General features: G+C 63.0%; 91 protein-coding genes, 8 tRNA genes and 1 riboswitch (1 of these 100 running past the window's edge). Of the genes, 86 read left to right on the plus strand and 13 right to left on the minus strand.

What is annotated here, in order from left to right; genetic code table 11:
* Positions 1-164 precede the first annotated feature (164 nt).
* Positions 165-252 (minus strand) — tRNA-Leu (locus GX515_06165).
* Positions 253-470: 218 nt separating this feature from the next.
* Positions 471-1,016 (minus strand): ferritin-like domain-containing protein, encoded by a 546-nt coding sequence (locus tag GX515_06170; protein HHY32602.1) that lies wholly within the window; start codon positions 1,014-1,016, stop codon positions 471-473.
* A 1,236-nt stretch (positions 1,017-2,252) separates the two neighbouring features.
* Between GX515_06170 and GX515_06175 the strand changes: the two genes are divergently transcribed.
* The 20 genes from GX515_06175 (at position 2,253) to GX515_06270 (ending at position 29,645) form a co-directional block, all read left to right on the plus strand.
* Entirely contained in the window at positions 2,253-3,317 is a 1,065-nt protein-coding gene (locus GX515_06175) for a M42 family metallopeptidase (GenBank protein HHY32603.1), read from the plus strand.
* Positions 3,308-4,342: a M42 family metallopeptidase gene (locus GX515_06180; GenBank protein ID HHY32604.1), complete on the plus strand. Its 1,035-nt coding sequence runs from the start codon at positions 3,308-3,310 to the stop codon at positions 4,340-4,342. The genes GX515_06175 and GX515_06180 overlap by 10 nt, the downstream gene beginning before the upstream one ends.
* A complete protein-coding gene (locus GX515_06185) occupies positions 4,339-5,346 on the plus strand; it encodes a M42 family metallopeptidase (GenBank protein ID HHY32605.1) in 1,008 nt (335 codons plus the stop codon). Before GX515_06180 ends, GX515_06185 begins: the two co-directional genes overlap by 4 nt.
* Before the next feature lie 577 nt (positions 5,347-5,923).
* On the plus strand, positions 5,924-7,255 hold the full coding sequence (locus GX515_06190; GenBank protein HHY32606.1) for a L,D-transpeptidase family protein: 1,332 nt from the start codon (positions 5,924-5,926) through the stop codon (positions 7,253-7,255).
* 346 nt (positions 7,256-7,601) lie between these two features.
* On the plus strand, positions 7,602-8,927 hold the full coding sequence (locus GX515_06195; GenBank protein ID HHY32607.1) for an S-layer homology domain-containing protein: 1,326 nt from the start codon (positions 7,602-7,604) through the stop codon (positions 8,925-8,927).
* A gap of 517 nt (positions 8,928-9,444) precedes the next feature.
* Positions 9,445-12,369: a DNA polymerase I gene (gene polA, locus GX515_06200; GenBank protein HHY32608.1), complete on the plus strand. Its 2,925-nt coding sequence runs from the start codon at positions 9,445-9,447 to the stop codon at positions 12,367-12,369.
* A gap of 371 nt (positions 12,370-12,740) precedes the next feature.
* Positions 12,741-14,672: a hypothetical protein gene (locus tag GX515_06205; GenBank protein HHY32609.1), complete on the plus strand. Its 1,932-nt coding sequence runs from the start codon at positions 12,741-12,743 to the stop codon at positions 14,670-14,672.
* A gap of 207 nt (positions 14,673-14,879) precedes the next feature.
* Positions 14,880-15,827 (plus strand): hypothetical protein, encoded by a 948-nt coding sequence (locus GX515_06210; protein ID HHY32610.1) that lies wholly within the window; start codon positions 14,880-14,882, stop codon positions 15,825-15,827.
* 219 nt (positions 15,828-16,046) lie between these two features.
* Complete coding sequence (locus GX515_06215) at positions 16,047-16,649, plus strand: dephospho-CoA kinase (GenBank protein HHY32611.1); 603 nt, start codon at positions 16,047-16,049, stop codon at positions 16,647-16,649.
* A gap of 306 nt (positions 16,650-16,955) precedes the next feature.
* Positions 16,956-17,552, plus strand: coding sequence for a lytic transglycosylase domain-containing protein (locus tag GX515_06220; GenBank protein HHY32612.1), 597 nt, complete (start codon positions 16,956-16,958; stop codon positions 17,550-17,552).
* A gap of 400 nt (positions 17,553-17,952) precedes the next feature.
* The gene (locus tag GX515_06225) at positions 17,953-19,041 is read left to right on the plus strand and encodes a nicotinate phosphoribosyltransferase (GenBank protein ID HHY32613.1); all 1,089 of its coding nucleotides are present in this window, start codon (positions 17,953-17,955) and stop codon (positions 19,039-19,041) included.
* A 329-nt stretch (positions 19,042-19,370) separates the two neighbouring features.
* On the plus strand, positions 19,371-20,354 hold the full coding sequence (locus GX515_06230) for an ABC transporter ATP-binding protein (protein ID HHY32614.1): 984 nt from the start codon (positions 19,371-19,373) through the stop codon (positions 20,352-20,354).
* Positions 20,355-20,391: 37 nt separating this feature from the next.
* Entirely contained in the window at positions 20,392-21,393 is a 1,002-nt protein-coding gene (locus GX515_06235) for a dipeptide ABC transporter ATP-binding protein (GenBank protein HHY32615.1), read from the plus strand.
* Between the two features lie 151 nt (positions 21,394-21,544).
* Positions 21,545-21,630: transfer RNA gene (locus GX515_06240), tRNA-Leu, on the plus strand.
* A 250-nt stretch (positions 21,631-21,880) separates the two neighbouring features.
* Positions 21,881-23,392, plus strand: coding sequence for a hypothetical protein (locus GX515_06245; GenBank protein ID HHY32616.1), 1,512 nt, complete (start codon positions 21,881-21,883; stop codon positions 23,390-23,392).
* 389 nt (positions 23,393-23,781) lie between these two features.
* Positions 23,782-24,462 (plus strand): N-acetylmuramoyl-L-alanine amidase, encoded by a 681-nt coding sequence (locus GX515_06250; GenBank protein HHY32617.1) that lies wholly within the window; start codon positions 23,782-23,784, stop codon positions 24,460-24,462.
* Between the two features lie 1,068 nt (positions 24,463-25,530).
* Complete coding sequence (locus GX515_06255) at positions 25,531-27,204, plus strand: DUF3459 domain-containing protein (GenBank protein ID HHY32618.1); 1,674 nt, start codon at positions 25,531-25,533, stop codon at positions 27,202-27,204.
* Positions 27,205-27,542: 338 nt separating this feature from the next.
* A complete protein-coding gene (locus GX515_06260) occupies positions 27,543-27,953 on the plus strand; it encodes a GntR family transcriptional regulator (GenBank protein ID HHY32619.1) in 411 nt (136 codons plus the stop codon).
* The gene (locus GX515_06265; protein ID HHY32620.1) at positions 27,910-28,950 is read left to right on the plus strand and encodes an ABC transporter ATP-binding protein; all 1,041 of its coding nucleotides are present in this window, start codon (positions 27,910-27,912) and stop codon (positions 28,948-28,950) included. Before GX515_06260 ends, GX515_06265 begins: the two co-directional genes overlap by 44 nt.
* Positions 28,944-29,645, plus strand: a complete 702-nt coding sequence (locus GX515_06270; protein HHY32621.1) for an ABC-2 transporter permease — start codon at positions 28,944-28,946, stop codon at positions 29,643-29,645. Before GX515_06265 ends, GX515_06270 begins: the two co-directional genes overlap by 7 nt.
* Before the next feature lie 199 nt (positions 29,646-29,844).
* Here GX515_06270 and GX515_06275 read toward each other — a convergent pair whose 3' ends face one another.
* Positions 29,845-30,795 (minus strand): prenyltransferase, encoded by a 951-nt coding sequence (locus GX515_06275; protein ID HHY32622.1) that lies wholly within the window; start codon positions 30,793-30,795, stop codon positions 29,845-29,847.
* Positions 30,796-31,217: 422 nt separating this feature from the next.
* Here GX515_06275 and scfA point away from each other — a divergent pair, with 422 nt between their 5' ends.
* The 4 genes from scfA (at position 31,218) to GX515_06295 (ending at position 33,772) form a co-directional block, all read left to right on the plus strand.
* Positions 31,218-31,364, plus strand: a complete 147-nt coding sequence (scfA, locus tag GX515_06280; protein ID HHY32623.1) for a six-cysteine peptide SCIFF — start codon at positions 31,218-31,220, stop codon at positions 31,362-31,364.
* A gap of 149 nt (positions 31,365-31,513) precedes the next feature.
* On the plus strand, positions 31,514-32,923 hold the full coding sequence (gene scfB / locus GX515_06285; GenBank protein HHY32624.1) for a thioether cross-link-forming SCIFF peptide maturase: 1,410 nt from the start codon (positions 31,514-31,516) through the stop codon (positions 32,921-32,923).
* A 74-nt stretch (positions 32,924-32,997) separates the two neighbouring features.
* Positions 32,998-33,360: a nucleotidyltransferase domain-containing protein gene (locus GX515_06290; protein ID HHY32625.1), complete on the plus strand. Its 363-nt coding sequence runs from the start codon at positions 32,998-33,000 to the stop codon at positions 33,358-33,360.
* A gap of 145 nt (positions 33,361-33,505) precedes the next feature.
* A complete protein-coding gene (locus GX515_06295; GenBank protein HHY32626.1) occupies positions 33,506-33,772 on the plus strand; it encodes a HEPN domain-containing protein in 267 nt (88 codons plus the stop codon).
* A 172-nt stretch (positions 33,773-33,944) separates the two neighbouring features.
* On the opposite strand, the gene GX515_06300 is transcribed toward GX515_06295, so the two are convergent.
* On the minus strand, positions 33,945-35,216 hold the full coding sequence (locus GX515_06300; protein ID HHY32627.1) for a hypothetical protein: 1,272 nt from the start codon (positions 35,214-35,216) through the stop codon (positions 33,945-33,947).
* 641 nt (positions 35,217-35,857) lie between these two features.
* On the opposite strand from GX515_06300, the gene thrC reads away from it, so the two are divergent.
* The 26 genes from thrC (at position 35,858) to GX515_06430 (ending at position 68,020) form a co-directional block, all read left to right on the plus strand.
* Positions 35,858-37,129, plus strand: a complete 1,272-nt coding sequence (thrC, locus tag GX515_06305; protein ID HHY32628.1) for a threonine synthase — start codon at positions 35,858-35,860, stop codon at positions 37,127-37,129.
* 2 nt (positions 37,130-37,131) lie between these two features.
* Positions 37,132-37,668, plus strand: coding sequence for a cupin domain-containing protein (locus GX515_06310; protein ID HHY32629.1), 537 nt, complete (start codon positions 37,132-37,134; stop codon positions 37,666-37,668).
* A gap of 337 nt (positions 37,669-38,005) precedes the next feature.
* Positions 38,006-38,941 carry a carbamate kinase gene (gene arcC, locus GX515_06315; protein ID HHY32630.1) on the plus strand — a complete coding sequence of 312 codons (936 nt, stop codon included), beginning with the start codon at positions 38,006-38,008 and terminating at the stop codon, positions 38,939-38,941.
* Between the two features lie 69 nt (positions 38,942-39,010).
* Entirely contained in the window at positions 39,011-40,399 is a 1,389-nt protein-coding gene (gene hydA / locus GX515_06320) for a dihydropyrimidinase (protein HHY32631.1), read from the plus strand.
* Positions 40,396-41,634: a YgeY family selenium metabolism-linked hydrolase gene (locus tag GX515_06325; protein ID HHY32632.1), complete on the plus strand. Its 1,239-nt coding sequence runs from the start codon at positions 40,396-40,398 to the stop codon at positions 41,632-41,634. Before hydA ends, GX515_06325 begins: the two co-directional genes overlap by 4 nt.
* 212 nt (positions 41,635-41,846) lie before the next feature.
* Positions 41,847-42,836 carry an ornithine carbamoyltransferase gene (argF, locus tag GX515_06330; protein ID HHY32633.1) on the plus strand — a complete coding sequence of 330 codons (990 nt, stop codon included), beginning with the start codon at positions 41,847-41,849 and terminating at the stop codon, positions 42,834-42,836.
* Between the two features lie 270 nt (positions 42,837-43,106).
* Positions 43,107-43,649: a (2Fe-2S)-binding protein gene (locus tag GX515_06335; protein ID HHY32634.1), complete on the plus strand. Its 543-nt coding sequence runs from the start codon at positions 43,107-43,109 to the stop codon at positions 43,647-43,649.
* 41 nt (positions 43,650-43,690) lie between these two features.
* Positions 43,691-44,269: a nucleotidyltransferase family protein gene (locus tag GX515_06340; protein HHY32635.1), complete on the plus strand. Its 579-nt coding sequence runs from the start codon at positions 43,691-43,693 to the stop codon at positions 44,267-44,269.
* 45 nt (positions 44,270-44,314) lie between these two features.
* Positions 44,315-45,214, plus strand: a complete 900-nt coding sequence (locus GX515_06345) for a xanthine dehydrogenase (protein ID HHY32636.1) — start codon at positions 44,315-44,317, stop codon at positions 45,212-45,214.
* 198 nt (positions 45,215-45,412) lie between these two features.
* Entirely contained in the window at positions 45,413-46,861 is a 1,449-nt protein-coding gene (locus tag GX515_06350) for an NAD(P)-dependent oxidoreductase (protein ID HHY32637.1), read from the plus strand.
* Between the two features lie 46 nt (positions 46,862-46,907).
* Entirely contained in the window at positions 46,908-48,470 is a 1,563-nt protein-coding gene (locus GX515_06355) for a M1 family metallopeptidase (protein HHY32638.1), read from the plus strand.
* 107 nt (positions 48,471-48,577) lie between these two features.
* A complete protein-coding gene (gene preA, locus GX515_06360; GenBank protein ID HHY32639.1) occupies positions 48,578-49,783 on the plus strand; it encodes an NAD-dependent dihydropyrimidine dehydrogenase subunit PreA in 1,206 nt (401 codons plus the stop codon).
* On the plus strand, positions 49,780-50,763 hold the full coding sequence (locus GX515_06365) for a xanthine dehydrogenase family protein subunit M (GenBank protein ID HHY32640.1): 984 nt from the start codon (positions 49,780-49,782) through the stop codon (positions 50,761-50,763). The genes preA and GX515_06365 overlap by 4 nt, the downstream gene beginning before the upstream one ends.
* Complete coding sequence (locus tag GX515_06370; GenBank protein ID HHY32641.1) at positions 50,760-50,987, plus strand: MoaD/ThiS family protein; 228 nt, start codon at positions 50,760-50,762, stop codon at positions 50,985-50,987. Before GX515_06365 ends, GX515_06370 begins: the two co-directional genes overlap by 4 nt.
* A gap of 91 nt (positions 50,988-51,078) precedes the next feature.
* Positions 51,079-53,400, plus strand: a complete 2,322-nt coding sequence (locus tag GX515_06375; GenBank protein HHY32642.1) for a molybdopterin-dependent oxidoreductase — start codon at positions 51,079-51,081, stop codon at positions 53,398-53,400.
* 127 nt (positions 53,401-53,527) lie between these two features.
* Positions 53,528-55,861, plus strand: coding sequence for a xanthine dehydrogenase family protein (locus tag GX515_06380; protein ID HHY32643.1), 2,334 nt, complete (start codon positions 53,528-53,530; stop codon positions 55,859-55,861).
* A complete protein-coding gene (locus GX515_06385; protein HHY32644.1) occupies positions 55,858-56,745 on the plus strand; it encodes a xanthine dehydrogenase family protein subunit M in 888 nt (295 codons plus the stop codon). The genes GX515_06380 and GX515_06385 overlap by 4 nt, the downstream gene beginning before the upstream one ends.
* Complete coding sequence (locus tag GX515_06390; protein HHY32645.1) at positions 56,715-57,284, plus strand: (2Fe-2S)-binding protein; 570 nt, start codon at positions 56,715-56,717, stop codon at positions 57,282-57,284. Before GX515_06385 ends, GX515_06390 begins: the two co-directional genes overlap by 31 nt.
* 25 nt (positions 57,285-57,309) lie before the next feature.
* The gene (ssnA, locus tag GX515_06395) at positions 57,310-58,638 is read left to right on the plus strand and encodes a putative aminohydrolase SsnA (protein HHY32646.1); all 1,329 of its coding nucleotides are present in this window, start codon (positions 57,310-57,312) and stop codon (positions 58,636-58,638) included.
* Positions 58,639-58,665: 27 nt separating this feature from the next.
* The gene (locus GX515_06400; GenBank protein ID HHY32647.1) at positions 58,666-60,057 is read left to right on the plus strand and encodes a pyridoxal-phosphate dependent enzyme; all 1,392 of its coding nucleotides are present in this window, start codon (positions 58,666-58,668) and stop codon (positions 60,055-60,057) included.
* Between the two features lie 87 nt (positions 60,058-60,144).
* Positions 60,145-60,248: riboswitch (purine riboswitch) on the plus strand.
* Positions 60,249-60,457: 209 nt separating this feature from the next.
* On the plus strand, positions 60,458-62,443 hold the full coding sequence (locus tag GX515_06405) for a 2Fe-2S iron-sulfur cluster binding domain-containing protein (protein ID HHY32648.1): 1,986 nt from the start codon (positions 60,458-60,460) through the stop codon (positions 62,441-62,443).
* A gap of 1 nt (position 62,444) precedes the next feature.
* Complete coding sequence (locus tag GX515_06410) at positions 62,445-62,882, plus strand: 4Fe-4S dicluster domain-containing protein (GenBank protein HHY32649.1); 438 nt, start codon at positions 62,445-62,447, stop codon at positions 62,880-62,882.
* Positions 62,883-62,897: 15 nt separating this feature from the next.
* Complete coding sequence (locus GX515_06415; GenBank protein ID HHY32650.1) at positions 62,898-64,727, plus strand: aldehyde ferredoxin oxidoreductase family protein; 1,830 nt, start codon at positions 62,898-62,900, stop codon at positions 64,725-64,727.
* A gap of 309 nt (positions 64,728-65,036) precedes the next feature.
* Positions 65,037-66,227 carry a 5'-deoxyadenosine deaminase gene (locus tag GX515_06420; GenBank protein ID HHY32651.1) on the plus strand — a complete coding sequence of 397 codons (1,191 nt, stop codon included), beginning with the start codon at positions 65,037-65,039 and terminating at the stop codon, positions 66,225-66,227.
* Entirely contained in the window at positions 66,221-67,024 is an 804-nt protein-coding gene (locus GX515_06425) for a HesA/MoeB/ThiF family protein (protein ID HHY32652.1), read from the plus strand. The genes GX515_06420 and GX515_06425 overlap by 7 nt, the downstream gene beginning before the upstream one ends.
* 6 nt (positions 67,025-67,030) lie before the next feature.
* On the plus strand, positions 67,031-68,020 hold the full coding sequence (locus tag GX515_06430) for a DMT family transporter (GenBank protein HHY32653.1): 990 nt from the start codon (positions 67,031-67,033) through the stop codon (positions 68,018-68,020).
* 54 nt (positions 68,021-68,074) lie between these two features.
* Here the strand turns inward: GX515_06430 and GX515_06435 are convergent, their stop codons facing one another.
* The 6 genes from GX515_06435 to GX515_06460 form a co-directional block, all read right to left on the minus strand.
* Complete coding sequence (locus tag GX515_06435) at positions 68,075-69,157, minus strand: tartrate dehydrogenase (GenBank protein ID HHY32654.1); 1,083 nt, start codon at positions 69,155-69,157, stop codon at positions 68,075-68,077.
* A gap of 89 nt (positions 69,158-69,246) precedes the next feature.
* On the minus strand, positions 69,247-69,687 hold the full coding sequence (locus tag GX515_06440) for a hypothetical protein (GenBank protein ID HHY32655.1): 441 nt from the start codon (positions 69,685-69,687) through the stop codon (positions 69,247-69,249).
* Positions 69,674-71,194, minus strand: coding sequence for a C4-dicarboxylate ABC transporter permease (locus GX515_06445; GenBank protein HHY32656.1), 1,521 nt, complete (start codon positions 71,192-71,194; stop codon positions 69,674-69,676). Before GX515_06445 ends, GX515_06440 begins: the two co-directional genes overlap by 14 nt.
* Before the next feature lie 207 nt (positions 71,195-71,401).
* Positions 71,402-72,367: a tripartite tricarboxylate transporter substrate binding protein gene (locus GX515_06450; GenBank protein ID HHY32657.1), complete on the minus strand. Its 966-nt coding sequence runs from the start codon at positions 72,365-72,367 to the stop codon at positions 71,402-71,404.
* A gap of 60 nt (positions 72,368-72,427) precedes the next feature.
* Complete coding sequence (gene larA / locus GX515_06455; GenBank protein HHY32658.1) at positions 72,428-73,726, minus strand: nickel-dependent lactate racemase; 1,299 nt, start codon at positions 73,724-73,726, stop codon at positions 72,428-72,430.
* Between the two features lie 410 nt (positions 73,727-74,136).
* Positions 74,137-76,185: a sigma 54-interacting transcriptional regulator gene (locus GX515_06460; protein HHY32659.1), complete on the minus strand. Its 2,049-nt coding sequence runs from the start codon at positions 76,183-76,185 to the stop codon at positions 74,137-74,139.
* 594 nt (positions 76,186-76,779) lie between these two features.
* Here GX515_06460 and GX515_06465 point away from each other — a divergent pair.
* From GX515_06465 to GX515_06530, 14 genes are all read left to right on the plus strand, one after another.
* Positions 76,780-77,280 (plus strand): response regulator transcription factor, encoded by a 501-nt coding sequence (locus GX515_06465; protein HHY32660.1) that lies wholly within the window; start codon positions 76,780-76,782, stop codon positions 77,278-77,280.
* Between the two features lie 506 nt (positions 77,281-77,786).
* Positions 77,787-79,115, plus strand: coding sequence for a radical SAM protein (locus tag GX515_06470; protein ID HHY32661.1), 1,329 nt, complete (start codon positions 77,787-77,789; stop codon positions 79,113-79,115).
* A gap of 5 nt (positions 79,116-79,120) precedes the next feature.
* The gene (locus tag GX515_06475; protein ID HHY32662.1) at positions 79,121-79,903 is read left to right on the plus strand and encodes a CPBP family intramembrane metalloprotease; all 783 of its coding nucleotides are present in this window, start codon (positions 79,121-79,123) and stop codon (positions 79,901-79,903) included.
* A gap of 66 nt (positions 79,904-79,969) precedes the next feature.
* A complete protein-coding gene (locus tag GX515_06480; GenBank protein ID HHY32663.1) occupies positions 79,970-80,224 on the plus strand; it encodes a hypothetical protein in 255 nt (84 codons plus the stop codon).
* Between the two features lie 133 nt (positions 80,225-80,357).
* Positions 80,358-83,102 (plus strand): UPF0182 family protein, encoded by a 2,745-nt coding sequence (locus GX515_06485; protein HHY32664.1) that lies wholly within the window; start codon positions 80,358-80,360, stop codon positions 83,100-83,102.
* 23 nt (positions 83,103-83,125) lie between these two features.
* On the plus strand, positions 83,126-84,049 hold the full coding sequence (locus GX515_06490; GenBank protein ID HHY32665.1) for a DNA-3-methyladenine glycosylase 2: 924 nt from the start codon (positions 83,126-83,128) through the stop codon (positions 84,047-84,049).
* 534 nt (positions 84,050-84,583) lie between these two features.
* Entirely contained in the window at positions 84,584-85,375 is a 792-nt protein-coding gene (locus GX515_06495; GenBank protein ID HHY32666.1) for an NAD-dependent deacylase, read from the plus strand.
* Positions 85,376-85,664: 289 nt separating this feature from the next.
* Positions 85,665-86,666 carry a rod shape-determining protein gene (locus GX515_06500; protein HHY32667.1) on the plus strand — a complete coding sequence of 334 codons (1,002 nt, stop codon included), beginning with the start codon at positions 85,665-85,667 and terminating at the stop codon, positions 86,664-86,666.
* Between the two features lie 173 nt (positions 86,667-86,839).
* Positions 86,840-86,915: transfer RNA gene (locus tag GX515_06505), tRNA-Val, on the plus strand.
* A 35-nt stretch (positions 86,916-86,950) separates the two neighbouring features.
* Positions 86,951-87,028, plus strand: a tRNA-Asp gene (locus tag GX515_06510).
* Positions 87,029-87,036: 8 nt separating this feature from the next.
* Positions 87,037-87,112: transfer RNA gene (locus GX515_06515), tRNA-Phe, on the plus strand.
* Between the two features lie 636 nt (positions 87,113-87,748).
* Positions 87,749-88,489, plus strand: a complete 741-nt coding sequence (locus GX515_06520) for an NAD(P)-binding domain-containing protein (GenBank protein HHY32668.1) — start codon at positions 87,749-87,751, stop codon at positions 88,487-88,489.
* Positions 88,437-89,099, plus strand: coding sequence for a hypothetical protein (locus GX515_06525; GenBank protein HHY32669.1), 663 nt, complete (start codon positions 88,437-88,439; stop codon positions 89,097-89,099). Before GX515_06520 ends, GX515_06525 begins: the two co-directional genes overlap by 53 nt.
* A gap of 21 nt (positions 89,100-89,120) precedes the next feature.
* The gene (locus GX515_06530; GenBank protein HHY32670.1) at positions 89,121-90,566 is read left to right on the plus strand and encodes a TrkH family potassium uptake protein; all 1,446 of its coding nucleotides are present in this window, start codon (positions 89,121-89,123) and stop codon (positions 90,564-90,566) included.
* 375 nt (positions 90,567-90,941) lie between these two features.
* Here the strand turns inward: GX515_06530 and GX515_06535 are convergent, their stop codons facing one another.
* The gene (locus GX515_06535; GenBank protein HHY32671.1) at positions 90,942-91,748 is read right to left on the minus strand and encodes a BON domain-containing protein; all 807 of its coding nucleotides are present in this window, start codon (positions 91,746-91,748) and stop codon (positions 90,942-90,944) included.
* Positions 91,749-92,084: 336 nt separating this feature from the next.
* Between GX515_06535 and GX515_06540 the strand changes: the two genes are divergently transcribed.
* The 20 genes from GX515_06540 to GX515_06635 all read left to right on the plus strand — a co-directional run bounded on the left by GX515_06540 (position 92,085) and on the right by GX515_06635 (position 110,099).
* Positions 92,085-92,159: transfer RNA gene (locus GX515_06540), tRNA-Gly, on the plus strand.
* 24 nt (positions 92,160-92,183) lie between these two features.
* A tRNA-Cys gene (locus tag GX515_06545) sits at positions 92,184-92,257 on the plus strand.
* 387 nt (positions 92,258-92,644) lie between these two features.
* Positions 92,645-92,893 (plus strand): hypothetical protein, encoded by a 249-nt coding sequence (locus tag GX515_06550; protein ID HHY32672.1) that lies wholly within the window; start codon positions 92,645-92,647, stop codon positions 92,891-92,893.
* A gap of 42 nt (positions 92,894-92,935) precedes the next feature.
* Complete coding sequence (locus GX515_06555) at positions 92,936-93,133, plus strand: hypothetical protein (GenBank protein ID HHY32673.1); 198 nt, start codon at positions 92,936-92,938, stop codon at positions 93,131-93,133.
* Positions 93,134-93,378: 245 nt separating this feature from the next.
* Positions 93,379-93,455 (plus strand) — tRNA-Val (locus tag GX515_06560).
* A gap of 179 nt (positions 93,456-93,634) precedes the next feature.
* Positions 93,635-94,657, plus strand: a complete 1,023-nt coding sequence (locus GX515_06565) for a slipin family protein (protein HHY32674.1) — start codon at positions 93,635-93,637, stop codon at positions 94,655-94,657.
* Positions 94,658-94,889: 232 nt separating this feature from the next.
* Complete coding sequence (locus tag GX515_06570) at positions 94,890-95,849, plus strand: hypothetical protein (GenBank protein ID HHY32675.1); 960 nt, start codon at positions 94,890-94,892, stop codon at positions 95,847-95,849.
* Between the two features lie 508 nt (positions 95,850-96,357).
* Positions 96,358-98,220 (plus strand): threonine--tRNA ligase, encoded by a 1,863-nt coding sequence (gene thrS, locus GX515_06575; protein ID HHY32676.1) that lies wholly within the window; start codon positions 96,358-96,360, stop codon positions 98,218-98,220.
* A 682-nt stretch (positions 98,221-98,902) separates the two neighbouring features.
* Entirely contained in the window at positions 98,903-99,418 is a 516-nt protein-coding gene (locus GX515_06580) for a translation initiation factor IF-3 (GenBank protein HHY32677.1), read from the plus strand.
* Between the two features lie 86 nt (positions 99,419-99,504).
* Positions 99,505-99,702, plus strand: coding sequence for a 50S ribosomal protein L35 (rpmI, locus tag GX515_06585; GenBank protein HHY32678.1), 198 nt, complete (start codon positions 99,505-99,507; stop codon positions 99,700-99,702).
* 73 nt (positions 99,703-99,775) lie between these two features.
* Positions 99,776-100,138 (plus strand): 50S ribosomal protein L20, encoded by a 363-nt coding sequence (gene rplT, locus GX515_06590; protein HHY32679.1) that lies wholly within the window; start codon positions 99,776-99,778, stop codon positions 100,136-100,138.
* A gap of 34 nt (positions 100,139-100,172) precedes the next feature.
* Complete coding sequence (locus GX515_06595) at positions 100,173-100,994, plus strand: RNA methyltransferase (GenBank protein HHY32680.1); 822 nt, start codon at positions 100,173-100,175, stop codon at positions 100,992-100,994.
* A gap of 87 nt (positions 100,995-101,081) precedes the next feature.
* The gene (locus GX515_06600; protein HHY32681.1) at positions 101,082-101,171 is read left to right on the plus strand and encodes a YqzL family protein; all 90 of its coding nucleotides are present in this window, start codon (positions 101,082-101,084) and stop codon (positions 101,169-101,171) included.
* Between the two features lie 626 nt (positions 101,172-101,797).
* Positions 101,798-102,670, plus strand: a complete 873-nt coding sequence (locus GX515_06605) for a TlyA family RNA methyltransferase (GenBank protein ID HHY32682.1) — start codon at positions 101,798-101,800, stop codon at positions 102,668-102,670.
* A gap of 87 nt (positions 102,671-102,757) precedes the next feature.
* Positions 102,758-103,807, plus strand: a complete 1,050-nt coding sequence (gene pheS / locus GX515_06610) for a phenylalanine--tRNA ligase subunit alpha (protein ID HHY32683.1) — start codon at positions 102,758-102,760, stop codon at positions 103,805-103,807.
* Between the two features lie 3 nt (positions 103,808-103,810).
* The gene (locus tag GX515_06615; protein ID HHY32684.1) at positions 103,811-105,997 is read left to right on the plus strand and encodes a phenylalanine--tRNA ligase subunit beta; all 2,187 of its coding nucleotides are present in this window, start codon (positions 103,811-103,813) and stop codon (positions 105,995-105,997) included.
* Between the two features lie 219 nt (positions 105,998-106,216).
* The gene (locus GX515_06620) at positions 106,217-106,513 is read left to right on the plus strand and encodes a cell division protein ZapA (protein HHY32685.1); all 297 of its coding nucleotides are present in this window, start codon (positions 106,217-106,219) and stop codon (positions 106,511-106,513) included.
* 14 nt (positions 106,514-106,527) lie between these two features.
* Positions 106,528-107,115 (plus strand): CvpA family protein, encoded by a 588-nt coding sequence (locus GX515_06625; GenBank protein ID HHY32686.1) that lies wholly within the window; start codon positions 106,528-106,530, stop codon positions 107,113-107,115.
* A gap of 56 nt (positions 107,116-107,171) precedes the next feature.
* The gene (gene polX, locus GX515_06630; protein ID HHY32687.1) at positions 107,172-108,905 is read left to right on the plus strand and encodes a DNA polymerase/3'-5' exonuclease PolX; all 1,734 of its coding nucleotides are present in this window, start codon (positions 107,172-107,174) and stop codon (positions 108,903-108,905) included.
* Between the two features lie 30 nt (positions 108,906-108,935).
* Entirely contained in the window at positions 108,936-110,099 is a 1,164-nt protein-coding gene (locus GX515_06635) for a tetraprenyl-beta-curcumene synthase family protein (protein HHY32688.1), read from the plus strand.
* Between the two features lie 95 nt (positions 110,100-110,194).
* Here the strand turns inward: GX515_06635 and GX515_06640 are convergent, their stop codons facing one another.
* Both GX515_06640 and GX515_06645 read right to left on the minus strand, forming a co-directional pair.
* Positions 110,195-110,803, minus strand: a complete 609-nt coding sequence (locus tag GX515_06640; GenBank protein HHY32689.1) for a hypothetical protein — start codon at positions 110,801-110,803, stop codon at positions 110,195-110,197.
* 14 nt (positions 110,804-110,817) lie between these two features.
* Entirely contained in the window at positions 110,818-111,549 is a 732-nt protein-coding gene (locus GX515_06645; protein ID HHY32690.1) for a DUF421 domain-containing protein, read from the minus strand.
* 559 nt (positions 111,550-112,108) lie between these two features.
* On the opposite strand from GX515_06645, the gene GX515_06650 reads away from it, so the two are divergent.
* Together GX515_06650 and GX515_06655 are read left to right on the plus strand one after the other, a co-directional pair.
* Positions 112,109-113,104: a polyprenyl synthetase family protein gene (locus GX515_06650; GenBank protein ID HHY32691.1), complete on the plus strand. Its 996-nt coding sequence runs from the start codon at positions 112,109-112,111 to the stop codon at positions 113,102-113,104.
* Between the two features lie 155 nt (positions 113,105-113,259).
* Positions 113,260-115,343, plus strand: partial view of an endonuclease MutS2 gene (locus GX515_06655; protein HHY32692.1) — the 5' portion only. Its footprint extends 328 nt past the window's final position; the window shows 2,084 of its 2,412 coding nt (coding positions 1-2,084); it begins with the start codon at positions 113,260-113,262; its stop codon lies off the right edge, out of view.

Below are 115,343 nucleotides of genomic sequence, written 5' to 3' on the forward strand. Positions count from 1 at the left end.
CATCAGCATGACACTCGACCGGTACTCGCATGTGACGCCTACCATGCAAGAAAATGCCGCCCAAGTCATGGGCGACATTCTCCACACGCGCTGATTAGCAACTGATTAGCAAGTGCCTCCCTGGAGTTCTCCAAACCCGCGCCAGATAAGGATCTGTACATAGTTGGTGCCGAAGGGGGGAATCGAACCCCCATGGAGGGTCACTCCGCGCGATTTTGAGTCGCGTGCGTCTGCCAGTTCCGCCACTTCGGCACCTAAACTTGCTCTTTGTGTGGTTGTCTCCGGAGGGTTTCCCGGCACGCCTGCTTAAGATCGCCGCCCCTGGACCTTCGCCTACCCCGGATTATACACCATCACTTGGCCTCGGGGCAAGTGGGGCCCCGGGCTCTCAGTCTTCCGGTTCATCGATCTCCTGCCCCGCTAGGTTTCACGCGGATGCCAGTCTCCCCGTCTCCTGTGTGGCCGGTGGGTTACTCGCGCGGGGTCTGGACTTCGGACAGGTAAGCCCGGCGGCGCTCGATGCGCTCCAATTCCTTGAGTTTGTTAGCGAACCATGCCGTGTGAATGTCCTCGTCGATGAGGTTGGACCAGAGGGTTTCGAAGAGGTCACGGTCGTGGCCCACCTTGAGGATGAGGTCCTTATAATCACGCATGGCTTTCTCCTCAAGGGAGATGTCCAGCTTCAGCAGTTCGATGAGGCCGGCGGCACCTGACGCTTTGCCCACGACCATCCCCAACGCCGACGCCAGCACCTCGCCCATGAGGGTTGGAGCGCCGCCCAGACGAGTTATGGTCGCGCCGATGTTGTCGACATGTCCCTGTTCGATGGCGGCCACTCGCTCAAGGACCTTGCGGCTATACATGTCCGGCGCAGCCTTGCTCTGTTCCGTGTACAACCTGACCTGCTGAGCTTCAAGGGAATAAAACCAGTTGAGCCGCACTATGAGCGCCTTCGTCTCCACGCTCGACCGACACCTCGCGTTGCAGGCTCGCCGATCCCTAGCTAGTATTGGCATCCCAGGCCCACCATATGACCGAGGGTTCCCCCCGGGGACTCGTTGGTCGCGTATTCTTGCGCTGAGGCCCGGCACATTCGTCCTAGGCCGGTGGTGATTTGGGCGGGCGGCCACCCGACGACGAGCGTCACGCACTTGAGGCGGCGCCCGTCCCGCCGCTTGACTTTCTCCGAGCTCCTCGTTCCGTATGCCGCGCATACTCCGAGTGCACACTACTTTTGTGCAGTCGGACGCCCACCGGCGTTATCATTTTGCGTGGCCTGGAGCGGGGCGCGGCGGGCGGCCCGCGGTCGCGCGTTGCCCTCGGGCGGTGTCGTCGTCCGCGATCGTCGGGCACGCCGTCGTCCCCCACCGCCGTCTCACGTCGCGATCGCTCGGCGCGTTTCCGCGGCGCCACTACCGAGTCTCGTTACGATATTCGTGAATTCTGGTGGAATCCTGGCGCCGGTAGCAGGAATTGCGCGCTCGCTGGCGAACAGAAAAACGCTGGAAGGCCTAGCCATAATCGTCTAGCTTGGCTTGAGTGCGCGTCCATCGCTCCGCGCCACAAGAGGATGACCTCCAAGTTGAGCTTAGGTTCGCAAAACTCGCACAACGGGTGCGCCGTCAGCAGTCGGTGGTGTATCGCCCGGGTGGGCGCTACGTTCCCGAGGATATCACCGTAGTCTGAAGCATTGCGGGGTCTGAAGCTTGAGCCTTTGACACCGCCACCGCGGTTTGCCGGCGCCGGTCTCGCGGTTCCTCGGCGCCGGCGGGGACGCGCCTTCCGAAACCCGGGAGCCTTTACAGAGCTTGCTTGTGTCTACATGGACATGGGCGTGCGCCGCCGGACCGGGCTCCGCGGCGCTGCGTTGCCAGCCGTTCTGAAGTCCACGCTTACCTACGCACACGGCGCTGTGAGCTTTCGCCACCGCCTTTATCTTGAGGGGTCGAAAGGGCGTCGAATACGTCAAAGGTGTGGGGTTGCCGGGACTTGCACGGCGAACGGCGGACGGCGAACAGCGGACGGGGCGCCGTGAGCTCAAGCGGGGAGCTCAAGTCGGGAGCTCGACTTCACCAGCCCGCGGGTCACGTGCCAAGGTCGAACGAGCCGCGCCGCAAGCGGCCGCCGCGCCGTCCGGGGGAGCCGACACCGGCAACGCTAGCCGGAGAACGCCCGCCCGCCGCAAGACACCGTGGCGTGGGCTCGGGGCGGCCTACGTAGTTTAGACAGGTTACGCGATTGGAGGAGTGGTAATGGCGACACGGGATCTGGCTGACTTTCTGGCCGGTCTAGTCTCTGAGGCCGGTGTCTCGGGCCACGAGCGCGAGGTTGCCGAGGTCGCGAAGGCGCAGATGTCCGGGCTCTTTGACGAGGCCCGCCACGATGCCCTCGGGAACCTCATCCTGCTCAAGCGAGGTATGGGGCGCGCTCCCCACCCTCGCGTGATGCTGGCCGCTCACATGGATGAGATCGGCCTCATGGTTACCAAGATCGAAGAGGAGGGATGCTTGCGCGTCACCGAGGTCGGCGGCATCGACAGACGGATCCTTCCCGGCCTCGAGGTGGTCGTTCACGGCCGGCGCGACCTCCCCGGAGTGGTGGGGGCGAAGCCGCCGCACGTGCAGGAGCCCGACGAGCGGAAGAAATCCGTGAAGTGGGAGGACCTTTTCATCGATGTCGCCCTGACCGCCGACGAAGCCCGCGAGCTCGTGCAGGTTGGCGACACGGCCACTTTCGCGACGCATCCGAGCCGGCTCAAGGGGCAACTCATGGCTGGCAAGGCCATGGACGATAGGGCGGGCGTGGCCGTCATGTTCGAGTGCCTTAAGGTGCTCGCCGACGCGCGCCACCACGCTGACGTTTATTGCGTCGCGACCGTCCAAGAGGAAGTCGGCCTGCGTGGCGCGATCACGAGCACGTACGGGATCGTCCCCGACATCGGCATAGCGGTCGACGTGGGGCACGGCGACATGCTCGGAGTGCCCGAATACGACACGCTTACCCTCGGTAAAGGCCCGGCGATAGCCTTCGGACCGCAGGTCCACCCGGCTGTCTTCGCCAGGCTGAAAGAGATCGCCGACGACCTGGACATCGGCGTGCAGGTAGAGCCCAGCCCGTATCCGGGAGGCACCGACGCATTCGCGATTCAGGTCACCCGGGGCGGCATCCCGTCGGCCCTGATTTCCATCCCGCTGCGCTACATGCACACAGCTGTGGAAACCGTGTCGCTCGCCGACATCAAGAAGGCAGGGAGACTGCTGGCGGAGTTCGTCGTGCGGCTCGACAAGAAGTTTGTGGAGGGATTGACATGCTTCTAAAAGCCCTCACCGAGGCTTTCGGCGTGCCAGGGCAGGAACACGAGGTCCGCGACATCCTGCGTGATCATGTGCGACCTCACTGCGACGAGGTCGAGACCGACTCCATCGGGAACCTCATCGCCATAAAGCGCGGTGCCTCGAAAGACGGTCCGAAGGTCATGCTCGCCGCCCACATGGACGAGATAGGATTGATGGTTACTTACATAGAGAAGTCCGGCGTGCTGCGGTTCTACCCTGTGGGCGGGATCGACCCACGGGTTCTAGTGTCCAAGCAGGTCCTCGTTGGGAGGGACCGCATTCCGGGGGTCATCGGAGCGAAGCCTATCCATCTCCAGAAGCGCGATGAATCTGAGAAGCCGTTCGAGCTGGAAGGCCTATACATAGACATCGGCGCGAAGGACAAGGACGAAGCGGAGAAGCTCGTCAAGCTCGGAGACGGAGTCATCTTCGCGACGCAGTACGCAGAGATCGGGTCCGGCCGCGCCAAGGCCAAGGCCTTCGACGATCGGGTCGGGTGCGCCGTGATCGCGGAGCTTCTCGCGAAGGACCGGCGTTGGGGTTTCACGCTGCAGGCCGTGTTCACCGTCCAAGAGGAGGTGGGGGCGCGCGGTGCGCAGGTGGCCGCGTACGCGCTCGAGCCCGACCTAGCCGTCGCGCTCGAGGGCACGACGGCGTCCGACGTCCCCGGGTCGAAGGAGCATCTGTATTCCACGCGACTCGGCAAGGGCCCTGCTCTCACGCACACCGACGCGAGCCTCCTGGCGGACATGCGCATCGTACGGCGCCTCATGGAGGTCGCGGAGGCGCGGGGCATCCCGTTCCAGCTGAGGGAGCTTGCGGTTGGCGGCACCGACGCCGGCAGGATCCATCTCATCCGCGAAGGTATCCCGGCTGGGGTGGTGTCGGTCCCCACTAGGTACATACACTCGCCGGTTTCCATCATCGACAAGCAGGACTTCGAGCATACGCTCATGCTCATGGAAGCGTTCTTGGACAGCATTGACGAGAGGGGGCTGCCGTGTTGAAAGAACTTCTGAAGAAGCTGGCCGAGGCGTACGGCCCGGCAGGCAATGAGGGTCCCGTGCGTGAGATCCTCCGCAAAGAGGTGGAGGGCCTTGCCGACGAGGTCAAGGTGGATGCCCTTGGAAACCTCATCGCGGCGAGGAGGGGCCCGGGGCCGCGCGTGCTGCTGGCAGCGCACATGGACGAGGTCGGAGTCATCGCGACCCACATCGACGAGAAAGGGTTCGTGAGGTTCTCGAACGTAGGGGGAGTCTCACCATACACGCTCCTCGGCGAGAGGGTCGTGTTCGAGAACGGCACGGTGGGGACGTTCGGCACCGAGAAGCTCGATGACATCAAAGACCTCAAGTTCGCCAAGATGTTCATCGACATCGGCGCGACCGACGACAAGTCCGCGAAGGAGAAGGTCTCCGTCGGCGACATCGCCGGCTTCCAGCGTGACGCGCGCTTGGATCTCGGTGGACGCGTCATCGCCAAGTCCCTTGACGATCGGTCGGGGTGCGCCGTGCTCGTCCAGGTGCTGAGGGAACTCAAGGGAAGAGACATCCCGAACCAGGTTTACGTGGTCTTCTCCGTGCAGGAGGAGGTGGGGACGCGCGGAGCCAAGACGGCGGCGTACGGCGTGAACCCAGACATCGGCATAGCCGTGGACGTGACGGGGACGGGTGACACACCCGAGGCGTACCCGATGGACGTCAGCCTTGGCAAGGGGCCCGCGATAAAGGTGAAGGACTCGTCGGTGATCACTCATCCGCGGCTTCGCCAGTTGATGGTGGATGCGGCGAGAGAGAAGGGGATCCCTTACCAGCTCGAGGTGCTCGAGCGTGGCGGCACTGATGCGGGGCCGATACATCTTACGCGCGAGGGTGTTCCGTCGGGAGCCATTTCCATACCCACGAGGTACATCCACACACCGTCGGAGATGGCAGACCTCTCTGATATCGAGAACGCCGTCAAACTCATCGTGGCTCTGCTTGAGAAACCGCTGGGTGAAAAGCTGCTCTAGACGCGGCACCAGGGTGTCACCGGTGATTGCCAGTCGTTGTCCGTCGCGCGCGTAGATACGCTCAGTAGGTGCGATCAAATCCGGCTGCTCTGATCCGGCTGCTCTGGCGGGCGGCCGGATTTTCGCGTCTCTCAGTCTCTCAGGTGAACGCTGGGCCCCGTAACCGCGGCGACTCCGGGACCCCGAACGTCTCCTGCTTCATGATCGGCGCCATTCCAAGACTCGATGGCTTCGAGCTGGAGCGGTGGCAACTCGCGGTGTCGCAACCGGGCGCACCGTGGGCCAACAGGGTCTACGTGCTGGAGATTATGAATATACTGTTGCCGGTAACAGGGGGTGAACCGCCTGTAGCGTCATCTCAGGCGGGTCAGAAGAGTGGGAGGGACTCTCCAGAGTGCGTCGTGGAACGTTTGTGCTGTGGCTGTGCGTGGCGCTCGGTATCGCGCCTTTTCTGTTCACGGGGGGGACGGAGGCTGCCGGCTCGCTGGCGCGGGCTTTGGCGTCAGGCTCCGTCCCCGCTTCTTCTTCACGCCAGGCAGTCTCCCGGTGCTTGGCCCGGGTCCATGTCCCGGTTTCGATGACGGATGAGGTTCCCTGCCCCGCTTCGGCCTCAGATTCGCTGCGGGTTTCGGCTTCAACTTCGGCTTCGGCCTGCGCTTTCGTTTCAGCGCGGGGCGCGACTGTGACGGCCGCGGATGTGTGGGCCGGGGGGAGCGCCGCCCTCGCTGTGAGCGTGCAGCCCACCGCGTGTGACGGCACCGCCGTTCACGGCGGTGCGGCGCGGAACGACGATGCGGGCGGCGGGACGCACGGAACCGGTCAGGAAAGCGGCGAGCAATCGGGTTCGCGCTATCGGATAGTGATCAACATCCCGGCATACAGGCTCTCGCTGTTCCGCGGCGATGAGCTGGCAAAGGATTACCCGATAGCCGTGGGGAAGGCCGTTTCGCCGAGCCGCATCGGGAGGTGCGCCATCGTTCACAAGGCCGAGAATCCCACGTGGTTCCCCCCGGACGGGGGCCCGCCAGTGCCTCCCGGGCCCAACAACCCGGTCGGATCGCGTTGGATGGGTTTGAGCTGGCCTGGGTACGGTATCCACGGGACGAACAATCCCGCGTCCATCGGGAAGGCGGTGAGCCTGGGTTGTATCCGCATGCGTGATGAGGACGCGCGGGAGCTGTACGATATCGTGCCCATTGGCACGGAGGTCGAGTTCGTGTATAGAACGATCGAGGTTAGCCCCGGGAACGAATGGCCAGGATTCCTCGGCGCACGCATCACGGTCCATCCCGATGTTTACAAGCGCGGCACGAACACCTTTCAGAACGCCGTCGCGGCCCTGGAAGCTGCGATGCCCCAGCCTGCGCCCAATGTGGACGAAGAGACTCTCAGGGCGATCGTCGCTGCGGCCAGAGGAAAGCCGGAGCCTGTGCCCTGGATCCCGCGCGTCGAGGTGGACGGACGGGCCCTTGGGGCGAAGGCGGCTCGCATTGACGCGTCCGGCAATGTGCTGGTATCAGTGCGTTCCGTAGCTGACGCGCTGCGGTTCTACGTTCACTGGGACCCGGCGCGGCGCCTGGCCGTGATCGGCGGGGTGCTCCCCGTGCCATGCGTCGTGGAGTCGGGAACGGCCTACGTGTCCGTCCGCGACCTGCAGCGGGTCCTCTTCACGATGCTCGTCCATTGGGACCCGCAAAGCCTCGTGCTGGCAATTGACACGCGTCCTCAGCCTTCGTCTTCGGCCCTGTCTTCGTCTTCGTCTTCGTCCATTGTCGCGCCCTCGCTCCTATTCGCGTCTCCATCCGAAACAGGGTGTGGAGGCGCGCCCGCGCCCCCACCCCACGTCTCGGTCCTCGCCTTCCCGCGGGCGGAGACAGGCGCGCCGCCATCGCTGCCATCGGCCGGGTAGCCCGGCCTCTGCCTCAACCCGCGCGGTGACGGTCGTGCCCGCGCCCGTGCCCGTTCACATCGCCGCCCGCGCGTGCCCTGCGCTCCGCCGAACGAGTATGGAGACGGCGCCGGACCAACATTCACCGAAAACACCGCTAGATGCCGACAAGTCCATCAATTACATAAAGGTGTGCGGCGTGTTGCGTTGAATGTCAACCTAGAGCAGGCGATCCGTAGCAGGGAGTTTTCCGACGTTAGCCGGCATTGCCCGGCATCGTGATCATTCGGTCGTTCGCCTTTGAGCCGTCACCGATACTCGTGGCGTAATCCACATGGTGTAATCCATGCGAGGAGGGGGCACATCCTTGAGATCTGCTCAGAATGGACTCGTTGTGACACGGCCGCGTGCCGTCGCACGTCTTGCTGTTGTAGCGCTTGCGGGAGTCGAGATGCTTGCGATGGTCGCAGTAACGCTCGTGGTGACGTCGTTGCTCGCGCCGGTGTGCGCGCTGGCCGCACCGTCGACCGCGGCTCCGACGACCGCCGCGACCGCGGCGCACGGCGCCTCGGGGGGCGCGGCCGACCGTTTGAAGGACATCGAGCTTTCGTGGGCGCACGACGCCATCGCGTCCCTGATTGATGAGGGCATCATATCCGGCTACCCGGACGGAACCTTCAAGCCTGAGAATCCTGTCACGCGCGCGGAGTTCGCGAAGATAGTAGCAAGGGCTTTTGCCATCCGTCCCACCGGCGAGCCAAGGTTCAGCGACATCAAGAACAACTGGGCGCAGGCGTACATCACGGCTCTCACCGAGGCCGGCATCGTCTCAGGCTACCCAGACGGCACGTTCAAGCCGGACAGGCACATTACGCGCGCGGAGATGGTGACGATGCTCGTGCGCGTGGTGAAACTCGCGGACAAGATGGATTCGCTCGACCAGCCCGAGCCCAGCTTCACCGACATCACCCCGGGCCACTGGGCGTTCCGGGCTGTTGAGACCGCGCACGCTCTCGGCATCCTTCCCGTCCATTTCGGCGTGGTGTTTGAGCCTGATACTGCTACTACGAGAGCTGAGACCGCATGGATGGTGAAGTCCCTTATAGACATCAAGATCACCCAAGGCAAGCTGGCCGGCGTGGACACACAGCAGGGCACGCTCACGGTGACCACCCCCGGCGGGAGCGAGCAGACCGTGACCTGCGGCCTTGACACGCAGATATACAGGAACAGCGTGGCGACCAGCCTGGACAAGCTCCTGCGAGGCGACGACGTCTACGTGGTGTCCGACGCGGCGGGCGAACCCAAGTTCATCAAGGCGAGCGGCCTCGTTACAAAGGACGACGTGACAGCGAAAGTAAGCATTCTCTCCAAGGGCACACTCGCACCATCGGACGTGGAAGCGCTCGCCCGGGGCGACTGGAACGCGGTCAAGCAAGGCCTGCAACCGAGGCTCATCGAACGGCTCACGGAGACCGGCCTGACTGAGGAAGAGGCGACGAGCCTGGTCAGCCAAAACTGGACCCAGCTCGGTGATCTCGCGAAAAAGCGCCTTGCCGACGCGCTCTCGGCCGAACTCGGGATATCGTCGGACCTCGTAGCGGCCCTGCTCAGTCAAGATTGGAAGCTTGCCAAAACCTATGGGGAGATCGAGGTGGCCCAGTACTTGCTGGGGCGAATACTTAACCTCTAGACCTCTAGGCTTATGGCTGACTTGCGGCGAACATAGGGTGCGGCCGGCCGCGCGCATTGGCTTGCGATGCCCCGCGGCCGGCCGGCTGGTCGGCCACACGCACACGACACGCACACACCGTTTTTCGCGTCCTCGCGCGTTCCTCATTCATCGTCCAGGTCACGCCTCTCCGGAACTGGTCTCGTCCCACACGCGCCCCCTGATGACTTGTAACGTATATGCATAACCACGCCTTATCCGCGAGGTCTCCACGTCGTAGGCCCTCACCAAGCAGCCCTCGCGAAGCGTGCCTTGTGAGGCATCGTCTTTTCACGCCACGAGTTGGCCTCCACCCGATGCGCTGCTCCCCGCCAGGCAGAGGCCGTTGCGCTCGCGGCGAGCCTCGCTCTTTCTTTAGCGCTTTCTTTCGTCGCTGTTCTGCAGGAATCCAGCGGCATATGAGGAAGAAACTGATGATGCTTGCCCGGCGGGGCGCATACTAAATCCCGGCAGGTCCAGGCCGAGCGGGGGCACGAAGATGACGCGCAAGAAGCTTGTGATAATCGACGGCAACAGCCTTGCGAACCGCGCTTTCTACGCCATTCAAGCCGACCTCAGCACCCGGACCGGCGAACGCACGAACGCCGTGTACGGTTTCGCCAACATGCTGCTCCGGCTTCTCGAGGAAGAGAAGCCGGATTACCTTGCTGTAGCCTTCGACAGGGCGGCGCCCACGTTTCGCCACCTCGAGTTCGAGGGATACAAAGCTACGCGCAAGGGCATGCCGGACGAACTTGCGTCCCAGATACCCCTCATCAAAGAGCTCGTCGAGGCGTTTCGTGTCCCCGTGCTCGAGATCGATGGTTATGAGGCTGATGACATCATCGGCACGGTTACGAGGAAAGCCGAGGAGGCCGGCTGCGAGTCTCTAATCGTGACCGGGGATAGGGACACGCTCCAGCTCGTCTCGCCTCTTACACGCGCCGTGATCACGAGAAAGGGCATCAGCGAAATGGAGACGTTCGACGAGGCCGCGGTGAGGGAACGGTTCGGCATCGCCCCGGGTCAGGTGCCGGACCTCAAGGGGCTCGCGGGCGACGCGTCCGACAACATCCCGGGCGTGCCGGGCATTGGTGAGAAGACCGCCGTGAAGCTCATCCAGACTTTCGGCGGGGTCGAGGAGGTCCTTCGCAACGTCGATAGCGTGGAGCCCGCCCGGGCGCGGGAGCTCATCCGTAACCATGCGGAGCAAGCCCAGCTTTCTAAGAGGCTGGCCATAATAGACCGCGATGTGCCCATCGACTTCGACCTCGACGCGTGTCGCTTGGAGGAGCCGGACTACGCAAGGCTTGCGGATCTCTTCAGGCGTCTCGAGTTCCGCAGCCTGCTCAGGCGGCTCGAGGCGAGGATGGGCCCCGGCCCGGGGAAGCCCGAGCCGGCCACACCCCGGTCCGGCACGCCGCCCTCTCGGCCAAGTGTGCCGCCCGAGCCTGTCGCAGGAAGCTTGTTCGGCGCAGAAGAGGTTGGCCCGGACGTTGTCCGGGATGAAGCGCGCCGAGGGCGGCCGCCCGCCGCGCCGGATGAGGGTGTTTTCGGCGAACCTACGGTCGTCACGGCCGAGGCGAGCGGGCGTGGGGCGCGTTGCGCGATAGTCGCCGATCTGGACGCCGTGCGCGATCTTGCACGCGAGCTCGGGGCCGCGAAAGACTTCACTTTCGATGTGGTGGCCGACGGCCCTCACCCCATGCGCGCGGCACTCGTGGGCGTGGCGTTCGCCTTGCCGGACGGAAGGGCTTTCTACGTTCCGTTCGCACACTCATACCTCGGGGCGCCGGCGGTTCCGGAGAGGGCTGCTCTCGACATCCTCGGGCCGGTCTTTGAGGACGACGCCATCTCCAAAGTGTGCCACGATGCCAAACCGAAGATGATCCATTTGCGCAGGAGAGGCGTCAAGCTAGAGGGCCTCTACTTCGACACCATGATCGGCGCCTACCTCGTCAACCCCGAGCGAAAGAGCGACCTCGAGCACGTCATCCGCGAGCAGCTCGGAGAGGATGTGTACGGGGTGGACGCGCTCTACTCGGCAGCGGGGCGCGGCGGGCTCCCGAGGACCGTCGCCGAAGCACGCGCCGAGGCCGTGGGTGATGCTGTCTGCGAGGGTCTTGCTCGACTCCCGCGCCTTCGCGAGGTCATCACGAAGAAGCTCATGGATTTCGGCATGCAGAAGCTGTTCTGTTCCGTGGAGATGCCCTTGGTCACCGTGCTTGCGGACATGGAGATGACGGGCGTCGCTGTGGACCCGGAACGCCTGCGTGACCTTTCGCGGGATATGGCGTTGCGTATGGCCGGGCTCGAGCGTGAGATATACGAGCTTGCTGGCGAGGAGTTCAACATCAACTCCCCGAAGCAACTCGGGCACATCCTTTTCGAGAAGCTCGGCTTGCCCGCTGCCAAGAAGACCAAAACAGGCTATTCCACCGACGCCGAGGTGCTCGAGGAGCTCTCGTCCCACCACCGTATCGCCGCGAAGATCGTGGAGTACAGGGAGATAGCCAAGCTCAAGGGGACTTACGCTGACGCGCTCGCATCCCTCATCAATCCTGAGACCGGGCGCATTCACACCACCTTCAACCAGACGGTGACGGCCACGGGCAGGCTCTCTAGCAGCGATCCCAACCTTCAGAACATACCCATCCGCAAGGAGGAAGGGCGACGCATCCGAGCGGTCTTCGTCCCGGGCAAGGCGAATAGTCTGATACTAAGCGCGGACTACTCCCAGATCGAGCTCAGAGTACTAGCCCATTTCTCGCGCGATAGAGCGCTCGTGGAGTCGTTCAGGCGCGACGAAGACATTCACGCGCGCACGGCGGCCTCGGTCTTCGGGGTGGACATCCGTGACGTGACCCCTGAGATGAGAAGCAGGGCCAAGGCGGTGAACTTCGGCATAGTCTATGGTATCAGCGATTTCGGCCTCGCAAAGGGCTTGGGGATATCGCGGAAGGAGGCCGCCCTCTTCATAGACACGTATTTCCGACACTACAGCGGAGTGAAGAAGTACTTGGACGAGGTCGTGGAGGCAGCGCGACGCGACGGCTACGTCACGACCCTTCTCAACAGACGGCGATACTTGCCCGACCTCAACAGCAAGAACGTGCCCGCGAGGAAGTTCGCGGAGAGGACCGCGATGAATACACCCATCCAGGGGACTGCGGCTGACATCATAAAGCTCGCCATGGTGAGCGTCCACCGCGAGCTCGGACGGCGTGGCCTTGCAAGCAAGATGATCCTGCAGGTCCACGACGAGCTCGTGTTCGAAGTGCCTGAAAGCGAAATCGAGGAGGTCGCCACGCTGGCCAGGAGGACGATGGAGGAAGCTGTGGTCCTCGATGTGCCCTTGAGGGCGGATGTGAAAGCCGGGCCCAACTGGCTCGATCTCAAGGCTCTGCCGGCGACAAATGTTTGAATTGGCCTTAAGGTGCAGAAGGAGAATCTGCCATCGTGTAGAATAATAGGGGCGTGGTGGGGCCGCAAGAAACGGTTGACATCGTGGAATGGCCCTTATAGTATTGGAAAAGAAGACAGGCGTCCGATCATCCTGCAATCAAGTTTAGCCACGTAGCCAGAAAGGAGGTGACACCCCAAAGGTTAGCTACGCGGCTAAGTGAACGAATATAGGCGCATACAACGCAGCTTCGTCGCACCACACTCCGGAATAACGGATGCAGCGGAGACCCTCGGGGAACGCGGAGGTCATGAGGAAACAAGGTGACTCATGGCTCAGGGTTTCCCCCGGCGTCTCAAGAAGACACAAATCAACCGTAAGGGGGAGAGAAAATGAGGAAGAGCCTAGGAATTGTGCTCGCCGTTCTCCTGGTTGCGGCCATGACCGTTCCGGCCATGGGCGCGACGCTCAGTGTGAGCGGCAAGTACGTCGGCGCTGTGACGTACGACGGCGGCGTGATAACGTCGGTGAACGACGGCGGTGGCTCGGCCGACGGCATCGACCTAGCAACGCTGTCTACCCTGTATCTGACCATCGACTTTGCTGAGGGCGAGACCATGTCCGCTCACATCCCGTTGATGTTCTACGCGGACGGCGGCGCAGTCAAGGTGGATCAGGACGATGACTACCTGATCGTGTACAAAGGCACGCCGTTCACGCTCAGCCTGACGGATGGCACGGAGGGCGACTACGCCTTTGCGAGCTTCGGCGATCCGCTCGGCCTGGTGAAGTACGTCAAGACCGAGGTCGACCCGATAACCTCGATACCAACTCACACTTTGAAGGTTACGGGCGCGCCGTTCGGCGTCGGGTTCACGGGATACGCGATAACCCAGTCGTACGCCGACGGGAACAACCCCAGGTACGCGTTGGGCCGCGCCACCTACGAGCTCCCCGGTGGGTACACCGTCGGGGCGATCGCGGCCGGCAAGGGCTCTGACGGAGGGTCAGCGATTGCAAACATCGAGGCGGACATCACGGGCCCGCTCCCGATCTCTGAGGGCGCGAAACTCACAGCGGCCGTTGCTGCCTCGCTCGAGAGGCCTTATGTGGCCCCGAACCGTGACGGCAAGTGGGGCAGTGCCGCCCCGGCATTCGAGCTCAACCTGAGCGGCATCGCGCTCAGCAGGTTCTCGCTTAGCGGCAACGTGCGCGCGGTGTCCCGCAACTTCGTAGCGGTCGCGCCTGGGCCGTCGTCCAGCCCGAGCGATGCGAATACTTACAAGAACTGGCGTCAGGTGCAAGGCGAGGCTTCCACGACCGTCGACCTCAAGGGCCAGGCCATTAAGCTGACGCTTGGCGACGACTTCCGGACCAGGTACGACGGGGACATCAACGCCACAGACAAGAGGGCGTTCAACAAGGTGTACGGCAGCGCCGAGTTCCGTCCGATCGAGCCCTTGAAGGTCACGGTCGGAGGGTACTACCAGGATTACCTGGCGAAGGACGCCCCGATTGCCGACGATAACAGGAAGAACGTGTATGGCAAGGCCGAGTACAAGCCATTCGATTACCTCACGGTGAATGGCGAGCTTCAGTGGATGGGCGCGAATATCGCGAAGGCCATTACCGACGACGACGGTAACCTCGTGGGCTACGACGACAGGTCAGGGTCCGGCTTCCTCGTCAAGGCGTCCGCTGAGGCAACTCCGATCGAAGGCGTGTCAGTGACAGCTAGCACGAAGTACGAGTCCGGTGGGTACGATTTCATCGACAATGGCACTGTGGTTGACAACCACACGCGCCTCGATTACGAGGTCTACGCCGAGGCGAAGCAGACCTTCGTGCCTGGCGTGGTGAAGCAAGTCGACACGACCCTCGCCGGCCTGGCGAGAGCCTCGTACCAGGGCATGGATGGCGCTGGGACGACGTACGTCGCATACGCCGACGCGAACGTTGCCATCAACGACGCGTTCTCGAACAGGCTGGCTCTTGTGACAGGCAACAGCTCGGAGTCCGAGGACATCAATAAGCATGACTACACAACGCTCGTGTACGACAAGCTGACGTGGACCCTGTCCCCCAACAGCACGCTGTCGGTTGCCTACACCTACGACGCGACCAACAGCAAAGGTTCGTTCAGCGGGTCGTACAAGGTCGCGCTAGGCAAGAGCACCGTGACGCTGAGCTACGGCAAGAGCGGGTTGAAGTGGTACAGCTGCTTCGACGACTTCGACGACGGGAAGCCGTGGGCGTGGCTCTGCAACGCGAACGTCAGCCCGGATCATGATTACCTCAAGCTCAGCGTGAGCATCCCGTTCTAGAACGGGCCGTGTCACCCCGCGAAAATGCGGGCAAAACAGGGGGCTCCCGGACGCGTCCGGGAGCCCCTTCTAGTTGAGTTGCACCCCCTCCGCGTGGGAATGTCCCTGTCCACGCGGGACGCGTCCGGAGGTACGTGCACCACTCGCCCTCGCCTGCCGTAGGGTAGACATCGGGACCTGCGAAAACGGCAGGAGGGCGATGTCTCGGTGCTGGCGATGCTGCTATTCGCGGTGGCCGTGAGCGTCGACGGGCTCGCGGCGGGCTTTGCGGAAGGGCTGCGGGGCATAAGGGTGCCGCTGGGCTCTCTCCTAGTGATGAACGTGGTGTCCGCCGTGGTCGTGTTCTTGTCCATAGGGAGCGGTCGTGCGACGGCCGCGTTCTTTACCCCCGTTGTGGGCAGACTCATGGGTGGAGGCCTGCTCATAGTGCTTGGGGCATGGATGTTGTTGCGCGGGCGAGGGCACACAACGCGCGTGCGAGGGCTGGGGCGCGGGCCTTCGGCGGTTCACCCGAATGCAGGGCTGGCAAGGAACAAGAAGCCTGCGTCGGGCGTCTGGGCGACACCTTCAGAGGCGGAGGCGCCAGCAGGGCGACTGGCATTCAGGTGCCCGAAGGGCGTAGATCACTTGAGCTTTGCACCGCACAGTGAGCGCGGCACGAACGACTGCACTCACGCACCCCTTGAAGAGGTGCCGCAGCGCGGCAGCGCGGCTCCAGGCAGCGACGTGACATGCGACAAAGAAGGAGAGGCACCGGATGAGGCACCGGACGCGGGCGCGCGCGCGCCCGGAAGCCGTAAGGCGTACCGTCCTCCGCGGTGGCTGGCGCGGTTCGCGAGCTCCCTCGCGGTCGTGCCCGGCCTTCTCGACGAGCCCGCCCGTGCGGATCTAGATTCCTCCGGCACCCTTACTCCAGGCGAGGCCCTCCTTCTCGGCCTCGCTCTCGCCGTGGACGCGCTTGCCGTGGGATTCGGGGCGGGCCTGGCCGGGCTTTCGGCCACGCTGACGCCCCTTGTGGCGAGCGCGACGCAGACCGTATTCGTGGGCCTCGGGGTATGCATCGGACGACGAGTCAAGGAGAGTGTCCTTGCCCCGGGCCTTGAGAAAGCTCCCGGCGGCATCCTCATTCTGCTCGGCCTCATGAGGCTGAGGTAACCAGCCGTCGCCGGTCGATGGGTCGTCGCGCGGCGGACGCGGCCGTGTGGAGACCTTCTGCATTGATGGGCGGCGCGTGGTGGCAAGCGCTGCGCACAGTCCCAGGGACTCTCTTCGCATCTCGCGCCGCCTGTGGGGAGGAATTCCCGGATCTACCTCGAATGTTTCTTCATCGCGTGCCTGCTGCGAGCAAGGTTGAGGTGCCTGGAGGCCTCGGCAATGGTCATCGGCATAACGGGCGGTATTGCGAGCGGTAAGAGCCTCGTCGCTTCCGAGCTGGCGCGGCGGGGGGCGTTCGTGATCGATGTAGACCAAGTGGCGCGGGCGCTCGTCCAGCCCGGCGAGCCGGCGCTCGAGGAGGTAATCCGGGAGTTCGGGGCGCGTTTCCGTCGCGAGGACGGCACCCTGGACCGCAGAGCCCTTGGCAGGCTGGTGTTCAGCGATGCCGACGCCCTCGCGCGCCTAAACGAGATAATGTTTCCGCGGCTCCGTGCGGCCACCGAGAAGCAGGTTCGGGAGGCGGTCGATCGCGGCTACTCCATGATCGTTGTGGACGCGGCGGTGCTGTACGAGGCGGGCCTGGACGCGCTGGTCGACCGGGTCATCTGCGTGACGGCTGACGAGTCAGTGCGCGTGAGGCGTGCCATGGCGCGCAGCGGCCTCTCTCGCCCCGAAGCGCTCGACCGCGTGAAGGCTCAGGTGGGGTTGGAAGAGCAGGCTCGCCGCGCGGACTTCGTGGTCGAGAACAACGGCTCGCCGGACGACGTGGCGCGCCAGGTGGACCTGATCCTCGAGAGATTGCGGAGAGAGTGTCAGAGATAGCGCGAGATTGCCGCACGACGGGGCGTGGAGAATTCGCCCGCGCGCTTCGCGGGCGCGTCACATTGCGCCGTCGCGGCCGCCGTGCCGCTGTGCCGAGATGCCGACGTCCCGCCGCGCGCCCCTCGTCGCGGCGCGCCGGAAGGGAAGCCTGCGCCCGTCCTCGCGGGCCTCGCGTGCGCGTGAGCGAGGGGCGTGTGCCCGCTCGCCCGCTCGTCACGTTGTTGCGGGCGGCACGAATGTACCGCCGCCGCGACGTATATCGAATAATAGCGAACGCATCCACGGGATGGTGAAAGCGTGGCAGTCATAAGTCTCCGCCATGCGGCGCGCTGGGCCCTGGTTGTTACGGGCGCGGTCCTCGCTGCCTACCTTTTCTTGCACTCCAAGTGGTATCTAGAGCGGGCGTATCCGACTCCATACAGGGATCTCGTCACGCAGTACTGCGCTGAGCACAATGTGGACCCGTTCCTCGTGACGGCGCTCATGCGAGTGGAGAGCCGTTTCAGGCCGTACGTGGTGTCGGAGAAGGGCGCGCGCGGTCTCATGCAGGTGATGCCTGATACCGGCAGGTGGGTTGCCGAGGAACTCGGGATCGACGGGTTCGACCCGGAGATGCTGCATGATCCCAGGGTGAACCTCCGCATAGGGACGTGGTACCTCGCATCGCTCGAGCGGGAGTTCGGAGGCAACACGGTGCTTGTGCTCGCCGCGTACAACGCAGGGCGCGGCAATGTGCGGAAGTGGCTGGACACATCGCGCTGGACCGGAAGTACAGAAGAGATAGAGGACATCCCGTTTCCTGAGACGCGGGAGTATGTGAGGAAGGTCCTCAGGCTGTACGACGCGTACGTCCGAGCCTACGACGGTCAATGGATTGGGTCCCGGCCGGAAAGTAGCAGCTAGCCCGTGCCGCAAGAAAGCGGCTGACAGCCGGCGGGACCCGCAGGGCACGAGCGCGAGAGCGCAAGAACGCAAGGGCTAGCCCGTTCCATTCGGTGGGCGTCCGTGGTATAATCTTGCATGACTTGGGATCGTCTTCATGCCTGTGCCGTGCTTGTCCGGCAAAGCGCGCCGTGCGGTCGCGGAGTGGCGGCATGGCGGCGGTCGTGGCATGACGAACCGACGTGCCGCACAGGCCCAAGCCAGCGCGGCAAGAAGACAAGAGTGGTCGCGGGCCGCGGCGGCGGGCCGGTCCATGCCGGCGAGGCCACGCGAGGCCACGTGACCGGCTGGCCGCGGTCGGCCGACCCTGGGCCGGCCGCAGCGTCGGTGATGACCGGTGACGAAAGGAGAACAACTTAGCATGCCTGAGAAGTCGAGTGGTTGCATATCCGCTTTCGACACCCCGAGCGAGGTCCGCGAGATCACAAGCCTTGAGGACGTCCGCGGCTTCCGCGTGGACCCCAAGAAGCGCTTCTACTCCGCCCAGCACGATGAGATCCGGATGGGCCTCACTACCGATATCTACTTTATCAGAACGCGCGAGATCCTGGACAAGCTGCATCTCGGCCGCACGCCTGTGGTGGGCGAGATCTTTCCGCGCAAGGCGGGCATATTCGCAGGCGTCGGCGAAGTGCTTCACCTCCTCGAGGGGAAACAGGTCAAGGTGTGGGCTCTCCCTGAGGGGTGCGAGTTCGCCCCGAAGGACGTGGTGATGCGCATAGAAGGGCCCTATGAGGAGTTCGGCATGTTTGAGACGCCGATCTTGGGGTTCCTGGCGAGCTCCAGCGGGTGGGCCACCGCCGCGCGCCAGGTCAAGGAGGCCGCTGATGGCAGGCAGGTTATATGCTTCGGCGCAAGGCATGTCCATCCGGCGGTCGCGCCCGTCATGGAGCGGGCTGCCGTGATTGGCGGCGTGGACGGGGCGAGCTGCATACTCGCGGCGAAGCTGCTCGGCCGTGAGCCCTCGGGCACCGTGCCCCACGCCGTCTTCCTCATTGTAGGGGATACCGTGAAGGTCGCCAAGGCCTACGACGAGTTCATGCCGCCCGACGCTGCGCGGATCATCCTCGTCGATACGTTCAAGGACGAGGCCGAGGAAGCCCTTCGGGTGGCGGACGCGCTAGGCAAGCGTCTCGCTGGGATCCGCCTGGACACCCCGGGTGAGCGAGGCGGTGTTACCGCCGATCTCGTCGCCGAAGTGCGTGCGCGTCTTGACCAGGCAGGGTACAACCACGTGAAGATCCTGGTGTCCGGCGGGCTCTACCCAGAGAAGATACGGGAGCTCGCGGCCGCCGGGGCTCATGCGTTCGGGGTGGGCAGCTTTATCTCGCAGGCACCGCCCATCGATATGACCCTCGATCTCAAAGAGGTTGCAGGGAAACCCATTGCCAAGAGGGGAAGGATACCGGGCAGGATCCCCAACGAAAAGCTGGAGCTGGTCATGGGGTGAACCCGAGTCAGCTTCGCGTGGCGGCGCCTGGTGCTGGTTCTGGTGCCGCGCCGGGCTGCGTTGGGACCGCTGTTCTTGAGCTGTGTTCTTGAGGTGTCAAGGATGTTAGGGTTGCCGGTGCTTGCACGACGGGGCGTCGAGAATTTGGCGTGCCAACGCGCCAAATTCGAACGAGGCGCGCCGCAAGCGCGCTGTCCCCGGAGGGCAACACCGGCAACCCTGGACAGAACTTGCCCGCTGAAAAGCAGCGCAAATTCGTGGCGATCTGCCTAGTCATGAGAACGGGTAGAACGTGAGAAGCGTAGAGCGTAGGAAGGGGTTGCTAGGTCATGGGCGAGACGCTCTTGGAAGTAAGAGATCTCAAGACGTACTTCTACACCGAGGACGGGGTGGTCCCGGCGGTCGACGGGGTGTCGTTCTCGGTTGATAAAGGCGAGACCATCGGCATCGTGGGGGAGAGCGGATGCGGCAAGAGCGTCACGTCTCTCTCGGTGATGCGGCTCATCCCGAACCCGCCGGGGAAGATAGTCGGCGGTGAGATAATCTTCGAGGGGAAGAACATCCTCGAGAAGAGCGAGGCTGAGATGAGGCACATCCGCGGGAACGAGATCTCCATGATATTCCAAGAGCCCATGACGAGTTTGAACCCGGTGTTCACCGTGGGCGACCAAATCATGGAGGCCATAATGCTTCACCAGAAGGTGGGGAAGAAAGAGGCCCGCAAGAAAACCATCGAGATGCTGAGGCTTGTGGGCATTCCGTCCGCGGAGAAGCGGGTGGATGAGTATCCGCATCAGATGAGCGGCGGGATGAGGCAGAGGGTCATGATAGCAATGGCACTGTCGTGCAACCCGAAGCTCCTCATCGCCGATGAGCCCACCACCGCCCTGGACGTGACGATACAGGCGCAGATCCTTGACCTTATGCTCAAGCTCAAGGAGGACCTCGGAACAGCGATCATGCTCATCACCCACGACCTCGGGGTAGTGGCCGAGACGGTGAACAAGGTCGTGGTAATGTATGCCGGCAAGATCGTCGAGAGCGCGGACGTGGTGAGCATCTTCAAGAAGCCGGAACATCCTTATACCCTCGGGCTTCTGGGGTCGATCCCGAAGGTCAACGAGGACCGCGAAAGGCTGCAGGTGATCGAGGGCGTCGTTCCGAACCCGTTCAACATGCCTACGGGGTGCAGGTTCCATCCCAGGTGCAGCTTTGTTCGGGACATCTGTAAGGAAGAGGAGCCTGAACTGGTCGATGTCGAGGCCGGTCACCAGGTCAGGTGCTGGAGGTTCCTCGGCTACCACAAGAACTAGTCGACGAGCTCGGGGCTGGAGGAGGCAAGACAGCGTCATGGCAGAGGTGCTTCTTGAAGTAAAGGACCTGGTGAAACACTTCCCGATAACAAAGGGCATAGTGCTCTCCAGAAAGGTCGGCGCGGTAAAGGCCGTGGACGGGGTGAGCTTTCACATAAACCGGGGGGAGACCTTGGGCCTCGTCGGTGAGAGCGGCTGCGGCAAGTCAACGACGGGCAGGCTCATCCTGAGGCTCATCGAGGCCACCTCGGGCGAGATAATCTTCGAAGGCAAGAACATCCTCAAGCTCGGGCGCGAGGAGATGCGCGAGCTCCGCAAGGACATGCAGATAATATTCCAGGACCCATACGCGTCGTTGAACCCCAGGATGACCGTGGGGGACATCATCGGGGAGCCCATGGAGATCCACAGGATAGCGCGGGGCAGGGAGAAAGACAGGAGAGTGCGCGAGCTTCTCGAGGTTGTGGGCCTGTCGCCGTTCCACGCCCGGAGATACCCTCACGAGTTCTCTGGAGGGCAGCGGCAGAGGATCGGGGTCGCGCGGGCGCTCGCGGTGAATCCCAAGCTCATCATCTGCGACGAGCCCGTGTCGGCGCTTGACGTGTCCATCCAGGCGCAAGTCATCAACCTGCTGCAGGACCTGCAGCGCGAGTTCGGGCTCACGTACCTTTTCATTGCGCACGACCTCAGCGTCGTGAAGCACATATCCGACAGGGTTGCCGTGATGTATCTCGGCAAGATAGTGGAGCTCGCGGCGAAGCACGAGCTGTACAACAACCCGCAGCATCCGTACACCGAGGCGCTTCTTTCCGCGGTACCGATACCGGATCCGACCAAGAAGAAACAGCGCATAATCCTGGAGGGAGACGTGCCGAGCCCGATAAACCCGCCGAGCGGGTGCAGGTTCCATACGCGGTGCAGGTATGCGCAGGACATCTGCTCCGTCGAGGATCCGCCGTTCGTCGACATTGGGGACAGCCATTTCGTCGCGTGCCACTTCAGAAAATCCTTGGGGAACAGGAAGGCTGCAGTGCACTAAGTTCGGCTTGATCGCACGGGCTCACGGGTTCAGGTTCACAAGCTCGCGGGCCAGTCGCCCAGCGGGCCGACGGGCCGGATCATGTGTTGACATTTCGGGTCCGTCGCCTTATAATCGTTCACGTAGATAGCTTAACGCGTTTGAAGTTTGTGCCCGGGTGGCGGAAATGGCAGACGCGCACGTTTGAGGGGCGTGTGGGTAACCCCCGTACGAGTTCAAGTCTCGTCCCGGGCACCAGTCGAAATGTATGCGGCGGCGCAGCGAAAGCGGCTGAGGTCGCCGTCTGTTTTTGTGTACAGCACCTCACGTCGTTCAAGTCCGGCCGCCCGGGCGCTTGCGCGTTTCCCCTTCCTGTCATTTCCTTACTCCACATCACCGTTTCTAGCAGGATATTCAAAGTTACACAGCGAAATAGCGGATAGACATGCGCCTTCCGGGTTCGTGCGGCACAGAGCAACGCACGAGGCCCGGGAGGCGAACGCATCATATGAGGGAAAAGGATGATCGTTCCATCATGAAAACCGGAGCCAAGCTGCGCACGAGGCCGCGCCGAAGGGGGGACGTTTCCATAGGTGCCATCACGGGCGGGTTCACCGTCCTGGCCCTCTGCGTCGTTTTGGCGCTGGAGCTGGCCGCACCCTCGGCGGAGGCGACGGCGCCCGGCGGCACGCCCGTCACCAGTACCCGGTACGAGGGGGTGAAGGCGGCGCCCGGTCGGGTAGTAGTGCGGGGCGAGGGGAGCCCACTTCTGTATATCGGTGGGACCCTCGGCATAACGGCCGAGGTGTTCGTCGGCGACATCCCCTCCGGGCCGGACGATTCGGACGATTCGGAGACAACTGGGGCTTCCGGGTCGGGCAACAGCAGCGCGCGCGAGGACGACGGCGGCCTTCCTGACGGGTCCGGCCTCGGCTTGACCGGCGTGTCCGGCGACGACTTTCTCGCGCCCAGGCCGTCCAGCGTCACCCTCCCTGGAATCAGGCAAGACCTCAGCCTAATCGTCGACGCGAGGTTCGGCGACGCGGTGCAGGCGTTCACCCGCCTCTCGACGCAGGGGGTCTGGGGCGTGAGCAGCCCGAGCGATGCAAGTCCCTGGATGCCGGCGGTCGCCCGGCCTCTCTTGGTCGATGAGGCTTGGGCCCGATATGCAGGGAAGGGGTTTCAGGTGTCCGCCGGGAAGCGTCGGTTCTCGCTCGGGCCGATCGGTCTGCTCGGCAGGACCGACCTGGAGGCGCCCGAGGGAGTTTATGCGGATGCCAGCGTCGGAGGGCTGGGGATCACAGGGATCTGGGCGAGGTTGAGCTCGGGCTACTACTACAACAGCTCGTTCGTTACGCGCGCCGACGACCTCCTGGCCTTGAGAGTCGAGAAGGCGTGGCGCGACGTCTCCGTAGCGTGGAATTACCTTGCGAGCGGCCTTGGAGATGAGTCGGGCTGCTCGGTGGATGTCCTTGCGAACGCCCTCGGGTGCGGCATCGCAGGCGAGGTCGCGTTCTTCAGATCGAGTTCCACGCTTTATCCAGAGTTCCGCACCGACGGATGGGTGCCCGCCGTGGTGGTGAAGGTCGAGCCCGTCAACACGCCGGTTCACAGGCTGACCCTATCGTACGGCAGGATCGCGCGCGCGTTCGCCCCGTACTACTCGAGCGTGGCCTCGCGGTCCGGTGGCCAGGGGATCCCCTTCGACCAGAACACCGAGGGCGTCTCCGCAGGCTATGATAGGCGGCTCTCCGGCGATACCGAGCTGAACGTTCGTGCCACGTGGCTGCGGTTCCTGGACGAGGCGGCGGCACACAGCGCGGTGTCGGCGTCAGGAGATGATGGGCAGGACGTCACAGGTCTCGCACAAGCGGACATAACGCCCACCGTGACCGCGTCGGTGGAGGTAACCCGGGAGCTCGGCACGAACACGAGCGCTCACGCGGGCTACGAGCATTGGTGGATGGAAGGCGGCAGGAGCTACGGGAGGCTCACAGCGGGTCTTGCCGTGAGCTTCTAGGGCGGTTGGTCCGCCGTGGTCCGCGGTTGTGCGGCGGCGCAGTGCTTTGCCTCTCGCGTGTCGCTGCTTGCGGCCGGTCGCCCCTGGCGTGTGTGTGGTGCGTCGGGGGACGTGCGACGCGGGCCCGCACCGTCGCTGCCACTGTTTTGTGTCCGTTCGCTTCGAGACGGCGGGACGCGGCTCGCGGTCGCGGCGGCCTCCTCGAGCATGGCCACGCCGACGCCGTGCGACACCGCTCAGAAAGCTACAAGCCGCCCGGTGCGAAGGGGACGGGCCGAAACGAAAGAACGAAAGAAGGGAAGAGAAGGCAGGACGGCGCGAGCTGGGCAGGGGCGGCGGATCGGCAGCCGAAAGATCTAGGGCTAGAACCAAGGAGGGGCGAGACACGAGTGAAAGCACGGAGAATCAAGAACACGATGAGAACGATGGGAACTATGCGAACTATGCTTTGGTGTACGGTCATGGCGGCCACCATTTTGGTGGCGGCATCACCCGCAGCGCTGGCGCGGGGCGGGCTGGAAGGAGTCAAGATCTTCATTGATCCCGGCCACGGCGGGCCGGAGCCGGGCGCTATCGGTCCATCCGGGCTTCGCGAATCCGATGTGAACCTAAGGGTGGCGACGGCCCTCCGAAACTGCCTGGTGGAGTACGGCGGGGCAACCGTTATGATGTCGCGTACGGGCGACGTCGACGTGAGCCTTGCTGGCAGGACCGCGGCTGCTAACCAGTGGGGAGCGGACAGGTTCATCTCCGTGCACCACAACGCCTCGTACAACCAGAGCTATAATGCGACGGAAACATACGCGTATACCTATGCGGGTGCGACCGCGCTCGACCTGCGCGACAAAGTCCACGCAAGTATGGTGTCAGGCCTTGGGCTTCCTGACGGGGGAGTCCATACAGCCAACTTCTATGTGCTCCGAACCGCGTGGATGCCTGCGATCCTTACAGAGGCGTCATACATAAGCAATCCCTACCAGGAAGCCCGCCTGAAAGACATGGGCTACACCTGGCGCGAGGGGTATTACATCTACCTCGGCATCGCCAATCATTTCGGCGTTGCTCCTTAGCCCATTTTCACATTTCGCATTAGGAGCGCGGCCGAATCGAGAGATGACCTATAAAGGGCCGATTGCGGAGTTCCTCCGACTGTCTTGCAGCACGCGACCGTTGCGCCCTCTAGCTTGGAAGATGTTTCTATTGCGGAGAGCTGATTTAGTGACTTAGAACGGCATCTGGCAGCAGACGCCCTCAGTAAGCTCCCAACAGGGTGTCCGGTTCTGCGGGCAGACGGAGACGGCTAGGCTTCCAAGCCGGATTTCATGGCGTCCCGCTGCGTCCCGCTGGGGTTGAGAACGTGCCTGGGGCCCGCGTCCCTCCCCGGCGGGCCGCGTTGCACGCGACGCCCGGGGGCCCGTGCGTTGGCCCATGTCTTCATGTCACGATGCCTTCGTCTCTCACGTCCTCACTTTCATGTCTTCGGCGGAACCTGCCTTCCCCGAGTCCGGGCCCCCCTGGGGCCTGGGGCCCCGCGAAATCACGCTCCACGTGTCACATAGATCCCTCTTGCCTGATTAGGATCTCATGTGCTACTATTAGCGCAACATGCCAGAAGGCGTCCGGGGAGGGCGATGGCCGATGTTGTGTGGCGAGAGGATCGTGCTTCGCGAGTTCAGACGCGAGGACCAGGAGGCGATTCAACGCTGGGTGAACAACGAGAAGATAAGCCGCTACCTCTCCTTTCCGGTTTTCCCTCAAACCGCGGACGAGACCGCCGACTTCGTCGATAGGCAGCTCCGCAGATCTGGCGGCGCCGACGAGGGGGTCTTTGTGATGGCGATGAAGGACGACCCTAAGCTCGAGTATGTAGGGTCCGTCGGGCTTCACAAGATCGACTACAGGAACCGCCACTGCGAGCTGGGCATCGTCATAGGTCGCGAGGACCTCCTCGGGAAAGGCATAGGCAGTGACAAGCGAAGGTCAGCGTGCGGCCATGCGGGACGCCAGGCGTCCCGTGGCATCGGAAAGCGAGGAAGAATGTTCTTTTGCTCGTTGCCTGGTCTCCCCGCTATAATGGAAATGCCGGATGCGGACTATGCCTTGACGGTCCGGCCCGTGTGGTGGGGGGAGGCAGGAAGTTGGGCGAGGTTGTGGGAGAGCTGGGCCCCGCGCGCGCAAGCCGTGGGGTCAAGTTTCGTTACTTCAACCCGCGCGCTTCGCGGGCCTACATTGCGGGCGAGTTCAACAACTGGCGCGCGGCTGATTGCGAGATGCACAGGCACCCGTGCGGGGTGTGGGAGGTTGTCGTGCCGCTGGGCGAGGGCGCGCACGAGTACAAGTTCGTCGTCGACGGAGAATGGACGCGCGATCCGCACAATCCGTGCATGATGCTGAACGAGCACGGCACGGTGAACTCCGTCGTAGAGGTAGCGCCGGACGGCGAGGTGCGCACGCCGGCCCCGCAGGGGGAGGCGTCAGGATTCGGCAGATTCAGGGCGGTTACGAGTCCTGACTGGGCTCGCGATGCCGTGATATACGAAGTATTCCCGCGTGTCTTCAGCGAGGACGGAACCCTTGAGGGCGTCACAAGGCGGATCCCGCAGATTGCAGATCTCGGCGCCACGTGCGTCTGGCTCATGCCCATTCACGACATAGGGAGAGACGGGCGAAAGGGAAGCTTGGGTAGTCCCTATGCGATTTACGATTATCTCAGCATCCATCCAAGCCTTGGAACAGACGCCGATCTTTACGAGCTGGTAAGAACGGCGCACCACCACGGCCTTCGCGTCATCATGGACTTCGTGGCGAATCACAGCGCACGGGATTGTCCTCTCACGGTGACGCACCCCGAGTGGTACCGCAGAGACGCGCACGGGAACATACAGTGTGCCGGCTTCGGCTGGGACGACGTGGTCGCGTTCGACTACTCCAGCGCCGCCCTGCGGGACTACATGATTGGCGTCATGCGCCACTATGTCGAGAAGTTCGACATCGACGGCTACCGGTGTGATGTGGCGGCGCTCGTGCCGACGGACTTCTGGCGGGCCGCGAGGCGCGTGTTGAAGTCGGTCAAGCCCGATGTGCTCTTGCTGGCGGAGTCGCACGAGCCAGCTCACAACGCCGCCGCGTTCGACGTCACTTACGAGGAGACTCTCCCCAAGATCCTGGCGCAGGTTCTGTCGGGCGCGCTTCCGGCCAAGGCGGTCAGGGACATGATCGAAAACGACCGGCGCTCGTTCCCCATGGGCTCGCTGAGGCTCCGCTATCTCGAGAACCACGATCAGCTGCGGGCCGTCCGCGCCCTCGGGCGGAGGGGTTACGAGGTCGCGGCCACTCTCTTGTTCACCCTCGACGGGATTCCCCTCATCTATAACGGCCAGGAGATAGGCGAGGAGGAGAGGCCCTCCCTTTTCGATCCGTTCAAGATCCGCTGGCAGGCCGGGGACCCTGTTGTGAGCGCTATGTACAGGGAGCTCTGCCGCATGAGGCGCGAGACGCCAGCCCTGAGGCGCGGGTCTTTGACTTTCTTGGACGTGAGCAGGGATGATGCGGCCCTGGCCTTCTACAGAGAGCACGGCAGCAGCCGCGTTTTGGTGGTGCTGAATTTCGCAGGCGACGTGGTGCGCGCGAGGCTGGCCGCCCCTGGCGGCCGTCTGCCGGGGGTAGACCGCGACGCCGTATACAGCTTGGATGCTCTAAGAGGCCCGGCGTCACCTTGCCCGCCGAACGTCCGCGGCGGGGACCTCGCATCGCTCGAGCTCACACTGGAGCCATACGGCGCGAAGGTCCTAGCGGTCAAGGATGCTAACTGAGTATGGCGCCATAGGTTTTCGCCTCCTTTCCCGACCGCGCCAGGGTTGCCGGTGCTTGCACGACGGGGCGTGGAGAATTCGGCTATCTTGCGCGCCGAATTCGAACGAGGCGCGCCGCAAGTGCGCCCGTCCCCGGAGGGCAACACCGACAAGCCTGGGCAGCACCCCTCCGCCGAAAAGTAGCGCGAACTTTTGGCGACATACTTAGACAGCCGAAGCCCTGCAGGCAAGTCCGAGAGTGGCACGGCCGCGCCCTCGCCGCACACAAAATCCACCGTTGACACCCACCGTCATTGTGTCTATACTGTGTATAGACGATATACACAGGGCGTGACACGGTGCACATCAGCATCTCATACAACAACCCCGTGCCCTTGTACAAGCAGATAGTGGACCAGATCAGGGAGAAGGTGCTCTCCGGCGAGCTCGCTCCTGGCGAGAGCTTACCGTCCATCCGGCAGCTCGCAGAGGAGGCCGGGACAAGCGTGATAACAACGAAAAGGGCCTACTCGGAGCTTGAGGCGGAGGGGATAATCGTGACGCGGGCAGGGCTGGGGTCGTTCGTGGCTCACCTCGATGCCGCGCGCGCTAAGGCCATCCGGATGCGGTCCCTCCGCCAGCGACTCGCAGACATCGTGGCCGACGCGAGGGGAAGCGGTGTGACCGATGAGGAGCTCTTGAGACTTCTCAGGGAGGCGATGGAGTGTGGCGGTGACGGTAGCAGGGACGGCGGCGACGGTGGCGACTGAGGCGGCCGCGGTCAAGGGCGCCAGGGAGCTCGCAGAGGCGCCTGCGCTCATGCTGTCAGCGGTCGGCAAGAGGTACCCCAAGTTCGAGCTCAAGGACGTGTCTTTCGTGTTGCCGAGAGGGTACATCATGGGGTTCATCGGGCCCAACGGCGCCGGAAAGAGCACGACCATCAAGATAGTGATGAATATGGTGCGGAAGTCTCGCGGGACCGTCAAGGTGCTCGGCCTCGATCATGTGGCCTTTGAGACCGAAGTGAAGAGGCACGTGGGTTATCTGGGCGAGGAACCTCATTTCTACGAGGAGGTCTCTCCTGCGTGGCTCGGCGGCTTCGTCGGCAAGTACTATCCCACATGGGACGCGGGGTTTTACAGGGCGACCCTGCGACGTTTCGGGATAGAACCCTCGAAGCCCGTGAAGGCTCTCTCAAAAGGCATGAAGGTGAAGCTCGGATTGGCGCTCGCCCTCTCGCACAAGCCGGAGCTCCTGATACTCGACGAGCCGACCAGCGGGCTCGACCCGGTGGTCCGCCACGACGTCCTGGCGGAACTCATGTCCGTCATCCAGGACGAGAAACGGAGCGTGTTCTTCTCGACCCACATCACCCAGGACGTGGAGAAGGTCGCGGACTACGTTACGTTCATCAATGAGGGACGGGTCGTCATCTCCGACGTGAAAGACGATGTGCTTGCCCGGTGGAAGAAGGTTTCGTTTCCCCTTCCGCTGCCGCCCTACGCAAGGGGCGCGTCCGACCCGGCTCGCATCGAGCTGGGCTTGGCTGAGGCGAGGGAGAGAGTGGAGCGGGCCATGAGGGGCGCCCTCGGGAAGGCCTTCGCCTCGCACAAGATCGACGGCCTCACCTTCACCGGCATCACTCGGGCCTTTTCGGGGGATGTGGAAAGGGAGATCTCTCAGCTGGCTGAAACAAGGCCGCGCGTCATTCCTGTTTCGCTCGACGAGATCCTGGTTGCGATCGTGAGGGGGAGTGAAACATGCTAGACCTCGTGTGGAAGGACATCATCCAAGGCAGGAGAGCGCTTGCTTTCTACCTTGCCGTCGGCGCAGCCATCGCGCTGGGTCTCACGTTCGCAATGAGCGACGTCGGTGCGGTAGTCGCTCTCCAGATGACCCTCTCGGTCTACGGGTTCGCCGTCAAGTCGACCTACGATGACGACAAGCACGGGGCGCTTCTCTTTCTGAAGGGGTTGCCTCTCTCCGACGCCGCCATAGTCGTGAGCAAGTTTGTGTCCACGTTCGTGGTGGCTGTAGGCTTCGCGGTCTTCTCCTGGGGGCTTTGCGTCGTCGCCGAAGGGTTTCTCGGACCGAGCCTCCGGCTCGGAGCCGCGGCTGGGGCGCCGCAGGGCCTTTCAGGACTGGCCTGGCAGATACTTCTCTCGGTCGCGGCGTTCTTCGGGGCGCTCCTGGTGGTCATGGCTGTGTACCTAGCGATGTTCTTCTGTCTGGGATACGCGAGGGCGGCCGCGTACAACCGCGTCGTCATGCTGGGCTTGTTTGCCGTGATCATGGCAGCGTCGGCGGTCTTTCAGCGGGCGCGCGTGCAACCGCCCGAGTGGGCGCAAGCTCTGGGACGGTCCTGGGCAGCGCCGCTCCTGGCGGTGTGCGCTGGGCTCGCGGTGTACGCCGCGGGTTGCGCCGCGTCGCTGTGGTGGGTGCGGAGGCGGGACTGGTCCTAGCGCCCGGGCCCGGACGCCGTGAACCTGTCATCGTGGGAGCGAGACGGCGGCACCCGTGGCTGGGGCCCAGGGCCAAGCCGCGCGGTCGCTCGCCCTGAACCAAACCGCCACGTGCCTTGGCGGGTGCATGGCGAGCCGCACGGGGCGGGCCGGACGGGGCAGGATGGCGACCGGACGGCGACAGGGTGGCGACGGATTGTTATAGCGGCAGCCAACGTCCTAGCAGTGCCCCGGCGATGAGCCCGGCGCCCGTAAGGATGTAGGTCTTGACCGTGCCCGCGTTGGCTGGGACCAGCTCGGCCGTGCAATCGTATGCGCGCCAGCAGACCTTGGCGGCGCGGTAGGCCTCTGCGCTTCCCGCAAGGCCCAGGACCGCCCACGGGTTCCGCAGGTACACCGCCACGCCGATGAGTGCCGCCTCGGCAAGGCCCAGGAGCCACGCATATACCACCCTGGCCCTGGCCTTGCCCATGCGCACCACGAGGTTGCGTTTATTGGCTCGCCTATCGGCCTCGAAGTCGGGAAACTCGTTGATCCAGAGAACGCTCGCGATGAGGATCCCGATGGGGACGCCGATGGCAACCGGCCTTACTGAAAGCTCCCCAGTCTGCACCACGTAGGTGCCCAGCGAAAGGAGCGGGCCGAAGGTCACTCCCACCACGAGTTCTCCGAGGCCACGGTAGCAGAAGGAGAAGGGCGGCGCGCTGTAGGCGAGGGCTAGGAATCCGCCGAGTGCGGCGATCCAGAGGGCGTGCCAAGTCCGGAAGAGGACGATGGGTAGGCCTGCGAGGGCCGCCAATGCGAAGCTCCCCACGGCGATCCAGATGGCGTCTCGCTCTCTGAGCAGGCCGCCGGTTATGGTCTTCTTGCCTCCGGAGAACGGGGTCGCGTCCTCCGGCGCCACGAACCTGTCGGCGCCCGAGCGCCAGTCCACCACCTCATTTACGGCGTTCTTGCCAACCTCAACCGCATAGATTCCGACGAGCGTAAGGAGGAACCATCCTATTGCGAACGAGCCCGTGTCCGCGTAAGCGAGGGCACCCGCAGCGAACATGGGGACAGTGGATGCGACCCATATCTTCGGGTCAGCCAGCTGGATGAGCCCGCGCAAGCGCCGCGAGGCAGATGACGAAGGCACTGGAGACAACATGAACGCTTTCCTCCCTGAAGGACAGCCCGACCACGTGCTACCGCGCCACCCGCCACCGATGCGGCTCTTCTGACCACGGCGCCCTGCCGGCAACCGACGTCGCTGCGTCCTACATCGGTCCGGTGAGCGGGCCGGGGCAGGGCCAGCATAGGCGGCCCTGTAGCCTCGAACGCGGCCGGGAGCTCTTCTTATGCAACGACTTCGGGATAATTATAGCCTCGGGAGACCAGGTACACAACGCCTGCTTAGGCGTTTCCGCCGGAAATTCGGGCCGATGGCTTTCGCAGTGCATGGAGCTGATGCTATAATGTTCCGTGGAACGCCCCGGGTCTATCATAGATATCCGGCCCAGGAGAAACCTGGGAGCTGACCCAAAAGCTCTACATAAAGGAGACGTGGTGGTTGTGGCGCGGAAAATTACGATGAAGCACATTCGCACGGTAAGTGAGGGCTCGACGAAGGCCGGGCTTGGCATGGGCGGCTGCAAGGAATGCCAGGCCTCGTGCCAGTCGGCGTGCAAGACCTCGTGCACCGTCGGTAATCAGGTATGCCGGCAGCGCGAGAAGTGAGCCTCCGAAGGTCCGAGCGAGAGCCCGCCGCCCGGCTGTGTGGGGCGTGGGAGCAGAGTCGAGAGGCGGTGCGGCGATCGGAGGATGGCCGGCCGGCCGACCGCCCTGTGGCTTCGGCGAGCGGAGAAGTGGGGGGCTCTCAGCCCGGGATGCCCTGCCCACGGTGCCTGTCTGGGGCGCGCAAGGACGCCAACTGGCATGTGTTCTCGGTGCTCGGGGTCAACCTTCTTCTCGATGTGAAAACAGGCGGCCTTCACGAGCTTGATGCCGTGGCCTACGATGTGGCCGATGCCTACCAGGGCCATGGGTCAAGAGAGGAGGTCGTCCGTAGGTTGGCGGCCATTCACGGCGAGGAGGCGGTTGGCGAAGCTTACGACGAGATCGACGAGATGGTGTTCTCTGGCAGGCTCTCTTCTCCCTTCGCGCCAGACGAGCCGTACGAGCCTTCGGGCGAGGTGCTCGTCAAGGCCCTCTGCCTGCATGTGGCGCACGACTGTAACCTCAGATGCCGGTACTGCTTCGGCAAGACCGGAAACTTCGGCATGACGCGGGAACTCATGCCTGAGCGCGTCGCCCGGGCGGCGATAGACTTCCTCCTCGCCCGGTCTGGCAAACGCCGCAATCTCAACGTGGACTTCTTCGGCGGCGAACCGCTCCTCAACTTCGGTGTGGTGAAGTCCACGGTCGAGTACGGCCGGGCCAGGGCGGAGCGGCTTGGCAAGCACATTGACTTCACCCTTACTACTAACGCGGTTCTGCTCGATGATAACGTGGCCCGTTTCCTCACCGAAAACGACATGCTCGTAGTGCTCAGCCTGGACGGCCGCAAAGAGACACACGACCGGATGCGGGTCGCGCCTGGGGGCTGCGGCAGCTATGATGTGGTGGCGCCCCACGTGCGGCGGTTCGTTGAGAGCCGGGCGCCCGGGTCGTACTTCGTCCGCGGGACGTACACCAGGGCGAACCTGGACTTCGCGTCCGACGTCATGCACCTTGCGGACATCGGTTGCGAGAGCATATCGGTAGAGCCCGTGGTTGGCGGACGGGACGCGTCTTACGGCATCCGCGCGAGCGACCTCGACGCCATCGGCCGAGAATACGAGCGCCTAGCCGCGCTCTTCCTTGAGCGGCACGCCCAGGGAAGGGGGTTCTCGTTCTACCATTTCAACGTGGATCTCGAGGGCGGCCCGTGTCTTGCGCGGCGCCTTGCGGGCTGCGGCGCGGGCGTGGACTACCTCGCTGTGGCGCCCGACGGGAACGTGTACCCGTGCCATCAGTTCGTGGGGCAACCTGAGTTCCTCATGGGTGACGTGTTCGACGGCGAAATGGATGAGGCGCTCGTGGAGAGGTTCCGTGGTGCGCACGTGTACACGAAGCGCGGCTGCGCCGAGTGCTGGGCGCGGTTCATCTGCAGCGGCGGGTGCCACGCTAATGCCTACTTTTCGTCGGGGGACATCCTCATCCCAGAACCCGTGGCGTGTGCGATCCAGAAGAAGCGCATCGAGTGTGCCTTGGCCGTGCAGGCTCTGCTGCGCGACACACGCGATGCCGCTTCGTGATCCAGCAGCCGCGCCGCGCCTTGTTTCGTTCTGCCATCTCGTGGTATCATTAGGTGCGGAAGCGGGTGGTCGAAATGCGTCGCCACAGGGATCCCAGCGGGATGACGCCGCTAAAGAAGAAGGACAGGGACGCCCTGGATGACTTCGTAAAGCGGCTTCGAGAAAGCCCCCTTAGAGAGGGAATACGAGACATCAGACTCTTCGGCTCCAAGCTGCGGGGGGACGATACGCCTGATTCGGATATAGACGTGCTCGTCATTGTGTCGAGGCTCGATCGAGGCGTGAAGGAAGCGGTCATCGATGTAGCCTTTGACGTCAACTTGCGTCATGATGTGTACATTTCTCCTCGGGTCATCCCAGAACACGTGTTCCGCGATCGCATCTGGAAGCTCACGCCGTTCATCCAGACTCTAGAACGCGAGGGCGTGTCCTTATGAGGCCTGAGTTACGCATCCTGGCAAAGTACCGGATGGAGCGCGCGAAGGAGTCCTTTGAGGAGGGCTCGACGCTGCTCGAGACCGGCGGTCTCACCGGGGCGGTGAACCCTTCTACTATGCAGCGTTCTATGCGGCAAGGGCGCTCCTGGCACTCAAGCAAGTGGACTCGTCCAAACACAGCGGAGTGATATCCCTCTTTCAGCGTCATTTCGTCAAAGACCGTCTGATCGACGCACAAGTTGCCAGGGTTCTGCCGTCTGCGTTCGAGAAGCGGCAGGACACTGACTACGAGGACTTCGTCACCGTGACGCCAGCTGAGGTCAGCTCACTCAAGGAGGACGTTCGAAGGTTCATTGACGAGTGTGAGCACCTTCTCAACAAGCTGGTAGTGGACGATGAAGGGCTGACCTAGGGATCCTCTCCAAGACCTGTCGCTCCTCAATGGATACGAGCCAAACGCCTGACGCGCTAACACGCCGCCCAGCCGGGCGCGCAGGGTGCCCTTGACATGGTCAGGAGGCGCTTCGGAGTGTGCTCCGAAACGCCCGGGCGAGGTGCCCGGGCGCCCCGGCACGACGCCACACCTACGTCACCAGGCCCAGCATCCTGAGAAACTCCAGGCTAAGATAACTCCCCAGGCAAACCAGGACCAGTGCGATGGCGGCCTTTACTGTCGCAGCGTGGCGTCGCGTGAAAGCCGCCAAGCGCTCCGATGTAGTGCCGAGATATGCAAGGGTGACCACGCACAGCATCGGCATTATGAACGCCAGGTTGTACAGGATCAGCATGGCAGCAGGCCGTCCCGAATCGGCGCCCGCCTGCACCATGTACGCGATAGTAGGCAGGTACACCTGACCCGTGCATACGAACTCCGTGGTTGCGACGACCGCCCCTGTCAGCATGGCGGCCCACGCAAGACGAGGCGAGGATACCGCGTGCCGGATCGCGGCGTGGGCGAGCTTGGTGAAGCGCGGCGGGAGCCTCAACTTCACATTGGAGGGAGAGCCCGAGCGCATTTGCAGCAAGTCATACATCGTCGCGGCTGCTAGCGCGAAGCACATCACAGCCGCCGCCAAATACACCGCCCTGTGAACGAAGGGCATGCCTCGGGAGGCGTGCATGACCCTAAGCAGCCCGAAACCCGCCGCGACATACGTTGCGAAGACCCCTCCTGCGAACGAAACACCGGTCGTGAGGATTTGGAACCTGTTCTTCCCTGCGAACGTCAGGTACGATACGAGGAAGACTAGAATTGCGAAGGCGCACGGGTTAATCCCGTCTATGAACCCGGCGGCGGCGACGATGGCGACAGTGAGCATGGAGCCTTCCCTCCTCAGAGCACCCTCTGCCGCCCCGATCTCGTCGTCTCCGACATCGAGAGGCGCCCCCTGGAGGTCGCGCCCGTCAACTAGCCTCAGCAGGTGCTCAAGGGTGATGTCACGTGAGGCGAGGTAGCGCTGCCCAAGGAACACCGCGGGCACAGTACGCCCGGAGTCGGCCGGGACGCCCGCGGCGTAGCAGAACGCCCGGAGCAAGACCTGGTTTGCGGGGAACACCACGTCGTGTTCGACAACCGAAACTTGCGGCCTCAGGGCCACGAGCCGGGCGACTTGCAGCCTCGCGATCTCACAACTCGGGCAGGCCGAGCTGTAAAAGAGGTGAACCTGGACGCGCACGCTGCTGTCGATGCGACCTCGCTGCTCAAGGGCCGCGCCATTGCCGTGGGTGGCCCCTGAACGCGCGGAGATCATCCACGCGCCGATCGCCGGTACGAGCAAAGCCAGCGCAACGGCCAGCAGCACGACGCCGGACTCTCTCGGCCAACTTGAATGGCGCCCGCCTTCCCCGGTCACCATGCACATCGCTCCCATTCAACACGCTGCCAGTCCTCAGCCCTAAGCTCCCGTCTCTCACTAGGCTCTCACTAAACAGGCTCTCACCAAGTATGGGGCCACAAGTTTTCGTCTCCTTTCTTGACGGCGTCAGGGTTGCCGGTGCTTGCACAAGGCGTGTCAAAACGCGGCCACCGGTTTGACCGGCCGGATTCTGGCGAAGCGCGCCCCGCTCGGGGCGCCATCTCCGAGTGAGTGTAACACCGCCATCCCGCCAGCTGCTGGACACAAGGCAAGAACCAACGTACGAGGCTGTTGACATTTCCTCCATTGCAGCAACACGGCTCAGCTGAATCGCGCAAGACCATCGCCATGCCCGGCCAAACTGGTAGGCACTGGGGAAGTCCAACGGTCTTACGCATCCTCACCTAGTTTATGTGGCCGCCGCTTACCCCAAGACGCTTCCCGCGTTCGGTGCAATCGTTTCCTGGCGAAAACCCTCCATTGTCGGAAGGATCTCTTCAATGAGAGTTGAATAGATGACGTACCCGTTAAGTCATGCTAAACACCCCCCGAACCTGACGGCTCGTGCACGGACCAGCTCGAGCCATCCCGGGGAGATGCCAGGGGGACCGCACTTGGACCATGTGAAGCATCTTCGGTGTATGACGTGTGGCGCGGTCGTGGAGAGCGACGTCGACGGACGCGGGGCGCTCACATGCCCGTCCTGCGGCAGCCTAGGCATTCTCGACGTGGTGTACGATTACGATGCCATTACGCGCAGGATAGGCGGAGACAAAGGGCGTGATGCCGGCCGCGAGGCCTTTGGCGCCACCGGCGAAGGCTCCATGTGGCGCTACTTGCCGTTCCTGCCGGTCGACCCGGCCTGGGAAAGGCCGCCGCTTCGCGTGGGGTGGACACCGCTCTATGATGCGCGTCAGCTTGCCCGCGCCCTCGACGCGCGCTCCGTGTTCGTCAAGGACGAGGGGGTAAACCCGACGGCATCGCTCAAAGACCGGGCCTCGGCTATCGCAGCCGTCCGCGCGAAGGCGGCCGGCCGGCGCGTCGTTGCCTGCGCGTCCACGGGCAACGCCGCCTCGTCGCTCGCAGGGTGCGCTGCGTCGATGGGCCTCCGGTCGTGCATCTTCGTGCCAAGGCGGGCTCCCCGCGGCAAACTCATGCAGCTGCTCATGTACGGTGCCACGGTCGTCTCCGTGGACGGGTCCTATCACGACGCGTTCTCGCTTTCGGCGACCGCGATCGACAAGTGGGGCTGGTACAACCGCAATGCTGCGATCAACCCATACCTCGTCGAAGGCAAGAAGACCGTGAGCTTCGAGATATGCGAGCAGCTCGAGTGGCAACTCCCCGATTGGGTCGCGGTCGCAGTCGGCGACGGGTGCACCATAGCCGGTGTGTACAAGGGCTTCCATGACTTTCGGATGACGGGCCTCATAACGCGAATTCCGCGTATTCTCGGCGTCCAGGCCGCCGGATGCCAGCCCATCGTGGAGGCGTTCAAGTCGGGCGCAGACCGCGTCCGGGCGTGGCCCGAGAACACGCTGGCCGACAGCATAGCGGTGGGGGTACCTCGCAACCCGACGAAGGCCCTGCGCGCGGTGGGCCTGTCCGGCGGTCACATGATCGCCGTGACTGACGAGGAGATCCTTCGCGCCATGAGATTGCTCGGCTCGACGACCGGCGTGTTCGCCGAGCCGGCCGGAGCTGCGAGCCTCGCCGGCCTTATCGCCGCTTTCGACAGTGGCGTCATAGACCGCTCGGAGAAGGTTGTCGTGATCGCCACCGGCAACGGGCTCAAAGACATCGCCAATGCCGAGAGGGCAGCGCCGCCTCCCATCGAGGTCGGCCCGGGCATGGGCGAGTTGGAACGGGCACTTGGGGCGCGCGCAGGTGACCTTCTGACGCAGGAGGAATGATGTTGCTAGGTAAGAAGATCCGAGAGAAGCGCCGCGAACAGGGGAAGAGCCTGAGCGAACTCGCCGCGCTCACCGGGCTCACAGCGAGTTTTCTGAGCCAGGTGGAAAGAGACGTGGCTGAGCCGTCCATTACATCGCTCCGCAAGATCGCTGAGGCGCTCGACGTCCCGATATTCTACTTTCTCCTCGATTCGGACGGTTACAGCCCCGTGGTGAGGAAGGACAGCCGGAAGACGCTGAAGTTTCCCCGGTCCCACTTGGCGTTCGAACTCCTGTCGCCCGACCTTAACAGGCAGATGGAGGTCATGATGGCGACGCTCAAGCCCGGCACTTCAACCTGCGAGGAGCCCCTGGCTCACCCTGGCGAGGAATGCACCGTGGTGCTACAAGGGGCCATGGACATACAAGTGGGCGACGAGCGCTACCACCTTGAGGAAGGCGACAGCATCTACTACTATTGCGCTATTCCGCACAAGATCACGAGCGTCGGCAACAAGGACCTCGTTTTCATCTCCGCGATCACGCCGCCGGAGTTCTGACGGGCTCCGCGTTTCTGGAGCCGCAGTGGCGGGCGGGGAGCGGGCGGTCGGCCCGGTCCGGACGGACCGTGGCCCTCGGTGGTGGCCGAGAGAACTGGGGACTAAGTATGGTACCGTAGGTTTTCGCCTCTTTTCTCGGGAGCGCTGGGGCTCCCGGTGCTCGCACGACTGGACCTGGGGGATTTGGCCATACCGCGTGCCGAATTCGAACGGGTGCGCCACAAGCGCGGTGTCCGCCCCCGAGGGGCAAGGCCGGTAGCCTTAGGCAGCACGTGCGTGCGGAAAAACAGCGCGAATTCCTGGCGGTCCACTTGGTCATCCGGGAGGAGAGGGCAACATGCGGACGACGATCGTTGTGGCGCTTGGAGGCAACGCCATTCTGAAGCCCGGCGAGAAGGGCACCGCCGAGCAGCAGATGAACAACGTCCGATCCACGTGCCGGAACATAGTTCAGCTTCTGAAGAGAGGCTACAGGGTGGTCATCACGCACGGCAACGGTCCGCAGGTCGGCAACATCCTCATCCAGAACCACAGCGCGCGCGACATCGTTCCGGCGATGCCGCTCGATGTATGCGGGGCTGAAAGCCAGGGTCTCATCGGCTACATGATCCAGCAGGCCATGCACAACGAGATCGCCCGCGAGGGCATGCGGGCCTCGGTGGTCACGGTACTCACACAAGTGGTGGTGGACCCCGCTGATCCCGCGTTCGCGAATCCGACAAAACCGATCGGCCCGTTCTACTCGGAGGAAGAGGCGAAGCGCTTCATGGCGGAGCGGGGCGAGGTGTGGAAGGAAGACGCCGGCCGCGGTTGGCGCAAGGTGGTCCCATCGCCACTCCCCGTTCAGATATTCGAGAGGCGTGCTATCGAGAGCCTCCTCGATCGGGGAGAGGTGGTCATCGCCGCGGGCGGCGGGGGTATTCCCGTTATCAAAGAAGGTGACGCGCTGCGTGGGGTGGAGGCGGTTATCGATAAAGATCTCGCCAGCGCCAAGCTGGGAACGGACATTGGCGCGGACGTGCTGCTCATTCTGACTGATGTGGAGAAGGTCGCGCTCAACTACCGCACCCCGGCGCAGGTCTTTCTCGACAACATGACCGTCGAGGAAGCCAGGCGCTACATGGCCGAGGGACACTTCAAGGCGGGGAGCATGGGTCCCAAGGTGCAGGCGTCCATAGACTTCGCTTCGTCGGGCGGGCTTGCGATAATCACCTCCCTCGACAAGTGCCTGGAGGCGCTCGACGGCCGGAGCGGCACGAGGATATCACGCTGAACCGCGCGCTGACCCGCTGTTGAATGTGCGTCCGGCGAAAGACGGAGGTGCGGGGGGAGGGGAGTCGGCATGGACTTCCTCATCGTTGGTGGGCTTGTGGTGACCGCTAGAGGGGAGTTCCGCGCGGATGTGGCCGTAGACGGGGGTAAGGTCTCCGCGGTGGGCGAAGGTTTGCCCAGAACGCCCGAGGCCGTGGTCCTGGACGCGTCAGGCAGTTACGTGCTCCCCGGGGTCATAGACGCGCACACCCATTTCGCACTTCGTTCGCGCGGGACGGTCACTGCGGATGACTTCGCGTCGGGCATGCGTTCGGCGGCGTGCGGAGGCGTCACCTGTGTCATCGACTTCGCCGACCAGGTGGCGGGCACCTCGATGCCGGTCGCCGCCCGGGCGCGCATAGACGAGGCGGCAGCCGTTGCGTCGGTCGACTTCGCCCTTCACATGACCGTCACGAACGTGCCGACGGACATCGAGGCCGAGGCCACGGCGCTCGCGGGGATGGGCGTCGGGGCGATCAAGCTCTTCACGACTTACCGTGCCGCGGGTTACCTTCTTGATGACGCGGACTTCCTCGCTGTGTGCAAGGCGGCGAGGAACGCCGGCCTCCTCGTGACGGTTCACGCCGAGGACAACGACACCGTGGAGGCGCTCGAATCCGCGCTTCGGGCGCAGGGCAGGACATCGCCCGCGCATCATGCCGAGTCGCGCCCGCCGGAGGCAGAGGCGACGGCCATAAGAAAAGTGGCCGCGAGCCTCGGCGCACTCGGGATCCCCGTGTACTTCGTTCACGTATCGAGCGCTGCTGGTCTCGAGGCGGTCCGTGAGGCCCGGCGACTGGGACACACGGTATACGTGGAGACATGCCCCCATTACCTCCTGCTGACGTCCGAGCGGTACTCGGGCGACATGGCACGCGAGTTTGTCATGACACCGCCGCTCCGGGAAGCGGCGGATGTAGCCGCGCTTTGGGACGCCGTCCTTGGCGGCGAGATCGACGTCATCGCCACAGATCACTGCGCTTTCACGCGCGAGCAAAAGGCTCTCGGGGAGACGTGCTTCGATGTCCTTCCGGGGATCCCCGGGGTCGAGACATTGCTGCCCCTTGTTCATCACGAGGGAGTCGTGCGCCGTGGCATGAGCCTGCGCGACATGGTGAGGATGCTTTCATACAACCCCGCCAGGCTGTTCGGGCTGTTTCCAAGGAAAGGGACTATTGCCCCGGGCTCTGACGCGGACATCGTGATATTCGATCCTGGGTGCATCCGCACGATCAGCGGGTCGGAGCTTCACTCAAGGTCAGGATACACGCCGTACGAGGGGATGAGAGTACAGGGCTGGCCCAGGATGGCTATGGTTCGAGGCAAGGTCGTGTGCAGGAACGATCAGTTCGTCGGGGCTCCCGGCTGGGGCCGGTTCGTTGCGGCAGCGCCCAGCGGGCGAACGGCGGAGGAGGGATGAGTTTGGGCGGCGTTGGCACGGACAGGGAACAAGCTACTAGGATAAGGAAGGCTGTGGAGGGATACGCGGAGAACATCATCACGTTTCTTCGAGAACTGATCGCGATACCGAGCACTAGCACGAACGAAGGCGAGTGTATCCGCCGGATCCGGCTTGAGATGGAGAGGGCCGGGTTCGATGTCGTGAGGGTGGACGCTGTCGGTAACGTCATCGGCACGATGGGGTCGGGGCCGCGCAAGATCCTGTATGACTCCCACATCGATACTGTGGGCGTGGGGGATCGCGCCGCGTGGAAGTGGGACCCCTTCCAGGGCAAGTACGAAAACGGCATCATATACGGGCGTGGTGCGTCCGACAACAAGGCTGCCATTGCCTGCATGGTGTGGGGCGCCCGCGTCATGAAAGACCTGGGTCTTCTTCCCGACGACGTGACCCTGCACGTTGCTGGAATCGTGCAGGAAGAGGATTGCGACGGGTGGGCCGTCCACGAGATGATCACCACTCAGGGGATTCAGCCCGAGTGCGTGCTGCTTGGCGAGTGCACTAATCTGCAGATAAACCGCGGGCATCGCGGCCGATGCGAGATCAAGGTGACCACCAAGGGCGTGTCGTGCCACGCGAGCGCTCCCTCTCGCGGGGTTAACGCCATCTACAAGATGATGCCGATAGTGGCGGGCATCGAGGAACTCAACGGCAGGCTCAAGAACGATCCGTTCCTCGGGCGCGGGACCATCGCCGTAACGTCGATCGAGTGCAAGACCGGCTCGCTCAACGTCGTGCCCGATGAGTGCACGATCTACGTTGACAGGCGGATGACGGTGGGGGAGACTACCGAGTCATCCATCGAAGAGATCCGGTCCCTCCCGGGAGCCGAAGATGCGGAGGTGAGTCTGCTCACGTACGATTCGCCGAGCTACACAGGATACAGGCGGACATGGGAGAAGTATTTCCCAACGTGGGTTCTGGACGAGGACCATCCCCTTGTGGAGGCGGGCGTGAAGTGCGCCGAGTCCCTTTTCGGAGAAAGGCCCCGCACAAGCAAGTGGGTGTTCTCGACAGACGGTACCGCCACCATGGGTAGGCTCGGTATCCCGACGATCGGGTTCGGGCCTGGCGAGGAACGGCACTCTCACTCGGTGGACGATCAGGTGAGCGTGGAACATCTCGTCAGGTCGGCCATGTTTTATGCTTTGTTTCCGAGGGTGTACAGGCATGTAGCCGAGCGATCCTTCTAGGTGCGGCGCCTGAGGTCTCCGTATCCTTTCTTGAGGGTGCCAGGGTTGCCGGTGCTTGCCCGACGTGGGGCTGGGGCATGGATTTGGCGTGCGGCGCGCGCCGAAAAGGCGCGACGTTGCGGGATTCCAATGAGGAAGCCTTCTGAAGAAGGACCGTCCTGACCAGATCGCTCCGTTGGAAGGGGCAAACAGCAGGAGAGGAGGAATACACAGTGCATTCTTTATTGCGCGGCAAGCATTTCATCACCACGCAGGAGTGGACCAAGGAAGAGCTGGAGATGGTCCTGGACGTCGCCTGGGACCTCAAGAAGCTGTTCGCTATGGGGGTGCCCCATCGTTACCTACAGGACAAGACCCTTTTCATGATGTTCTTCGAGCAGTCCACGAGGACCCGGAACTCCTTCGAGGCTGGCATGACGCAGCTCGGCGGGCATGCTCACGATCTCACCCCCGACAAGCTGCAGATAAGCCACGGAGAGGCTGCGAAGGACACGGCGATGGTCCTCAGCAGGTATGGCCACGGCATCGCCATTCGAAACTGCTTCTTCGGAATAGGCAACAAGTACATACGCGAGGTCGCCAAGTGGTCGAGCGTCCCCGTGTTCAACATGCAGTGCGACCTATACCATCCGTGCCAGGCGCTCGGTGACCTCATGACGATAAGGGAGAAGTTCGGTGGGGAGCTCCGGGGACGCAAGTTCGTGATGTCGTGGGCTTACGCCCCGAGCTACATGAAGCCCATGTCGGTCCCGCAATCGCTCATCCTTCTCATGACCCGGTTCGGGATGGATGTGACTCTCGCCCACCCGCCCGAGTTCAGGCTGATGCCGGAGATCATGAAGCAGGCCGAGGAAAACGCCCGGCAGGCAGGAGTGAAATTCGAAGTGGTCCACGACATGGACGCGGCCTTCGAGGGGGCGCACGTAGTCTACCCGAAGAGCTGGGGAGCACTCATGACCACCCAGGACAAGGATGAGTCAATGGCAATCGCCAAGAAGTACACAGACTGGATATGCGATGAGAGGCGCATGAAGCTCACGGCCCCGGACTCCATCTACATGCACTGCTTGCCGGCCGACCGTGGCTACGAGGTGACCGACGAGGTGATGGACGGGCCGCACTCGGTGGTCTTCGACGAGGCCGAGAACAGGCTGCACGTGCAGAAGGCGCTCCTTACGCTTTGCATGGGCGGGCGGCCATGAGGGTGCCCGTGAGCGCTCGCACCTGACAGGTTCGAGCAGGGCGCAGCTCGTATGCTGAAAAACAGCGCGAGCTTCCGGCGATCTACCCAGGCTCGGCCTGGTGCCCCGGGGGCGGCCACAAGGCCTGGCACTGCGTGGCAATGATTGATGAAGGGTCGGTGATGTCGAGTGGCGGGTGTGCGTTGTGATGCGGTGGGCCATCGCGATGATGCGGGGGATACCCGGGGGCCGGGGGAGAGGCCCGCTCTCGCGCCGAGGACGACGCTCGAGGTGAACGTGCGCGTGAACGGTCGCCTGGTCACGGCCGATATCCCCGCGACGCGGACCCTGCTCGAGTTTCTGCGTGATGACCTCGGCCTCACCGGCACGAAGGAAGGGTGCGGCAAGGGCGAGTGCGGCGCGTGCACGGTGCTCGTGGATGGGAGGCCTGTCAACTCCTGCCTTATGCTGGCATATCAGGCGGACGGGAAGGACGTCGTGACCGTGGAAGGCCTCGAGCGCGACGGCAAGCTTCACCCGATCCAGGAGGCGTTCGTCGCCGAAGGCGCCGTGCAGTGCGGGTTCTGCATCCCGGGGATGATCATGTCAGCAAAAGCGTTACTGGATGCCGAGCCCTCGCCGACCAGGGACGAGATCAGGCGAGCGATATCAGGCAACCTCTGCAGGTGCACTGGATATGCCAAGATAGTGAAGGCGATCGAGAGGGCGGCGGCCGCGCTCCGGCCGACAGAGCGTGACGGGGAGCCTGGGAGCTCGGGTGCGCCCGGGGAGGAGAAGGGCGGCCGCGCCGAGGCCGACCCTGAGCTGAGGTGAGCTGCGGAGCGGTGATCCTGGCGGCGGGCGAGTCGCGAAGGATGGGGAAGCTCAAACAGACCCTACCCTGGGGCGACCGCACTGTGGTGGAAGCCGCGGTTGACGCAGCCCTCGGCGCGGCGGACGTTTGCGAGGTCGTGGTGGTGCTCGGACACGAAGCCCGGTCTGTGGCGGCGGCGCTCGCGTCGCGTCCTCGGCCGAGGATGCGCTTGGTCGTGAACGCTGATTACCGCCTCGGCATGCTTTCGTCGGTCAAGACCGGGGTTCGCGCGCTATCTGATGAGATCGAGGCGTTCCTCATCGCTCCAGCAGACCAGCCTGGCATCTCTTGTGAGGATTATCGTCTCGTCGTGCAGGCGTACCGGAACGCACGGCCTCGTGTGGATGTGGTCATACCCACGTATCGCGGACGCGGCGGTCACCCGACCCTTTTCGCGACCGGCCTGAGGCACGAGGTGCTGGACCTGCCGTATGACGGGCGCGGACTTCGCGACCTCATCGCGCGGCATGAGGACCGCGTTCTCCGGGCGGAGCTGGATAGGCCGGGGATGGTAGCGGACCTCGACACCGCGGGAGATTACGAGCGGGCTCTCGAGATGATGAAAACGCGGATGCACTGATGAATCTGCTGAGTAAAGCAGTGGGAAGGAGGGGACGAGCAACCAGTGAACACAGGACGCGCAAATGAACCGGAGAGCGGGCTAGAGGCTGAGCATGGGCCGGAGGCAGGGTCCGGCCTCCGGCCAGGCCCTCGCAGGTCCGCGTCGGGTGCCGGGCCCGCTGACGCTCTTGCCATTTACAAGGCGATAGCCCGCCTCATCGATGAGGGCGGTCGTGGGGCGCTCGCCACCGTGATCGCCACCGAGGGTTCGTCGCCCGGGCTTCCCGGCTTCAAGATGTTGGTCTTTCCGGGCGGGGCCACCCTTGGAACCGTGGGTGGAGGTGCGCTCGAAGCAAGGATCATCCGTGAGGCCGAGGATGCCCTGGCAAGCGGGAGGCCGAGGCTCGTCGAGGTGGAGCTCGCGCCAGGCACCCAGGATAACCTGGGAATGATCTGCGGCGGCACGGCCACGGTGTACATCGAGCCCATCGTGCCGAGGCCGCGGGCCGTAGTGTTCGGCGCTGGACACGTAGGCGCGGCGGTAGCGCACATAGCTACCGTGGCGGGGTTCAGCGTCGTGGTTGTGGACGACCGGCCGGAGTTCGCCGACAGGGAAAAGCTCGTGGCCGATGAGGTCGTCGTGTCGGATCTTGGTGAGGCGGCCCGCGCGGTGCGGATGGACGCCGGAACGTACGTGGTCATCGTTACCCGGGGTCATGCCCACGACCGGAGGGTCCTGGCGGAGTGCCTGAGGCGCGATCCGCGGCCGTGTTATATCGGCATGATCGGGAGCCGGTCTAAGGTGCGTGCTACGTTCGATGCGCTCCTCGGCGAGGGCTTTTCTCAGGAGGATGTAGCGTGCGTGCATGCGCCGATAGGCCTAGATATAGGCGCGCAAACCGCGCAAGAGATCGCCGTGGCCATCGTCGCTCAAATGATCCAGGTCAAGAACAACAAGCGCTGAGCACGCTCGCTCGCCCCGGTAGGCTGAGCATGGGGCTATGAGTCTTCGTTTCTCTTTCTGAGGGGGCTAGGGTTGCCGGTGTTGCGCTCCGGGGACGGCGCGCTTGCGGCGCGCCTCGTTCGAATTCGGCGCGCGGGACGGCCGAATTCTCAACGCCCCGTCGCACAACCACCGGCAACCCTAGGCAGGACTTATGTGGTGCAACGCAGCGCGAGCTCGTCTCGTAAGGTAGGGATCTACTCGGTAGGGATCGGTCTGGTCTGGGCCGGGCTGCGGAGTTTTGGCGAGGAGGCGGTCATCCGGATGGGTGCTAGAGCCACGGTGAGGGAGCTTTCACCCGAGGTACGGAAAGGGGGCTTCGAGGAGGTCCAGGGCGGGCTCGCGATTCACGAGGCCCTCGCTGAGGCGTCGAGGTGCCTTTTTTGTCACGACGCTCCGTGTGTTGCAGGATGCCCTGCCGGCGTGGATGTGCCGGGCTTCATCCGCAGGTTGAAGACGAAGAACTTCATCGGTGCGGCCCGGCTCATACGCGAGGCCAACGTGTTCGCGGGCATCTGCGCGAGGGTGTGCCCCGCCGAGGAGCTTTGTGAGAAGAGGTGTTCAAGCACGAACCTTTCCGAGCCGATAGCGATAGCCGCGCTTCAGCGGTTTGTCGCAGACGAGGAGATGAAGCGGGGGATCAGGCTACCTAGTCCCGGCGCCCCAACCGGTAAAAGGGTTGCGGTGATCGGGTCCGGCCCTGCGGGCCTTGCGTGCGCCCACGAGCTCGCACGCCGGGGCCACGCGGTGACGATCTACGAGAGCGCGCAGAAACCAGGCGGGCTTCTCGTCCGCGGGATACCCCGGTACAGGCTCCCGCTCGCGGTGGCCGAGGCCGAGATAGCCGCGGTGCTCACGTCCCCTGCCATAGAAGTGAGACCCGGAGCTTGCGTGGGCAGGGACGTGTCCATAGACGACATCCGCAAGTCGTGCCACGCGGTTTTCCTCGCTCCCGGCCTGGGCTACCAGTCGTTGCTCGGGATTCCGGGAGAGGACCTTGTGGGCGTTCTTCCGGCCGGCGAGTTTCTGCAGATGACGGCCACTGGCGACCGCCCGCGCCTTTCCGGAAAAGTAGCGGTCATCGGCGGTGGGAACGTCGCGATGGACGCAGCGTGCTCGGCGTTACGCTGCGGCGCGGCGGAGGTTGTCGTGCTCTACCGGCGTTCGCGTGACGAGATGCCTGCCTGGAAAAGGGAGTACGAATTCGCCCTCGCGGAAGGCGTGAGGTTCGAGTTCCTCACGACCCCTGTGAGGTTCGTCGGACGAGATGGGCGTCTCGCGGGAATCGAGTGTGTCCGCACACGCCTAGGTGAGCCTGACTCGAGCGGGCGGAAAAGGCCGGAAATGATTCCTGGCACCGGGCATATGATCGAGGTACACACCGCCATCGTGGCGGCGGGTCAAGCCCCGTGGCCAGGGATCGCTGGGCTTTTCGCCGGGCTTGCCCTTGACGGCGCCGGCGCCATCGTGGTGGGGAACGAGACCCGGATGACGTCGGTCGAAGGGGTATTTGCCGGGGGCGACGCTGTGAACGGCGGCGCCACCGTCGTGGAGGCCGTGGCCGAGGGGAAGCGGGCGGCGGAAGCCATCGATGGTTACCTGAGGTAAACGGGGTCCCGGCGGAACTCGGGAACTCGGAGGTGAGGTTCAGGCGATGGGCATCGGCTGGGTGGCCAGGCAAAAACGAACGCATCTCTTTTCTTCACTCGCCCGCTCTGGCGACGAAGCAACGGTCACGCGCTACGACATCTCGGTGCGGACCGATGTCGAACAAGGAAGGCTCGAGGCCACCGCTATCCTCGTCCTGAAGGCACTGGCGCCTGGCGTGACGAGGCACTGCTTCGTGCTGAACAAAGGGCTTGAAGTGAGCGCCGTGGTCGTGGACGGAAGGCGCTTGGAGACGCGTGAGACGGAGCTCGCGGACGCACCGGGGTTGAAGGCTGTGTGGGTCTACCTTCCGGAGTCTCTCGAAGAGGGACGGGAAGTGCGACTCACCTTCGTATACGGCGGCCGACCGGCGGGCGGCAGGTGGGCGAGCATAGAGGAAGGCGGGCTGCGCCTCTCGCGGAGGTCAGCATGGTATCCAGTAGGAGCGGGGTTTGATTCGTTCACGGCGAGGGTGTCGTGCGCGACGTTCCCGGGGATGCTGGGAGTGACCGACGGGGATCTCGTCTCATCGTCAGAGACGGAAGGCCAGGCTGTGTACGTCTGGGAGACGCGCGAGCCCATTTCCGGGCTTGCGCTCACGGCCGGGAGGTTCACGCTCGAGCGTGCGACCCATAAGGGTCTTGAGCTCGACCTTTACTTGGGCCCCCGCCTCGCGGAGCGGGCCTCTGAGGTCATGGAGCTTTTCCGCAGGGTCATAGACGCGTACATATCGATGCTCGGCGAACCGGAAGCCCGGCGTTTTGCCGTGGTGCTCAGGCGCCAGTACCCAGGGGATGAGCACCTCGTGCGACTCGTCGCGGCTCTTGCCCACGAGACTGCGCACATCTGGTGGGGCAGTCCGATCTCGGTCGGGTTCGGCGATACATGGTTTCACGAGGCGCTGGCGCGGGCGATGGCTTACGAGACGGTCGGGCGCGTTCTCGGGGATGAGGCACGCGCTGCGCTCATCCACGAGGAGATCGACAGGTATGCGGCCGACTCCGCCGTCGGATCGGGCGGCGAGGAAAGCGTGCTGTCGTGGGCGAAGAGCCGGGTGCTCGACGCGCCGAGACACGTCTGCATCAGGTCAGCCTTGGTGTTGAGGCTGGTTCACCACACCCTCGGAAGCGAGGCCTTTTTCGAAACGCTCAGACGGCATGTGGCGATGTACAGGGCGAAGCCATCCGGCCTCGGAGAGTTCGTCAAGATCGCTGAGAGGGTGTCGGGAAAGCCCGTGGACGGGCTCATCAGGCAGTGGCTCGGCACAACCGCGAGTTTTGCGTATGAGATCCGTGGCGCGCGATGCTCTCCAAAGCCTGGGGGAGGCTTCGTCACGAAATTCTCGCTCGTGAACACGGGCGACGCCGTCGGTCCCGTCCAGGCTGACGTGCTCCTTGCGGGCGGTGAGTGGCAGACACGAGAGAAGGTCACGCTCACCGGCCGGGATCAGGTGCTCATGATATGCACCAAACATCCTGTTAGGTGCATCGTGCTTGATCCCGATGTATATCTTCCAAACCGGAGCTGGAAGCGGTGCAAGGTCAGCCTTGCTTCGGATATGACGCCGTAGGTTCTCGCGTTTTTTGAGAGTGGCAAGGTGCCGGTGCTTGCGCTCAGGACAGCAATGGCGACCTTACGAGCTAAAGCACAGATTCTGAAACAGGGGAGGGACCGGAGTTGGCAGACTTATCCATCGAGTTTTGTGGGGTGAGATTCCCAAATCCGTTTACGCTCGCCGCCGCACCCCCGACGGACAGCGCCGAGCTCGTGGCGCGGGCCTTCGAAGCCGGTTGGGGTGGTGCCATCCTCAAGACGACCTCGGTCGAGACGGAGGTTGTCGACCTCGTGTACCCGATGATGGCCGGGCTGGACTACGAGGAAAAGAAGCTCATGGGCCTGGAGAACATCGACCTCATCTCCGAGCGTCACATCGGAGAGGTCGAGCAGGACGTGAAGGCCCTGAAGAAGGAGTACCCCGACAGGGTGGTCGGCGCAAGCATCATGGGCGCGAAAAAGGAGGACTGGCAGGAGCTCGTGCGAAGATTGGAGGCGGCCGGCGTGGACCTCATCGAGTGCAGCTTCTCGTGCCCGCACGGAATGCCGGAGAGGGGCATGGGCTCCACCATCGGCCAGGACCCGGAGCTCACAGAGCGGACCGCGCGTTGGGTGAAAGAGGCCGCGAAGCGCGTCCCGGTCGTCATCAAGCTGACCCCACAGATTGCGGATATCACCGCGGCAGCCCGTGCCGTGAAGAGGTCGGGGGCTGACGGGGTCTGCGCCATCAACACCCTGAAGAGCCTCATCGGGATCGATCTCGACACGTTCGTTCCATATCCAAACGTGGACGGCTATTCAACCTTTGGCGGCTATTCAGGGCCCGCCATCAAGCCCGTTGCCCTCCGGTGTGTGGCTGAGATCGCCAAGGCCGTAGACATCCCGATTGCTGCGGTGGGTGGGATCAGCACGTGGAGGGACGCAGTGGAGTTCCTTTTGGTAGGGGCCACGAACATCCAGCTTTGCACGGCTGTGATGAGGCATGGCTTCAGGATCATCGAGGATCTTATCGACGGGCTCGATGTTTATCTAGAGGAAAAGGGCATGAGCTCCGTTCGCGAGCTTGTTGGCAAATCCCTCCCATATATCGTTGAGCACTCACGGCTCTCACGCAAATACAAGGTGGTTGCGACCATCAATCACGAAGCCTGCATCAAAGACGACCTCTGCTACATCGCTTGCAGGGATGGCGGGCACCAGGCCATCGAGCTCGGCTCGGACCGTCTGCCCAGGGTGGACGAGAACAAGTGCAAAGGCTGCGGTATGTGCGCCGCGGTTTGCCCGGTTTACGAGTGCATACAGCTCAAGCCAAAGGTGGGAGTGGTGTGAGGCCATTTAGCGTCGTGGTCCCTGAGAGCGTGGATGAAGCTGTCGAGGCCCTTGCCAGGTGGGGGCCCGAGGCGCGCGTCATAGCAGGGGGGACCGACCTTGTCGTCGAGATGAAGGAGGAGAAGCGCGCCCCGGCGGTCCTGGTGGACATCAGCCGTCTCGAGGAGCTCCGTGGCGTGCGCGTCGAGGACGAGGGCGGCCGAGCGGCCTCGCGTGCGGACAAGCCCGGCGGGGCAGCGGCTGGTGGCGGCGTCGTGGTGTGGGTCGGCGCGCTCACGACTCATGCCGAGGTCGCGTCGTCTCCCACTGTGAGGGCGGCCGCCCCGTTGCTCGCTGACGCTTGCGCCCACGTGGGCTCGCCCCAAATAAGGGCGCGGGGAACCATTGGCGGCAACCTATGCACGGCTTCCCCGGCCGGGGACGTGATACCACCGCTTTTCGCGCTGGAGGCGTCGGTCGATGTGAAGGGCTCGGCGGGCGTTCGGACCATCGAGATAGAGTCGTTCTTCGTTGGCCCGAAGAAGTCGGCGCTCACTCCGGACGAGCTGGTGCTTGGAGTGAGGTTCCGCGCGCTTGGACAGGGGTATGTGTCGTTCTTCCGCAAGCTGGGTCAGAGAAGAGCGCTTGCCATATCCGTGGTGAGCGTGGCCTTTGTCGCGCGGCTCTTGTCTCCCGCGACGTTCGACGACCCGCGAGTGGCTTTCGGCGCGGTCGCGCCCACGGTCGTGAGGGCGCGCACGGTTGAGAGGGCGTTGGCCGGGAAGAAGCTTGATGTGGCTGCCGCAAGGCATATCTCGCGCCTCGCATTCCGCGACGTGATGCCCATAACCGACATAAGGGGATCTCTGGCTTACCGTCGCGAGATGGCATGTAACCTTCTTTACGAGGGTCTGTTACGCTTCACCGGTGAGCGCGATGGTGAAGGCGAGGGCCGGGCCGGGGGCCGGGGCGGCGACGCCGAGGAGGTTGGGCAGGCATGAAGGTTAACGTTGTCCTGTTCGGGACCATGCGCAAGTATGCGAAGGAAGACAAGTTCCAGATGGAATTGGAGGAGGGTGCGAAGCTCTCCGACCTCTTTGACCGCCTCAAGATAGAGGACAGGGTGTACATCATCGTCCTCGTGAACGGACGGCGGGCGGACGAGGAGACTGTGCTCACGGAGGGCGCGAACGTGCACATTCTGACCCCGGTCGGGGGCGGGTGAGCGCTTAAGACGAGACCAAGCATCGCCGCGCCACGGAGCATGGCGCAGTGCGTGTGCGCAAGATGCGTGTCGGTCGCGAGGAGGGAGCGCGTTGAGTGAGCAGAGGTGGGTCGGCGCCCGGGTTTCCCGGGTCGACGCGGCGGAGAAGGTCACTGGGAAACTCAAGTTCATGTCAGATCTCTCATTTCCGGACATGTTGTGGGGAGCTGTCCTGCGGAGCGCGTGCCCACACGCTCTCATAAAGAAGATAGATACCTCGAGGGCCGAAGCCATGGACGGCGTGGTGGTCGTCCTGACTCACAAGGACGTGCCCGGCCTCAACGGCTTTGGCATAGTCGTTCCCGACCAGCCCGTGCTCTGTTTTGACAAGGTGCGCTACATGGGTGACGCGATCGCGCTGGTGGCCGCGGTGTCTAGAGAGAAGGCGAGCGAGGCTCTGCGGGCCATCGACGTTGAGTACGAGCCCCTTCCGGTCGTAGACGATCCGGAGGAGGCCATGCTGGAGTCCTCTCCGAAGGTGCATGCCGGCGGCAACATCCACCACCACATCAAGGTGGAGAGAGGGGACGTGGACGCGGCGTTCCGGGAGGCCGCGGTGGTGGTCGAGAACACCTACTATACCCCCAGGCAAATGCACGCCTTCATGGAGACCGAGAGCGGCGTCGCTGTCATGGATGAGGAGGGCAACATCACCGTCTGGTGCGGAAGCCAGCATCCCTTCAGGGATCAGCTCCAAATAGCGCGCGCCCTCGGCATGAATCCCAGGAAGATCCGCGTCGTGTCGACGCCTGCCGGCGGGGCATTCGGAGGCAAGGACGAGATAACGGTGCAGATATACCTCGCTCTCCTCGCCCTCCGGACGCGGCGTCCCGTGAAGATCGTGCTTTCGCGGGAGGAGTCGGTCATTGCCGGGATCAAACGGCATCCTATGAAGATCCGCATGAAGACCGCGGCTGCCGCTGACGGGACGCTCCTGGCCAACGAGGTGCGCGTGGTCGCCGACACGGGCGCGTACGCCTCGCTCGGCGGTCCCGTCGTGAACCTTGCCATCGAACACTCCTGCGGGCCCTACCGCATGCCCAACGTGAGGCTGGAAGGGTTCTGCGTCTATACCAATAATGGCCTCGCGGGGGCGTTTCGAGGGTTCGGCGCGAACCAGGTGACGTTCGCGATTGAGACGCAGGTGGATATGCTCGCCGAACGCCTCGGCATCGACAGGCTCGAGTTCCGCCTCAAGAACGCTCTGCGCCGCGGAGATGTGGCGGCTCTCGGGCACGCGATGACGGCATCGGTCGGTGCGGCGGCCACCCTTGAGGCTGCGTCCAGGTGCGACCTCTGGGTGCGGCGCGAAGAATTGAAGACAGAGGCCTCGTCCCGTTACAAGAGGCGAGGCGTGGGGCTTGCGACCGAGCTTCACGGGTGCGGGCTGGGCCTGGGGCTTCCCGACTACGGTGCTGCCACCATAGAGCTTCTGCCCGACGGACGGTTCGCTGTGGGCGTGAGCTGCCCCGAGATCGGCCAGGGCAACACCACGGCTTTCGCCCAGATGGCTGCGGACTGCCTCGGATGCTCCGTCGGAGACATCGTGGTGGTGTCGGGGGATTCAGGGCAGACAATGGATTCCGGAACGTCCACTGCGTCTCGCTCGGTGTACACCGGCGGGAACGCCATTCGGACTGCATCTGCCAGGATGCGCGATGTCATTGCGGACATAGCCGCCGAAGGGCTGGGCGTGCCGCGCGACGACATCGCTTTCGAGAGCGGGGGAGTGCGGGCCAAAACGAGCCGGCCGTGGGAAGGCGTGCCCGCTCGCGGCTTCCTCTCGTTCCGAGACATCGCGCGACTTGCGGAGGAAAGAGGCAGGAGGCTGAAGGCTGAGGGAGACTTCATCTGGCCAGTCGCTGACAAGGGCGTCGAGGGGCACTTCGGCCTGCCGCATCTCATCTACTCTTACATCACTCAGGTTGCGCTCGTAGAGGTGAATATGCTCACCGGAGAGGTCGACGTGCTCCGGGCCGTGTCCATCCCAGACCCGGGCAAGGCCATAAACCCTGCGGGCATTGAGGCGCAGTCCGAGGGGGGCGTGGTCATGGGGATGGGATACGCGTTGATGGAGGACACCGTGATCGAACAGGGGATCACGAAGACGCCCAACTTCTCGACGTACATTATCCCGACCTCCCTGGACGCGCCGGACATCGAGACCATAATCGTCGAGGAGCTTGAGCCGTCCGGGCCTTTTGGAGCCAAAGGAATCGGCGAGGCGGTATGTGTGCCCATCACGCCTGCCATCACAAACGCCATCCACGATGCCACCGGCATATGGGTGACGCGAATACCCGCGACCGCGGAGAGGGTGTACATGGCTCTCAAGAAACGGGACTCGGAGGTCGCAGGGGCTGCGGGCGCGTGAGGGCATACGGCGCTGCGCCGGCTGGCCGCACACGACGCGAGGGCGCGGCGCGTGGCGCCGGAGATTGAAAGGGGGCTTAAGGCACGTGGGCAATGCTGGAGGCGGAGACCCGGTCGCCAGGGATAGCCTGCAGGATGAATTCAGCATAGTGCACCACCGGGCGAGGCGCGTGGACGCGGTGGAGAAGGTGACCGGCAGGGCGAAATTCGCGGCGGATCTGTACTTCGACGGCATGCTTCACGCGCGTGTGCTGCGGGCGAAGTTCCCCCACGCCAGGATCGTGCGGATCGACGCGAGTGAGGCATCGAGGGTTCCGGGAGTCATTGCCGTCATCACGCACGAGGACATCCCTGGCGTCAAGACCTTCGGACCGGTGCGGCAGGACATGCCCGTGTTCGCCTTCGACAAGACACGTTACTTGGGCGACGGCGTGGCGATGGCCGTGGCGACCACCGTGGAGGCGGCCGAGCAGGCCTGTGAGCTGGTCCGCGTCGAGTACCAGGAGCTTCCCGCCGTTTTTTCGCCGGAGGAAGCCATGGCGGAGGGCGCACCGATCCTGCACGATGACGCGCCTGGGAACGTCGTGAACCACCATGTGGTGCGTAAAGGTGACGTGGACGCCGGGTTCGCCGCGTCGGACGTCGTCGTGGAGCGCGAGTACCGCACCCAGTTCATCGAGCACGCGTACATCGAGCCCGAGGCCGCAGTGGCGGTCCCGAACCCGGCCGAGGGGTCGGTCACGGTATATGGGTCGATCCAGAACCCTTTCACTGCGAGGCGCGTCGTGGCGCAGGTCCTCGGGGTGAGCCTGAACAGGGTCCGGATCGTCCAGTGTGCCATGGGAGGGTCGTTCGGAGGCAAGGATGACGTCATGTCCTGCATGTGCGCGCGGGCGGCGCTGGCGGCCCTCAAGACGGGCAGGCCCGTGAAGATCGTGAACACCCGCGAGGAGTCCATCGTGGAGGGATACAAGCGACACCCATATTTGCTCAGGTACAAGGTGGGGGCAACGAGAGATGGCAGGCTCCTTGCCATGGAGATACGCATCCTCGCAGATGCGGGAGCCTACGCTTCAATGACGCCTTTTGTGACGTGGCGCTCGGTGGTACAGGCGACCGGACCTTACGAGGTTCCCAACGTCAAGACGGACGTGTACGGCGTATACACCAACAATACGTATACCGGCGCCATGAGGGGGTTCGGGAGCCCACAGATCATCTTTGCTCACGAGTCCTTGATGGACGAGCTCGCGGCGGAACTCGACATGGATCCGCTGGATCTGCGCCTCCGGAACGGCTTCCGGCAGGGGTCGGTCACGGCCACCGGCCAGGCGCTGGACGACCACGCGGTAAGCCTTGTGGAAGTGATGGAGAAGGCCTCGGAGGCCATCGGATACCGCGAGAAGAGGCGGGCATATGCTGAGGCTGCGCGGCGGGAGAGAGCAAGGAAGGTCCGCGGGGTCGGGCTTGCCGCGAGCTACCGCGGCGTCAGCCTGGGCGGGGAGGGCGTGGATGCGACGGGAGCCATCGTCTCCGTGCAGCAGGACGGCAGCGTGTACGTGTATGCGGGCCTAGCCGAGAACGGCCAGGGGCTCCGCACGATATTCAGCCAGATCGCTGCGGAGGAGCTCGGGTGCAACTTGGAGGACGTGGTGTTCATGGACACCGATACCTCGCTCATCCCCGACGGCGGCCCTACGGTGGCGTCGCGGAGCACGGTCATGGGCGGCTCCGCAGTGCGCGACGCCGCCCGGAAGGTCCGGGAAACGCTCCTGGGTGTGGCTGGGGAGATGCTCGGGACGTCCTCCGACGCGCTGCGGTCGTCGAGAGGCAGGATATTCGTGTCCGGCGATCCTGCGCGTGGCTTGAGCTTTAGAGAGGTGGCGCAGGCAGCGTACAATCGCGGGGAGCTCATGGCGGCCTTCGGGTGGCACAAGGGCCCGAAGGTCTCCTGGGACGAGGAGCACGGCCAAGGAAGGGCGTACTTCACGTATGTGTATGCCTGCCAGGCGGCTGAGGTCGAGGTGGACACCGAGACAGGCAAGGTCAGGGTGCTGAAGGTGGCAGCCGCGCACGACGTTGGCAGGGCCATCAACCCCGCGACCGTGGAGGGACAGATATACGGCGGCGTGGCCATGGGGATGGGATACGGCCTACTGGAAGAGGTGGAAATGTCGGGTGGCGTCACGAGGACGCAGAACTTCGACGAGTACCTCATCGCCACGTCCCTGGACGTGCCAGAGGTCATCCCGATACTGGTGGAGAACCCCGATTCGTACGGCCCGTATGGCGCGAAAACCGTCGGGGAGCCTACGTGCGAGCTTCTCGCGCCGGCCATTGCGAACGCTGTGGCGCATGCGACGGGCAGGCGAGTGCGGGAGCTTCCGCTCGACCTGGAGAGGGTGTTGCTGGGGCGGTCGCTCAGGGCGGCGCGCGGTAAGAGGGGAAGTGAGATGTCATGAGGCTCCCGAAGGTCGGCTATGTGGTGCCGGAGACCTTGGAAGAGGCCAGCGGGTTTTTGCGGGAACATGCCGGGCAGGCCATGGTCGTCGCGGGCGGCACGGATGTCTTGGTCCAGCTCAGGCGGCAGGCCTGGCGCCGGGAACGGACTGCTCTCCGGTGGCTCGTGGATATCTCGCGAATCCCAGGGCTTTCGGGGGTATGGACCAGCGCCGGCACCATCACCATCGGGGCGCTCACGGTGCACGAGGAGGTGGCCCGAAACCCTGTCGTTCGGAAGGGTGCGCGGCTCTTGTCCGAAGCGTGCGCAAGCGTGGGCTCGCCACAGATCCGTGCGCGCGGGACCCTCGGCGGGAACATAATGAATGCCTCACCTGCGGCCGACACCATTCCCGCGCTCGTGGCTCTTTCCGCGAGGGTCCGGCTTGCGGACGTGGGAAGCACCCGCGACATCTTCATCACTGACTTGTTCGACGGACCTTACAGAAACCGCGCCCTGCCGGGGGAGGTTCTCACGGACGTGTATTTCGACGCCCTTCCCCCGAGGTCCGGGTGTGCCTTTGTGAAGCTAGGGCGCCGCGAGGCGCTGGCGATCGCGCGCTTGAGCTGCGCTGCTGTCATCGAACGCGACGACGCTGGGCGCGTGCTGCGGGCCACGATCGTTCCGGGCGCGTGCCTGCCGATGCCCGCGCGGGTTCCGTCGGCTGAAGAGATCTTGGTGGGCACGATCCCCGACGAAACCGTCGTTGCCGCCGCGGCACGCGAGGTTGCGCAGGAAATGGTGAGGAAGACTGGGGTCCGCTGGTCAACTGACTACAAGAGGCCCGCCCTTGAGGCTCTTGCTAGGCGCGCCATATGGCAGGCTTTGGGGGTGAACGTGGAGTGAAGACAGTAGAACCGGGGACGAGCGTGACCATATCGTTCAGGGTCAACGGTCGCGGGGTCGAGGTCGAGGTTTCGCCGGAGGACAGGCTCATAGACGTGCTCCGCGATCGCCTGCGGCTCACCGGCACCAAGGAAGGATGCGGCATCGGTGAGTGCGGTGCTTGCACGGTGCTTCTTGACGGAAAGCCCGCGAACTCATGCCTAGTTCCCGCTCTTCAAGTGGAGGGCCGCGAAGTCGAGACGGTGGAGGGGCTCGCGAGGAACGGCAAGCTTCATCCGCTCCAGGAAGCCTTCGTCGAGCACGCCGCGGTGCAGTGTGGGTTCTGCACGCCGGGGATGCTCATGTCAGCGGTCGCGCTCCTACGCGAGAATCCCGAGCCTACCAGGGAGGAGATCGCCCGTGCCATCTCAGGCAACCTCTGCAGATGCACGGGGTACCACCAGATCATCTCCGCGATAGAGGACGCAGCCACCAGGATGAAGGCGCCGGAGGCGCGAGGCCAGGGCGGAGAGCTTCAGCCGAGCGATTCGGCAGACTGAACCCACCGGAAGGAGGCACGGAACCATGCTCATCATCGGAGGAGGCCGTCTTCTCACCTTCGACGTCCAGGGGCGTGTGCTGGAGGACGGCGCGGTCGCTATCGAAGGCGGCATCATCCGAGATGTCGGCCGCACGAGCGAAGTGAGACGACGCTACCCGGACGCCGAGTTCATCGATGCCGGGGGCCGTGTGATCATGCCCGGGATGATCAACGCCCACATGCACCTATACAGCACGTTTGCGCGGGGAATGGCGCTCAAGGACGCGCCGCCCCGCACATTCATCCAGATCTTGGAGCGTCTGTGGTGGAGGCTGGACAAGGCTTTGGGGCCGGAGGACGTATACGTGAGCGCCCTGGTTCCGCTCATCGACTGCATCCGTTGCGGGACTACCACTATCCTTGATCATCACGCCAGCCCGATGGCGGTCGCGGGCAGCCTCGACCAGATAGCGCGCGCGGTGGGCGAGGCGGGGATCAGAGCGTGCCTTGCGTACGAGGTCTCCGACAGGGACGGCGTGGACATCGCTGACCAGGGCATCCGTGAGAACGTGAGGTTGGTCGAGAGGTGCAGGCGCGAACGGGGCGAACACCTCGCCGCATCGTTCGGGCTCCACGCGCAAATCACCTTGTCCGATGCGACGCTGGCGAAATGCCGCGAGGCAGCCGAGGGGCTCGATGTCGGGTTCCACGTGCACGTGGCTGAGGGACGGGAGGACGTCGAGGACGCGCTTGCGAAGTCGGGCAAGCGGGTCGTGGAGCGTCTGGACGCCTTCGGCATCCTCGGTCCGAAGACCATCGCCGCTCATTGCGTTCATATCACCGAGGCCGAGATGGAGATCTTGCGCGAGCGGGACGTGAACGTGGTGCACAATCCCGAGTCGAACATGGGTAACGCCGTCGGTGTGGCGCCCGTCCTGCGGATGATGGCTAGAGGCGTTAGAGTCGGTCTCGGCACCGACGGCTACACCGCCGACATGTTCGAGTCGGTCAAGGTCGCTAACACGCTCCACAAACTCGCCGAGAAAAACCCCAGCGCTGCGTGGAGCGAGGTCCCGGCGATGGCGTTCGGGAACAACCGCGAGATCGCTCGCAGGGTTTTCGGGCTTAAGCTGGGCGTGCTCGAACCGGGCGCTGCCGGTGACGTGATAGTCGTGGACTACCGTCCACCGACGCCGCTCGACCCCGGCAACTACTACAGCCACATCCTCTTCGGCATGAGCGGCGGGCTCGTAGATACCACGGTGGTGGCTGGGCGTGTGCTCATGCGCGGCCGTAAGCTTTTGGGGCTCGGCGAGGAGAGGATCACTGCCCGCTCGCGGGAGCTTGCGAGAAGGGTGTGGGAGAGGTTTTGACCGAAAGGTCGGAAAGGTGAGGGAGTTATGACACGCAAGCTGGTGTACGGCCCCACGTTCGAGGAGATGCTCCACCCCGAGCGCATCGACCCGAACGTGAGGGAGAGGGCGCTCAAGGCGTTTCAGGAGGACGTGCTCGATCCGGTCAACCTGTACAACATCACGTGGAAAGGGCCGGACAACAAAGTGAGGTACTTCGTGGTGCCGAAGGCGCTGACGGGGGTGGAGCCGAACATCATCCTCCTTTACGGCAAAGACTTTCCTACGGGCAGCCACAAGGTGGGGGCGACTTACTCCGTGGCCGTGGAGAAGCAGCTCCGCGGGGAGATCCGGCCGGGTGAACACACGCTGGTCTGGCCTTCTACAGGCAACTACGGGATCGGCGGTGCCTGGGTGGGGCCGAGGATGGGGTACGATTCTCTCGTCATTCTGCCTGAGCAGATGAGCGCCGAGCGGTTTGAGAGGATAGCGTATTACGGCGCGCGTGCCATTGCGACACCGGGGTGTGAGAGCAACGTCAAGGAAATCTATGACAAGTGTAAGGAATTGGTTAAGGCAGACCCAGACCGGGTGCGTGTCCTGAACCAATTCGAGGAGATGGGCAACTACCGGTTTCACTACTATGTGACCGGCAACAGCGTGGTCGAGGCCGTTCAGGAGCTCGGCCGAAAGGGCATAGGAAACGGCAGAACGGCGGCGTTCGTGTCGGCGATGGGTTCGGCGGGGACCATCGCAGCCGGCGACCGCCTGAAAGAGGTGTTTTACGAGACACGCATCGTGGGACTGGAGCCTATCCAGTGTCCCACGCTTTCTTACAACGGGTACGGCGCCCACGACATCCAGGGCATCGGCGACAAGCACGTCACGTGGATCCACAACGTCAACAACATGGATGCCATGATGTGCATCGACGACTTGGAGTGCAAGAAAGGGCTTCAGCTTCTGACCGACCCGGTGGGGCTCGAGTATCTCGCAGGCGATGTGGGAATCGACCAGGAGGCCGTGCAAACGCTCTCGCGCATCATCGGGATCTCGGGGGTGTGCAATATCCTGGGCGCGATCAAGACCGCCAAGTTCTACGAATTCGGCCCGAACGACAACATCGTCACGGTGGCCACGGACGCGATAGACAGGTACGAATCAGTGATGGGGGCACTATCCGAAGCTTACGGCGCGATGGACCGCGTGAAGGCGGCATGTCGTCACGAGGCCATATTCCTTTCCGCCAAGCTCGACCACATAATCGAGGGGACGGTAGAAAACCGAAAGCGCTGGCACAACCTGAAGTATTACACCTGGGTGGAGCAACAGGGCAAGACAGTCGAGGAACTCAATGCGCAGAAGAGCCAGGAATACTGGGTGGCACAGCGTGCCAAGGTGGCCGAGATCGATGCGATGATCCGTGCTGCCCGCGCGTGAGCGCGGGCCGGTGGGCGGACGCCGGGGTAGGCCGGGGTAGGGAGGAGTGCCGAGGATTTCGACGAATATTCATAAGACACCAACTATAGCGTGCCAAGGCGTTACTCTCATATAGACCTGATAATCGTGGGTTCAGGCGTTTCTACCAGGAGGCCGCAACCAACCTGGCTATGAGAGGGCGTCCGGGGATCGTTCGCTCGATCTCGGGGCCCCCGAGCCGGCTGGGGCGGCCTCCTTGGCGAGTCGAGAATTCTGCCAGCCGCCAGCCTGCGCGCCGAATTCGGACGGGGCGCGCCGGGCACCGGCTGACCCCGGGTCCCCGGTGACAGCGGCGAGCGGGCGCCGGAACGCGGACTGAAGGGACCCACCGCGAGAGAATGGGCGATCGGAGGTGAGGGGCGTGCTGGAGATCTTGGTGGATGGTCGGGCGTGCAGCGTGCCCGAAGGAACGAGCATCCTGGAGGCCGCGAGGCGCGCCGGAGTAGCGGTGCCGACGCTGTGCCACCACCCATGGACCGATCAGGGTGCGCGGTGTGGAGTGTGCGTGGTCGAGGTGGAGGGCAGGGACGATTTGGTGACCGCGTGCGACCATGCTGTGGAGCCGGGAATGGTCATTCGTACCGCGGCGGACAGGGTGGTGGCAAGACGCCGCGAGGTGGTGACGTTCCTCCTAGCGCAGCATCCTGCGGAGTGCCTAGTGTGTGAGCGCAGGAGATACTGCGAGCTCAAGACGCTCGGCGACGAGCTCGGCGTGCGCGTCCGCAGGCTTCGCATGAGGCGGCGGAAGCTTGCGGTGGACAGGACGGGCCGAGCGATAGTCCGCGATCCGAACAAGTGTGTCATGTGCGGAAGGTGCGTTGCGGCGTGCATGAGGATGCACGGCATGACCCCCTATGAGTCGTTGGCCGCAGAGGTCGGGGAGGCCCGTGGCGTCATGGAGAGGACCGGGCCGCGCGGGATCCTGAGCGAGGAGTGGGTGAGGTGTCGTTCGCTTGCATTCGAGGACGCGGCGGCGGCGACGCGGTGCGTGGAATGCGGGCAGTGCGTGGCAGCGTGCCCCACCGGAGCACTCTCGGAGAGGTCGGACCTGGTCAAGGTCAGGCGCCGGCTTGCGGACCGCAGGACCCTCATGGTAGCTCAGACAGCGCCCGCGCTCCGGACCACCTTCGGAGAAGCATGGGGCAGGCCGCCGGGGACGGTCGCGACGGCGCTCATGGTGGCCGCGCTACGGAAGTTGGGGTTCGACAGGGTATTTGATACGGCGTTCGGGGCGGACCTCACGGCGGTTGAGGAAGCGCACGAGTTAAGGCAACGCCTTGAGTCGGGCGGCAAGCTACCCATGTTCACCTCGTGTTGTCCCGCATGGGTGAGGTTCGTGGAGACCGAGTATCCCGGACTTGTCGGACACCTTTCAACGTGCAAGTCGCCTCACATGATGGCCGGGGCAGTTGCGAAAGCGGTGATCCATGAGGCCGAGGGCGTGTCCCCGGAGGATGTGTTCGTCGTGTCCGTGATGCCGTGCACGGCGAAGAAATTCGAGGTCGCAAGGACGGAAGGGCACGGCCCGCAAGGGCTTGGACCGCTCGGGGCGTCGGACGACGGCCGGGGCCATGGAGGCGCGGCGGCCCGGGGCGCACTGCGCGACGTCGACGCGGTGCTCACCACGCGCGAGCTCATCCGGCTGGTTCAGTCGGTTGAGATCGACGTGGACTCGCTGGAGGAGAGCGCGTTCGATGGGCCTCTTGGGAGCGCGAGCGGCGCCGGGACCATATTCGGCACTACGGGTGGGGTCATGGAGGCGGCGCTCCGGACGCTCGCAGACGAGCTCGCGGCGAGGCTCGAAAGGCTCGAAGCGGACGGAGACGGGAGCGTCGCGAGCGGACCTCCCGGTCCAGGGGTGGCTGAGGCGACGGTGGCCATCGGCCACCTCGAGTTGCGTGTCGCTGTGGTGCAGGGGCTTGCGGCAGCAAGGCAGATACTGGACGACGTACGGGCGGGAGGACGGCCGTACGACTTCGTGGAGGTGATGGCCTGCCCCGGCGGCTGCGTAGGTGGAGGCGGCCAGCCGATTGCAATGAACTGGGAGCGTGCGGAGGATGGGCCGGAGCGGCTGCGGGGCGCGGCGCTTCGAGCCATCGACCGGGCCATTGAGGCCCGATGCCCGCGTCGAAACCCAGGTATCGTCGAGCTTTACGAGCGTTTTCTGGGCGAGCCGGGCGGGAGCCGCGCGAAAGAGCTCCTGCACGACCCGGTGCGTCTTTCAGCGCAACTTCGCACTTCACATCGAAGCGCCGGCGACTCTCGCGCGGAGGGCACGCCGGCGGCTGCCGAGGGATCGGGCGGGACGGGCGCCTCGGTCAAACCCGCGGAAGGAGGTGCGCGGTGAAATGGCTTCAAGGTATGAAACGCTCGACCTGCTGACCCGCGGGAACGACATGGACATCCGGGTGTTCGAGCCCACGAAGTGCACCGGGTGTAGGAACTGTGAGCTTGCGTGCTCCATAGCGCACTTCGGTGCGTTTAACCCGAAGCGGGCTCGCATACGAGTGCTCCGGCGCGGATGTGCCGAGGAGCTTCACGTGTGCAACCACTGCAACGAGCATCCTTGCGTCGCGGCATGCAGGAGGGGGGCACTTACGTGGGACGACGGGGAGGTATTCGTGGACGAGGCCGCATGCGACCTGTGCGGCGACTGCGTCACCGCGTGCCCGTCCGGCGGGATTCGCGTGTTCGATGGCGACCTTCTTGTCTGCGACCTCTGCCACGGCGATCCTATGTGCGTGAAGTTCTGCACTACCGGGGCCCTTGTCCTGAAAGCGAGGTGAAGGCGGGTGTCGTACATGGATAGGTTGCTGTGGGTTGACCTTGCCGCTGGTCGAACGCGCAAGACCAGGGTGCCGGAGGAATGGAAGTCTTGCTACCTTGGAGGCCGCGGGTTTACTTCCAGAGTGCTTTACGACCTTGTAGATGCCCACGTCGACCCTCTGTCGCCGGAGAATGTGCTGACCGTCGCCACGGGCCCGTTGGACGGGACTCTGTCGCCCTCATCCGGCAGGTTCACCGTGGGCTGCAAGTCGCCCCTCACGGGGCTCCTCGGGGATGCCAACTCCGGCGGGCATTTCGGCCCTGAGCTCCGGTTCGCCGGCTACGACGCCGTCATCATCCAGGGCAGGGCAAGGGGTCCGGTCTACCTGCTCATCGATGATGACCACGTGGAGCTGCGCGATGCGTCTCACCTTTGGGGACGAGGCGTGTTCGATACGGTCAGTGCCCTCGAGAAGGCGCACGGGAGCGATGTCAAGGTGATCGCCATCGGCCAGGCCGGCGAGAACCTCGTTCCGTACGCGAACATCATGGCGGCGGGCCACAACGCTGCGGGCCGCACTGGCGTGGGGGCGGTCATGGGCTCCAAGAACCTCAAGGCGATTGCGGTGCGCGGGTCGCGCGACATCCCAGTGGCAGATGACGAGAGGTTCCTCGCAAAGGTCCGTGAATGCCACAGGAAGCTCATAGCGGACCCGACCTACGCTGACTTTTCCGAGTACGGAACGCTGATCCTCGTGGACATCGCCCAGGCGAGCGGCGGGCTCTCCACGAGAAACGGGCAGCTTGGCCTATTCGAGCACTACGAGGACATCTCCAGCCACGTGTACCAGGACACCTACAAGCTCGCCTCCAAGGCATGCTTCTCGTGCATCCTCCACTGCAAGAACTACGCCCGTGTCGCGTCGGGGCCGTATCAGTGCGAGAATATGGGCCCGGAGTACGAGACCATGGTTACGTTAGGGAGCAGAGTAGGCGTTGGATCCCTCGCGGCCATTCTCAAGGCCAACCAGCTCGCCAACGACTACGGGCTCGACACCATATCCGCCGGCACGAGCATCGCGTTCCTCATGGAGTGCTCGCAGCGCGGCCTCATCGACGAGAGATACGAGTGGGGCGACGCGGACTTCGTCATCGATTGCCTGCGCAAGATCGCGTATCGCGACGGCATCGGGGCTTTCCTCGCAAAGGGCGTGAAGGCCATGTCGCGCGAGATCCCCGGCAGCGAAGGGTTCGCTCTTCACGTCAAGGGCCTGGAGCTTCCGGCGTTCGACGTGCGAACCGGCAAGGGCTTTGCGCTCGGCGAGGCCGTGGCGAGCAGGGGTGGAGATCACCTGCGGGCCCTCCCCAACTTTGAGCTCCTCAGCAAGACCAGGGAGGAAGGGATCCGCTGGTTCGGGAGCCCTGACTGTGTGGACCCGTATACCGAGAACGGCAAGGTCCCGATGGTCATTTGGCACGAGAACTACGGCGCAGTGTGCGACTCGGCGGAGATATGCAAGTACTGCACGTTTGCAACTTACGCCGTCATGCCTAAAGATGTTGCGGACCTCCTGACATTTGCGACGGGGCGGGCCTACTCTGAGACAGACCTCCTTACGATAGGCGAGAGGATCGTTAATGTGGAGAGAGTCTTCAACCTGCGATGCGGTATGACGCCGGATGACGATACCCTTCCCAAGCGTTTTCTGACTGAGGGCCTCGCCGAAGGGCCCGCGAAAGATGTGACGGTGGACCTCGGGAGGATGCTCCCCGAGTACTATTCCAGACGCGGGTGGACTCTTGACGGCGTGCCCACCCGAGAGAAGATCGAGGCGCTCGGGATAGAAGTGAAAGGAGTGGCGTAGGTGGCGAAGATCCTCATCCGCGGCGGAACCGTAGTCACCATGAACAACAGGGGAGAAGTGCTGGAGGGCGCGGACGTCCTCATCGATGGGCGGAGGATAGCCGAGGTGGTCTGGCCTGGGTCGACCAGCAGGGGGCGGCGGCGTCCGAATGATGAGGATGACGCAGGGGGACCGGGCCCAGATCGGGATGCGCCCGGCGGTCTCGGGGTGGGTCCGCCAGGCATTGCCCGGGACGAGGAATGCGGGTCGAGCGCACGTTACGCAGGATTTCACGAGCTCCCCGCGGGCGGCCACAGGCATGATGTGGACATGATCATAGACGCTTCGGGCAAGATCGTGCTGCCGGGCTTCGTCCAGGCGCATGTTCACCTCTGTCAAACGCTCTTTCGGGGCCAAGCGGACGACCTTGAGCTCCTAGACTGGCTCAAGAAACGCGTTTGGCCGCTCGAGGGCGCGCACGATGAGGAGAGCGTCTATTGGTCCGCGATGCTCGGCATAGCCGAGCTCATAAAGGGTGGAACCACGTCTATCATTGACATGGAGACGGTGCACCACACCGAGAGCGCATTCTGGGCGATCGACTCGTCGGGCATCCGGGCCGCGTCCGGGAAGGTAATGATGGATTACGGCTCCGACGTGCCCGCGAGCCTCAAGGAGTCCACCCCGGATTCGCTCCGTGAGAGCGAGGCGCTGCTCGAGCGGTGGCACATGCATGACGACGGCAGGATCCGCTACGCTTTTGCACCCAGGTTTGTCGTGTCCTGCTCGGACGAGCTTCTCGTTCGAGTTCGCGACATGGCGAGGGCCGCAGGCGTGCTCGTCCACACCCACGCGTCGGAGAATCGCGGCGAGGTGGCGCTCGTGCAGCAAGACAGGGGCATGCGCAACGTTGTTTGCCTTCGCGAGCTCGGGCTAGTTGGCCCGAACCTCGTCCTCGCTCACTGCGTCTGGCTGGACGAAGAGGAGATGGCGATCCTGCGCGACTCCGGCACGAAAGTGGTTCACTGCCCGTCGTCCAATCTCAAGTTGGCATCAGGGATCGCGAGGGTGCCCGAGATGCTCGAGATGGGAATGTTCGTATCGATGGGGGCGGATGGAGCGCCGTGCAACAACAACCTCGATATGTTTCGGGAGATGCGGCACGCAGCGCTCATTCAGAAAGTGCGTCTCGGGCCCACCGCGCTTCCTGCTCGGGCGGTATTGGAGATGGCGACGATGGGCGGCGCGCGCGCAATGGGTCTGGAGGATGAGATCGGCAGCATCGAGCCTGGGAAGCGCGCGGATATCGTGATCGTCGACCTCCACGCGCCCCACGCGGTCCCGGCAGATGGTGTGGACGTGATGGCCCGCATTGTATATGAGGCCAACGCGTCCGACGTGGAGACCACCATCGTCGATGGACGAATCCTCATGTACGGGAGGAAACTCCTCGCCTTTAACGAAGATGAAGTGATACGTGAGGCTTCAAAGGCGCTCCGGCGGGTGGTGCGGAGATGTTGACTGATGAGGAGAGAATGCGGTATTCCAGACAGCTTGTGCTCCCCGAGATCGGTGAGGCTGGTCAGGAGCGGCTACGGGCTGCTAAGGTGCTGGTGGTGGGGGCCGGGGGCTTGGGGTCTCCAGCAGCGATGTATCTCGCAGCAGCCGGGGTGGGGACGCTGGGACTGGTGGATCCCGACGTGGTTGATGTCTCCAATTTGCAGAGACAGATCCTTCACGGCGTCAACCACCTGGGCCTCGCAAAGGTCGAGTCGGCCAGGCGTGCAATCGGGCGATTGAACCCGAGCGTTCACGTGGTTCCCTGCCGCATGAGCCTCAACGCCGAGAACGCATCCCAGATCATTGGGGCGTACGACCTTGTGCTGGACGCCGTGGACAACCTCGAGACGAGATACGTGGTGAACGACGCGTGCGTGAGGGCCGGCAAGCCTCTGATAGAGGCGGGGGTGCTGAGGTTCGACGGCATGGTGCTCACGATCATCCCGGGCAAGGGGCCGTGCTATCGGTGCCTGTTCCCTGCGCCTCCACCGCCCGGCACAGTGCCGTCGCCGAGAGAAGCGGGGATCCTCGGCGCGGTGCCCGGGGTCATTGGCAGCATCGAGGCACTCGAAGCGCTCAAGATCATCCTTGGTATAGGGCAGACCCTGGTGGGACGGCTGCTTTTGTTTGATGGGCTCGCCATGACGTGGCGGGAGGTGAGCGCCGCACGCGACCCCAACTGCCCCGCATGCGGCAGCGGCAAAGCGCCTGCTGATTCCGACGGGGGGCGCGGCGGGTCGGAGATTCCTTTGGAGTGATGCCGCATGAGCATGAGTACCACGAGGACAGGGAGGGAAAGGGGGGCGCGGGCTTCAGCAGGGCCTCGGCTAGGCGCGTGCGAGCGGCCTTGGATTCCGCCATGGGTTGCCATCGGCATAGGCGTTGTCGCGGTCTCGTTCGCGTCGGTCTTCGTGCGGCTGTCGTCGGCGCCTCCTCTAGTCATAGCCACATGGAGAATGGGTCTTGCAACGCTCATGTTGGCGCCGTTTGCGCTTGTGGGCGCAAGGCACGAAGTGTTGGCCATGAGGCGCACGGACTTCGTTCTATCGCTATTTGCGGGCGGCTTTCTCGCGGTGCATTTCGGGGCGTGGATGACCTCCCTTTCCCTCACGTCCGTCGCTAGCTCGGCGGTGCTGGTGGAGACGCATCCCCTCTTCGTGATGCTCGCAAGTCGCATCATCTTCGGCGAGAGGACCTCCGGGTGGGCAGTAGCCGGTGCGGTGAGCGCTGTAGCCGGGTCCGCCGTCATCGGTCTCGGCGACTCGGTCGGCGGAGGATCCGTGCTCCTGGGCGACCTTCTCGCCGTGCTTTCGGCGCTCATGTTCGCCTGTTACGCCCTAGTGGGCCGGGGCGTGAGACAGAGGCTTTCGGTGGTGCCGTACGCCTTCGTCGCGTACGGCACATGCACCGTCATCCTTGCACTGACGTGCGCTGTCCGAGGTCTGCGCCTTCATCCCTACCCGGTCCGCGACTACATGCTCTTTCTCGCTCTCGCGGCGGTTCCCACGATCCTCGGGCATACCGTGTTCAATTGGGCCCTCCGCTATGTGAGCGCGTCCGTGATATCCGTGAGCGTGCTGGGCGAGCCCGTGGGCGCGACCTTGCTCGCGATGACGCTGCTGAAAGAGACGCCCCCTGCCACCGCAGTGGCGGGAGGCGCTCTCGTGGTCTCTGGAATAGCTGTCTTTACCCTGTTTTCCGCCCGGGCGGGCGGCAAGGCTCGCCCGGCGGCAGCACACGGCGGCACCGGGTGAGCGTCGGCTGCGTGTGGCTGCGTTGGTGCCCGCTAAGTGTGTGTGGCTCGCGGCCTAGCCCGCCAACCGGTAGAGGCTCTCGCAGACCGCGTCGCCCACCTCGCAGGTGGTAGCTGTTCCCCCGAGGTCGAACGGCTTTGGCGCGTCCTCGAGGAGGGTGCGTTCGACGGCGGATATGACAAGCGCGCCCATGTCCTCGTATCCCAGGAAGTCCAGCATCATGGCTGCCGCCCATATGGTTGCGACGGGGTTGGCGATTCCCTTGCCCGCGATGTCGGGAGCTGAGCCGTGGATGGGCTCGAACATAGACGGGTATTTCTTTTCTGGGTTGAGATTCGCCCCGGCCGCAAGACCGATGCTGCCTTGGATCGCTGCACCCTCGTCCGTGAGGATGTCCCCGAAAAGGTTCGTCGCGACGACTACGTCGAACCACTCAGGCCTTGTGATCACGTACATGGCCGCCGCGTCCACGTGAACCTGAACAGCCTCGATGTCCGGGTAGTCCTTGGCCACGGCGTGGAACACTTCGTCCCAGAACACCATGCTGTAGTTGCACGCGTTGGACTTCGTCACGGACACGACGCGTTTTGCCTTCTGTCTTTTCCTCGCCAGGTCAAAGGCATATCTCATGATCCGTTCCGTTCCGTGGCGGGTGAAAACGTTGCTCTGGATTGCCACCTCGAACGGCGTTCCGATGTGGACCCTGCCTCCGACTCCGGAGTACTCCCCCTCGGTATTCTCGCGGACGACCACGAAATCGATATCCTCCGGGCCCTTGCCTATCAGTCGCCCGGGCACGCCGCGGAGCAGTTTGATGGGTCGTAAGTTCACATACTGGTCGAAGGATTTACGGATGGGGAGCAACAGGCCCCAAAGGGAGATATGGTCCGGAACCAGCCCGGGTGCCCCGACCGCGCCCAAGAGTATGGCCTGATGATCTCGAAGCGCGTCAAGGCCATGTTCATCCATCATGCGGCCGTGCTTTAGGTAGTACTGGCAACCCCAGGCGAATTCCGTGAAGCTGAAAGTGAGCCCGCCATGCACTTCCGCGGCCACCCTGAGCACTTTGACCGCCTCCGCGGTTACCTCGGGCCCTATTCCGTCACCAGGAACCACAGCGACGCTTATTGTGTCCATGATAACAGTCCTCCAGACGTGTTTCCACTGGTTTCACGTGTGACGTGGGCGGCCTTCCCAGGAGGCCTGCCGCCCTGCGCGTGCCGCCGTCAGAAGAGAAACCCGCGCGGCAGCGGGACATCCAGCAAGCTCGCGAACACCACATAGAAGACACCGATCTCGGCCGCAACCACGAGGAGCGACACCGCGAGCGCGCCCGGCTGTCGCACCCTGATGTCGACGAACGCGGCAAAGATCGTGGATACGAGCACGCTAGCCACGTAGAACCCCGCGACCGGGATGAGGATGAGCCACAGTACCATCAGCCCCACAGCCGCTCCCAGGGTTCGCATGTTCGGGAGTTTGAAGGGCTTCCCCGAGCCTTTCGCCGACCCAGAAATCACGAGCAACCCAATGGACATTACAACTGTAAGGGCCAGAACCCATTCCGGAAACAAGGCGTCGAGGTCGGGAAGACCCCGGAGTTGCACCCCGAACACCAATGCCAGGACAAGCACGAAGAGAGCGGAGATGCGATCAACGGTCAGCATAAGCGCCCCCCTTCCTGCGGCGGGCCGTGGACGAGGACAGGTACGGCCACGCGAACGACACCAGGGTCATGAGGATGAGGATGATGGAAATGGGGCTCCTCACGAATATGAGCCACGGGAACTGCCATGCCCTCGAGATGAGGAGCGACTGCAGGAGGCCCTCCTCGATGATCGGTCCGAGGATGAGTCCAAGAACGATAGGTGCCGCGTTGAAATCGAGCTCCTTAAGGATGTATCCTATGATCCCACAGCCGAGCATCACCCACACATCGGCCATGTTGTTCCTGATCGCGTACGATCCGATGATGCTCAGAAAGATGATGGATGGTGCCAGAAACCTCAGGGGCGCGCGCGACACGAGCCTGTGGAGAGCTGTGCCCAAGGCAAGGCCTACCACCATCATCATGAGGGTGGCGACGAAAAGCGAGAAGATGAACCCGTAGGTGATGTCGGCGTGCACACTGAAGAGCTCCGGCCCTGGCCGGAGGCCTTGTAGCAACAGGCCACCGTATATCACGGCATCGACGGGTGTGCCTGGGACTCCCAGGGTAAGGAGGGGCACCAGCCCACCTCCGATGGTGGCGTTGTTGGACGTTTCGGTGGCGATGACGCCGTCAATGATCCCGGTGCCGAACTTCTCAGGGTACTTCGAGGCGCGTACGGCTTCATTGTAAGCGATGAGGTTGGCAATGTTCCCGCCCGCACCGGGTATGATCCCGACGATCGTCCCGATGACGCTGGAGCGCAGGAGGTTTCCTGGCTGGCTGAGCACCTTGCGTATGGTTGACATGATGACGCCCCTCTGTCTCACCAAGCGCACAGCCTCATAGGCCTGCGCCCCCTGGAGCACAAGGGACAGCACCTCCGGTATGCAGAACAGCCCTATGAGGGCACACACTAGTTGTACCCCGCCTTGTAGGGCTGGCTCCCCGAACGTGAGCCTAACGTTTCCCCCGACCGGGCTGATGCCGATCATGCTTATCAGTAGACCGACCGCCCCGCCAATGAGGCCCTTGAGGATCGACTTCGATGCCAGGCTCGCTATGATGCTCAGGCCGAACACGCCGACCCAGAAGTATTCCGGGGGCCCGAAACGAAGAGCAATCCGTGCTAAGGGCGGCGCCAGGAACGCAAGCACCGCCACTCCGAAGAGCCCGCCGATGACCGAGGATACCGTGGCAACCACTATGGCTTCTTGGCCTCTCCCGGCCTTCGCCATCGGGTACCCGTCGAAGCATGTACCAATGGAAGAAGGCGTCCCAGGGGTGTTGATGAGTATCGCGGAGAAGCTGCCGCCGTATATTGCAGACATATAGATGGCGCCCATGACCACGAGGCCAGTGAGTGGCGGCATGACGAACGTAAACGGGATCACAAGCGCTACAGCCATCGTGGCTGTGAGGCCTGGCAGTGCGCCTGCGATGAGGCCGGCCACTGTGCCTACGAGCATCAACAAGAGATTGCCCGGCGAAAGCACCTGCGTTATCCCAGACACCAAGGCGTCCATTCGCATCACCATCCTTGCTCAGTCGACTTGTGACTTGGCCTGCGCCGCAGGCCGGCTGGCCCGTGACCTAGTGTGCGAGAGCAGCGGGGTCGGGGCGGCACGGAGTCCGAGATTCCGCTCCAACCCCGCGCGCACAGTTCCGGCTACGCCGTCCGGCTACGCCGGTTAGGGTACGCCTGATTCGGCATGTCCAGCGGTACCTGATGCCTATTTGACCACTCCCAGGTCTTTCAGAAGCTTCTCATAGTGGACGCGCCTGGTCTGAACGAATTTCTCATACTCGCTAGGCCCCATGAACTCGAGGTCGAAGGCCATCTCCTGCATCTTCTTTTGGAACTCGGGGTCCCGGTTGACCTTGTCAAACGCGTCCGCCAGGATCTTGACGATCTCGTCAGGCGTGTTGGGAGGGACAGACACGCCTCGGTACGCGCCTTCAACCACGTCGTATCCGAGCTCCATGAAAGTGGGGGCGTCAGGCAGAACCGCCGAACGCTTTTCAGACGCTACCGCGAGGACTCGCATTTGGTCTTTGTACTGAACTGCCATGGTGGTGTACGTCATGAGACCGGTGACGTGCCCTCCGAGCAGTGCCGGGACCACTGCGCCTGAGCCTGTGAACGGTATGTAGGTCATCTTGACATTGGCAGCCTGGTTCAGCTCAAGGACGCCAAGGTGGTTGGCGGACCAGCTACCGCTCCCTCCAAGTGTCACGACCTCCGGATGCTCCTTGGCGTAATCGATGAGGTCCTTGAGTGTCTTGAAGGGGCTATCTTTCCTCACCACCAGCGCGTTCGGAGTGCTTTCGAAACAGTACACGCGCTTGAGCTGCTCGGTCTTATAGCCCGCGTCTGTACGCTGCAGGGGTTGAAGTATGGTGTGGGGCAAATTATCCCCGGCGATCGTGTACCCATCCGGCTTGGAGCGGACGAGCTCAGACCAGCCGACAGCCCCGCCTCCTCCTGTCTTATACGATATGATCACCTTGACGCCGAGGACTTTCTCGAGGAAAGGCTGCTGCAAGCGGGCGGTAATGTCAGACTCACCGCCCGGATCGAAACAGATAAGGTAGTTTATGGGTTTCTCAGGAAACTTAGGAGCTGCGGACGCCACGGAACCGAGCAGGGCCAGCGACACGAGGACACAAACGGCAACGATTCTGGTAAAGGCGCGCATTTCTTCTACCTCCCTGTAGTCCTTGTGTTCGTCGCAGTTCGAGTCTGTTCCGACACTACTTCAAAGCTGCTGCAGCGTGACCTTGCCTGCCATACCACCTCCCGGTACAGGGACTACGATTCCGGCGCAAGGCATGACGATCGAGTCATAGTCCTTACCATGCTTGGACTCAACTAGGTGGAGGGCCTCTTCAAGGCTCTTCGCAGGGGTGAAGAAAAGCTTTCTTGCAAGAACGTCGTCAAGGGACGATACGAGGACAACCTCTTTATCTCGCAAGACCCGGGCTAGGCTGTAGGCCTTATGCCCGCCCAACACGAACCCGGCAGCGAAGCGACGGAAGATATCATCGAGGCTGCGTGCCTCTGTCATCCAACTCTCGAACGTCGGCTCGCCGCATCCCTCGGGGCACTCGGCCAAGAGCACGATAGTGCCGCCCTTTCTCACGACTCGGTCGGCGTTGTCGATGGCTTTCTGTGCCTGGTACACGTTGATGTCTTTGGGGAATCCTCCCGCGCTCGCGATGGCCACGTCGACTTCGCGGGCGACCGGCGCTACGACGTAATCCGAACATATCTTCACGCCTTCGAGCCACGCTTTCTCAACGTCCCCTGCCACCACGGCCGCCACCTTGCCCACCCCGTCGGTGACCGTGTTCACGATGAAATGGACGCCGGCTTTACGCGCGGCTTCGACCATCTCGATGTGGACTGGGTTTCCATCGAGGTTGCATACAGCCGCAGCCTCGGAAGTCATGAGCGAGTGATTGTGAGAGATGGTGGCCCGGCCCGACACGCCTGGCAAGATCGCCTTGCGTCCTCCGGAGAACCCGGCGAAGTAGTGAGGGGAGATGACGCCGGTCGCTATGACGAAGTCCGCCTCAAGGACGATGCGGTTGACGCGCAGTTCCGTCCCGAAGGGGAGAGTGCCCAAGGGGACCAGGTTCTCCTCGTCGTCGCAGTCATGATTCACGACGCGATACGTCTCGCAGATCTCGCGTCCCAACGTCAGCCGCATTTCTTCAGGGGTCATTCCTCTATGGATCCCGGTGGCGACGACGAGCGTCACGTCCTCGTCGGCTATTCCCGCTTCCCGGAGCTCGCTGAGGAGAGGGGGCAGGATGTCGGTATAAGGTGTGGGTCTTGTGATGTCGTTCACGATGATCACGACAGTCCTTGCGCGCCTGCGCTTTACCTCGTGGAGCAGGCTGTCGGTCCCTGTCGGATGTCTGAGTCTCGAAAGGACTTCGCTGCGCAGGTCGGCGAGGGGCTTCGCCTCTCGACCGGTCAACACCTGCGGATTCACGAGCACGCCTATGTCCAGCGGAACACAGGACCTCCCGTACTTCAACTGAACGACCACGAAGGCACCCCCTAACCTTCAGCAGGCCCGGGACTGGAAGCGCGGCGCCGCGCCTGAGCCGAGCTGTACCACAGCGTCACACTGCCTGCGACGCACAGCGCGGAGCCCCCGACGCACGACGCCCGGCACGGCGAGCGTCCTGACCCAAATCGCCCGAACCAGTGACCTCGGGCCGTGTTCTGCGCGAGTTCCGTACTAGGACAAAAGCAAACTGCGTGCCAACGCCGTCCAAACCGTCTTGCGCTTGGACGGGAGGAAGGGAAGCCACCCGTGGCATGGGCTTGCCAGGCACGATGATGTAGCACATCAGCAACGGAGCTGTTACATTGGCGCAACACATGGAGCGGCTCAAGCCCAGGCAGCTCTTCTGCCACCTGCCTATGGGGCGAGACGCAACGCTGGTTTTCGATTCATGGTTCGCGGCCGCCTTCACGCTGCGCGTCCCGCCTTGCCGCTGTGTGTTCGCTCCTGAGCTTGCGCCAAAGCGTGGTCCGGTTGATTCCGAGGCGACGGGCGGCTTCGCTCTTGTTGCCGCCGCATGCACTGACCGCACGGGCTATGCTCTCGCGTTCCACAGCTTTGATGAGGCTTTCGAGGTCGCGCCCGGTGCCGCTGTCGCGGGGACTGGCCAGAGTGCCAGCGGCTGAGGATGTGTCACCGTCGATCTCGGTAATGCGGGGCCATCCTTCCGACCCGGGCGTGTCACCTATGGCATCGAGCACGTCGTTGTTTGTGACACACCCGCTCTCCGACAAGACCAGGCACTTCTCGACGGTGTTTTTGAGCTCCCTCACGTTGCCATGCCAGGGATGAGCAAGAAGGACCGCCAACGCATCACTCGTGAAGCCCTGGAAGGGCGTACCGAGCTTTGCAGATAGTGTCCTCGCAAACGTCTCAGCCAGAAGCGGTATGTCCTCAGGCCGCTCCCGCAGCGGGGGCAGCGCGAGCTTGAGGACGTCAAGCCGGTAGTACAGGTCTGCCTGAAACAGGCCCTCTGCAACGAGTTTACGGAGGTCTTTGTTAGACGCGGCGATGACACGGACGTCAATGGGGATTGTGCGGTCATCCCCCAGCCGCATCACCTCCTTTTCTTGGAGGACCCTGAGAAGGCGGGCCTGGAGACGCAGGGGCATGCCCGCGATCTCATCCAGGAAGATCGTTCCGTGGTGGGCCAGCTCAAAGAGGCCTTGTTTGCCTTCCCGCTTAGCCCCGGTGAAGGCACCTTCAACGTAACCGAACAGCTCGCTCTCGAGCAAGCTTTCCGGTAATGCGGCGCAGTTGACCGCGACGAACGGCCCATCGCGCCTAGCACTCGCATTGTGAATGCTTTGGGCGAAAAGCTCTTTCCCGGTTCCTGTCTCTCCGAGGATGAGGATCGTGGAGTCCACGGCAGCAAAGCGTCTAGCCTTGGTGATGGCAGCCTGGATCGCGCGGCTGGTGCCTACGATGTCGCCGAACGTGAACCTCGCCACGTGGCCGCGGGCATAGAGCCTCTTGCGCAGGTCTTTTTCCAGCGCTTGCAACCTGCTGACATCCTGGAAGGTCGCGATGGCGCCCGCACATGAGCCGCTCACCACGATAGGCACACGGGTCACATTAACGAGAGTGCCGTTTATCCGACACACCTCGGGCGATGCGGGCTGGGAGGAAGGATTCGACGAGGACTCGCGGCGCCAATCCCGGCCCGACGAGGCGGCTGCGAGGATCGCGGCGAAACCGGCTTCAGGCAACACCTCGTCTACGTGACGCCCTACGACGTCGGCTGCGGCGCGGCCTGTGAGCCGTTGGGCGGCTTCGTTGAAAACAGTGATGTGCCCTGCATCGTCTACAGCGATGATGCCGTCGGACACGTTGTCTATGATGAGTTTGAACTGCTCCGCCCGTGCCGTCTCGTGTTTCTTGACCCATAGCACGCGCGAAGCCTCGTCGATGGCTTGCCTGACAGCTTCCGGCCCAGATTCTATCAGCACGGCTCTGGCGCCGTGCTTCTCGGCGGTTCGAACAGTTATCACTCCGCCTATCAGGACATCAACTCCATCTCGCAGGGCTTCACGGACTGTCGTGTCGGCGTCGCGGGCGCGCTCGAGGACGATCTCCTTTATCTCCACATCCATCGACTCGCTCAGCGTGCTCGCCCCGAGCACCATGTTCTCAAAGCCCACTATGGCAATGCGGCGCCCGAAGAGCCTTGCCTTCGCAACGGCGCGCACCACGTCGTAAGCTGTCACGCGGATCTCCACCACCGGCAGGCCGACGTCTTTGGCGTCCTGGAGCACGAGGGCCGTCCCCCCGCGACTGATGAGGACCTGAACCCCCTCCCTCTTCAGGCGCCGCGCGAGCGCCGGTGCCTCGCCCAGAAGGGCGCGCTCCACTCTGACTGGCTTTCGGACGGTTCTCGAGACTTCGCAGGCCACCGCAGCGAGGTTGTCGTACGGTGCTATGAGCGCGATATCAGGCATGCCTTGTCACCCCTCTGTTCGTCCTGGGAGGGGTTTCGCTTTGGGCAGGTGGCTTTCCTTCCGAAGTACGGTGCCACAGGTCTTCGCCTCCTACCTCGAGGGCGACAGGAGCGCCGGGGCTGCCCGTGATTGCGCGGGACGCGGCGAGCTCGGCCGTCTCGCACGCCAAATCCTCGCCGAATCCGGACGAGGCGCGCCGCACAAACCGCAGGAAGTGCGCCGCCCCGGCCCCGGAGGGCAAGGCTGATGGCCTTAGGCGACACGTGCGTGCTGAAGGGCAGCGCGACGTTGTGACGATCACTTCGGTGCCGATCCCTGCCTCAACGGCGGCAGCATCATCGGGACGAAGCTGCGGCAGAGCCGTCGTCGCACGCGGACACCACCCCGGTCCTTGACGCTGCCAAAATATGGTGATATGATTGAGGCATGGCAGTGGGGCCCAGAGATGGCGATATATGGTTACTGCATGGCTCCACAGGCGACTATCGCAGAGGAACACGGCTAAATGAACAAAAGAGGAAGCTAAACGTTCGCGAAGGCCGCGGCGGGTTTCCGCTTGGGTCCTCTGGCATGACTCCGTTGGGGGGGACGGGAATGGGCAGGTTGAAGGTGCTTGTGCTTGACGACGGAACGGTGGATCGCTTGGTCGATCTGGACTCGGCCGTGTCCGTTGGTGACGTCGAGGTCGTCGGCACCTTGAGGATCACGCCTTGTTCAGCCTTGGCAGCCACAACTGCTCCAGCAGGCGCGGGCGTCTCAGGCGACGCCGTCGGTTTTGGCGCGGTGCTGCGTGAATCACCGGCTGTCTTGTCGAAGGACTCGTGCGCGTCAAGCGGGGGGGCCGGAGGTGATGCGTGGGCTGCTCAAGGCGCGCGGATGGAGCCTGTTGAACGAGAGGCGCCAGTGTACCTTACCAGGACCGAGCTGGATGTCCTGAGGCTCCTCGCCAAGGGCTTGAGGAACAAAGACATCGCGCAGGAACTGTACATCAGCGTCAACACCGTGAAAACGCACGTGGCCAGCATATTCAGGAAACTCCGGGTGAAAAACCGGTCCGAGGCCGTGAGATACGTGTGGAGCCGTGGCGTGCGTTGAGCCGAGGTTCACCCGTTGGAGCCACCACAAGTCCCCCGTTCGGGCAATAGCGCGCCCGGCCCGCGATTGATAGACTGGGGTTGCCAGAGGCGACCTGGGCCGGCTCAGGCCAGCGCATCCAGTCTCCCGCAGCGCTAGGTGGGGAAAGGGGGTGGACTCGGTGTACGGAAGGCTTGCTGGCAGAAAGATCAGGATGGACCTTGCGATCGACGGGTATTGCTTCACTTTCAGACTCTGGGGTCATCGGGTCACGATAGGCTAAGCCCGGCCGCGGGGAGCATGGGCGGGCGGCGAGACAACGGGTTGCTGCCTCGCCGCCTGCCCCCGCTGTTTGTGTCGACGATGGCAGGTCCTTCCCGGCCTGAACCCAGGAACAGGGCAAAGCACGTCGCCCAGGGCGTCGTCGCCCTGCTCAGGACCGGCAAGGCCCGGCTGCCGATGGACGTCGCCAGTCGCTGACACACCCTCGCATGGGCCGACGGTTGAAGGAGGGGGCCTCGACGCGGATGGATGAGAAGGTCTACACGATCTCCCCTGAAGTGCGAGTGTCCGAGGTTGAGGGCCAGTATGTGCTGGTGAATCCCAAAAACATCGAGTGGGTCAAGTTGACTCGTGAGGCGTATGAGCTCGCGGAAAACCCTGGGAACCTGGTAGCGAGTGACCTTGTCAAGCGCGAATGCGTCCTGCGGGGAGCTGACCCCGGAGAGGTGGAGGGGCTTCTCCGTTACCTCCTGGAGGCGGGCTTCATCGTGGAGGCTGGAGAAGCGGTGGGTCTCGGTCGAGTGTACTTCAACGTCACTGACCGATGCAACCTCTCTTGTCCAGCATGTTACTTCGCGGCCGACGACATGCCTCGTGCCGGCGACCTCTCGACCGAAGATGCGCTATCCCTGCTGGATGTGCTTGCGGCCGAGAAACCGAGGTGTCTTGTGATAAGCGGGGGAGAGCCGTTTCTCCGTGACGACATAGGCGACATATTGGCGTCTGCCGCGGGCAGATTTGACGACGTCGTGCTCCTCACCAACGGGTGTCTGGTCGGCGAGGCCGAGGCTAAGCTCGTGAAGGACTGCGGAGCCAGGGTGCAAGTGAGCGTCGAGTCAGACGACCCCATTCTCCACGAACTGGCACGAGGTTGCGGCAGTTTCGACGCGGTGATGCGGGGCATCCGTGCATTGCAGTCCGCGGGCGTGAGCGGGATCGAGATCGTGCCCACCCTCACCAGGAGGAACCTCGGACGGCTGCAAGGCATCGTAAAGCTTGCCAGGGATCTCGGGGTCGGCTACCACTTCAGCCTTTTCATGCCAGTAGGTCGAGGCGCATGTCACGCAGCCGATCTTTCGATAGCGCCTCGCGATCTCCTTGCGTGCTTCGCCTCGTTCGTGGAGTCGACCCTTCAGGACCGGGAGGGCTTGTCAGAGGCTCTCGACGCTGATCTTGCGATAGACCTGCGCGTGAAAGCCGGGTGTGGTGCCGGATACAAGATCCTCAGCGTCGGCCCGGACGGCGCCGTGTATCCGTGCCCGTTGATGCACCGTCCCGAAATGCTCCTTGGAAGGCTGCCGGGTGGCTCGCTTTCGCGGATGCGCCGCGTGGGCAGGGGCATTGTGCCCCAGGTAAATGAGATCCCCAGTTGCTTCCGGTGTAAGGTGGCGTACTTCTGCGGGGGCGGCTGCCGAGCGCACGCGCTCGCTCAGGGAGGCAACCTCTTCGCCGTCGACCCGTATTGCGAGTTCTATCGAAGGGCCTACATGGCCTTGCTGACGGGTTGGCGCGACGGCCGGACCATTGTTGAGAATGCCAAGTCGGTTGCGATGGCTCTTGCAGATGGGTTGTGAAAGGCATGACGGGCATCGTGTATTCGTCGCTGGCTTTCAGTTTCGTCATCAGGGTCCTTGCGGACATCAAGAGGTCGTCGAAGGAAAGCGTGAGTCTCAAGAGTGACCGGACTATCGACGGCATGCCGCTTTTGGGAACCGCCCTGCTTACCGTCGGTTGGGTGGCGTACGGCAGAGACCCGCTGCTGGCGACCGGCCTTTGCGTCAGGAGGCTCGCGGCATGCCCTTGGTGGCATATGTGTGCTCTATGTGTGACGGGCTTTGCGATGAGTCGGCTGGTTCAGGCCTACCTCTTCCGGTCGACCGTGAGGGCCCTCGTAGAAAGTGGTGCCATCAACCCCGGCGGCGCGTACCTGGCTCTCGCCAATAGCAGCCCCGCGAGCGTCGCGCTTGTGGGGGCGGCCATGACGTTCTCGCAGACCTTTGTGGAGGAGTTTGCGTTCCGCGGCCTTGCGCTGCCCGGTGCCGCGGCGATGGTCGAGAACCTTGGTGCTCCCCCCGAGTGCGCGCTAGTGGCCGGGGTTGCATTGTCGTCCCTAGCCTTCGGCCTCTTGCACTTCGTCCCGATGAAGGTGGCGACCCGCGGCAAGAGCGCGCTCCTCTCGTGGTACGCCCTGGTAGTTCCGTCGAGTCTGGCCGTCGGTTTCTGCGTTCTAAACCAAATGGCGGGTTCGCTGTGGCCCGGGTGGCTCGTCCACTGGTGGATGAATTACGCGGGCCTTGTGTGGAGCAAAGCCGAGCGACGCTGGGAACGGGCGATCGCGGCGCCAGGGCGCAGCGAGGCGTGAGGAGGCGTTGATGCAGGCATGCCGCCACGGCCAAGTCACGGGGGGATGTTTATGGAGCATTGGTCCATGGAGACGAGACTCGCTGACGCATGCCTCGCGCTGGGGCACATATGCACTGTGGAAGCCAAATGGGCCGAAGATCCCGAGTTGAGGGCGGTCATGTTGGGCCATGCGCTTGGGTTCCTGAATGCGGCCTGGCTCTTTCTCCCATCTTGCGCGTCCAGAAGGTCGGTTGGGATGGAAACCACAGCCGAGCCTGTGGCAGGAATCGTGTGCCGGCTGACGAAGGATAAAAAGGCTGATACGTACGACGGCTCATGACGCATGGCGCAGACCTGTCCGCTCGGGGGCGCGGCAGCCGCTCTGAGGGTCGGATCCACGCGCGAGACGGGCGCGACTTGGTCGCGCCGGGTGCATGAGCCGACGGCCACAGGGCGTGGACGGAGGAAATGCGGTGATCCGGCGGTACTTCTGGTTCGCACTGATCGCGGTGGTTGTGGCGTTCGCCGCGTCGTTTCGCGGGATGGCCACGTTCATCACTGATGTTATGTGGTTCCGGGAATTGGGATACCTGCAAGCGCTTTGGGTGCCAATTCTGTCACGGGCGATGGTCGGCTTCATCGTCGCTGCGGTCTTCTCCATCTTCTCTTACGCTAACCTCAAGGTGGCAGGAAGGAGTCTCGGAAGGCTTTCATTGGGATTGGGTTTTCGGTCCTTCGATATCCCGATGCGGCTCACAACACAGAGGTTGAGGGCTGTTCTCCTGGTCGGTAGCATCCTCATCGGGATGCTCGCGGGCTTGGAAACCTCCTCGCATTGGATGACAGTTCAGCAGTTCCTGCACCGAGCGCCGGGAGGGGTGAAGGACCCCTTGTTTGGCCTAGACGTGGGCTACTACATGTTCGGCCTGCCGTTTTGGCGACTCGTCTACTCTCTCCTCATGACCCTTGTGCTTGTCACCACGGCGCTCGTGGCGGCGATCTATATTGTGACGCGATCCATCGGCCTGAGGGGCACCCACGTAACCGGGACCATGACGGCCAAACGCCACGTCGCTGGCCTGGTTGCGCTCTGCCTTCTGCTGAGAGCTTGGGGCTACCGGCTCATGGCGTTGGCGCTTGTATACTCCGACCGAGGCGTCGTCTTCGGCGCTGGCTACACGGACGTTCATGCGACGCTGCCTGCCCTCAAGATTCTCTCTATGATAGCGATCGTTGCGGCGGCTTCGGTGCTTGCGAGCCCCTTCATGCGTGGGGAGAAGGTCGTTCTTGCTACCGTGGGGATGCTTGTCGTGGCATCCTTTGTTTTGGGCACGGTTTACCCCGCCATTATCCAGAAGCTGTCAGTGGAGCCCAGCGAGCTATCGAGAGAGCGGCCCTACATAAGGTATAACATCGAGGCGACCAGGCAGGCGTTCGGCTTGGACGACATAGATGTGCGGCCCCTCGATGTCCGCAACGATCTGACGCTAGAGAGACTTTTGACCGCTTACCAGGATACTGTCAACAACATCAGGCTCTGGGATTGGCGCCCCCTCTCTCAGACCCTAAACCAACTTCAGGAGATCAGGGTATACTATAGATTCAATGACGTCGATATCGACAGATACACGGTAGCCGGCAAGACTCGGCAGATGGCGTTGTCTGCGCGCGAGCTGTCCCTGGCCGAACTGCCGGCGCAGGCGAGGACATGGGTGAACGAACACCTGGTGTACACCCATGGCTATGGGCTGGTCATGAGCGACGTAACGCGGGTTTCTGCTGAAGGGCTTCCAAGCTTCACGATAAGGGACATTCCGCTGCGGACCGACGAGGGATTTGACGTGGTGCGTCCCGAGATCTACTACGGGGAGTGCACTGACGAGTACGTGGTGGTCGGGACGTCCGCTCGGGAATTCGATTACCCCGCAGGGGAATCTGGCACTTACACGACCTACGAAGGGCGCGGCGGCGTCCGGTTGTCGTCGTTCTGGAGAAGGCTTCTGTTCGCCGCGCGATTCGGGAGCATGCAATTCCTGATGTCTTCGGACATGAGCAGAGATAGCCAGGTATTATACGTTCGGAACATCCGCGACCGCGTACAGGCCATAGCGCCCTTTCTCAGGTATGACAGGGACCCGTACCTGGTGCTTGCGGACAGGAGACTCTTCTGGATGTGGGATGCGTATGTCGTGAGCGATCGTTATCCGTATTCTCAACCCATCGAGGATGGAATCAACTACATTCGAAACTCAGTCAAGGTCGTTGTTGACGCATACAGCGGTGAAGTGACGTTTTACACCCCCGACCCTGACGAGCCCATCATAAAGACCCTGTGCGGTATCTTCCCGGGGATGTTCGTGCCGATGGACGAAATGCCCGTGTCTCTGAAGGCCCACGTGCGTTACCCCGAAGACCTGTTCGTGATCCAGGCCCGCGTGCTCGGCAAGTATCATACGACGGAGCCGGATGCTCTTTATAAACAGGAGGATTTCTGGGAATTCCCAGCAGAGGTGTACGGTGGCGAGCGCCAGACCATGCAGCCATACTACGTGTTCATGCGTATGCCAGGTGATGAGCGGGCCGAGTACGTGCTCACCGTGCCGTTCACTCCGTCAGGCAGAGACAACATGATCGCATGGCTTGCCGCCAGGAACGATTTCCCCGGCTACGGGCAGCTTGTGCTCTACAGCTTCCCTAAAGACCGCCTTGTATACGGGCCCATGCAGGTTGAATCGAGGATCGATCAGGATCCGGCCATATCGCAGGCACTCACCCTGTGGAGCCAGCGGGGGTCGAAGGTTGTGCGGGGAAACCTCCTTGCTATCCCGATAGAGAATTCGATCCTCTACGTGGAGCCGCTGTATCTTCTTGCGGAGCGGAGCGATCTGCCGGAATTGAAGAGGGTGGTGGTCTCCTTCGGCGACGCCGTGGCCATGGACACGACCCTGGAGGGCGCCCTGGCCGCCGTGTTTGGTGCCGGTACAGCGGTTCCAAGGCGCAGTGCGGCCGCGGAGCCCGGAAACGGTCTTGGAGTGCCGGCGCCGGCTTCCCCGCAGGACAGCGACACCGGGGTCCTGTCTGAGCTAGTTGGTCGTGCTCTTCAGGTGTATGAGGACGCCAACAGACGGCTCCGTGACGGTGACTTCGCCGGCTTCGGAGAGCGCCTCGACGAGCTGGGCGTTTTGCTGCGAGAACTCGAAAGAAGAGGGGCGAAGTGAGCTTGGTGGTGCCAAAGATAGAGATGCGGCGGGATAACGCGGTCATCTCAGGCATTTCACCATTTGACCTCAAGGAAACCCTGGAATCCGGACAAGCGTTCCGCTGGGACCTTGAGGACGGCGTGTTCACCGGCGTCGTGCGCGGGAGAGTCATTCGAGCTGCACAGGAGGGTGATTCACTCGTCCTCATCAAGCCTGGTTCAGAAGAGGTCATTCACCTTGCGACCGATTACTTTTCGCTCGATGTGGACCAGGCGGACATTGAGGAGCGGCTGCGCAGCATGGACCCCACGCTCGACTCGGCGGTAAGGTCGTTCACCGGCCTTCGCTTGCTGCGACAGGAACCATGGGAATGCCTGGTGTCATTCATCCTATCTGCCAGGAACGCCATTCCCCTCATCCGCCGAGCGGTCGAGCGTATAGCGAGAGCTTACGGCGATCCCATCTTTCAGGAGAATGACGACGGCCTTCCGACGCACGGTGGCCGCGGATCCGGGCAAACATCGTATTACAGCTTTCCGACCCCGGGTCGGCTTGCATCGGCGGACGTCCTCGACCTTGTGAGGTGCGGCGCGGGTTTCAGGTCGCAGTATGTGAAAGCCGCGGCAGAGAGAGTAGCGTCCGGTGACATCGATCTTCAAGCTCTACGAAGCCTCGGATACGGAGGCGCAAAAGAGAGACTGATGAGCCTGCGAGGTGTGGGCGAGAAGGTGGCCGACTGCGTCCTTCTGTTCTCGCTCGGCTTCTATGAGGCATTTCCGATTGACGTTTGGATGACAAGGGTGATGCGATATGTCTATTTCGGGGGAAGCAAAGTCTCGGCCGCGACCATAACGCAGTTTGCTCGGGAGAGGTTCGGCGAGCTCGCAGGCTATGCCCAACAGTACTTGTTTCATTACGCTCGTAGGAAGCTTGCGTCCGAACTCCGTGGGCTAGACCTGGACTGAGTAGGCGGCCACGAGACCGTTGGTTTTTCCCAGCCAGAAGTCGGCCCTGCTTTAGGGCGTGCAAGTGCCACCTAAGGTAACCGGCCTTGTTCTTCAGGGACGGCGCGCCTGCGGGAAGCCTCGTGCGAATTCGGCGTGCGGGATGGCCCGATCCGCTGCGCGCCATCGTGCAAGCACCGGCAACGCTGGCGGCTCTATGGAACCAGGCGAGGATTCGTGGCAGAGACTGTTGCGATTTCCGAGCAGTGCCAGCTTCCGCGAGCAGGGCGGCAGCTTGGCGCACTTTAACTCGGCTGCACTGGCGTAATATGGGAAGACTGAACGGCCCGATGGCACGTTACTTGGCTGCGGCCCTCGTCTGGCCAGTGGTAGGGCCTGGTGGACGGGGGTCCGTGCCCCATTCGGCGGTGGTCCGCCCGGCGGAGAGGGGAGGAGGAGCGCGGGGTCTTCCTGATTCGCCCGCTCTTGAGGGATGCAGGCCGAAACCAGGACAGGCCCCTGTGCGCACTTTGGACACGTGGGGGGGAAGGAAGAATGTCCCGAAGCGGCGGTGCGGAGGAGTCGTCTTCGATCTCCAGGCAGATCACTGAGCTTGCCAGGATGGTGAGGAGCGCAGGGAAGTGTGTCGTTCTCACCGGCGCTGGCATATCTACGGAGAGCGGGATCCCGGACTTCCGTAGCCCCGGCACGGGTCTCTGGAGCCGCGTCGATCCAATGGCGGTGCTGTCCGCCACCGCTTTTCGGACGACGCCGGAAGCGTTTTACCGGTTCATCGTGGAGCTCGTCGAGACATTACAAGCCGCGCGACCGAACAACGGGCACAGAGCCATCGCCGCGCTCGAGAAAATGGGTGTCGTTGATGTAGTGGTCACCCAGAACATCGACGGCTTGCATCAACGCGCGGGATCGAGGAACGTGCTCGAAGTCCACGGTCACCTGCGGACCGGCACGTGTGTGCAGTGCGGCAAGACTTACGATATCAAGGTTGTCCTGGACGCCGTCGGACTTGGCGAGCTACCGAGATGCGACGCGTGCCGCGGTCTCATCAAGCCCGACGTTGTGCTCTTTGAAGATCCCCTGCCTGTTGATTTCCTTTTGGCCCAGCAGGCAGTGGCGGAGTGCGACCTTCTCCTCGCGGTCGGGTCTAGTCTTGAAGTAGCGCCGGTGTGTTATCTCCCGGCGATGGCGCCGCATCTCGCGATAATAAACCTGATGCCCACCGGCTACGATGTCCGTGCGGATGTGGTGATACATGCGAAGGCGGGGGAGGTCCTTCCATCGCTTGTTGACGCCATGCGAGAGGGAACTGATGGAAACACCCGTTGAACGCGGGTGAACGGCAGGAATGACGGGAGCAGTATAGAATAGCCTCTTGGGAGAATCCACGTTTTCCGTGGAACGCGGTCGATCCTGGGGGGATCGTGGTTGGGTGCGAAAGTGCCTGCGAAAAGGGAAAAGAAGAAGCCCAAAAAACAGAAGACCCAGGTACCTAAGGCGCAAGGCCAGGGTGACAACAGGCTCTCAATTCTGAACAAGCCGTGACGGTTGGAAGAGAGGGCAGAAGAAGGAGCACAGGACTGTGGCGCGTAATGGGTATAGCTTTTTTGTCCGCGATATGGCAATAGACTTGGGCACCGCCAATTCGCTCGTGTACGTGACTAGGCGAGGCGTCGTCATGTTTGAGCCGTCGGTTGTAGCCATCGACGAAGTCAGCGGCGAGGTGTTGGCGGTTGGCAGCGAGGCCAAGCAAATGATCGGGAGGACGCCGGGGGCTATTCGTGCCGTACGCCCTCTGAAACAGGGCGTCATCGCGAATTTCGAGATGACCAAGCATTTGCTTCGCTACCTTATCCGGAGAGGATGCCGCGGAAGGGCGCTGGTGCGGCCGCGAGTCATCGTGTCGGTTCCCGCAGATGTGACCGAGGTGGAGCGAAGGGCGGTGATCGATGCCACCATTGAAGCAGGTGCCCGCGCGGCGTTTCTCATTGAAGAGGCCGTGGCGGCTGCTATCGGCGTAGGCCTGCCTGTCCAGGAACCGACGGGCAGCATGGTGGTGGACATCGGAGGCGGCATGACCAACGCCGCTGTGATCTCGCTTGGTGGTATTGTCTCTGGCTGTTCCGTGAGGGTTGGCGGAGACGACATGGATGAGGCCATAGTGAGGCATGTAAGGCGGAATTACAACCTGATGATAGGCGAGCGCACGGCGGAGGACGTCAAAATCGGCATAGGCTCTGTGTGGCCGTTGCAAGAGGAGCTCTCTATGGAGGTGCGCGGAAGAGACTATGTAACAGGTCTGCCGAAGAGCATCACGCTGACGTCACAAGAGGTCCGGGAGGCCCTGGCAGAGCCGATGGCGGCCATAGCCGCGGGCGTCCGCAGCACGCTCGAGAACACTCCGCCGGAGCTCATAGGCGACGTGATAGACAAGGAGATAGTCATCACCGGCGGAGGGGCGCTGCTGCGAGGCATCGACCGTTACATTTCGAAGGAAACAGGAATGCCGGTGAGATGCGGCGACAATCCGCTCATGAGCGTCGTGACAGGCGCGGGCAAAGCGCTCGAGGAGATTGATCTCCTTGAGAAGGTGGCGAATGCCTCTCGGAGGGTGAGGTAGTCCCCGCCTCCGGTGCGTGGTGCACTCCAGGGCGCGGACCGGCCGCGGTCTTGCGGAAGGATGAACTTGCCGGAGCGACGACGACCGGTATTGACTCGTTCTTCTGGTTGGGTTATAATTGGTCTTGCGCCGGGCGGGGAGACGCCAAGGCGAGCGACAAGACTTTGACAAGCGGGCGGATAGCTCAGTTGGGAGAGCACCTCCCTTACAAGGAGGGGGTCGGCAGTTCAAATCTGCCTTCGCCCACCAAGAGCAAGAAACGACAATTAAAGATAGATGTTTGCGGAGGCGTGGTGTAGCTGGTCTAACATACCTGCCTGTCACGCAGGAGATCGCGGGTTCGAATCCCGTCGCTTCCGCCATTTTGTTAGCCGAGGTAGCTCAGTTGGTAGAGCAGCGGACTGAAAATCCGCGTGTCGCCGGTTCAATTCCGGCCCTCGGCACCATATTTTGTACGCGAGCGGCCCGGGGCGCGTCGGGAAGCGAAGACGCGTGAGCCACGGTCGCGCAGCTGCCTCCGCCAGGGCGGGTGCCTTCTTCGTAAACCCAGTTCTCCGGGGGCTCGTCTGTACATACGGGCCTGCTCTTGCGTGGCCGTGCCGCGCCTTCCCCTCCTCTCATGAACTCATGCCAAGGTTGAACCACCCTCGATACAACCGCGCCGATTTGACTTCTTCTAGATGTCTCCGCCGCCATTCGCCGCCACTATCGTGGGCCGGGGATGTTGCGCTGTGCGGGTTTTGGGGTGGCCATGAGGAGAAGGAGCGTCGGACGTCGAACTGAATGGCCTAGCTCCAATCGTCCATTCGATGAGAGGGGTCGCGTGATGGTCGCGGGGGGTTGAGTCTCAAGGGTAAGTGATTCAGGGAGCCAGGTTCGCATAGGCGTAAGTATCGTGCATGGGTATCACCTGGGCGGTTCTCTGTCGGCATTCGCGTTCTTTGCGGTGCCGGCATTTGTGTGAGCGGGCCCCGAAGCAGCGGTGCTCGGCACAGATACGTGACACGCGGCGACCTTGCTCCTTCTGTCTATCACGCGGGTTTTGCGTGCTTCCTGGGAGCGGACGTGGGGGGCGTGATTCAGTGAGGGCGATCGTGATAGGTGCCGGGAAAGTTGGGTTCGAGATAGCGAAGAGACTGTCAGAAGATGGGCACGACGTCGTGGTCATCGATCGAGACGAGGCTGTCCTCAGGGAGGTAGAGGACAACCTCGATGTGCTGGTTGTCCATGGCAACGGTGCGAGCGCCAGGGTCCTGGAAGAGGCCTCCATAAAAGACGCAGGGCTCTTCATCGCGGTGACCGATGTCGATGAGATCAACATCATAGCGTGCATGATCGCAAAGAGGCTGGGGGTCAAGAGGACGATCGCGCGCATAAGGAATCCGGAGTATCAAGGCCTCAAGAACTGGACGCTCTCGAACAAGCAACTCGGGATCGACGCGGTGATAAACCCAGAGGAGGCCGTGGCGTACGAGATAATCAAGTTTTTGAGGGCACCGGCGGCCACAGACATAGAGTATTTTGCGGACGGCAAGATCCAGATGGTGGGGTTCAGCGTCCAGGAGGGCTCCCCCATAGCCAACAAGACCATAAGTGACGCAAGCATATCCTACTGCACAATAGGCGCGATCTCACGACAGTGGGAGGTTCTGATCCCTCACGGGAGCACGCGCATCCTGCCTGGGGATGACATTTTCATCATCGGCAAGTCGGGCCTTCCGACGGAGAATAGGCTGGCTAGTTGGGAAAAGCGACCAAGCCGCCAGGAACGTGGTCATCCTGGGAGGCGGGAGGACGGGGTTCATCCTTGCCCAGTACCTTGAGACTCACCGAAAGTACGGCCCGTTCGTCAAGCTGATAGAACGCGACAAGGAGTTGTGTCAGGAACTAGCCGAGAGACTACACCATGTCCTTGTAGTAAACGCTGACGGAACAAGGCCAGACCTGTTTCGAGAAGAAAACATTCAGGCTGCTGACTCCTTCATTGCCGTAACTGGTCAGGACCAGACTAACCTTCTGGCGGGCTTTCTTGCTAAAGACTTGGGCGTCCAAAGGGTGGTCGCCGAGCTTCACAGGGAAGACTACGTGCCCACGGCGAAGAGAATGAGGATCGACGTTACCGTGATCCCGCGACTCATCGTCGCGAGCACGGTTCTTCGCGCGATTCCCAAACCGAACGTCAAGACCCTGTCCCTTTTGAAAGAAGGGAATCTGGAGGTCGTGGAGGTCGTCGTCTCTCCGGGGTCGAGCGTCTCTGGCAAGTCTCTGAGGCAGATCGGCCTTCCGGAGGAAGTCGTGGTCGGCGCGATCGTGCGAGGTGATGCAGTGGTCGTCCCGAGAGGAGACACGGTGATGTGCCCTGGGGACCATGTGCTGATCTTTGCTTCCCCGAGGGCTGGGCCCTTGCTGGAGTTCTATTTCGGTGTGAGATAGTCAAGGCGAGGGAGAGACGTCGTGAGTCTCAAGGCTGTTGCCAACGTGGTAGGATCCTTGGTCATTCTGCTGGGCTTCCTTGCAATAGTCCCAGCGGGGGTCTCCGTATATTGTCGCGAGGGGGACGCCCCAGCTTTCCTGCTGTCGATGGTTATAGCTGTCTCGTCCGGAGCCATCGTTAAGAGACTTTCTCGCGGTGACCAGGGAGTGCGCAATAGAGAGTGCTTTGCCATAGTCACCCTCGGGTGGGTGGCGGCAGCGACCGTGGGGGCACTTCCGTTCGTCCTATACGGGACGTTGCCGTCGTTCACTGATGCGTTCTTTGAGGCGATCTCCGGATTCACCACGACGGGCGCAACGATGATCGCGGATATCGAGGCACAACCCCACGGGATACTGTTGTGGCGAAGCCTTCTTCATTGGTTGGGCGGCATGGGAATTATCGTCCTCTTCATTGCCGTTCTGCCCAACTTCGGGCTGGAGGACGCAAGGCTCTTCAAAGTAGAGGTTCCCGGCCCGGTCCCTGAGAGACTTGAGCCGAGGATAAGGGAAACCGCGAGAGCGCTTTGGGGTATATACGCGGGCATGTCCCTGGCAGAGATCATTCTCCTATGCCTAGGTGGCATGAGTCTCTTTGATTCGGTGACTCACACGTTCGCCACGGTGTCGACCGGGGGTTTCTCGACAAAGACAGCGAGCATAGGCGCGTGGCAAAGTCCATTTATCCAGTCCACGATAATCTTTTTCATGCTTGCCGCTGGGGGGAACTTCGCCCTCTACTTCCGCGCGCTTCATGGCCGCCACAGGGCTATTCTCCCTGACGCTGAACTACGGTTTTATCTCCTGGTGGTGATCGTGGCAACTTGCACGGTAGCCTTGAGCCTCTACTTCAGCGGATCGTCAGGGCTTGTTGGCGCGGTGCGAGATGCGGCTTTCCAAGTATCATCGGTGATAACGACTACTGGGTTTGCCACTGCCGATTTTGATGCCTGGCCGTCTCTCGCCAAAGGGATCCTTTTGGGCTTGATGTTCATCGGAGGGTGCACCGGCTCCACGAGCGGTGCGATCAAGGTGGCCCGGGTGCTCATGGTTTTCAAACACGGGTGCAGGGAGCTTCAGAGGCTGATTCACCCGAAGGCGGTTTCAGTCGCGAAGCTGAATGGTGAAGCTATCAGACCCGATGTCTTGAACAGGGTTCTCGGATTCGTGTTCCTGTATGTATTCGTTTTCATTTCGGCCTCCCTTGTGATGATGGCGCTGGGCCTAGACATGGTGAGCGCGTGCTCGTCGGTGGCGGCCACCCTCGGGAATGTGGGCCCGGGGCTGGGGATCGTCGGGCCGACGTATACCTATGTACCTCTGCCTGCCTTAGGCAAATGGGTGCTAAGCCTTTGCATGCTGCTTGGAAGGCTTGAGCTCTATCCGGTCCTGGTGTTGCTGGTGCCGAGCTTCTGGCTGAGATACTAAGTATATCGCCAGGAGACCGTTGAACTCTCCCACGTTGCGCCACCTTGGAACGATTGAAGCCCACGAAGTCGTCGCCGTTATCGCCCGGATTTGCAGCTGCCGGGGAGGTTCACTGGTCTCAGTCAGGGGTTCGCACTGCTTTTCAGCTTTCCGGTTTTTCGGCTTTTCGGCGCGTGCCGTCCTGTCAGAGGCCACCGAGCTTGCCTCCCCGGGCAGGGAGGCGACACGCCTTCCGCGCGCCTCGTTCGAGCCCGGAGCGCGATATGGCTAGACCTTCCACACCAAGTCGTGCCAGACCGGCGGCCCTGGCGCTGTCAAGAAGAGAAGCGAAGGCTCACGGCGTCATACTCAGCGGCCGCGTGAAGGCCGCGAGGATCAGCGAGTGTCGACAGTGATGCGCATGTCGAGGCCGACGATTTCTCTGCCAAAGCGCTCGATGATGGGCCCTACGATCTTTTCGACGGCGCGCTTTTGTTCGAGATCCGCGACCTCGCCGCGGAGGACGATTTTGCCGTCCGCAGTCGAGACCGACACACGTTCTGCGAGCGACGGGTGATCGCCCAAAGCCCGCTTGATTTCGTAGGCTGCCTCCTGTGGTACCGGAGCTTGCCGGCGCGGACCCATGCCCGCATGGCCGTTATTCGGCTCTGGGACTTCCTCGTGACTGGCGGGCTCATCCGTTGCCGCCGGTATGACTTTGCCCCCACGGCCCACTGCGACCGGGCTAGCAGGAGGAGTGTCGCTGTTAACTCTGATGTGACTCACCACTTCTTCGACTCCGCGCGCCCTCGAGGCTGCGGTGATGGCAGCCTGCTCCGCGACGGGGGAGTCAGCTTTCCCGTACAGGTGGACCGTGCCCCGCTGGCTCTCCGCGTAGATCTGGCCTGTGTCAACCTTGGGATCGAGCCTAAGCTCTTCGGAGACTTCGAAAGCCACGTCGGCGTCGGTGATGGCCCCGTCTGTGCACACGGTGAGGTCGTTTTCCACCGCGACGACTCCATCGACGCCTGACGCTATTTCCTCGGCTCTTGCTTTCTCCGCGAGCACGTCCACAATGCCCCCGAGGTGAACAACACCATCCCGGGCGGTCACGTTTATCTCATACCCCTGGAGCCCTGCGTCGTCTCGAATGGCCTTCAGTACTTTCACGGTGAGTTGGCGGTCGCGCTCATCGATAGCCACAGTCTCGCCCCCGCTTCTGGACGAGTTCTCCCAAACGGGTTCTCAGACAATAGTATTCCCATCCTGCCGGGGGGCTAAGTATGTCGCCAAAAGTTCACGCCACTTTTCGGCGGAGGGGTCGTGCCTAAGGCTATCGGTGTTGCCATCCGGGGACGGCGCGCTTGCGGCGCGCCTCACGGCGCGACACCTTCAACTGGGACATTCATGAGGCCAAGTAGCGGGCAAGGGGGGTATTGCAAATCCGGCCGGGACGTGCTAAACTAAATTACGCGAGCGGCGGATCGCCGTGTTGCCGTGGAGTTCCGCCGCAGGTGAGCGAAGCAAGCAATGATTCGAGCGGAAGTGGCTCAGGGGTAGAGCATCGCCTTGCCAAGGCGAGGGTCGCGGGTTCAAATCCCGTCTTCCGCTCCATAATTTATATATCTGGGGCTGTGGGGCGACATAGCCAAGTGGCAAGGCAGCGGTCTGCAAAACCGCTATCCCCGGTTCGAATCCGGGTGTCGCCTCCATTATTGTGTACCGCCTGGTAGCCGACCTCTTGGTAGTCACTACCACTTTTCGATTTCCAGCTGTTTGGACCGCGAGACCGTTGCCCCTAAACCAACCTAAACGGGACCAAGGACTTCCTCCTGATGACGAAACCATGTTTCATCAGGAGGTTTTTGATATGGCAGAAGTCCTTCGGGTTGACAAGCGGCTTCCGGACACTTGGGAGGCAGCGCTCCCGCATTTCTTTCAATCCCGCATCCTCTCCGACCAGTGCGAATCCCGGCGCGCAGGCGGGAATAGCCCGCGCTCGGCCGGGCCCTCCGCGGTCAGGTGGCTCCGTGGAACGGGTTCCCGCGCGTCTGCATAGGATAGGGTGGACTACCAATTCGGGAGGAGGGGACACGATCGTGGAGAACGCTGCCCAGACGATGAAAGCGATGGGTGCCCGTACCGTGTTCCACTGCGTTTTCAGAGTCGGCGAGCACCAATACTTCCTCGTCGTCCAGGACGAGGTTCACGAGGTTGTCACCATAGTACGGTTATCGGCTGACGAATTCGCCTTCCTCAGGCGGCTCGGTATTCCCGAGTGCAGGGTCATTGAACCGATGGGTTCCGCAACGCCGGGAATGCCCGGTATAGGTGGCGTACCGTACTGATGTCGCGCCACTAGGGAAATGTTGTGAGGGGGGCAGACGTTCATGGATGAAGTCACCGCTCTTCGCCAGACGATCGGCGGTGTGGCGGTCACGCCGTTCATCTTCAGCATAGCCCCGGTGGGATTCTTTGTGGCGCTTGTCCCGAGGGGCTCGGGGAACATCTCTGTTTTCCGGGTGTCCGAGCCCCAGTACGTGTTCCTGAGACGGGTCGGTGTTCCGGAAGTCGTTGTGTTCATGTGATAGAGAGCGAGAGCGCTCGGCCCCGACGCGGACCGACCGTGCTCAGGTGAACCGTGCTCAGGCGATATGAGGCTGCCCGCTGGTGTGCCCCGCCGCACGGCCATGAGCGCACACGCGAGATGACCGCGGCCACATCACGCGCCCGGGCCGCGGCCATCTCGTGCTTGACAAACGTCACGAGGTTGCCTAGAATATGGTTGTGCACAGGGCGCTGCGGTGCCCTGAAGCTAGTAGACTACCGAAGTGCGGCGTTAGCTCAGTTGGCTAGAGCGCAGCGTTGACATCGCTGAGGTCGCTGGTTCAATTCCAGCACGTCGCACCATTTTTGTGCCCCGCGCCTGGACGTTCCGAAGCCGCCAAGCGTAGCACCCGGCTGTGCTTCCCACTGGAGGATTGACAGGAAGTCGGCCGTACGGCGTCGCCCTGGGTGGCGCTTTCCTTTTGGCCCTACCCGCTTCCGGTTCCGCTGCTAAGGAGGAAGACGCTCTCACTTCGGTAAGAATGCGTGCGATCCTGGAGAAAGCCGGGAAAGTCGCCGGGGACCGAGGATGTCGCGCGGGCGTCCCCAGGCGAGCTGCGGAAGGGTGCGGGGAGGTGGTGGAGTTGGCATCAGGGCTACGCGAAGTAGCTTTGGTGGTATTCTGGTTCGTGGCGGCGTGGTGGGGATTGTGGACGGTCCTCGCACTCATAGCAAGGGTGCGGCTGCTCTTCGCGTTCATGCTCGGCTTGGGCGTCCTCTGGGGCTCGCTCGCGTTCAGCCTCGCGGGCTCGGTCTTATCGTTTCTCCTGATCATCATTCCCATCTTCATCCTTCCGAAAATGCCGAGGATCATTCCTGAGTATCAGCGCGGCGTGCTGTTCAGGTTCGGGCGGCTAGCAGGGGTGTTGCGCCCCGGCCTCAATGTCATCTTTCCGTTTGGCATCGATAAGCTGTGGATGGTGGACCTGCGCACGTTCACCATCGACGTTCCAAAACAGGAGATCATAACCCGCGACAACGTCCCCGTTATCGTGGACGCGGTCGTTTACTTCAACGTATACGAGCCGAGCCTCGCCGTGACCAAGGTTGCGAACTACGTTCAGAGCACCACGCTCCTTGGTCAAACCATCCTCCGCTCCGTTCTCGGGCAACACGAGCTCGATGACATGCTTGCCAAGCGTGAGCAGCTGAACGAGGAACTGAGATCTCTCCTGGACCGGGCTACAGATCCTTGGGGCGTGAAAGTGTCGGCAGTGGAGATAAAGGCAGTTGAGCTTCCCGAGACTATGAAGCGGGCCATGGCGAAACAGGCGGAAGCGGAGAGGGAACGCAGGGCGAAGGTGATATCGGCGGACGGCGAGTTTGAAGCCGCCGAGAAGCTGCGGCAAGCGGCCATCGTCATAGGGAACGAGCCCACAGCACTTCAGCTCAGGTACTTGCAGACTCTGACCGAGATCGCGATAGAGAAGAACTCCACGATCCTCTTCCCCTTGCCGATGGAGATCTTAAGGTATTTCGGCGCCCGGCCCGAGACACCGGCCTGAGAACAACGCGGGCGCGGGGCGAGTCATCGAGTCGTCATGTGATGTGGACCGCGGCTCGTCGCTCGCCGGTGCGGGGGACCGAGCCATCGCAGAGCTTTGCGACTGCTTGGACCAAAGAGGCACGACTGGTGATGGATGGTCGTTCCGGACAACGTGAGGAAATCGCCCCTGGCTTGACTGTATACGAGGTAGCCGCCGGACATATAATAGTCGGGGAAGGGGCGTGATCCTGATGGAGCTCATTGCCATTGGGGTCCAGGATCACACGAACGTCGTCCGGGACCGGCTCGGCGCCAAGGTCCGGATGCTGTGTGAGAAGGGAATTGAGGTATCAATGACCGAGAGGTCCGCAGGACCTCTCACGTTTCTGTGCTTCCATTTGCGCGACACGGGCCGAGGCATACCAACCGGGCAGCGCGACCTGGTGCGTTACCACGTCGCCAGCGTCCTCGCGGACATGATCGTGAATGAGTTCGCAAGGGGGCTCGTGGCGAAGATGGTCCGCGAGCGCTACCCCTACTTCGACGACGCTGAACAAGAGAAGGTCGTCGTGTGCGCGACAGCGGCTCTTGCGCGTCAGCACGAGCCCGGTAGAACCGGAGGCACAGTCGGCGAAGGTGGTAGTCGGGACGACGAGTCACGGTGCTTCGCCCGCCGAAGAAACGATGTGCTCTTCAAGGTGCTTGACTACCTCGAGAACGCCAGCTGTCTGGTTCTTGACGGGTTCATTCGCTTCAGGCTCAAGGACTTCGTCGACGAGCTGCGTGAAGCCACGGACGCTGCGGTCGACGACTACATGATAGAGCGCGAGTATAACGAGTTCATCCGGCTCCTCAAGTACTTCGTGGACATCCAAGAGCCCAAGATCGATGAGGTACACGTGGTCGTGCGGCCCGGCGGCCTCTTTAGGCTGCTGGATAGCCAGGGGAAGGTAGTGGACAACGATTACCTTGAGGGGCTGGCGCCCGAGCTCGTCGAGACCGACGTGGACTACGAGGACCTCCTCATGAGCGCCCTCATAAGCGTGTCCCCCAGAAGGATCGTTCTGCACTTCGGAAGAGGCGAGGGAGTCGCGGACACGGTCCGGAGGGTGTTCGAAGGCCGCGTGTCGATGTGCCCTGGGTGTCGCCTCTGCGAAGCTTACCGCGCCAAGGCGCACGTTCCAGCAGGCACCCGCACTGACCAGAGCTAGAACGGGTTTACGACGAGGGTCTGCGGCGCGGTGCTGCAAGCGGGGGCGCAAGTGTGCAGGCGTTGGCTTGGCGCAAAGGCGCAAAAACCGTCCTTGACAGGCCGGAGGGGCGTGTCTATAATGGCTTTAATAAAGGAGCTGTTTGTGGAAGAGCGATGAGAAGGACGAGTACGCGCCACGGCCGATAGAGAGCGGGGGCCGAGGGCTGGAAGCCTCCGCCGGAAGTAGGGCGCCGAAAACCACCTTTGAGCTTCGCGGTGAAAGCGCGCAGCTTCGCGTGACGCAAGTAGCCGGTGACGGGCGCACCCGTTAACGTGCCTGACGAGAGGGCGCTGTTGGCCATGCGACCAATATCGTACCGAGGGGTGCGGCCGGATCTGCTGGCTCGCGAGTGGTTCCCTGAAGCAGGGGCCACGGCAGCTGCGCCAATCAGGGTGGAACCGCGGGTTTGCCCCGTCCCTGGGTGATTCCAGGGGCGGGGCTTCGTTTTTCGTTTGCCTAATCGAGGATTACGTTGAGGAAAGGCCGAGGTGAAGGAGAAGTGGCTCAACCGATTTCTGGTACGCTTCGCGCGGAATCACAGGGGGACGCAGAGGAGAGAGGCACAGACGCAAGGGTGACGGTGGACCTCGATACCGACGAGGGCCGAGAGATACTCCGGCACTCTACCGCGCACGTGCTGGCGCAAGCCGTGAAGCGCCTTTTCCCGGAAGTGAAGCTAGCCATAGGGCCTGCAATCGAGAACGGGTTCTACTATGATTTCGACAAGCCGGAACCCTTCACCCTCGATGACTTGGGCCGCATAGAGGAAGAGATGCGCAGGATTGTGTCCGAGAACCTGCCGATAGTCCGAGAGGAGATCTCGCGGGACGATGCGTTGGCGCTCTTCCGCAAGATGGACGAGCCGTACAAACTCGAGCTCATCGAGGACCTTCCGCAGGATGAGGTCGTTAGCGTTTACCGGCAGGGCGAATTCGTCGACCTGTGCCGCGGGCCTCATCTGGCCTCCACCGGCGAGATCAGGGCGTTCAAGCTGCTCAATGTGGCGGGGGCTTACTGGCGCGGCGACGAAAAGCGCAAGATGTTGCAGCGCATTTACGGGACGGCGTTTCCAACCGAGGCGGGGCTCCAGGCATACCTTCACGTGCTGGAGGAGGCCGAGAGGCGAGACCACCGGAAGCTCGGCAAGGAGCTCGACCTTTTCAGCCTCCACGAAGAGGCTGGCGCGGGCCTTGTCTATTGGCATCCCAAGGGTGCCATGATTCGGAAGGTGATCGAGGATTTCTGGCGCGAGGAGCACCTGAGGCGCGGTTACCAACTTGTGTACTCGCCTCACATAGCCCGGCGCGATCTCTGGGAGATATCCGGCCACTGGGGTTGGTACCGCGAGAACATGTACTCCCCCATCGACATAGACGGCGTGGAATACCTCCTGAAGCCTATGAACTGCCCGTTCCACATCCTGATGTACAAAACGCGGACCCGCTCCTACCGCGATCTCCCCATCAGGTGGGCGGAGCTCGGCACGGTGTATCGATACGAGCGCAGCGGCGTGCTCCACGGCTTGCTGCGGGTACGGGGGTTCACCCAAGATGACGCACACCTCTTCATGCGTCCCGATCAGCTCGAGGACGAGCTCGTGGGGGTGCTGGACCTTGTGGAGTTCATGATGAGATCTTTCGGGTACAAAGACTATGACATGGAGCTGTCCGTGCGTGACCCCGGCAATAAGGAGAAGTACGTGGGGTCGGACGAGGTGTGGAACATGGCCGAGGGCGCGCTCGTCGCCGCGCTCGACCGGAAGGGGCTTCCCTACACAAGGATGGAGGGCGAGGCGAAGTTCTACGGCCCTGCCATAGACGTAAAGGTGAAAGACGCGCTCGGTCGGGGCTGGCAGGGCCCTACGATTCAGGTCGACTTCAACCTGCCGGAGAGATTCGACTTGGAGTACATCGGCGAGGACAACTCCCCGCACCGTCCCGTCATGATTCATCGCACCGTTCTGGGGTCCATGGAGCGGTTCGTTGCCGGGCTCGTCGAGCACTATGCGGGAGCGTTCCCAGTGTGGCTTGCGCCCGTTCAAGTGCGGGTCATTCCCATAGCCGATCGGCACGTGGACTACGCGCGGAAGGTTGCCTCCGAGCTCGCAGATGCGAAGGTCCGCGTGGAGGTGGACGACCGCAGCGAGAAGATCGGGTATAAGATCCGCGAGGCCCAGGTCGAGAAGGTGCCTTACATGCTGGTGGCGGGCGACAGAGAGGCGGAACGCGGGACGGTGTCGGTGCGCTCGCGGGGCCAGGGCGATCTCGGCCCCATGTCGCTGACGGATTTCAAGGCCAGGGTCTTGCGGGAGATCGAGGCGAAGGTGTGAAGCGTGCCGCGAAGCGTGCGTGCTGAATCCGCGATTGACCGTGCCCAGTTGTTGTGGTATACTCAAAAGCGCTATGGCCGCCCAGGGCGGGCGGCTAGGGCGCGGTGTCCCGCGTCACGGGCACCCTCCGCCGCGGACGGGCCGGTTTGAAGGCCGTCGCGAAGCGGATTTGCGAACTGAATAGCCTAGAGGTATCAAGTAGAAGCCGTCTGCTTCTCACCTTGCGGCGCCCGCCCACTCGCCGTGGCCGACACGGACACGGATGGGCGAGGGGCGCGAAATCTGGGCTGCCAGCAAGGTCAAAGGTTGGTGTGGTTTGCACCCGAGTGATGGGGGTGCGGGCTTCATCGCGTTGCGGGTGTTATGCACTGGGCGGGCGGCATGCCCGCCTTTCGCGTACCGCCAGCGCTTCTTTCGGCTGGGACGGGCGCCATTGCGGCGGAGGTCGCGGCGGTAGGAGCAGGTCGTTCCTGAGGCCCGCGGCAGGTCGACGCATTCGCCCGCGAGCCGCCTTACGCCACGTTAAGGTTGAGGCTGTCGGTGTGGTGCAGGCCTCCTCAGATCGCCGCGTTTCTGCGCGTCACCGCGCGGCATTGAGTGAAGCCTTTGAAAGGAAGGGCAAAACGCGGAAACCGGGGAAGACTGCGCTCTGCGCGAGTCAACAACTTGGGGGTGAGGCACAATCGCCAAAGACTTGAGGGTGAACGAGGCGATCCGGGCCCGAGAGATCAGGCTCATCGATGAGAACGGGGAGCAGCTCGGGATCATGGTGGTCAGGGAGGGCCTGCGGATCGCAGCGGAGAGGGGCCTTGACCTTGTCGAGGTTGCGCCCAACGCTAAGCCGCCTGTGTGCCGGTTGCTCGATTATGGCAAGTACAAGTACGAGCAGGCGAAGCGCGACAGAGAGGCCCGGAAGAAACAGCGGACCATGGACATCAAGGAAGTCAGGATGACGCCCAAGATCGAGGGCCACGATTTCCAGGTGAAGGTGAGGAACGCCCAAAAGTTTCTTCAGGACGGAGACAAGGTCAAGGCAACCGTGAGGTTTCGTGGCCGCGAGATCGTTCACGCCGACATCGGCCGCGCGTTGCTCTTGGACCTCGCTGAGGAGGTCAAAGACTATGGGGTCATCGAGCGAGAGCCCAGAGTTGAGGGCAAGCACATGATCATGGTGCTCGCCCCGAAACAGGCCGGATGAACCGTGCGCGAAGCGCGTGGATCGTAGATTGAGAAGGCAGCACCTCGCCTTTGTGTGATGTGCGCCCCGAAAAGGAGAGACTTGAAGTGCCCAAGGTCAAGACTCACAAAGGAGCCGCCAAGAGGTTCAGGGTCACGGGTTCCGGGAAGATCATGAGAGACAAGGCTTACGGCGGACATAATACTGGCAAGAAACGAGGCAAGGTCAAGAGATCCCTGAGGGAACCCGCGGTCCTTGCGCCCGGGGATGCGGCGAGGGTGAAAAGGCTTCTGCACCACGCATAGAGACCCCTCGCAGGGTAGGTAAACAAAGCAAGGGCGCAGGCTGTTTGAGGTTGTACCTGAGGAGGAATCTAGGATGCCGAGAGCAAAAGGCGGATTTGTCACTAGGCGGCGGCACAAAAAGATCCTGAAGATGGCTAAGGGGTTCACCGGCGCGAAGAGCAAGGTATTCCGGCGGGCTAACGAGGCCGTGATGAAGTCCCTGCAGTACGCGTACAGGGATCGCCGTAACAAGAAACGGGACTTTCGAAAGCTGTGGATCGCGAGGATCAATGCCGCAGCGCGTATGAACGGGATGTCATACAGCCGGTTCATGGACGGCTTGCATAAGGCGGGCGTCGACATAAACAGGAAGACCCTTGCCGAGATCGCTGTAAGCGACCAGAACGCCTTCGGTGAGCTTGTGAAGCTGGCGAAGGCGAGCGGCGGCGGGCAGTAGCTAAGCAAGGCGGGTGGCCGGGGACAGGTGGCGGTTGGCGGTTGTGATCACGAGCCGTCGCAATCCGAAGATCCAAGAGATAAGAAAGCTTGCGCGCCGCGAGCATCGGGCTGCGACGCGCCGGTGCCTTCTCGAAGGCACGAGGTGCGTGGAGGAGGCCATGGATGCGGGGGCTAGGATATATGAGGTCCTGGTCACCCCGCATCTTCTTCACTCTGCACGCGGAGAGACGCTGCTAGAGCGGTTGAAGGCGGCTGGGGCGGGAGTAGCTGTGGTCACGGACGAGGTGATCGCGGTGGTGTCGGACACAGAGACCCCCCAGGGAATCGTGGCCGTGGCGGCCATGTCTTCGGAGACGCTGTGTCTCGACGGGAACCCTTTGATCCTTGTGGTTGACGGAGTCCGTGACCCGGGGAACCTGGGCACGCTGATTCGGACGGCTGCCGCACTCGGAAGCGGCGGGGTTATCGTTACCCGCGGGACTGTCGACATATACAACCCCAAGTGCGTCCGGGCGACCATGGGGAGCCTCTTTCGGGTGCCGGTGGAGGAACGGCCCGACGCGACCGCTGCGGTGTCCTTTCTCAAAGAGCGCGGGCTTCGCGTCGTCGCAGGGGACGTTCGTGCTAAGACGGCGTGCTACGACTGGGATTTCACTGGGCCGACCGCCGTGCTGGTGGGTGGTGAGGCGTTCGGGCCGTCCGCGGACGTCTTGACGAGGTGCGACGGCCAGGTGAGGATCCCCATGCCGGGCGGGGTTGAGTCATTCAACGTGGCGGTGGCCGGCTCGATTCTCATGTATGAGGCCGTGGCGCAGAGAGCGACATGCCGGCGGGAACGGGCTGGGAAGGCCTAGAAATGCCTGTTGCGGGCCAGGGGACGGCTGTGCTATAATGAGACGCAAAGAGTCCGACCGACACCTCTGAAGGGACGTGGTTCCTCGATGCTGGGAGCGGACTTCTTCTGGCGGCTCTTCGAAGTTACAGGATCGATCACGGCCTACCTGATTTACAGGATGCTGGTTACCCAGTAGCAGTCGGTGCCCGCGATTCGCGGTGGCAATTTGGGATGGATTCGGGATGGCGGGTGTCAGCCGAGAAGAGATGGAAGGGATGGCGCGGATCACGCACAGGTGAGGGTTTACATATCACGGGCCGTTCCCGGCTAACGCTGGACGGGTCGGAACGGCTTGAGACAGAGAACGCCATATGATCCACAGGCGATGAAGGAGAGGAGTAGACGGGACGAAGCCCCAAGGGAGGGCGCGTCGAAGACTGGAAGCGCGCCTGGGTCGGTTCCGTTGAAGTTCGCTCCTGAGCTGCAGGCTGAAAGAGCCCGGGCTTGCTTGGTCCTAGGGCTGCGTTTTGGTGTGAGAGCTCGAGAACACGGGTACACGAACGTGTTCCGCGGCAGACCGGGGGCGTCGCTGGAGAGTTCTCCCCGCGAGTAGGCTGCGCCGGAACCCCACCGTTACAAGGGGAGGGCATCGGCCTTTGAGCCTGTGCCTGGCAAATGAGATGGCGGGCAATGGCCCGGCGCCGGGTTTCGTTTTGACGGCGCGCATAGGCCTGCCAAGAAGGGTGGTACCACGGAGCCACAGTCTTCGTCCCTTGGAAGACTGTGGCTTTTTTATTGGGAGGAGCGAGGAGGGGGAAGGGGATGAGCCATGTGGTGAGGTATACAAAAAAGAGGCGACTTGACGAGCTCCTGGTCGAGCGCGGGTTTTTTGACAGTCGCCGTGCTGCGACCGGATATATCATGGCTGGCAAGGTTCTCGTGAACGGTCAGCGCGAAGACAAACCCGGCACCGTGGTGCCGTATGACGCGGACATAAGGGTGAAGGGCGTCGAGATGCCGTTCGTGGGGCGCGGCGGCCTGAAGTTGGACCATGCGCTTCGGGAATTCGGACTGGACGTGACGGGGAAGGTGGTCCTGGACGCGGGCGCGTCCACTGGCGGCTTCACGGACTGTCTCCTGCAGCGCGGCGCCAGGCTTGTCTACGCGGTCGACGTGGGCTTTGGGCAGCTTGCGGGAAAGCTACGCGTGGATCCGAGGGTCGTGTCGTTTGAGCGCACGAACATCAGCGATCTCGAGCCCGCGCGCCTTGTGCCCGCGCCGGAGATGGCCGTGGCAGACCTCTCTTATCTGTCGCTCTTGAAGGCGATCCCGATCATCGCCCGCCTCATCATCGGAGAGGGAGACATCGTGGCACTCATAAAGCCGCTCTTTGAGGACTCGAGACCCGCTGCAGCGGAGGATCCCTGCGTTCACAGAGATGTGCTTGCCCGGTTGGTCAGCCAGTTCGACCAGAAGGGATTCGGCGTGCTGGGCTTGACTCCGTCGCCTGTTCTCGGCAGCTCCGGCACGGTGGAGTTCCTCATCTGGCTATCGAAGTCAGCCAAGCACACGCGCGTAGCTGAGGTCTGGAATGCGATTCCCGCTGTGGTGGCCGCGTCGCAGCACCTGAGGGAAGCCACCCGGCGCGAGCGTGAGCGCGCTCAAGCTGGCGCGGAAGGGGAAGCGCGTCTGTAAGGGGTGCAGGGGAGCAAGACGGAAAGGCAAGTGTCCAAGTGTCCAAGTGTCGGACAACACTTGGCGCGACGATTGGAGGGTCTAGGGATGCGTGAGGAGATCGAGAATGTTATATCAGAGGCCGCCACGGACATTCGCGCGGCATCAACTCTTGCGGAGCTCGATGAGGTGAGGGTGAGGTATCTGGGTAAGAAGGGCCGGATCACGACAGCCCTCCGGAGCTTGGGCTCCTGCCCGCCTGAAGAACGTCCGACGCTGGGAAGGCTTCTCAACGAGGCGCGCGAATCGGTGGAGGCCATGCTAGTCCGTCGCAGAGACGAGGTGGCCGCCCGTGAGAAAGCCGAGATCCTCGAGGCTGAGAGGCTCGATATCACTCTGCCCGGAACGAGACCGGCTGTGGGGGCGAGGCATCCCATAAAGATGGTCTACGAAGAGCTGGAGGAGATCTTCGGGCGCATGGGCTTCGAGGTGGCTGAGGGCCCCGACGTTGAACTGGATTATTACAATTTCGAGGCCTTGAATGTTCCAAAGAACCACCCGTCCCGGGACATTCAGGATACGTTCTACATCTCCGAAGACGTGGTGCTTCGGACCCACACTACGTGCGTGGATGTGCGGGTCATGGCAGGCCGCAAGCCCCCGATCCGGGCGATCATACCTGGCAAGGTTTATAGGTCAGACGCGTCAGACCCGTCGCACCTGCCGGTGTTCCACCAGCTTGACGGGTTTGCGGTTGACGAGGGCATCACGTTCGGTGATCTCAAGGGCACGCTCACGAGGTTTGCCCGCGAGTTCTTCGGCCCCGGCACGAGAGTCCGGTTTCGCCCGAGCTATTTTCCGTTTACAGAGCCCAGCGCCGAGATGGACGTGTCGTGCGTGATCTGCGGCGGCAGCGGATGCCGCGTATGCAAGAACACGGGCTGGCTTGAGATCCTGGGATCGGGGCTCTTCCATCCGAAGGTGCTGGAGGCGGTGGGGTACGATCCCGAGAAGGTGTCGGGGCTCGCGTTTGGCATGGGCGCGGACAGAATTGCCATGTTGAAATACGGGATCGATGACATCCGCCTCCTCGCGGAAAACGACATGCGCTTCAACAGGCAATTTCGCGATCTCATCTACGCATCGACGGAGGGTTGAGACATGCTCGTACCTTACGAATGGCTGAAGGAATTCGTGCCTGGGCTTCCCCCGGCGGGCCAGGTTGCCCGCGAGCTCACGATGGCAGGCGTTGCGGTCGAGGCGGTCACGGGCGAAGGGGAGGCGACCGTCTTCGATTTCGAGATAACCCACAACCGTCCCGACCTGTTGAGCGTGTTCGGCATTGCGCGCGAGGCCGCGGCGGTCTTTTCCTTGCCACTGCGACATCCGACCCTTGTGGTGCCTGAAGAAGGGCGCGCTGCGCACGACATGGCGGCGCTCGAGATCGCTGCGCCGGACCTGTGCCGCAGGTACATTGCACGGATCATCACGGACGTGAGTATCCGGCCCTCACCTGCCTGGATGCAGGCGAGGCTTGCAGCCGCGGGCGTTCGGTCTATCAACAACGTTGTCGATGTTACAAACTACGTCATGTTGGAGCTCGGTCAGCCCCTGCACGCGTTCGACCTTGACCTCCTGGAGGGGCGCCGGATAGTGGTCCGCCGGGCTCTGCCGGGCGAGTCTCTCACCACCATCGATGGCGAAGAGCGCGTGCTGGGCGGAGAGATGCTGGTGATCGCGGATGCACGCCGCCCGGTGGCGGTGGCCGGGGTCATGGGCGGCCTTGAGACCGAGGTGAGCGAGGGGACCAAGACGGTGCTCCTCGAGTCTGCGAACTTCGACGGCGTAAGCGTATGGCGTACCTCCCGCACCCTTCGCATGCGCACGGAGGCCTCGAGCCGGTTTTCGCGCGGCCTGTGGCCTGAAAACGCGCGCATGGGGGTCGACCGGGCGGCGGCGCTGATAGCCGCGGTGGGCGCTGGAAGGATAGCCGCGGGAATGCTCGACGCGTACCCCGGGCGTGAGGAGCCGGTTTGGGTGACTCTGCGCCCGAGCCGTGTGAATCACCTGCTCGGCACCGCCATCCCAGCTGAGGAGATGAAGGATATCCTCATGAGGCTCGGTTTCATCGTTGAGCCTCAAGGCCACAACGCGTATCGGGTTCTCGTTCCCGACCACCGCCGGGACGTGTCCAGGGAGGAGGACCTTGTCGAGGAGATCGCGAGGCTATACGGGTATGACAAGATAGAAGCCACCCTCCCCAAGGGGGCACCGCCGGAGGCGCAGCCTCAGCCCGCGAGACAGCTTGCCGCGCGAGCCGGGGAGATCCTCAGGGCGTGCGGCCTTTCAGAAGTGGAGACGATCACGTTCACGAACTTTGAAACGTGCCGCAAGCTCCGCATCCCAGAGGAGCTCACGGGACGCTCCGTGCGGATATCGAATCCGCTCTCGAGCGACTACACCATCATGCGGACCACGCTTCTCACCAGCCTCGTCGATGTGCTCCAGAGGAATGCCGCCCGTCGTGAGGACGATGTGGCGATCTACGAGATCGCCAAGGTGTACCTCAGGCGTGAGGGCGAAGCGGCGGCTGGCGCGGCTTCGGAGGACCGTCTCCCCATCGAGGGGGGCGAGAGAAGAGCGAACGAAAGCCTGCTCCCGTGCGAGCCGACGAAGATAGGCCTCGCCGTGATGGGCAGGATGGCTGAGTCCTCCTGGGAGCATAGAAGCGCTGACGCGGGTTTCTTCGACCTCAAGGGCATCGTGGAGACGCTTCTCGAAAGCCTGGGCGTGCGTGACCCCAAGTTCGTCGCGGCGGCTCACCCGTCCCTGCACCCGGGGAGGGCGGCGCGGGTTGTGGCTGTGCCGGCCCGTGCACGAGAGGTCTTGGCGGGCCAGAGGAGCGGGGAGGGCACGGCGGTCGTCGACGTCGGGTACCTGGGCGAGCTACACCCGGACATCCAGGAGGCGTTCGGTCTTCGCAAGCGGGCGTACGTGGCAGAGCTCGACCTTGCTGCCATCCTTGCGGCGAGGGAACGCGCGCGCCGTGTGGAGCCTCTTGCCAGATTCCCTGCGGTCACGAGGGATATGGCGGTCATTGTGCGCCGGGACATCCCGTGTTCAGAGGTCTTAAGCGTGATGAAGGCTGCCGGGATGGGTCTTGCGGAAGACCTGAGGCTCTTTGATGTGTATGAGGGACCGCAGGTCCCCGAAGGTCACAGGAGTCTCGCGTTTTCCATCACGTATAGGAGCCCGGACCGCACCCTGACCGACTCTGAGGTTGATAGGGCCCATGCTGACATCGCGTCTGCGCTTTCCCGCAGGCTCGGTGCGACGGTGAGGGAGTGAGCTCCGCGGCGCGGCAGGGCGACTGGCTCTGACTCGGCCGCCGCGACCAGGGCTCCACCAGGGCTGCGGCTCCGGTCCAGGCCCTTCACGCTCAAGGGCGAAATTCGCGGGCCTCATCGCTCTACAAGGAGGTAATCGAAAGAACGCTGTAGAAGTTTAGAAAGAAAGGGCGCGAACACATCGGATTCCGGCAAGGAGCGTCGAAGGAGCGTCGAACGTATGATGGGAGCAGGTTCTCTGGGTGAAGCTGAGCGTGGGGTTAGCGGGCCGAGGAAGAATCGGGTCACCGTTAACATCATGGACGAAGAATACACCATCAGGGCCGACGCGGACCCGGAGTATATGAAGCTGCTCGCGAAGGTGGTGGACGAGAGGGTCCGCGCCGCGCTCTCCGCAAATCCCAGGCTTGCTAGGAGCCGCGCGGCCATCCTGGCGTGCCTTTCCTTCGCTGATGACTTGGAGAAACTGAAGGCCCGATACGAGGAGCTCATGCGCATGGTTGAGGAAGCGAGATAGGGAGGGCGTTCCGCATGGACTGGCTCAGCCTTCTTATCCTTGTGTTCGTAGGCCTCATGGCTTTCGCCGGGCTAAGGCAGGGCCTGATGCGACAGGTGTTGGGGCTTGCAGGCCTCGTGGCCGCCCTCGTGCTCGCGTTTCAATATTATGAGAGGGTTGGCACGTTCCTTCTCGACTACTTTGTGATCCCGAGGGCTCTCGCGAACACCATCGGTTTCGCCGCCGTTTGCGTCGGCGTCGGGCTGGCCGTGAGCATTGTGGAGTGGCTTTGGGGCAGGCTGGTTCGGTACACGCCCGTGTCATGGCTGGACGCGGCTGGCGGCGCGCTGTTTGGGCTCCTCAAGGGCGCCGTGATCGTCGCGCTCGTGCTGCTCGTGCTGTACGCGCTCCCCGTGAAAGGCCTCCGCGAGGTCATCGATGGCTCGTCCATCGCAAGGGAGTTCCTGGACGCCTCTCCGATCATCTACGGCAAGCTCGAGGAGATCCTTCCTACGGGAGTGCCATCCTTCATCCGGGGCGGTGACGGTGACCGAGGCGGGCGTGAGGAGGCGCCGGGCGAGGGCGAGCCTGGCCCCGGCCTTGCGCCTCAGGGCCGGGCATAGGAAAGCATCTCGATGTCGCGCGTATCCCGGATCGGACCGTGGGGGGATTTCGGGCCATGGACAACACAGGCATCGCCTTGGTGTTTCGCGAGCTCGCGGACCTTCTCGAACTCAAGGGCGAGAACCCTTTCAAGATCCGCGCATATAGGCGTGCAGCAGACGTCATAGAGAGCCTTCCCGAGGATGCGGCGAAGCTCGCAGCTGAGGGGAGGCTCAAGAGCATCCAGGGCATAGGGGATGCGATTGAGAAAAAGACCGCTGAGATCGCGAATACCGGGAGACTCAGACTGCTTGAGGAGCTCAGGCGCGAGATCCCCCCTGGGCTGCGGGACCTGCTGAGAATCCCCGGAGTGGGACCGCGCACGGCAGCCGCGGTGTTCCGACATCTCGGTGTGGCAAGCGTGAATGAACTCGAGAGCGCCGCTCGCGACGGTAGGCTCGAGAACGTGCCGGGCCTGGGAGCGAAAACCGCTATGAACATCCTGCAGGCCATCGAGAGGCTGCGTGAAGGGGACTGGACCAGGACTCCGCTTGGAGAGGCGGTAACGCTGGCCCGGTCCCTTCTTGACAGGTTGGCCGACGTGCAGGGCGTGAGCGAGGCCGCCGTGGCCGGGAGTGTGCGGAGGTGGCGGGAGACGTGCGGGGACCTGGATGTAGTGGTGGGGGCAGACGACGGCGGCCCGGTCACGGAAGCGGTTCGAACGTGGGGCGAGGTCTCCAAGGTGCTCAGCGCCGGGGAGGCAAGGAGCGTGTTCGGCACGCGCCGCGGTTTGGACCTGGACATCCGGGTGGTGCCTCCGACGGAGTTCGTCCCCGCGCTTCACTGTGCCACGGGCTCTGCGGCTCACATCATGAGGCTTCGCGCGATCGCTCGCGAGCGAGGCATGACCATGAGCGAGCGCGGCCTCTTCTCGCCCGATGGCAGTCGGCTATCTCTCGCGGGTGAGGAAGACATTTACGCCGCGCTGGGTCTGCAATACGTGCCGCCGGAGCTCCGGGAGGACGCCGGCGAGGTCGAGGCCGCTGCGGAGGGAAGACTGCCGCACCTTGTCGGTGAGGGAGACATCCGGGGAGACCTTCACGTTCACAGCAATTGGAGCGACGGCGCGTCCTCCATCGAGGCCATGGCTGAGGCGGCGCGGGCGAGGGGGTATGAGTACATCGCGATCTGCGATCACTCGAAGTCCCTAGGTATTGCCGGAGGCCTGACTGAAGAAGAGGTCCTGAGACAAACCGAGTTCATCACAGACCTGAATCGGCGCCTGCACGGCATCACCGTGCTTTCGGGAATAGAGGTCGACATCAAGAAAGACGGCACCCTAGACCTCCCGGACGAGATCCTCTCGCGGCTCGATATCGTGGTGGCCTCCGTGCATTCGTCCTTCAGACAATCGAGAGAAGCGATGACGGAGCGGATAATCCGCGCAATAAGGAACGGGAACGTGGACATCATCGGGCACCCCACAGGCAGGGTGCTCGGAAGGCGCGACGCGTACGACGTAGACCTGGACAGGGTCGTCGAGGAGGCCGCGCGCTGGGGCGTGGCTCTTGAGATCAACGCGCATCCCGAGAGACTGGATCTTGACGCAAAATGGGCCAGGAGGGCCAGGGACCGAGGCGCGATCCTTGCTGTAAGCACGGACTCGCATAGCTTCGACGAGCTCGGCTACATGGTGTTCGGCCTCGGCGTCGCGAGGAGGGGTTGGCTCGAGCGATGCCACATAGTGAACACATGGGCTCTTGAGAAGCTGCGCGAATGGCTCTCCCGAACCCGGAATCTCGAGGTCTGAGCGTGGCAACACTACGGCCGGGTGGGACCCATGTCGCGGGAGAAAGGTGCCGAAACGAGATGGACAGCTGCCCGGATGATCTATGGCATGTCCCTTTGGGTGGTCCCGAAGGTCGACGAGGAGCTGGCGAGGTGGAGGAGGGCTCTGGAATCCTCTCCTGATCCCGAGCTCAGAGCTCAGGGTCTCGCAAGCCTACGGCGGAAGCGTTTCCATGCGATCGGTGGCTCCGTGTACAGCTTGGAGTCCCGCGCGTCGAGGGGTCTCGTCAGGCTGATAGTCGCTTACCAGACCATCAGCGACTATCTTGACAACCTGTGTGACCGCGCGGGGGTATGCGACACCGCCGCGTTCGAGCGGCTTCACCAAGCCATGCTCGACGCGCTTTCAAAGGCGAGGGCTGGCGCGGACGGCATGGAGCGTGGCAGAGGCCTCGAGACAGACGGGTACTATGGATTGTACCCTCGAAAAGCCGATGGCGGCTACCTCCGCTCGCTAGTGGAGGAGTGCACCAGTCAGATCGCGCGCCTTCCCGGGTACGATGCGGCCGTCGAGGCTGAGGCCCTCAGACTTGCCCGGCTCTACGCGGACCTACAGGTCCGCAAGCACGCCGCCCCGGAGGAAAGGGTCCCTCTTCTCCTGGACTGGTGGAGACGCGAGAGTGGGGCAACGACGGGTATGGTTCAGGGAGTCGGATTGCCAGACACTGCTTGGTGGGAATTCGCGGCCGCTTCAGGATCCACTCTCGGCATTTTCGCGCTTTTCAGCTTCGCTGCGGGCGGAGGGCCGGGGCACGGTCCGCTTCAGGGCCTAGGCCCCGATCCAGCACGCGAGCTGTCTCGAGCGTATTTCCCGTGGGTTGGCGGCCTACACATACTCCTGGACTACCTAATCGATCTGAACGAGGACGCCCGGGAGGGCGATCTCAACTTTGTGAGCTTTTACAGGGACGAGCGCGAGCGGCGGGAGAGGCTGGGCTACTTTGTCGACAAGGCACTACAAGCGGTGTCCCGCCTCCCGAACGCGTCATTTCACGAGATGGTTGTGAAGGGGCTTCTCGCCATGTACCTCTCGGACCCAAAGGTCGCCGAGGGCGGGCTGGAAGGGCTGGCTGCGTTCCTCCTTGCAAAAGCTGGACCTGCCGCGCGCCGCATGTGGCGGGCGTGCCGGCTCTTCAGGCGGACTGGCATGCTCTGAGCCTCGCCCCTCCCGCTACGGAAGACGGGCGCGTTCCCCGCGTCGGCCTCCAAGTGGAGGTGCGAAGAAAGTGGCGCGAACCTTTGGGCACATACTTAGTGTGGCGGGGTCCGTCCGAACTCGTCGGCGCGTCCCGCGTCGTCGGTTGCCGTGTCGGAGATGTCCGTGGCGGCAGCCTTGTTGAGGACGTCCCGGGCGGCCTTTCGTATCGCCTCGTCGCGCGCATTCTCCGCGAGCCAGCCCACGTAGGCAGGGTCCTGCCGCGCCACGTGTCCAAGGGGTCGCTTGGCATACTTACCGAAGGTGAGCACGAGGTCCTCAGGGTTCTCGGGACCGGGGATCTCATCCTGAGGCAGGACGTCCCCGAGCTCCTCGAGGGCCACGAGGTCGATGCCCACTGCGTCACGCATCGCCCGGGCCTTTGCGCGCGTAGCGGCCATCCGGAGGATGTGTGGTTGGATTGCCCGGTTTACGCTCTCGGGCGAGGCATCGCCCACCTCCTTGAACACGCCGTTCGCGGTCTCTATCTCGGCCTCGACGACCGCGTACATGCCGTTGTCTGGGGACGGGATTTGAACGATGTTGGTGGTGATCCGCTTCAATCCATGCTGGCGGGCGAGCTCAAGCAGGCCGCCATACAGAACGTAGTCCTTGCCTTGAAGCGTCTTGACAAATCTCTCCCGGAACTCTCTCGATAATTCCATAGTTGACCTCCCGCTTACTCCTCAGGATTGCGCGCCTCGGGTCCTGACCCGGGCCCTGACTGCGGCGCGGGTCCAACCTTCGACTGGAGATCCCGCACCTCCGCTCGCTCCTTCTTCGCGACGTACAGCTCGCCCGCGGTATCCAACGTCGCCAGGAGCACGTCCGACGGGTCTTTCACGCCCTTTTTCTCTAGCTCTTCCTTCAGCCAGGCCACGGTGAGGCCGAGCTGGTCCAGGTGATGGTAGTGGACCCTGCCGTCGGTGATGAGAGGGTACGGCAATCCCTCGTACGCCGTGGTGATCCCGAGGTCCCTGGGCGTCACCGGACGAGCCTGCGATTTCATGATGACGCTGAGGCGTCCCGAGCCTTCCAGGATTGCGAACTCCACGTCCTGAATGTTGGAGACGTTTTTCTCCCGCAAGCCGGCGAGGAGGTCATCGAGGTTGTAACGAAGCTCCCTGAGGTTGCCCTCGAGGATGTGGCCATCCCTGATCACGATGGTGGACTGGCCGCTTATGATGGCTCTCGCCTTGTCGCTCCTGAGGGTGATGTAAGCGAAGAGCACCTCGGTCGCGGCCAGGACGACGATGGGGACGACCGCATCGTGTATGTGGATGTCCCTTTCCTCGAGAGGCATGGCGGCGAGGTCCGCTATCATGATGGCCACCACGAGGTCGAAGGGGGAAAGCTGGCCGATCTCGCGTTTGCCCATGAGCCGCGTGATGAAGAGGACGAAGACATACATGAATATTGTCTTGGCTACTATCGCGAGCACTGAGGAACCAGCCCTTTCCCGACGCGTTTTCCACTGACAACCAATTAATCGAGAGCAAGTGAACGGCTACGAGTTTACGCGAGTTTTCAGTGTGGAAGCGTTTTTGCACCTCTACTTAGCGCGGCCGCCGGCCGGACGCTTTCGCACCTGGGCGACGGGCGACCGAACGGGCGCCCTCTGGCTAGAGAAGTAGTATGGTTCCCGCAAGCCCTTGTTATTCCGTGCCAAGCACACCCGGCACCCTCCCGGCGTTGCCTTTGACCTTTGATTTTGATGGGCGCCCAAAGGATGGGCGCCCAAAGCCCAAAGCTCGTACCGCTCGTTGGCGTCCGCCCGCGCCTCCGTTCAAGGCCCGCTCGCGGTGGCACCCGCGCCGGCGCCGGCGCGGCGAGCATTCCGCGATTCTTTCCGGCAGGGAATACATCGCGGGCGACGCGACAAGACTATGTGTGGTGTGGCCCCTGCTGTGCTCGTGGGGGCTTTCGCCTCTCGGTCGAATGTTCGCTTAGAGGTGCGGAGGACGGATGACGTGAGAGGGATCCTGGAACTGCCAGCGGAGCTCGAGACCCGCGCTAAGGCGGTCGACAGCGTCATCGAGCAAGCGCTCTCGTCCGAGAGCAGGCACTTGGCGAGGCCGCGAGACCACGTCCTGGCGACGCGCGGAAAGGGCCTGCGGCCGACGCTCGTGATCCTGTGGGCCTGGGCGCAGGCCGGCACGGGTGGGACACCCGAGGAGGCGCGTGCCCGGGCGGCGGTGGACGTCGCGGCTGCCGCAGAGCTTGTTCACATGGCTTCGCTGGTGCATGACGACGTCATAGACGGATCTCCTACCCGTAGGGGGCTCCAGACCGCAAACGCGCTCTTTGGGGCGCGACCCTCGGTCTTGCTTGGGGATTTCTTCTTTGCAAGAGCCTTCGAGCTGCTTGCGCGACATAAGGATTTCGGCGTGGTCGAGCTGATGACCGACGCCATTTCCGCGATGTGCGAGGGTGAGCTCGAGCAGGCCGCGTGCGCTTTCTCATGTGATGAGACCGAGGATGCTTACCTTCGAAGGATTACGCTGAAGACAGCGAGGCTCATCCAGGCATGCTGCCATGCAGGAGCGATCATCGGTGGAGCCTCCCAGGACGGGATCGCGAACGCTCGCGAGTTCGGGCTTGAACTCGGGATCGCGTTTCAGCTCACCGATGACGCCCTTGATTTCATCGCGGACGAGCGCGAGCTGGGCAAACCCACGTGTCAGGACCTCGTGTGCGGAGTGCTCACCTTGCCGATCCTGCGGCTGCTTTCAAACGAATCGCTCGGGCCGAGGGCGCGCCAGGTCATCGAGTCGAGGCGGTTTGATCCCGATACGATCCTGTGGATGCGAAGCGCGGTCGTGGAGTGTGGAGGGGTGGACCTGACCTACCAGAGGGCACGTGAGTGTCTCGAACGCGCTGCGGCGTGTGCGTCCAAGCTTCCGGACGGTCCTGCCCGGGACGCGCTTGCGGCAATTACCCGCCACGTGATCACAAGGAAACGTTGAAGAGGGACCGATCGTGACCCGCGGGTGTAACCAGCACGGGAGCAACGAGGGCGGCTTCGCTTGAGCATGTGGTATAATGATGCCTGGCGGGCCGGAAGGCGGGGCTGCGCAGCGTCCGCAGCTGGAGTCGCTGGAGCCCGCCGGAGGGATGCTGGTTGGACGAAAGGACCCTGCGGGTTTTGGAGTTCCACAAGATTAGAGAGCGCCTCGCCGCAGCTACCACGAACAGCCTTGGCCGGGAGCTCGCGCTCGCCCTTGAGCCGGTCACCGAGGCGGAAGGCGTCTTTTCGAGGCAACGCGAAACCACCGAGGCGAGGAAGATCCTGGAGAGATATCCCGCCGTGCCCCTCGGGGGGATCCGCGACGTCAGGTCCGCGGTGGCGAGGGCAAGGGTGGGGTCCACTCTGTCGCCTCAGGAGCTTCTGGAAGTCGCGTGGACCATGGACGCGGCCAGCCGGCTCCGAAAGTTCATCCTGGATCTCGACGAGGAATTCGCGACGATGCGCGGCCACGCGGCCAAGATTAGTCCTCAGCCGTCTCTTGTGCGGGAGGTGACCCGGTGTCTCGACGACCAGGGCGGCGTGGTGGACCATGCAAGCCCCCTTTTGGCGAGGCTCAGGGCTGAGATCAGGATGACGGAGGGTCGCATCCGGGATCAGCTGGATTCGCTTGTGCGCTCACCGGAGGCCTCGCGCTGGCTGCAAGACCCGGTGGTGACGATCCGGGGCGGCAGGTTTGTCGTGCCGGTGAAGCAGGAGCATCGGGCGGCGGTCCCGGGCATAGTCCATGACCAGTCCGCAAGCGGCATGACGCTTTTCGTTGAGCCCATGGCGGTGGTTGAACTCAATAACGAGCTTGCAGCGCTCGAGGCGAAGGAGCGCGACGAGGTAGAGAGGATCCTTCGTCACCTGTCCGGGCTCGTTCGCGTGGCGTGTCCCGAGATTCAGCAGACCCTGGAAACCCTCGGCGCCCTGGACTTCGCTTTCGCCAAGGGCAGGCTCAGCATGGACATGAACGCCGTGGAGCCTGAGATCAACACCTCTGACTATCTTCAGATTCGCCAGGGGAGACACCCGCTCCTTCAGGGGCGGGTCGTCCCGATAGATGTAGAGCTTGGCGCGAGGTTCCGGACGCTCGTCGTAACCGGCCCAAACACGGGCGGCAAGACCGTATCGCTGAAGACGATAGGGCTCTTCGCCCTGATGACCATGGCTGGCCTTCACCTTCCCGCGGGGAGCGGCACGAGGTTCGGCGTGTTCCAGCGCGTGTTCGCCGATATCGGCGACGAACAGAGCATCGAGCAGAGCCTCTCGACTTTCTCATCGCATATGAGTCACATAGTGAAGATACTGGAGCAGGCAGGCCCGGGGTCGCTCGTGCTTCTGGACGAGCTGGGCGCGGGCACGGACCCCGTTGAAGGGGCCTCGCTGGGCGTCGCCATTCTGGAGCACCTACACTCGCGCGGTGCGTGTACAGTGGCCACCACGCATTACAGCGAGCTCAAGACGTTTGCGTACGAGCACGATGGTGTGGAGAACGCCTCGTGCGAGTTCGATGTCGCGACGCTGCAACCTACCTACCGTCTCATAGTTGGTGTTCCCGGGAGCTCGTGCGCTTTCGAGGTTGCGGAGCGGCTTGGCCTTCCGCACGAGATCGTGGAGTCCGCACGGGCGAGGCTGGGAGAGGACCGGATGAGGGTCGAGCACATCATCGCCGAGATCGAGCGGAACCGCAAAGAGATTGAAGAGGACAGGGAGCGCGCACGCGGCGCGAGACAGATGATGGAACGGCTCGTCCGCGAGCGGGACGAGGAGGCTCGGCGGCTACGCGAGGAACGGTCCGAGATGCTCCGGAAGGCTCGCGAGGAGGCGGCACGCATCTTGTCTTCCGCGCGGGAGAACGTTGCGAGGATCATCGAGGATCTCAAACGGAACGCCGCGCAGCTCGATAGGAGCGCGGTGGACGACGTCGCGCGCAGGGCGAGGGAAGCCTTGAAGCAGGCCACGGAGGAGATCATGAAGGCCGGGGATGCCGAGACAGAGCAGCAGAAAGAGGTATCGGCGCGGGCGTGCCGCACCAGGGCTCCGCGGCCGGGCGAGATCGTCGTCGGCTCGCGGGTGTACGTGCCTCGGCTCGGGAGCTCCGGCCGGGTTGTGGGCGTGCCGCGCGTCGGGGAAAACGTGGAAGTCCAGGTCGGAGCGATGAGGCTCTTCGTGCCCGCCAAGGACCTTGCCATGAT

This window comes from Bacillota bacterium, assembly GCA_012842395.1.
Taxonomy (GTDB): domain Bacteria; phylum Bacillota; class SHA-98; order UBA4971; family UBA4971; genus UBA6256.

Coding starts and splice junctions, on each gene's coding strand:
- GX515_06170 (HHY32602.1), bottom strand. CDS start 1,016: ATGCCAATACTAGCTAGGGATCGGCGAGCCTGCAACGCGAGGTGTCGG.
- GX515_06175 (HHY32603.1), top strand. CDS start 2,253: ATGGCGACACGGGATCTGGCTGACTTTCTGGCCGGTCTAGTCTCTGAG.
- GX515_06180 (HHY32604.1), top strand. CDS start 3,308: ATGCTTCTAAAAGCCCTCACCGAGGCTTTCGGCGTGCCAGGGCAGGAA.
- GX515_06190 (HHY32606.1), top strand. CDS start 5,924: ATGACGGATGAGGTTCCCTGCCCCGCTTCGGCCTCAGATTCGCTGCGG.
- polA (HHY32608.1), top strand. CDS start 9,445: ATGACGCGCAAGAAGCTTGTGATAATCGACGGCAACAGCCTTGCGAAC.
- GX515_06205 (HHY32609.1), top strand. CDS start 12,741: ATGAGGAAGAGCCTAGGAATTGTGCTCGCCGTTCTCCTGGTTGCGGCC.
- GX515_06215 (HHY32611.1), top strand. CDS start 16,047: ATGGTCATCGGCATAACGGGCGGTATTGCGAGCGGTAAGAGCCTCGTC.
- GX515_06225 (HHY32613.1), top strand. CDS start 17,953: ATGCCTGAGAAGTCGAGTGGTTGCATATCCGCTTTCGACACCCCGAGC.
- GX515_06230 (HHY32614.1), top strand. CDS start 19,371: ATGGGCGAGACGCTCTTGGAAGTAAGAGATCTCAAGACGTACTTCTAC.
- GX515_06235 (HHY32615.1), top strand. CDS start 20,392: ATGGCAGAGGTGCTTCTTGAAGTAAAGGACCTGGTGAAACACTTCCCG.
- GX515_06245 (HHY32616.1), top strand. CDS start 21,881: ATGAGGGAAAAGGATGATCGTTCCATCATGAAAACCGGAGCCAAGCTG.
- GX515_06270 (HHY32621.1), top strand. CDS start 28,944: ATGCTAGACCTCGTGTGGAAGGACATCATCCAAGGCAGGAGAGCGCTT.
- GX515_06275 (HHY32622.1), bottom strand. CDS start 30,795: ATGTTGTCTCCAGTGCCTTCGTCATCTGCCTCGCGGCGCTTGCGCGGG.
- scfA (HHY32623.1), top strand. CDS start 31,218: ATGAAGCACATTCGCACGGTAAGTGAGGGCTCGACGAAGGCCGGGCTT.
- scfB (HHY32624.1), top strand. CDS start 31,514: ATGCCCTGCCCACGGTGCCTGTCTGGGGCGCGCAAGGACGCCAACTGG.
- GX515_06290 (HHY32625.1), top strand. CDS start 32,998: ATGCGTCGCCACAGGGATCCCAGCGGGATGACGCCGCTAAAGAAGAAG.
- GX515_06300 (HHY32627.1), bottom strand. CDS start 35,216: ATGGTGACCGGGGAAGGCGGGCGCCATTCAAGTTGGCCGAGAGAGTCC.
- thrC (HHY32628.1), top strand. CDS start 35,858: ATGACGTGTGGCGCGGTCGTGGAGAGCGACGTCGACGGACGCGGGGCG.
- arcC (HHY32630.1), top strand. CDS start 38,006: ATGCGGACGACGATCGTTGTGGCGCTTGGAGGCAACGCCATTCTGAAG.
- hydA (HHY32631.1), top strand. CDS start 39,011: ATGGACTTCCTCATCGTTGGTGGGCTTGTGGTGACCGCTAGAGGGGAG.
- GX515_06325 (HHY32632.1), top strand. CDS start 40,396: ATGAGTTTGGGCGGCGTTGGCACGGACAGGGAACAAGCTACTAGGATA.
- GX515_06340 (HHY32635.1), top strand. CDS start 43,691: ATGGGGAAGCTCAAACAGACCCTACCCTGGGGCGACCGCACTGTGGTG.
- GX515_06355 (HHY32638.1), top strand. CDS start 46,908: ATGGGCATCGGCTGGGTGGCCAGGCAAAAACGAACGCATCTCTTTTCT.
- GX515_06370 (HHY32641.1), top strand. CDS start 50,760: ATGAAGGTTAACGTTGTCCTGTTCGGGACCATGCGCAAGTATGCGAAG.
- GX515_06385 (HHY32644.1), top strand. CDS start 55,858: ATGAGGCTCCCGAAGGTCGGCTATGTGGTGCCGGAGACCTTGGAAGAG.
- GX515_06390 (HHY32645.1), top strand. CDS start 56,715: ATGGCAGGCTTTGGGGGTGAACGTGGAGTGAAGACAGTAGAACCGGGG.
- ssnA (HHY32646.1), top strand. CDS start 57,310: ATGCTCATCATCGGAGGAGGCCGTCTTCTCACCTTCGACGTCCAGGGG.
- GX515_06400 (HHY32647.1), top strand. CDS start 58,666: ATGACACGCAAGCTGGTGTACGGCCCCACGTTCGAGGAGATGCTCCAC.
- GX515_06410 (HHY32649.1), top strand. CDS start 62,445: ATGGCTTCAAGGTATGAAACGCTCGACCTGCTGACCCGCGGGAACGAC.
- GX515_06415 (HHY32650.1), top strand. CDS start 62,898: ATGGATAGGTTGCTGTGGGTTGACCTTGCCGCTGGTCGAACGCGCAAG.
- GX515_06420 (HHY32651.1), top strand. CDS start 65,037: ATGATCATAGACGCTTCGGGCAAGATCGTGCTGCCGGGCTTCGTCCAG.
- GX515_06425 (HHY32652.1), top strand. CDS start 66,221: ATGTTGACTGATGAGGAGAGAATGCGGTATTCCAGACAGCTTGTGCTC.
- GX515_06430 (HHY32653.1), top strand. CDS start 67,031: ATGAGCATGAGTACCACGAGGACAGGGAGGGAAAGGGGGGCGCGGGCT.
- GX515_06435 (HHY32654.1), bottom strand. CDS start 69,157: ATGGACACAATAAGCGTCGCTGTGGTTCCTGGTGACGGAATAGGGCCC.
- GX515_06440 (HHY32655.1), bottom strand. CDS start 69,687: ATGCTGACCGTTGATCGCATCTCCGCTCTCTTCGTGCTTGTCCTGGCA.
- GX515_06445 (HHY32656.1), bottom strand. CDS start 71,194: ATGGACGCCTTGGTGTCTGGGATAACGCAGGTGCTTTCGCCGGGCAAT.
- GX515_06450 (HHY32657.1), bottom strand. CDS start 72,367: ATGCGCGCCTTTACCAGAATCGTTGCCGTTTGTGTCCTCGTGTCGCTG.
- GX515_06460 (HHY32659.1), bottom strand. CDS start 76,185: ATGCCTGATATCGCGCTCATAGCACCGTACGACAACCTCGCTGCGGTG.
- GX515_06465 (HHY32660.1), top strand. CDS start 76,780: ATGGGCAGGTTGAAGGTGCTTGTGCTTGACGACGGAACGGTGGATCGC.
- GX515_06470 (HHY32661.1), top strand. CDS start 77,787: ATGGATGAGAAGGTCTACACGATCTCCCCTGAAGTGCGAGTGTCCGAG.
- GX515_06475 (HHY32662.1), top strand. CDS start 79,121: ATGACGGGCATCGTGTATTCGTCGCTGGCTTTCAGTTTCGTCATCAGG.
- GX515_06480 (HHY32663.1), top strand. CDS start 79,970: ATGGAGACGAGACTCGCTGACGCATGCCTCGCGCTGGGGCACATATGC.
- GX515_06490 (HHY32665.1), top strand. CDS start 83,126: ATGCGGCGGGATAACGCGGTCATCTCAGGCATTTCACCATTTGACCTC.
- GX515_06495 (HHY32666.1), top strand. CDS start 84,584: ATGTCCCGAAGCGGCGGTGCGGAGGAGTCGTCTTCGATCTCCAGGCAG.
- GX515_06500 (HHY32667.1), top strand. CDS start 85,665: ATGGCAATAGACTTGGGCACCGCCAATTCGCTCGTGTACGTGACTAGG.
- GX515_06555 (HHY32673.1), top strand. CDS start 92,936: ATGGATGAAGTCACCGCTCTTCGCCAGACGATCGGCGGTGTGGCGGTC.
- GX515_06565 (HHY32674.1), top strand. CDS start 93,635: ATGCGTGCGATCCTGGAGAAAGCCGGGAAAGTCGCCGGGGACCGAGGA.
- GX515_06570 (HHY32675.1), top strand. CDS start 94,890: ATGGAGCTCATTGCCATTGGGGTCCAGGATCACACGAACGTCGTCCGG.
- rplT (HHY32679.1), top strand. CDS start 99,776: ATGCCGAGAGCAAAAGGCGGATTTGTCACTAGGCGGCGGCACAAAAAG.
- GX515_06600 (HHY32681.1), top strand. CDS start 101,082: ATGCTGGGAGCGGACTTCTTCTGGCGGCTCTTCGAAGTTACAGGATCG.
- GX515_06605 (HHY32682.1), top strand. CDS start 101,798: ATGAGCCATGTGGTGAGGTATACAAAAAAGAGGCGACTTGACGAGCTC.
- pheS (HHY32683.1), top strand. CDS start 102,758: ATGCGTGAGGAGATCGAGAATGTTATATCAGAGGCCGCCACGGACATT.
- GX515_06615 (HHY32684.1), top strand. CDS start 103,811: ATGCTCGTACCTTACGAATGGCTGAAGGAATTCGTGCCTGGGCTTCCC.
- GX515_06620 (HHY32685.1), top strand. CDS start 106,217: ATGATGGGAGCAGGTTCTCTGGGTGAAGCTGAGCGTGGGGTTAGCGGG.
- GX515_06625 (HHY32686.1), top strand. CDS start 106,528: ATGGACTGGCTCAGCCTTCTTATCCTTGTGTTCGTAGGCCTCATGGCT.
- polX (HHY32687.1), top strand. CDS start 107,172: ATGGACAACACAGGCATCGCCTTGGTGTTTCGCGAGCTCGCGGACCTT.
- GX515_06635 (HHY32688.1), top strand. CDS start 108,936: ATGTCGCGGGAGAAAGGTGCCGAAACGAGATGGACAGCTGCCCGGATG.
- GX515_06640 (HHY32689.1), bottom strand. CDS start 110,803: ATGGAATTATCGAGAGAGTTCCGGGAGAGATTTGTCAAGACGCTTCAA.
- GX515_06645 (HHY32690.1), bottom strand. CDS start 111,549: ATGTATGTCTTCGTCCTCTTCATCACGCGGCTCATGGGCAAACGCGAG.